Source organism: Spartinivicinus marinus (assembly GCF_026309355.1).
Classification (GTDB): Bacteria; Pseudomonadota; Gammaproteobacteria; order Pseudomonadales; family Zooshikellaceae; genus Spartinivicinus; species Spartinivicinus marinus.
The window spans coordinates 57,672-173,014 of record NZ_JAPJZK010000002.1; the positions used below are offsets into that span (position 1 = coordinate 57,672).

Here is a 115,343-nt window from a genome sequence, read left to right on the forward strand (position 1 = left end):
CTCATCAAAGCTAAGCAATTACCCAAACCACGTACATTACCTCCTGTATTTCCTATCGTCCTATACAATGGTGACTCACGCTGGCGGGCTCCCACACAGCTATCAGATCTTATCCAACCAATGCCAGAACCTCTTCGCCAATGGCAACCCGAACAGCAATATATGTTGATTGAGGAGCACCTGTTCACCGATGAAGAACTCAAACCATTGTGTCCTTACGACACCCTAGCTCAACTTTATTAATTTTTAGTGGTTTACTAGCTTCCGAATAATTTGTAAGGAAGTATTATGGTAGACTCAATATCCCTTGAATCAGTCGCAGCAGCCTTTCAAGCCTGGCGAGAAAATCGTCCTGGTAAACGACAAAAGACACCAGCTGCATTGCGGCAACAAGCCCTGGCATTATTAGAGCATTACTCTGTTTCTAAAGTGATAAATACCTTGGGGCTTAGCCATTCAGCCTTAAAAAGCTGGCAGCTTGTAGAACAAGGTAATGATCCATCTTCTGATTTTGTGGCTTTAACACAACCGATTGCTCCCGTTGATAACCATACATACAATTCATCATTGCGTATTCATTTAACCCTTTCTCATGGCGTGCAGATGTCTATTCAAGGTGAACTTTCTGGTTCGCAGTTGAGTGCAGTCGTGCGTGAATTACAGGCAGGACAAGGGGACTATAAATGATACCGCTAACAACCAGTACGCACATTTTGTTGGCGACTCAGCCTGCGGATTTTAGAAAAGGCATTGATGGTTTTGTCGCCTTATGTAAGCAATCCCTTGAACAAGAGCCTCGCACAGGTGTCGTATTTGTTTTTATTAATCGCAGTAAAACCATGATTCGAGCATTGCACTATGATGGCACGGGTTTTTGGCTCATGACTAAGCGGTTATCCCAAGGGCGCTTTCAAGGTTGGCCGACAAATGGTGTCTTAACACAGGCCATTGCAGCCAAGCAGTTAATCGTGTTGTTAAGAGGACAATCTTTTAGTCACACAAAACAGACCGTATGATTTTACTTGCTATTTTATATTTCATCATTAAGCTAGCGAACCCTTCTATAAGGGGGTAGCAGTGACGGTTTACGTTGAAATTGATATTGCTGAGCTGGATGTATTGACAAACAAAATCAGTGAGTCGATGGAATATGGTTTGGCGTTAAATAAAGAGCAGGGCCAGCAAGCCTTGGATGCCATATCAACGCTGATCAACCTGCATCAGCAATTGCAGAATCAAGATATTACCCTGCATAAGCTACGTAAACAGTTAGGTATTGAAAAGTCCTCGGAAAAGCGCAGTGATGTACTTGGAAAAAACAACCAAGGAAACACTGGCACTGGCCAACCCCGATCACGGAAGAAAAAAAGCAACCAGTCTACCCCATCAAAGAAGAAGTCAGTTAAACAGCAACCCCCAGTAACGATTCACCATCCAATAGCTGGGTTGCAAGCCGGTGAGCGTTGCCCAGAGTGTACATTGGGTAAGCTCTATCACTATGAGCCGGCGCGGTTGCTTCGTATTACCGGTCACAGTCCCTATACCCGTGAACAACACTTATTTGAGCGATTGCGCTGTAATGCGTGTGGTGTATTTTTTACTGCGGATTTACCTGAGTCGGTCAACGCCGATGGAAGTGGTGACCAGATGTATGGCTATTCTGCACGCTCACTGATGGCCTTGAATAAGTATTTTGCAGGCTCACCGTTTTATCGCCAGCAGAGCTTACAAGACTTATTAGGGGTATCCATCAGTGCCTCTACCATTGCTGATCAATGCAACTACTTAGCCAGTGATTTACAAGCCGTGTTTGACATCATGAAAGCGGCGGCAGGAAATGCCATTCATTACCACTTGGATGACACTACTCACCGTATTCTTGACCAGCAGCCAACGATGAAAAAGCGGCATGGGAGTGACAAGCCAACACTCAGAAGTGGTATTTATACCTCAGGTGTCATTGCCACACTGCCCTCAGGGCAAGAAATCACCCTATTTCAAACCAATATTGGCCATGCAGGTGAACTCATGGATGAATTGTTGGAAAAGCGTTCACCCGACCAACCACCACCCATTTTAATGAGTGATGCTTTGTCAAATAATAACCCACATGTGCCGTGCGAAATGATTCGTTCGCTTTGCAATAGCCACGGAAGACGGCAGTTTGTGGATGTTATTCAGCACTTTCCCCAGGAAGTTGATTATGTGTTGGAACAATATGGCCACATTTGGACGCATGAGAAACAGACAAAAAAAGACAGCTTGTCACCTAAAGAACGACTGGAATATCACCAACAGCATTCATTGCCTATTATGGCCAAGATCCGCGAATGGGGAAGCCAGCTAATACAAAGCGGAAAAGTAGAAAAAAATAGCGGACTAGGCAAAGCCATTGGCTATTTTGAACGCCACTATAATGGACTCACTCGATTTTGCACCCATGAAGGTGCCAAGCTGGATAACAATCAAATGGAAGCAACCCTCAAATTAGTGGTACGAGGGCGTAAAAATAGTTTGTTTTTCAAAACCCAAACAGGTGCCAATGTGGCTGATGTGATTACATCAATGATTGCAACAGCAGCCAGTGCGGGGGTTCATGTGTTTGACTACTTTAATGCCATTCAGCGAAATCAAGAAGCAGTAAAAGCTAACCCAGAAAATTGGCTACCGTGGAATTTTACGTCAGCTCAATGAGCGGGATACTTTGATACTGATAAAAAATTATAATTCAAGCTATGGTGTCGTAAGGACACAACCATTGAAGAACCTAGTTGCTGCACTGTTCAGACTAGAGAACATCGATACTATAGAGCATCTGGCACAAGTCATTGGTACTCTGGTAAAATGGTTAGAGAAGCCAGAGCAATCAAGCCTTAGACAGGCGTTTGTGGCCTGGTTAAAGCAAGGCCCACTACAGCAGCTAAGTCATGAGAGTGAGCCCAAAGTAGAGGCATTACAAGACTTACATGAGGTACAGCAGATGCTTTCAAAGCGCGTAGGCCAATGGGTAGAACAGTGGAAGTCAGAAGGTGAGAAAACTGGCATTGATAAAGGTATTGAAATCGGTGAGAAAAAGGGCATTGATAAAGGCCGAGTAGAAGGTCAAGTCAATTCAATTCGTTTTATCCTGCAACATCGGTTTGGCCCACTGCCTACTTGGGTAGACGAAAAGCTATTGCAGGCGGATTCAGCTACATTAAACCGTTGGTTGCTGAATGCCTACCAAGTTGAACAGCTAGAAAATTTATTTAAGTAAAATAATTTTCTTCTCTGCTGTGTTGGTCAATAATTTAATTTATTGGTCAACACCCTCAAGTGAAATCAATCAATGTCAACATAACATATTCCAACCTAACTAAGCTTGTTAATTTCACCAGATTTAACTATTGCTAAAGCTTCTTTAAAACCTTCTGCTGACTCGATATGTCTTAAAGTGCGACGCTTAATGCTTATTTTATAGTCACCTTCACTAAGGCAAATAATTTTCATTTCACTAGCTAACTCATATGGAGTGATTGCAAAACAATCAAAATTTAGAGGCCAGTCATTTCTTACAACCATCCACTGCCAGAAGCCTAAAGAAAATATAACAAGAGTCGCAAGTAAGTATAGGCTGCTATTCCAAGCTAAAAATATTGTCGCCAAAAGCCCAACTAGAGCAGTTCCACCCCATAATGTATGCAGTAACTTAGCTAGATATTTTTTATTTTTAGGAATTTGATATGGAATTAAAAAGTGGCCTATTTCAGCCCCTAGCCATATAGGTTTTAACTCATGGCTACAGTCTAGTTTCATAGTATCCTTATCCCAATACGAGCAATTTAATGAGAGGTAGAAAAAAGTTATTCCAATATTACAAACTATCGCACTGGAGCTGCGCCGATGCGTCTTAAGGCATCAGCAGCTTCGCTAATACCAAATAATTCTTCTTTAGGAGACTCCATACCATTAAGCTGAGCAACTGTTGTAGTAGTGTTGTATGCAGAAACTCGCTCACGCCATAAGGCTTGCAGAGCAGTAACTACTAGATCCCAATCTTCTGTAATATCTTCTATTTTCATTTTCCAACTTAGTCCTTTTTAAAATCATCAGTAGACCAATCCCAACTATCACCGTCGCACTCTTCTGACTGGCTCCAGCCTAAATACCATTCTTCATGCTTCCAGTCTTCTTTTGGGTAAGGATTAGTGTTGTAATGTTTACGTAGATGGTACGCTTCGGCACCTTCATCATAGGGCAACCTGTCTTTCCTGCCTGGATCGCTCACCTTCCAATGCTCCTGCCTTTTTCCAATACTCCCGACTAATTACTTTTTTCATTTATTTCTAGTATAATGATATCTTACAAAACCAAAAGCAGCTGCAGCAATAGCGGCAAATCCCATTGAATAATACTTCTCCACTGTGTCAGCACTAAAAAATATTGCGATACACGCACTAATCATAAAAATACAGCAAATATTTAAAAGTAAAACTATTGAGTCACTATCGCTATTTTCCTTCTTTTCAGACATCTTCTTACCTCAGTTTGGCCATCGCTTGTTGATTAAATAAGCTAAGCCCATCATAGACAGCACACCTAAAGAAATTGGAAGTAAGCTAAACAAACTTGGCTTACTCCCAAAACCAAATAAATATGAAATCCATGCAAGCCCAATAGAACCCAGAATGGTAACTGTTATAACTAACAGGGTTCTAGGCCAAGCCCCCCAATAGTTATCACGAAAATTAGTGAGGAAGTTAGGTTGATAAAGTTCAGCTCTTCCCTTATCTTCTGTACTGATTTGGCTTTTCACTAATTCTATTTGTTCATCAAGTTCGGCTATTTTTTGTTCTAAATACTCTCTGTAAGGTTGCCCTTTTATAAAAGCATTTAATCTATCCCTAAATATGTATAGCAAAATAGAAACTACTAAAATTATACAAAATACTAAATATATGTAACTCATAACAATAATTCACCTATAAGTTATGATCTAACTAAACAGTCGCATTAGAAAAAATTGGCTTTCCAGTTTTTCTCCACTTAGCTATTAACGAAGGTTTTTTTAATAAAGTGGCAAGTGATGTTACAAGCTCATATTGACTATGATCTTGTTTGGTGTGACGAATAACATTATCTGCAATACTTCTCTCTATGAGCAGACTTTCACCAATTTTCATTATCCATGCACTAGCGCCGTTGATTTCATCAGATCCCTGAAACTGTCTTTTACAAAATTCTAATGATGTTGAGTGAAAGCCTGCACAGGACATTGGACGTACCGAGTATGTAGAACAGCGGTCATCAATCAACATAGGGCATTCTACGTTTGTACTAATTCTCTCTTCTTCAGACATGCAGCTCACTGTGCTTGCTGTCTTAATTATCTTTTCTTTGATCCTATTTAGTTGTTTTGGTGTAAACGTGTTGTGAATATGAAGATATATCGCAACTATCTCATGAGTAAAAGCTGTAACCCTGTAATGGCAGCAATATGAGCAGCCAGGTTTACAATCAAGGTTCGAACGATATACTTCTAATTGATCGGTAATTGGAATTAATTGTGCGTTACTAACCTTCTTATATTTTGACAGATCCTTTTGAAAAGCTAAATAACTCTTATGAAATTCAGCACCTTTCTTTTGTATCTTTTCCTGACTAATGCCTAATCGAGCCATTGCTTTTCCCTAGTTAAGTTTGTCTAACGATACTTTTCTTCGCACATAATTTTAACAAGCCGTTCATCTAAACAAGAGCGCATAAACTGATTCATTGGCTCTTGCTCACCAGTTTCATAAAAGCTGAGCATCAGCTGATTAAACTCTAACTGTCGCTTAGCCGGTAGATTGATGGCAGGATAACCCGCGTTAAGCAAAATACCGTTCATCATGAAACGCCCCATGCGCTTATTCACGTCATAAAAAAACTGATTACGTGCCATCGTGAGAAAGACAAAAATCGCTTGGTCAAAAATGTCGTCTATTGACTTGGTGCCTGCCACCATTTTATCGAACAAACAAGGTAACTCGTTAGCATCTGGAGGCAGATAAACTGTACCAGCTATAGTAACTCCGCCAGAACGAAATTGTCCCCATTCTAGCGCTTCTTCTTTGCCTGCAATACCATGTAGCTGACAGGCATAATCTGCATTCAATTTGAACGTCCCTTGTTGTATCGAATCAAACAAGTGTCGCCAGGCATTACCTTGGTTTACAGCAATTTGCTGATCACTAAGTTTATGACCACCAACAGTGATTCCATCCAAGAGGGTTTGGATCTCTGGCAATGTAAAGTGAATGCCTTCAAGCCCTACTGCATCATGCACAAACACCGCAATTTCTCGCTTTGCCAGCATTATAGCCTTGTCTTTATTAGGCTTAATATGCCAGTGTTTATCCGTTGCCATATACTTATCTTCCAAAATTAAACTTATTGACTTATCTATCGTAAATGATCAGGCATCTTAACCCGACTAAACAAACTTCCCAGAACAGCTTCAAGCTCACGCTCATGAGGTCTTACTTTATTTTCAAGGGTGCGCTTTTGCTTAATACCTGTAACTTTCATTAAGTCACTCCAGCCAGCTCCAGCCTCATACATCCCCTTTATAAAACTATCCCTAAAGCTGGCAGGAGTCGCGCCGTATAAATTTGTTCTAGCTATCATTCTTTTTAATTGTTCATTCATGGACCGGGGTTGATACATTGCAGGCTTTTTCTCTTCCCCTTTTTTAGGCTTTCTTTTAGTGAGAGCGTATTCAGCGCCTTTATCATTTAAAAAGAACTTGCTGTTAGGGTCCAATCCACGATAGGAATGTAGATTGCTCATTCCCCATTTCGCTTTAACTCTAAATTCAGTATATTTCTCAAAAAATGGAAGCACATGATCTTCGGTATGGACTTCCCTAGCCTCTTTATTAAAAGAGCGATCCTCTGGTAACACCCAAATTCTGAAAAAATTGCCATTTGACGCTATTACATCACTAACTGTTACACTAGAAAGTTCCAGTGGTGTTAAACCCCAATAAACACCACCCATAATAAGTGCTGTATTTCTGTAGCCTAACGGTGATGCGGAATTTTGTTCGAGTAAAAGATTCACATCCTCTACATCGAAAATACGTTCTAAAGCCATTTCAAAAAGCTCAATGTTGCCATGTACCATTCCACATTATACGCGCTATGAGGTAATAGTATACAGCCTATGTCGATGTGTCAATATGCGTATATTGCTTTATGGTACAATTAAGGCCAAGAAATGAGGGTTTTGTCGTGTAACTCGCAAGACAGTTAAGACTTCATTGGAATATTGTCAGAGATCGAAGTGTGCGTAATAAGGTGGCTAAAGCGCTTGATCAGTCTAAAGGGGCAAAGCCCCTTTAATGATAGGGCATCATCAATCAGTGTATACCGTTACTTCGGATATTTTGTATCTTGAAAAAGGCTTTGTAGCTGGGGCTTGAAACTGCCAAGCTTCACCTGGTTCCAAATTACTGATATGGGCAATAGCATTATCAATAACAACCCCCCTGAGAGTCGTATAATTTGAACTTTATAAAGCCATTTGTTATCTCTTGTTTTGTTACATTTCGTGCAGTGCCGTTGATATAATGCAAGCTTCCCATCTGAGACGTATTCAATTTGGACACAGTCAGTTTATTGCTAATTTCAGCATGAGCGGTAGTGATAGTAGAAGCTAACATCAAAGCAAACAATGATTTTTTAACCATATTTATTCCCTCTTACTTATTTAATACTAATGATGGCTATAAAATTAATTTCAATCATTAATTCTTTATACGTCGATTACTTGTGATACTGATTTAGATTGATACTTCAGGAATCAAAATCTTTGGCTGTGACCGAACCTCAAACTAGCTGAGAATCAGATGGTTGATACATTAGCTTATACTCACTTTGATTCTTTGGTTTCAGTACTGCCCCAATCGATTTAGCTTGGGCGCTCAACTGCACTCTCCCCAGACCAAAGCGCTTGTAATACAACTGACTCGCTACATAAGAGACCAGTTTTGCGGCTAATATGGCTGCAAATAATGTAATGAAGAGAGATTGATCAATTAATTCAAACATAATTTCTTACCTTTCTAACAGGGTAATTAGTTTAAGCTGCGTTTAAGTGCCTACATTTTTACATATATAAGTGGCTATTTTTGGTAGTAAAAATATTGCTAATCCCGCTGCAAAAATCCACTTTGCGCCAATGAGTAATATCTCTTCATTGGACAGCCAGGGCCTTGATTCATACATTTCTGGTATAATAATTACACCATATGCAAATCCAGCGAAGGCTATGGAAATATAGCCCAAAAAAATCATAGTTTGCTTGAGTATTTTTTCCATAATTGATCCTTGGTAATTGCTGAGAGCTTACAACATCATTAAATACGGTCTTTCGAACGCTCCTACACAACAAAAGCGTTATTTTTAAATATTTTTTTCCTACTGCCCTTTTCTATTATTGAAGGAAATGCTTATTTCTCCTTTGCCTTGTCATAATCAGGTTTACCATCATCATCAACGTACTTCTGCTTACAGCCATCTTTGAACCCACTACACCCATACCAATAGGTATTTTTCTTCTTCTTTGAAGGCCACTTCATTAGTGGTTTACTGCACTTTTCACAGGCATAGTTCGTTTTTTCAGGTTTTGAGCTACCAGCGTTATTGAAGTCCGGTTTACCTGCTTTATCTGGGAAGTTGGTTTTACACTCAGGATGACGGTTACAGCCCCAAAAATGATTCTTTTTAAAAGGGATGCGTTTTAATTTTCCTTCAGTGCAGTTAGGGCAAGCAGGTTGTGCGATAACTGGCTTGCCAGCATATTCACTGTACGTACCCTTGCACTCTGGATAGCGTGAACAACCCCAGAAACCTTTACGTTGCCTAAGTATCCCTTTCTCGCATTCAGGGCACTTGTGACCTGGCTTCGCTTCAATAGCCAAACCGTCAGTATTAATTCGTTGTACTTCAGTTTCAATGTATTCGCAGACACCCTGTAGGAACTCATTAAGCGTTAGCTCATTGTTTTCTATTTGCTTCTGTTGTTGATGCCATAAGGCCGTCATATCAGGTACGACTGCCATCTTTGGCAATACATCATGAAGTTGTCGGCCTAGTTTTGTGCTTATAATTTTTTTGCCCTTGTTTTCAATAAAACCACGCTCGAATAGCCCTTTTATGATGCTACTGCGAGTCGCTGGGGTACCTATACCCCCATGCTCCCCTTTCTTATCTTGGTCTTTTTCAATCAATAATTTTTTGATTTGTGGGTCTTCAATGTACTTTGCTACTCGCGCTAAGTCTTTCAGTAAGCTTGATTCGGTGTATAGCGCGGGAGGCTTTGTTTTCTTCTCATCGACTTGAGCATTCGTACAGACGCCATCTGTCTTTGATTGAAATTCACTAAAATCTTGTTTGGTATTTGCTTCAGAGTGATCTAACTCATCATTGTCTTTGTCATTCTTATAGAGTATTGACCAACCTGGTTTAAGCACTATACGGCTATTGGTCTGAAACTGATGACCTTCACAATCAATAGTGAGCTTGGTTAGACGGCATAGCTGTTTTGGAAAAAACTGAGCAATATACGCTCTGGCGATCAATAAGTAGATTTGTTGTTCTTGCTTACTCATTTGATCAAAGTTAGCACTATTTTCAGTTGGGATAATACCGTGGTGAGCAGAGACATTAGCACTATTAAATGCCCGACTTTTTATGGTGGGGTCTGCCTTTTGTGCAGCCCCTTTTAAAACGGATCCTGTTTGATAGATCGCATTCAATACGGCAGGTGCATCATCATGTTGATCTTCTGGGAGGTATTCACAATCAGAACGGTTATAGGTGATAACCTTGTACTTTTCCCTAAGCGCTTGTGTAATGGATAAGGTTTTATCGGATGTAATGCTGAACTTCCGTGAAGCATCGGCTTGAAGCCTCAACAGGTTATAAGGCAATGGGGCTGATTCTTCTTTCTCCTGTACCTCTACTGCCGCGATAATGGCAGGCTTTCCCTTACACTGCTCCGCAACTGCAGTAATAAATGCTTTGCCAATAACCCGCTTTTTATCATCAACAGGCGCTTCTGCACTGGGATTATATGTCGCATTCACCAACTGTTGATTAAATGTAAAACTACCCGTTAATGTGTAGTAGACACTACTTTCATGACCTTCATGTAATCTGTCCCGCCGCACAACCAACCCTAACAGAGGGGTCTGTACTCTTCCGATTGATAAAACTTGGGATAACCCTTTCTCTTGTCCTGCCAAGGTATAGCAACGGGTTAGGTTGTATCCATAAAGTTGATCTGCAACAGATTGCGCCAACGCGGACTGATATAAACCAAAAAATTCTCGGTTATCACGTAAATTGTTAAGTGCTTTTTTAACTGCCTTCGTATTATTATCATTAATTAAGATCCGTTGAACCGGCTTTTCATTCTTAAAATGAACCAGTATTTCGTCAACTAATAGTTGGCCCTGCGAATCACAGTCAGCACTATTTACTACAACTGTCGCATTATCTAGTAATGTTTTAATAACATTAATTTGTTTCTCTGCCCCTTTCTTAACCTTGTATTTCCAAGGGATAGGAAAGATAGGCAAATCGAGTTTGTTCCATTTTTTATAGCGAGGATCATAGTCTTCAGGGTCACACAGTTCTAACAAATGCCCATAGCACCAGGTCACTATGTCGTCGCCACAGTCATAATAACCATCTCTACGACTGGCTTTCACACCTAACCCAGCGACAATGGCTTCCGCTAATTCAGGTTTTTCTGCAATAAATAGACGCATGAATCCCTCAACCATCTGTTAATAAAATTAAAAATACGGCGGTAGGAAAAAATATTTCTTATGGTTTATTAAGCAGCTTTATTCCACGATTCAGTTTTTTAGCTTTGGTATTATCCCCGTCAATGACCAACGAAAGATAAGCGTATACTAACTCTAATTGCCTTGGATTCTTTGACCTTGCATGTGATAACAGCGCTAAGGTTGGTGATCGATAATGATGGGTTAAAGGTACCCGCTTTTCTTCATACTTTAACTGTTCTTGTATCCACGCCATCCATACCGCTAGTGATTCGATGGTATATTTACGTTCAGACTTCTTATTATATTCAAAATAAAAATCTTCAAATGACATAGGTCGAGTCCATGTAGACAAAGTACTTGCTTGAGGCATTGCCCATAAATCCTTGTGTCGGATAAATTAATCGTGTTGCAAATATTTACAGAATTAATTGTGATGGGCAATACACTTATCTTTCATTTTTCAATGCCGAATTCTTTTTACAACGCAGTTATCTGGAGACGTTAACCAACCAACTCCTTATCTTCATCCTTGGTAATCTCAATCCGCTCTAAAACCTCTGGTGAATTAATTAATATGTAAGTGGCTTGTAAAAACCGGTTGGGTAAATGGCCTTTTTTGGTGTTACTTCCAGAAATACTGGCGTGTATCTTGAGTTTTAGCAGCCCTTTTTGAGTCGTCATATAAGGCACACCTTTTTTGGACTCATATAATTTAAAAATATCAGGCGTCAATAAAGCCAAGCCGTACCGAGGTTCATAGACAAGGGAATCAGGTTTGTTTACCGTTAAATTATTTCTATTGACTTCACTAATCACCCATTCAATAAACTCGTTTCCAATATCCTTTAAGGAGAGTTCTGGCTTCTTTGGTTTATTCTCAGTGGGTTCTACTGAGTGAGGTTGTTCCGCTTTTATGGGTACCTCACTGATGATGTCTGGTTCTACCGGCTTAGGCGTCGCTTTATTTTCATGTATTAGCTGATAAGCAAATACTAACGATTCACCAATCATTGGTTCACCGAAAGGATCATTAATCGCTTTAATTAAGGTGGTTATTAATTGCTCGTCTTCTTGTACCCATTCCAGAGGGTCACCGGTAAATAACTGCTTTATGAATAATACATTCTTATTTTGATTACCCTCTATCAACAATGTTGTATGTTTGATGGGTAGTAATCCTGTTAAGGCCGCATCTTCATTAGTCGGTAATGCTAGGTGTTTATGTGAGTCATAGATGAGGGCAGCCACGAATATACCGTATTGCCATTGATACTGCTTCTGCTTAATCATCTCTGGCCGTACGCCATGCGGCAGTATAGCGCCTTTCATTCTTCTTAATACCTTAAGAATGACCTCAAGCTTAGCAACTAGTACGTTATGATCATAATCGATACTGGCTAGTTGATCCCACTTTTTGATAGGACTGAGGTAATACTGATTAAAGTACTCTTTTGGCACACCAGCCAAACGATCCAACTGCACGAGACAATGCTTCACATCATCGCTGAGTTCTTGTGTAGGTTTCGGTAATGTCTTGGGGAAAATCCACCCTATAACCTGCTTTAACATTTTTGTGTGAGCCCACTGGTCAACCAGTTTGCTATCTCTCGTTTAGGGGGGTAACTGTCGTCATTGGGCATAGCAAATATTTGATTATTTTCAAAAGCGAACGACCTAAAGGTTTGCTCTTTTATATTCCATCGAGACACATAGTCAGCACCTAAAAACTGGTAAGTAAAAATACTAAGCTTGTTTATTATTAGTTTAGGTAACCAACGTTCAATCGTTTTAAAGCTCCAATGGCCTGTATCACGTAGTAACTGATTTAATTCCTTAATTGGGTGTTCATCCCAATCAATATACTCCTCTATGCCTCTAATTTGGTCCATAAATAATAGGAAGAATGCATGACACCGCTGAAATTCTTTGCTATCTGCTTTATTTAGTAGTGACAGAATATCATCTTCAGAGTATTCAAAATTCACCGACTTGCCCATTTGCATCTTGTTCTATGCCCCTTAAAATTTGCTTTTATAAAAGCATACAACTTTCTCTATGAGTTGGAAGGGGTTAATCTTTCATTTTTAAATGCCGAATTCTTTTGCTACCCAATGAGCGACCTTGTTTCGATCCCATACCCATAATACAAGGAGTCAGCGCTAACTGATGCACTCAAACTCGTTATCAAAATTTATTGCATCTGCCCAAGTGGTATCAGTTAAAGCCTCAAGTGTTGTACGTGACTTCCAAATAATATCCGACGTTTTTTTCTGTATACTCTTAGCGATGCTCTGCAAGTGATTAGCCGTTGCTGCGGCCTTCTCATCGCGTGCGGCAGTTATTTTTGCCGTTCGGTACTGAGTTTTCAGATAATTATTAATTCCTGTCTCGACGTATTGGTAAGCCATCCAGAAGTCTGGGGGAAAACCACGCTTACGACAATAGTCTTCGTTGGCTGTCAGCTTGGACCTGATCAGTAACGCATTGGCGTTGGTAAACTCTTCACCGCGTACTTGCCTGATTTGCTCAAGTACTTTGGCGTTAACTGCTTGAATAGTCTTTTTGGGCTGTTGACAGATTGTTTGCTTATTAGGGTTTTTCTGATTAAAATTTGATCTCAGATTGTTTTTTGAGCAATGCTCTTTAATAATAATATCTTTTTCTGAATATTCTATGGATTTTAGGGGATCACTATGACCCCCCCTGGGTTCATCATGAACCTCCCTAGGTTCACCAGGATTCGAACAAAAATCATCCGCCTCTAAAGTAGGCTCCTCCTGAATAGAGTTAGGTTCCACCTCATTTACTGGTGAAGATTTAACCGACTGATTTCCAATTTTCAACGTATATATGTTGGTGAGATTTCTGTCTTCTCGTTCTAGTCGGCGTTCTTCATAATCAATGTAGTTTTTTGCGCACAATACTTTGATTGCTCGTTTAACAGACGACATTGAAGCGCCAGAGTCCTTAGAGATGCGCTTTTTACCTGGCCAACACCTATTGTTCTCATCCGCTCGTTCAGCGAGTGCTTTGAGCACTGCCTTTTCAGATAGTAATAAGTCATCTTGATCTTTTGCCCAATTGACAGCTTGGTAAGACATAGCGATTCCTCAATTCCATAGATCGAAGTAAAGAAAATTCAAACAAGTAAAGGGAGGGCTAAATTCGCCTGAATTCCCGTCACATGCGGAATTAGGGATGAAATGAAGTGATAAAACTAATAACTGTTGCATAACGAGACTCGCCTTTTTTGAAGACAAAGCTTGCCTGATAAGCAGTCTCGGATTAAAATTAAAGTCGTTGAGGACCTTAATTTCATAATTTAGACTGCTTATGACCAAGTTTATAAAGCTCTAGTGTTACCGCACTGGGGCTTTTTTGGTTTCAGGGTTTTAATAATATACTTTGTCTATAATTTAACCTGTCGTATTTTTAAGCGTAAACCTGAAATTGACCATAGATATGGTCAATTTACAATCAATTACCTACTGATATGTATTAGGTGTAATAAAGGCAGGTGAAGTCGTGGTTAGACTATGCTCGCCATCCTGATACAGGAACTCAACATAACGTGAAGTATATCCAGTCTTGTGTTGATCCACTGGTAACCTATATGTACATCGCCCTTTTACACAGTTACCTTGCAATGGTGAAGCTTCATACTGAATTTTAGAGGTAATACGAAAATCTCTTTTCTCTGGATTATACCCCTGCCATAGTTTGACTTGCTTTGGCTTAAATAGTGTTGTGACTTCAACATATTGGTTGTCACTACTGGCTTGCCATAGAACTTTAGGTCGCTCTTCGTGGTTTACCAGCATTTTGTAATAGTCTTTTAGTGCCTTACCCACTATTTTAAAATCAATATAATGGCGCTGGTTAGGCACAATTCTTACCACTGTTTCACCAGGCAATTGTTCAATGTACTGATTTAATGAGTCAGGTACGAAAAAATCATCTGAGGAAGCATTAATAATATATTTAGGTATTGATAACCTTGCGTGGTACTTTTTGTTTGGTAAATAGGCAATTGGATCTTCTATCTGCATTAATTTACTAAATTCAGGGCTCTTAATCCTATCTGTAACGCCCTGCTGAACATAATCCCTAAATGCTAAAGGCCATTCTTCCAGGCTTTTGTATATGTGATCCAAGTTTTGCTCTGTATTCAGTATGTCAATGACTATGGGTACAATCGAATTCACTCGATCATCAACTAAAGTAGTTAGCCAAGCTGTCCAACCTCGCTTACTGGCGCCAGCTAATAAAAACTGCTTTGGTTTTGGAAAAGATTGAGCTTCAGATTCAGCTTGAATTGCATCCATCGCTTTTACTACGGCTTTCGCCATGGGGAGATGCCCAATCCAACCCGTATTCTGTCGTGGGTTATCCATGTACTTATTCCACCCATAAGCCATGATTCCATCTTCACGTCGGGCAACGTCATCGTCGAGCCGTAAATATTGATTGGGGATGTCCTGTAAGTCTGCTACAACAGTCTTAGTCTCTGATGCGATGCTGAGAAAATCGACTTGTTCAGGGGCTGGTAAATACTTCTGCTCTTCAGCATGACGAGTACCACCGTTAATAAACAACAACGACTGCTGACTGGTCACTTCTCTAGGAACATAAATAGTTAGCTTATGATGCCAATCTTTACCTGCATTACTAAGCTGTTGTTCTGGCCAGTTCTGACTAGTCAAGTCATAGGTATAGATTGTGATAGAACCGTTTTGCTCAGAACTGACGAGTGTCCATTCGGCTTGAGTTGATGATTCCTTATTAATAAAACAAGATAGTACATTCTGTGGCTCTTGAGCTAACTGTTTATCAGAACAGCTTTGACTCATATTTGACTCTGAAGCAGCAAATGTACAACCAGTAATAATCCCCAAAGCACACCCGCATATAAAAGTTCGCACAGCTTTGGTCTTGTATTGGGATTGAAAATCCATAATTAACAACTGTTTAGATCCTTTTGAAAAATTAAGACAATTAGTCGCAGAATAATACTCTAAAAAATAATGCTGATGTGTAATATTTGGTTACTGAAAATAATCTATCAGAGGTATGACGAGAGATTGTACACTGTATTTTTTATAACCAACAACTTGCTTCAATCGAGTCTTCTAATAAATGCTTTTTGCAGCTACTGCTTGTTTTGGAGCCTATAAATTCCAGACAATTAACCATAACTAATATGAAGGGAGTTTATAGCTAGCTCATTATTAAAAAAACCTGCCTTGCCAATAATTTGAAAACTGCATTTTTTACAATTAAATGTGTCTATTTTAATCCCTTCAAATATAAACTGCTTGCCAGTATTACATATTGACTCCTGCTTACATAAAGGACAAACAAACAGCTCTTCTTCTCCCATAAAAATACCTCACCAATACAAAATCATAGATATATATTTACAGTTCACATCCAATTATATATTTAGTTTTACGTTACAATATTAATCATCATATTAAAGAACAGAGTAATTCTATATACAACACTATCTATCAATGATGACAAATAAAATTTACTGTACGACAAAAACATTTTAACTCTATATTACTTAGAGTCAATATCAAAAAGGATTTATTTTCAACGATGGAATAACAGTATTTATGAGTTTGTATTCATTTACTTCTAATGAAGTGAGGTAATTCCGAAATGAAAGTAGTTAGTGAGAGTTATTCTTTATGCACTGAAGTATAATCTTTCTGTGAGGAGGAAGGATGTTTTTGTAGGACATAACATCAAAATCAAACAGAATATTTAATGTTTCCTCAAGAACTAGTTGCAAGTTAAAAGCAGACATTGACATATTTGCTGCTTTAGCTTCTTCCACTATGACCTTTGCTGCTAGAGGGATTAGCAACTCTTGTTTTAAATCATCAACTTGTTTCTGCTTAAACGGCGACTCTATTGCCTCGTCTCCATATCTAAGCCAAGCCACTATTCTATAAAGACTAACATCTGTATCAAGGTGTTTCATAAAGTAGGCAACTAGCTTAAAAAGAGAAGTCTTCTTGTCTTGATCTACACTATCTCTGGGTGGTTTATTTTTAGTCAGCCAAATCGATACTATCTGTCTAGAACAGCCTGTGAGTTCAGCAATGTATGATATTCGACCTTTGTCCAGAGGCGGCAGATCCATCTTTACATGGTCTAGAAACTCATTCATTCGATCTGAAAACCCTGAATAAACGCCATTATCTTCTAAACCTGGACCCTCAGTATTTTCATACTCTTTTTTGTGATCGGACAGAAGTACGACTTTACTCATTTTACTCATATTCTCATTTTATGTAGTTTACTAATACTTACCAAGTAATGTTAAATGTAAGTTAACATAGATTGTACCATTTATTTACCAGCTGGTATAATACTTCTTAAGTATGCTAGCACTAGATAATATTTTCTAGTAAAATGTGTGGTTGGTCAAAATATAGCCTCATTTGTATGCGTCTCATAGTCACTACTTCACAATATTATGATTAAGAAGGTAAAGGCGTGCTCATTGCTAAGGAGGACTGTTGTATAAACTAATTGCTTCAATAAGGGTACTGATTGGACTAATCGCAATGCTGGTATCTAATCAGACTTCTGCTTTGGACTTATGGATTGTGGAGTTAAACAATGCATCATCACAAGCTAAAAAAGTAGTTAGAGAGCTATCAGAAAAACTTAGTTTAAAGATCAATGCTGCACCAAAAAAAATCATAGTTGATAAAATAAAGAACCTCGATCCAACAAAAAATATTCTAATCACACTTGGCTCTGATTCATTTGAAAATGTTTTAAGTAAAAATAGTAATATTCCAGTTCTAGCTACATTTATTTCAAAGCACTCTTTTCAAATAATTAGCAAAAAATATAACCACTCAAATTCAATTAGTGCTATATATTCAGATCCATCCCCTTTCAGACAAATAGCTTTGATTAAAACTTTATATGGAGCAAATGCTACAGCAGGTATAATTAATACTGAATATGTCTCTACATATATCAATGAATATAAAACTGCATCTACTAAACTTGGGGTAAAGCTATTTATAAGTGAACTACGAGATGGTGGAGCAGCAGAAACATTAAAATACCTTAATAATACACGATCATTAATTTTAGTAAAAGATAGAGCTTTATTTAGCAAAATTAGTGTAGAGCAAATATTAATCAAGGCGTATGACCTTAATCAGCAAGGCATTATTGGATTTAGTCGTAGTCTGGTAAAAAGCGGTGGGTTAGCAACAACTTACTCAACGATAGAGAATATATCATCATCTATCTACTACGAGTTCAACAAGTTTAATGAATTTCACGAATTTTCTAAACCAGATTATTCAAGATTCTATGAGGTTATATCAAATAAATATGTAATACGGTCTCTAAATGTTGTTGGAATTAACGAAAAACAATTAAAAAGATCGATTCAACAATATGAAAAAAGGCAGGTTAAACTATGAAAACAAGCCTGCCCAACCTTATAGCTAGTAGATTTTCAATAAAATTAAAAATTTGGTTGATAATACTACTACCTTTATCAATTTATTGTATTATATCAACTTATTCAACATACCAACATACTGAGTCAATTTCTAAAATAGCAATCCACAATCTACGTCTGGTAGTAGAGAATACGTTAAATAAGGTAGCTATTCAATCTCTCAGGCGAGGTAATAATGATGATATTTTAGGTGTAATGGAATCATTAGTTTCACATACTGATATAAATATGGTTGTGATTTATGATTCAGAAAATGAAATATTCGCAAACTATGGGAAAAAGTCTGACACCTCAGATATTTTTTCTAAACGGCTTTTTTTCAAAGCAAAACGATTTAATCTTAGTGATTTAACATCGGATGTCAATGCATCAACTGGTGATAATAAATACATTGGTAAACTAACATATTCAATAGAAAAAAAGAGTTTTAATGCTCTATCTATCAGAGTACTGCTAGGTGACCTTATGATAAATATTGGAATATTTGTACTACTCTGTATCCCATTAATTTTATTTCTATATAGATCTTTGATTAAACGTTTGTCTCTATTAAAGAATCATATATCATATTTTAAGCAAGGTAAGTATGAATGGTTAAATGAAGAAATAGTTGGTACTGACGAATACTCTCAGGTAATAACTGCTTTAAAAGATGCAGCAACAACCATAAGAAAACAAACCGCTGAACTTGAAAACCAGGTTAAAGTTGTTACAGCATCTAACGAGTCAGCAGACAGGGCCAGCAACCAAAAAGACACCTTGATTGCAAGCATTGGTTATGGACTGGAAATACCGTTATCTGGTATAGATACATGGAATGATATAATATCCCAACATTTGAATGATGCTGAAGACCTGATATTTGAAAAGTTAGATTCTGCAATTGGTGATCATAAAGACAGTTTATTAAAATTGTATAGAATAATTAAACAGGCAAACTATTCACTTTCTAAATCCATTGATAACAGCAGTGAAATTAATAAAATTTTAGACGGATTACTTCAGACAATAGATGGTACAAATTATATAGATATCAACCCAGCTACTTTTTGTCTAGATACAAATATTAATAATTATTTATACGAATTCAAGAATGATATTGATACGAATCAGCTAAAGTTTGACTTCAATATCATTAATGGTTTCGATAAGCCAATCTTTGTCAAGAGTGACTGGATTCGGATAAGACAAGTACTGAATAACTTACTTATGAATGCAGTGAATTTTACAAAATCAGGTGAAATACTAATTAAGTCATATTTTGAACCACATAATATTAACCATGCTTTTGTTCGCATTCAAGTTACCGATACTGGATGTGGAATTGGAGAAAAAGAAAAGATATTTTCAATTATTGATGGAAGTAAAAAATATTCTGATTTTTCTCATGCCGGATATGGATTGACTATTGCAAGTAATATCGCTACTAAACTTAATGGTAAAATAGATTTAGAATATTCAGAAGTTAACAAAGGCTCTCGTTTTTCCTTTACTGCAATACTTCCCCTATCAAATAATAATGAAATCGATGAGGAAATTAATAAAAGCAATAAATTTAGTAATAAATGTAATATTTTATATGCTGATCACTCGCTAATAAATAAAATATTATTTCAAAATATTTGCCTGTACTTTGACATACACATAATCTATGAAGAAGAATATAACGAAGAACTAGTCTCATTATCCTCCCTAAATATTGATGCTATTGTAATTAGTGATACACTGATTAATTCAGATTCTAGTGAAAAGATTGAATCGATACGTAAAAAGTTTATAGGAAATAATTGTAAGACACCACTATTCGTAGCGGCCTATGATCAGCGTAACCTTAAAACTATAGGTAAATATCTAAACACTTTTGATGAGTTAATTGCAAAACCTTACAGTAGAGATACAATAAATAACATAATGAATCGACTCAAAACAAAATAGCAGTGAATAGTATATGAGCAGTAGTTCATGTAATACCAATTAATTCACAGTGGTTGTATATATTTAATTCAGTCCTTGTATACTTCACAACCGTTAGAACTCACAACCAAGGCTTTTATCCGGCTAAGATAATTAATTTGTTTAACTTTACATGTATCTATATAGTACCTATGACTACATGTCAGTATTTTAAAGAAAGAAGTCATATGAAACGGATGTTATTAGTTATTTCATTTAGTCAATTATTTGCCAATATAGTTTATTCAAATGATCTTGATTATGAAGACCTTGAGGTAATAAACGTAATTACTCCAGTCAAGCTGAAACAGTCGTTAAAAGACTCACCCAACGCTGTGACTATTATTACAAAAGACATGTTAAATCTATACGGAATAACCTCTATACCTGAAGCAATGCGTCTTGTTCCTGGTATGCAAGTTACATATAGAGGCTCAAATTATACAATAAACTATCATGGCACTAATGGCATTCAATCAAGGCGAGTTAATGTTATAATTGATGGTATTTCACTCTATAGATATGATTTTGCAACAATTCCGTGGCACGCACTACCAGTCTCAATCAATGATATAAGTAGAATTGAAGTTAGCCGAAGTCCTGCCTCCAGTACATATGGTGCTAACTCACTGCTTGCAGTAGTAAATATAATTACATTGAGACCCGAAAAATCATTCAATAAAATTTCAACTTTCTATGATTCCAATGGGTCAAAAGAAACGTTTCTTAGACTACAAAAAAAAGTAAACAATACATCGATTAGATTGAGTACCCATAGCTCGTATCAACATGGCTTTGATAAAACGTTTGCTAATGAGGACTATCATTCAGGCATTGGCTCAAAATCGTTCAATATTCGATCAACAACTGATATTAACAGCGAGAGTATGTTTGAATTTTCTTTATCACATATTAATGCAACCAATAAAATTCATGAGGTTGAGAGTGGAGAAATAACAAACCCTGACATTGAAAGAAAAGACACATATATTAGTGGAAAGTGGTCACAAACTATAGGTGATCACCATGTACAGCTCTTAGGTACCTATTTTAACGGTGATCTTGAGCAAGATTGGAGATCTTGTAGGCCTACTATTATGATGCTGCATGAAACCGCAGCGCTTTACAAGCTAAACCAATCATATGTATTTAGTCTTTTAAAGGGTAAAACACCATCTGGTGGTACTGTTGAAGATGATGCTGCTTTATCTGCACTCCAAGCGAAACTCAGTGAATTAGGGCCTAATGCAAAACTTGATTCTTGCACGGATTTAAACCAGGACTTGCAAGAAATGCGGGCAACAATTGAATTATCTGATACATACCAATACTCTGAAAATTTGAGGTTTGTTGGTACTATCGGAACACGTTTTGAAACAGCAGAGTCTGATACTTATTTTTCAGGTAAGCAATCGCTCAATACGTTCATAGCTTCAATTAATAGTGAATACAAACCTAGTAAACTATTTACCTTTAATATTGGCGGCTTTTATGAACGAAATAATGATATAGGTGGATTATTTTCACCGCGTTTTGCAGTTAACTATCATCTTTCACCATCACATACATTTCGTGCATCTGTGACTAAATCATTTCGTAACCCAAGCCTATTTGAGCAGAGAGGCAACCGTTCTTATACTTTGTATAACATAGAGCCAAATTATACAGGACGAGAAACAGGCATTTTCTTTGCGACGGGACAATCTCCAGGGGGATTGGAAGCAGAAAAAATAATTTCACAAGAAATTGGTTATTTCGGTCATTACAAAGAAATTGGTACAACACTAGATATTAAAATATTCAAGGACAGGTTGTATAATCTTCAATCAACAAAAATTGATTTGTTCAACTTTAATCCCATTAATAATGGTAGTACTGAATTAACGGGTATTGAGGTTGAATCAGGAATCCAAGTGTACGATAACCTCATGCTTAATTTCGGGATTGCATATCTCGATAACAGTACAGATTTTGACATCGAAAAAACCCAATATTCACATTGGACAGGATTTTTAGCAACTTCTTATAAGTTTAATAGCCAATGGCAAGTAGGTGGAGGTTATTATGGTGCTTCAAATGATGATCATACCCAGGCATATAACCGCTATGACTTTAATATTGGCTACCACCCAAGTTTTATGAAAAGCAATAACTTAGAGCTACGTTTCTTTGCTCAATACCAGCCAAATCCAAGACATGATTATCCTCGACTCCCTAATTTTGCAGCCTCACGAGACAAAAGAAATTTCAAACTTGAAAATCAAGATAAGACAGTACTGGGTATAAAAGCAAGCTTGAGATGGTAGAATGCAAAGAGGCTATAGAGCCTTGGACGTAATTCTGAACAATGCTCTGCTGAACATAATCCAAAATTACGTCCAAGGCTTTAACTATTTAAGTATTTTGCTAAACCATATTATTCTACCAATTATTATTTCTTTTAAATTTTCATCACTTATTTCCCACGACTCTGAGGGTGCATTACTCCACTCATATTTGCTAATTCTACATTTAAAATCATTTATAATAGTAATATTTCGTACTTCAAGCTTATCTCGAAGTTTTATTGCGTATGGACCATCATGAAGCTCATGATTAAATTTTTCAATACAGCAAAGAATTTCATCTCTTTCTAAGTATGAAAATGAAGCAGTACCTGCCGATACTTTTTTCTTTAGTGCATCAAGTTGAAGATTTTTTGGTATAATAGGAAGCGACTCATCATAAATAGGATCTTCACCCTTAATCAACCATTTTAAAGAAACATGGCCAAAAGCTGAAAGCTTAATAATATTTTCTCTTGTAGGTTCAGACTCACCCCTAGCCCATTTCCTGATGTTCGCACCACTTAAATTAGTAGATTCTCCTAAATTGCTGGCATTTCCTGCAATTTCAATCAATAAGCTAACTCTTTTAGCAAAGCTCTCTTGGTCAACGCCTTTGTAATAGTTGTTATCAAGTTTCTCTTTTAAATCAGGACTTAAAAGCTCTTCTAAAGGCTTCTTTGGTTGCATATAGATTAATCAAAACAGTTGGCTGATATTTAAATGTATCAGCTAGTTATGACGCTAATCAAGAAATCTTTATGATCAAAAGTGTACAAATTATGTCAATACGTAACTAAAGTTACACGTATTCCTCACAAATCTGTTTGTTATTACTATCATTTATGAATCAATTTACCTTTATTCTAGCAAAGTTTGTATAGGATCTAGAAATTATCACAACACCATGCTATGTAACTATAATTCTTGATATATAGATAAAATATACTTATAGTGACATATCTGTAAGTATAATTATCTTATAGGTACTGATAACGTGCACTAACCCCAAGGATAAAGAGGGAAGCAAAATGAATGAATGCTCAATTTTTATGCAACATCTCTATCTAGAGTTAAGTAAGCAGCAATACTCTCAACTAGTTGCCAAAGGTGTTCCAGAGGACTTGCTTAAGACCTTGACTGAACATGGATTAATAGAACAGCAGCGGTTGATCTCTAGGGCTGAAAAATTCATCAGTTACAGCTTTGATTTTGAAAGCCTTAAAAGAGAATTGAAGATAGCAAAAAACAAGAAAGACCGTCATCAAATCGAACGTGAATTTATAGCGTTAGACGCATCAGCTGACATGATGAAAACGCTTTTTGCTATGCATCCCAAAGTCTACACTAGCTTACGTAAAATGGCTGATAAAACTAACCTCACAAAGCAACGAAACTATACAGATGAACAAGAATCTCAGGTCATTAGTTTATGGGAGCGCCTAAAAGGTACGGATAAAGATAAATATTTAGATATATCTAAAACAACAGGTATCAGTCTGCGTTTGGTTTGGAAGATCATTACCAACCAGAATAATAATAAACAAATGAAGATTAACTTAGGTTAGTACTCAGTTACTTGCCAATGGCAATCACCAATCTAATTTGGGCTAAAATTAGATCTTATTGGGACAGTAAATATGTCAAATCTTTTAGTTTCAGAGATTGCGTTTCAAACGTATGTATCTAGGGCTCTATTAACAGGAAAGCCTGCAAATGGAGAAACTAGAAAATTTTCACAAATTGGGCTTATATCATTCGCCAACAGTATTAAAATCATTGAGAAAAGGGTAAGGAGTGATCAGCCAGACCCCTATGGTATTTGGTGTTTAGTTAAAACGGAGCAAGCGCTCAAAAAAAACAAAGTAATACTATCAAAGTTTGAACAAGCAGTGAATGAAATACTCGACTTGATGCCAGACAACCTGTCATTTGCCATTGATAAAAAAAGGATATCAAAACCTGATACACTACAGTTCACGTCAACCTATCCCATCATTGCAGCTAGACAGCTGGCACAATTTGATCTGATAATGCAGAAAGCACTTGTTGCAAAAAGTTTCGGCTTGTTTAACAGTAACAATCACTTTAGAGATATGGTACATCAAGGTGCATCGGGCTTTAGAACATTATTTACTATTCCCAAGCATTGTCCTAAACCCGTAACCTTTGATGATCTAGTGTTGATGAATGACAAAGCAAAAGCCGCTATCAAACAAGGTGGAGTCATCCCACAAGAAATTATTGATGGTGAGATAGAACTTGAACACAGTTATATATCTAGTAAGCAATATACATGATCACAGCGACTGAAGAAAAAATATACAGAACTCTACTGACGATTAAGAAACGCTATGTGATTTATAGGGCTAAGCCGTCTGTAAAAATTTTGATTATATGTTGTAAAAAGGCCCTATATATAGCTCAAATATTAATCATTATGCTATTTGACATGATATTCCCCGATCGCTTAGAGCGATATGATCAAAATACACACAGCCAATATAAAAGCTTGTTTTTTGATCATTATTGGTGGTGATGATGACAAAAGGATATTCACTATGTTTTTAAGAGTAATAGCATTGGCATCTGTATTTTTACTGGCAGGATGCCCGCTGCAAAATATTGTCCAAATACAAGACGTCAGTAATCAGACAGCTTCATACAATTTCCCTCCGCCTAATATTGTTAGGCTCGCTATTATAGAACAAGGTATTCATAGTCCTTCAGTCATAACGATGGCTGAAGAAAGGCTGGTTCAAAGTGGGTTCAATACGTTTCGTGATCGAGAAATCAAGCAATGGCAAAACCCTATTGGATTAATAGATTTTGAGGTTGAGAAAACAATAACATCAAATTCAGGACAGAAATGTAAAAAATACACATTAACTATTCCAGAAGTGGGTGATGGAGTCAGTCATGGAATAGGAGAATCACGTCATCATGGAACAGCCTGCTTAAAAAATAATATTTGGCAAAAAATCATAAATTAAAAGCAATTGATAAATAAAGTCTTGCATTATGCAAGACTTTATTTATCAACTTTCTTCGGGCAACATTATAGTAATGACAGGTTCACCTAAATCACCTGGTGTTACTACCGACTTCAAAGTAACTATCTCCGCATCATTCACACGACACCTCTTAGTTCTATTGACCCGGTAAAATTGAAATAGAAGTTGCTGGGAATCACCTTTTGATGAACTAATTGCAAAGTACAGCATATTTAGAACATCCCAAAGCCTTCCTGCCTCATCTTGATACCCGTGACGATTGGTATCAAATTGAGTCCAGCCAACTGAATCTTCGTAACAAGCTCTAGTCAAAGCGACGGGAAACTTAAACCCTACTTCAGCTGCAGCTTTAGTTACATCAATAAGAACACCATCTTCAATTGCTTGACGACGTGTATAGGCACTAGCATAAGAACAGCACATCTTGTGTACTCCGATACAGGAAAAAATGTGGAAACCACATTGATTGGAATAAAACTTATGAGAAAGAAGGAAAGAGGAAAACTAGAAGGTTAATTATGCTGAAACTACAACACCATCAACTTCTATATGATTAATTTCCAGCAGAGTTGCCGATAAATAAAAATCAATTTTTCCAGAAAACTCACCTTCAATAATTACATAAGGCTTTGGTTCAGGATTAGAAGCTCGAAAACCCAACAATATTGTTGACTTTTCTTTTAACGCCTCTTTTAAATCAAAAAGAATATTTTGATTTTTACCATCATAGATAAATACAGTATAAGGAATATAAATAGGTCGCAGAGATGATCCCTGACGAACATTTATTCTTGCCTTAATTACTGTTTTATTAGCAATAAGTTTTTTCAACTGATTGAAGCAAACCCATTGCAGAAAAGTAGCTATCAAAGTACACAATAGACTGTGTATTAGACATAGCTGTTTCCTTAAGACGAGATAAACAGGAAAAACCTGTTTAACAAGCGAACAAATAATGTTCAAAAAGAAGGTCATTTATCACTACCTAATGGCGACCTTTAGTGAGGGTGCTATTGATACTGCAATAGCAACAGAAGAATTGTTTACTATATCAGGGATTTTATACAGATGGCAATTAGCTACAAGAAATGTAGAGGGAAAATAAAGAAAAACCCCTGTACACAGGGGTTTTTAAGCAATGTTTAATACATACCTCTCATAAAAAAATCGAAGGGTATATCATCAGTGAACGAGTCATAACCACCGTCCATCACAGGTTGAGCGTGATTAGAAGAGTTTGGTTGACCTGCCATTGATATATGCTGCCCTGAGTTATCATTTAAATGCTGATTGTTTTGCTGATAACCCTGGTTTTGTTGCCTTAATCCTTGGGGTGGAGTTTGTTTACCATTAGCGTTTGCAGGATGATTCTGCGGCTGCTGAAAGTGCTGGTTTTGTTGCCCTACCCCATTAAGATTATTACCTTCTGGGCGAGAATCTAGCAGTTGCATTTGACCATTAATGTCTACAACAACTTCTGTTGTATAACGATCTTGGCCATCTTGCGCCTGCCATTTGCGAGTTTGTAGCTTGCCTTCTAAATACAACTTAGAGCCTTTACGTGCATACTGTCCCGCAACTTCTGCTATCTTGCCAAAAATAACAACCCGATGCCATTCAGTTTTGCTTTGCTGTTGACCCGTTTGTTTATCCTTCCATTGTTCGCTAGTTGCAATACTCAAGTTAGCTACAGCGTTGCCGTTAGGCATATAACGAATCTCTGGATCTGCACCTAAGTTACCAACTAAAATAACTTTGTTAACGCCTCGCATAGCTTTCTCCTTAAAAAGCTTAATAAATAATAAAAAGTCAATAGAGCTATTAGCCCAACAAAAAGGAATTTGAAAAGATCACATAACACACCAGAGGCTCTGGTTTACTGTATTACGCAAAATTCATCAAAAAGTTGGCTGATGTAGCCTAATAGCCTATAAAAGACTTGATTCAATGAAGAAAAAATGGGAAAACCCCATTTATGCTAGAGAGTAAAAGCTTGAAATACTGTCTTACAATTACTCAAAAAGAAAGGTTTTATCACTGCCAAAAGGCAACCTTTAGTGAATGCTATTAAGACTGTAATAGCAACAGATTGAATATATAGTGTACAATGAGTTTATTGATTTAACAACTTAAAAAGAAGGATACAAAGCATGAAAAAAATGACTTATTGGTTTTTGTTAGTACTGTTCCTTAGTCCTGTAAGCTTTGCATCACAATCAAAAAGATTAGTTCAATGGGAATATAAAATTGTTAACCTGCCAAAAACTGGTTCTGGTGCTGTAAATGCTATGCGTGAAGAGTTTAAGGTTCTAGGATTAGAGGGGTGGGAAGCAGTAAGTACAGCAACAACCAGTAGTCGTATTATTACAATTTTTAAACGGCCAATCAGAAAATAGGCGGGCAATTGCCCACCTATTGATCATTAACGCTGATTTAATTCTTTCCTAATTTCTTCTCTATGCTTTCTTAGCTCCGCTCTCCATTCAGATCGCATTTGGCTTCTTTCATTACCCCGTTGTTCCCTGTTTTCTTCCTTTCTTTCATTGTTTTGTTTACGTCGTTGATTCCATTTATAGCCCTCTACTGTTGTATTGATGGCATTTCGATTCATGTTTTCAGACGCCTGCTTCCAACGCTGAGCGGTACTAGACACCATGTCAGAGATACCAGACATATTGACGCCTGCATAGGATGCAATCATAAAGAATATCAATGGCAGAATAATATGCAATGAACCTGTCAGTGTACTTAATAACGCACGTAAATCTAGGGCGGCAAGATCCGCAGAACCCGCTAATGACGTGGCCATCATGCCAGTTTCAGGGTACATTGCTAGCAGTAAATTATTATCCACCCACCAAGCCAAAAACCATAGTAGTGATAGTATTTTTACACTGACCAATAAAATCACACCATACAGCATACTCTCGATTTTAAATCCCATAAATAATACTAAAAATGGTAATAGCGCAAAAATCCCCATCAGTACCAGCGCCTGTAATTCATCCTCAATTTTCAAAAACACGCTCAGAAATGTTTCATGTGTGGCTGCTTCACCAAATATGGCCAGCCACCCTACAATATCACGTACATCCTGTAGCAAAGACCGATCACCATCCTCCCCTGCTCCATTGAGATACGCATAATAGGGGCCTCTCTTAACGATTTTGGGTGGGTCACGAGACAGAATATTTTTAACTAGGTTATCTTTTCGTTGCCCTTCATCCCAGTCGTAATTAATAAAATTGGTCCATAGACCAGCCTCTTTATCCTGTTCTACTAATTTCTCTCTTAATGTATTCCACCATTCACGACAGTTAGGCCGCCCAAATTCTGGTCGCCCTGGATCATCGGCCTCCCACTCCTTGTCGCGAGTGGCATTGTAAGGAAATCCTTTTACTGGCGTCTCGGCACGTAACTTGTCGTAGTAGCCTGGTACCTCACTGTAAATACGTGAGCCTATCCACTCTGGATCTTCACGACCATACTCCTCCAGTCGCTCTGTTACAGCAGTAGAGCCGGGCTCATCATCGTAATATTTCGAGCGAGCAGGTACAAAGCAGTCTGTGTAAAATTGGTTGGTTTCCTGCCTGACATAATCGTCATTAATACTGACTAACCGCATCTGGTTAATATAGGTTCGAAAATCCTTAATAGGAGGCACAGCTTCCATGACACTGCGATTAATACCCGTAATGGTGTTAAGCGTCGCATACCACAATAAAGGTACCTTCACTGACTCAGGGTAGTTTTTAAACGAAATACTACCATACGTCGTATTGTTATCATGAGGATGCTCAGTTTGCGTCGGGAGTCCTCGTATTGCTCGCGGGGTATACGTCACTTCATTAACCGTCAGGGTGACAATAGGCTGAGCAGCAAACAGCACCACAAAAAAGGCTAAGAGCAGTCGTATTTCAAGCGTACGAATCATGCCAAGCGCCGTACTCCCAGAATCACCAGATTGCCGTGACTCAATCATCGTGGTGATGATGATCATAATAAATGGAATCAATACAATGCCAGTTTTAACCAGTATTTCCCAAATGAAGTCATAAAACATCCACCCAAACAGAGTGGTAAACATTTCTAAACCACTGTTGACTATCATGTCATTTTCCTTTTGCCTGTCTTGCAGCCCCTGTAGCGCCTCTTCTAGTGGTACGGTTTGCACCAACAGCAGCTGTTTGATAAGCCCCCGTTTGCATTAAAAATAAATGCGTTGCGCCAGACATTCTTACGCCGGCATATCCAGCAATAATTGCCAATATCAAAGGGAATAAAATATGTAATGAACCGACTAAAATGTTTAATAACATCCTCATTCGTTGGTTACTCATATCGTTACCACCGAAAAATGAGGCTAAACTCTCTGTATCAGGATACATAGCCAGCAATAAATTATTGTCGATCCAAAAAGCGAAAAACCATAACAATGTCCATAATTTGATGGTAAATAACAGTATTGAACCTATTAGTAAAACTTCTAATCGATAAGCGGTAAACAATATTAAAAATGGCAGTACAATATAAATTGACATTAAAATGAGTGCTTGAAATGGATGCTCAAGTTTTAAAATCACACTCATGGATGTCTCATGCAACGCCGTTTGGTGTAGTAACCCAGCCCATTCCACGACACCCGTTGCAGAATTATAAATACTCTTTAACATCCCAATATTGCCATCCGCATCAATACCATTGGCGTGGGCATAGTTAACGCCACGTTTATAAATACTGGGGGGATCTTTGCTTAAGATCGATTTAACCAATACATCATGACGCTTAGATTCATTCCAAGATCCGCCTAAAAACTCTAAAAAACCATCGACATTACTGGCTTGATTAACAATCCGTGGTTTTAGGTTATTCCACCATTCACGGCAGGTTGGACGACCAAATTCAGGACGATTGGGATCATCAACATCCCATTCTTTATCTCGTGTTTCATTATAAGGAAACCCTTTTACATGATGAGCTGGTCGCAGCGTGTCATAATAACCTGGTCGGGTCATATATAACTGAGACCCTATATAATCAGGGTCATCCGCTCCATGTTCCTCAAAGATTTCCCGCACTACTGCTGTATCAGGTTTCTCATTGTGAAATTTTGACCGAGCTGGCATAAAACAAGCCGTATAAAATTTTTGTAGTTGTGCTCTTAGTTGGTCATCCTCAATATTCGTCAATCGCATTTGTTCAGTTAATGATCGATAATCCGCAATGGGGGGGACAGCCTCTATAACCGCCCGGTTGATGCCTGATGCAGCCTGTAAAACGGCATACCACAATAAGGGGACTTTCACCGCATTGGGGTGGTTTTTAAACGATATACTGCCATAAGTCGTGTTATTTTCATGGGCAAATTCTTGCTGCGTAGGGAGTCCACGAATGGAGCGTGGTGTATAAGAAACTTCATTGACGCTCAGTGTTACGATAGGTTGACCAGCAAATAGCAACACAAAAAATGCGATGAACAGTCTTAGTTCAAGCCGTCTGATCATCGGGAGTACGGTATCAGACGAACTACCTTGCAATCGACTTGTGATAAAGGCGTTTAGTACTATACCAATAAAAGGAATTAATAATATGCCTGTTTTGGTTAGAATGGCCCATATAAAATCGTAAAAGAGCCATCCGAACAACGTGGTAAATAGCTCTAGACTACTATCAACCGTCATGAACATTGTCTCGCTTAATTAAATAGTAGGGCTATCACATTATGCACAAAAAACAATTCATAAATCATGCAGCATAAAAATACGTTCAATCGATAATTTTTAATTAATTGTGCTGCTTTAATGGATATTCGTTTTTTTTGAGCTAATAAATCGACTATTTTTGGCCAAAGGCTGATTAATACCGTATACAATATAAGCCGAGTTACTTGGAAAAATGTGTCCGCTATGTTGAGTTTTTCCTGTAAAAACACAATATCATTAAAATCCAAGGCCGCTAATAATAAGCGACCCACTAGCATAATCCCTAAAAATCCAGCCAATAATGTTAGCAGCCGCATCAGCCATCGCTTCCATTGCTTACCTTGTTTAGGCTGCTCTTCTATGTCGGTAGTCATCATTATTCTTCGCTGTTGTCTTCGGTTCTGAATTCAAAATCACGAGACAATTTGTTTGGGTATCTAGCCCCCTGCCTTCTGATACCCAGCGATTCACGTTTACGATGAAAGTCTAAATTGAGTACATGTTCTGCTGTACCTGACACCAGTTCTTTACGAACACGATCTTCAAACAACAAGTTTTCAATATTTTGATCCAATTCATCAATCACTCGTTGGCTTTCTTCAATAGCCAACTCATTGGACTGGACATTTCCTTCCCGACGACCTGCTAGTAAAATCCGTCTTAAAGAAAGGGCTTGATCAATGGTTTGTGCTTGGGCAATTTCATCCGCTAATTTAGAAATGACATAGGGTTTATCATCCGCGCTGAGATTATTTAATGCGGTAATCAAGTGATAGGAGATTGCTACGCCAGGTGCACTGATTGTTTCTAAGTTACGCGGTGTCGGGTCTAGTTCGCCAGACATAAACTGTACTAACTTATCTTTAGCTATTATTCTCTTTTTTTCAGCAGTTTTTAGAAGTCCATTACCAGGTCTACTGCCTTTTTGACAGTTATCACAGGTGGTTACTCGTACTTCCCCAAGTACATGCTCAGCCCAGTCAGCAACCTCCACTGATGACTTCCAGTACTTCGTTGCTGATGTTGATCTATCACCAGTAGGTATTACACTTTCTGATTCTACAGGTAGTTTATGCAACATATTAAAACCGGCTTTTGCTATATCTTTTACCACATTAATAGGCGGTTGATCTTTACCACCTGCAGGCTTACCGCCGATCCATTTAACGCCATTATCACCACGGTCCTTATCAACCCTTTTCCGCACATCAGTGACATCTGCCGTGCTGTTGCCACCACTACCAATGGAGTATTTCCAGCGTTCTCCGACTGACATCGTGACCCATTTTTCATAGGGATCAATGCCATTTTGCATCTCATACCGCATCCGTTCACAGGATTTTGTCGCTAACCGAAATGACTCTTCTGCACGCAAAATACCGTTGTTAAACATGTCGTATAAGCCAGGATTGGCCTTTTGAAGGAGGTATCCAGGTAACGCTACAATGGCAGATGTCGCGGCTTCTTGCATTTGAACATAGGCCGAGTCAATGCCATCTTTGATGCGATTAATTGAATTTGACAAGGTTGTTTTGATATCAAAATTACCACAGCCAAATGATGTATTTATCGCGCCTCTTGCAGAAAATGGGATTACCGTGACATCCAATGATGGGGGTAATGAAATATTTTGGCCGCCACCTAATTTATAATAAAAAATACTATTGCCTCTGGGTCTTGGTGTCATTTGCTCATCAGCTTGAACCCAAGTAATACAACACATTGCAATAGTAAGACTGGATAGTATTTTTTTATTCATCAACTTTACCAACCTAAATTTGAACAAGAACGGAGGGGAATGGTGTATAAATATTGAGTGCCTTTTATTTCACAGCACTCATAAGGTCGCCAAAGCGTATATGCCGCTACTTCATTTTGGCTGGTCCGGGCGATATTTGAGTAATTATCAATAGGTGTAAAATCAGCCTTGCCAAATACCTTGCAACTGGTTTCGGGTAACGGCAGCATTTCTTGCCATACACCACCTATTTTACTGTTCTCTTTGAGTTCACCAGGAATACGAAAATATAAATAACTAGGATCAGGATACCCCGTCACTGCATTGTAAATATGAGGCTGTCCCGATTGAGTGACAATATTGCCGACTCGTTGAGCAATAATCGCATTGGCTTTAGGGTCTTCATTGGTGTTTACCGCACTGGTCCTAGGAAATAAACTACCCCACATATTGACGGGGAAATTACCAATTTCCCTTAACCCCGGTGTATAACTGGCAAGATAGACCATTTCCGCCGCACCCATCCGCCAGGTCAATGCATCCAACTCAGTGAACATATACGGCTGATAGGCTGTTGCTTGCGAAGGGCAAAATAAAGACAAGTTGTTATATAACAGTTTAGGGCTACCAAACACCTCGGCTTCTTTATGTCTTAGCGAGGTGTTATTACCATGATTCGTATTGGTTTGATTGCCACCGCCTGCAAACCCACCCGAAAAAGTACCTGTGAGCCCATTCACCGCTGCCAGTTTTACACTGGCAAATGTATTTCCCCAATCAATCCAAGGGCTGACGCCTGGCTCATCATACACGCTAACATGCAGATCGGGGTTTCGATGACTTACCCGCATACTGGTGTCTGTTTTACAACCCAGCGGTGTGCAGGTCATCCAAACACAAACCCCGGTTATACAGTAATTAACACAGGATTGATCGCCAAATGAGCCTATGATTTGGGCAGACGTAATGGTTGATACTTGTGGGCCAGCGACACTTTGCGTGCAAATCAACAGTGCGACTAAAAGGCTGTTAATGCGTTGTTTATTCATGCTTATCTAACCACGCTTGATATTGATTGTAAGCGGCCTCAATATCGGTTTCGCCATAAATCACATATTTTTGGTTAAAGACAATTGCCGGGTACTCTGTCAGTCGGTAACGTATAGCCGCCGTAATGCCTAGGTAAGCCGTTTTTGTTTTAACTTCTAATGATGGACCAAGCACGGCGATACGACTTTTTACAATCGCCATGGCCTGCTCCTTATTAGGGGGTAATTTATCCCCCAATAATTTATTTATTTCATCAGGACCATTTAAATTGTATAGGTGAACTTGCGATTTACTCTCTTCAAATACATCCGCATCGCCTCCCTCAAACTGAGTATTTTTATCGCCAATAGCCTCAATTAATGTTGCGGCATTAATTACCGAGCAAAATAATAATGAAAATATTATTAAGTTAATTTTTTTCATCGTTGCACTATGTGGTAGGTATTTAATAAATACTATCAATGAAGAAGCGCCACTAATCAATAGAGTTATCTTTCATTTTTCAATGCCGAATTAACTAAGGTTGAATAGGTTGTTATTTGTACAAACTGCTATTGAAAAATAAGATGGGAAATAGGCTGCTTGCAGCCTATTGATATGACGTGATTATTGTTGAAAAATGATTTTGTAGGATGAATCACTCAATTGCTCTATAATCGCTGAACCTGATTTCAACTTGCCATCACTCATCACAAGCGCCGCTCGTTCTATTTCTGGTTTTTGCTCAAGCACTTGAGATGGCGGAAAAGGGACATCTCTTGTTGATTTCTCTGTAGGTGCATAGAGTATTATTGGAATCATGATTATAGAAAGAATGCTAATAGCGAGGACTTGCATCGTTTGCTGTCGCATTTTAATTCTTTTACTGATGATGACATAAATTTTTTCTGCTATTTGCTTGCAATGCACTGAATAGACAATATGAAAAAGTATCACAAAAAATATGATAAGATAAAACAGCGAAGACCAAACTCCTTCAGATTTAACCCAATCATCGACACTAAATGTACCATAATAGCTGAAAAACAGACTCACATTATGGCTATTAAGCACTCCTACTACCCATAATACCCAAGCAAGCATGGCCAACCCATAAAAGGGGGCTAATGTAATTTTATAACCTTTAATAGCCACCCACTTCAAATAACGCATGTATTTCATGCCACTCCCTCCTCTATATTTCTTTCAATCCGTTGTGCAATTTTATCGGCTACTCGATAGGCGGCATGTAATTCACTAATGCCCTCGGCCTTCATAATATCGGCCCGTTCTTTTTTCTCGTGTTTCTCTGTCATGGCTAAAGCTAAGGATATGGGTGGGGGGACATTACGAAAAAGTGATTTGACGGTATCCGATAAAATAACCCCTTCTGTATATTTACCGCTTTCTTTAGTCGCCGCTAACAGCATCGTTCTTTCTTCCTCCGTTAGCTGCTTAAACCGTGCTATTTCATCAATCTCCTGTTTGGGGCAAACCATCGCAATCCACCATTCAAACATGGCCAATAGTTTTTTAGCGGCATTAGGAAAGTCACCCATATTTTGAGTGGCTAGCCACTTCCACGCGCCCAGCTTACGCCACATTTTAACGATCTTAACGATATAGGGGGCTAATAAGGGGTTAGTGGTAATTAGGTGGGCTTCATCCGTAATAATCAGGGTTTGACGCTCAGAATACTCTTCACGCTCAACGATGGTATTAATTTTATTCATTAATGACATGTACGCCACCGTCAGCTGATCCTGGTAATCTTCCTTAGCCAACGTGCCTACCTCAAATATTGTCACATCCGCTTCAGGCCAATTTTCACCTGGTCGATTAAAAAAGCGGCCCGCCATGCCTGTACAAAATATCTGTATAGCATTGGACATATCCTCGGCACGCTCTCTTAATTTTTCTGATGTTTCAGGGTCTCTAGAACGTATCAGCAGTTCATTCGCCACATCCTCAGTCAACACTTGTTGCTGAACAGGGGTTGGTTTTTTACCTTCTCGTTCCAGTTGTTTGAGGGCTTCCCATTTCCTTTTTGATGCATCAATAATGGCATTACGGATGATCATGCGATCCGCACGGGTCATTCTTTCTTCTTCTTTAAGGTCACCACCCGTAATCATTACCCTGGCAGCCAACTCCATTTCACCTAAATAATCTGGCTGTTCGGAATCATCATCTGCATCCTGAAATGCTTCAATCTCTTTATCCATCTCTTCAAATGGATCTTTATAATCTAATTCTTCTGACTTTCTATTTTCTTCCTCAATGGCCAGCATTTTAAAGGCATCGGCAAAGGGCGGTAATGACACATCAGATTGCGGCGTCACTTTAATCGTATGAACTGTCAGCCCTAATTCCCTAAAATGTTCACCCAACAGTTTGAATGAGCCACCCTTTTCAATGATGAACAGTCGAGGCCGATAAACAGCCATCATATGCCGTACCTTAGTCACCAGACTGGCTGATTTACCCGAACCTGGCGGTCCGACAAAAAAACCAAAGGCATTGTTGGTTCGATCCTCTTTGTTTAGGGGATCAACAAATAACGGCTCTGCTCCTCGATTAAAAAACGGCAACCCAGGATTACCCGTGCCTCTTGAACGGCCATAAAAAGGAATAATTCTGGCTAAATGAGAGACAAACATTAAACGCTCTAATCGAGCGGCTTTATCACGATGGTGCTCGTAATTCATCGGCAAGTGGCGTATATACGTATTAATCGATAACTGCTGATTGCGCTCAGCAACCGGGTGAAACCCTTGTGAATGCAAAATGGCATTGGTGTCGTTAATTTTTATACGCAGATCCGATGGGTTTTTGCCTTTAACCAATACTGTCATGACGGTGGGGTAAAGCTTATCCCCATGCGCCATTAATTCTGAAGCCCTTTTCGCATCACTTTCGGCTAACTCCGCTTCAGCACCGCCACCTTTTGCTGAGTTTTCGATTTTTTTAACATGGTTTAATATGTCATCTTGGGGTTTGATCACAATGGTCATGATAAAAATGGTGTTCGATGGCAATTGATCAAAAGGCGCTAGCAACTTATCCCCGATACGCCGTTCAGCGGTTAGGTGGCCTATGTCGGGTATCCGTTTGAGTGTGTCTATGGTGATGGCTTTATGCAGGTGGTTATCAAATACCAGACAATCGTTCTTTGTCTCAGGCTGTTTCAGTAACAACATTGCGCTGAAATCCAGGCCAATCGGCATTTCCTCGTCACCGGGATACGGTACCATTTCGACTAGTTTATCGAGGTCTTCTCCGGCCAACTCTGAGTTGGGATTAAACCAACGTAGCAGCCAGGTATAATAATCAATCCCACCGCATTGCCGTAATGTAATGCCAGCCGAACGCGCTTGACTCTTCAAACGATCAAGCATTTCATTCAATTCTTCAACAGGATTATGCTCAGGCGCTTGATTACGCTGGCGACGATAGATGAATAACCGTGTTCTGCGAATTTTCCCAAACCAAGGGGTACCAGATACCGCCTCATCCAAGAAATAGCCTTTGGGATTACAAACCCGACGGTAATGTGCAGCAAAGTCTTTTAGATAGTTTTGGGTATACTCTGTGTTACGAATATGCTCTGGAATATAGGCTTCAACCCCTTTGATCACATCAGTAAAGCTATTATCATCTTGCGTATAACTCTGGACTATCCACGGATTATCCTCTTCAGGAATACAACTCAGAAATATCCGAATATTGTCCTCTGTGTCTTTAAAAAACTTTTCATTCTTCGCTTCTGTAGAAATAGCCGTCACTTCCAGCATCGCGGCGACAGAGATACCATCCTCTAATAAAAACAATTTATGTTTAGAACCAAATTCTACCACGGGTAGATGATTGGCAAACGGTTCTGGCCGTTTATACAGTTCATCGACCTGCTTATTCGTCAGCGTATTAAATGACTCGTGTGCTGTTTTTTTTCCGAATATTTGTTTAAATATCGACATAATTATTTTTCACAATTAATGATGTGTTAACGAGATTTTGGAGAGACGCTAACCTGTCGCAGGTACACCAGCGTGACGCCTGGGGAAGGCGTCGGAAATGAAGTCAGTTTATTCCCACCCCACAATCTCACCGGGTAGCGCATAATGATTTTTTTCATATAAATCAAATGCCGTGGTATAGGCCGGTACTGCTGTCCCATTGCGTGTAATATGCGGAAATACATGCATAATTAATTCAGGGTTTGGTAGCTTTGGAAACGCTTTTTTATGTTTATGGAGTTTGGCATTGACATGCACCGAATTATCTCGAATATCTCTGGCAATTTGATGACGAATAGCTAACCCATCACCATATGCCTTGTTTTGATATACCTCCTTCATCGATTTCATGTCATCACCAAAAATATCTTCACTCGTGGTAACACAGCCTTGTAATACGACAACTGCACTAATCAAGGCCAATTTCACTAGCAGTGGCTGTCTGATCATAGAAAACCTTCCTACCTTCTTTGTCATAATCAATTTCAATGGCATCTTCGACATGCACAATGACCTCTTTACCAGGTTCAACGGCCACTACATCAAATGACTTCTGTTGCCGTTCCAATAACCATTTGCTGACTTCACTGGTGGAGCTGCTGATAGCACTCCCCAGCGCATATTGATTGACGTTGCCTGACACGGTGGTACTGGTATTACCAAATGGCCCCGAGTTTTGTGTTGTTTGCTTGGCTTTATAGGCTTCACCAGCTGCCTGAAATGCTGCTAATGCCACCCGCTGAGAGATAAATGCCCCAGCATTGGTCTTCAATTTTCCTGCAATACACGGAACACCGCGCTTATCACTGATATAGCCAATGGGACTCTTGTTCTTAGCATCCTTAGTGACAATACGGCCATCCTGGAACACAAACGTCGCGGACGTGAGTCGTACACTCACACATTTTAGGTTCCAGTCACCCACGGCATGGCCTGACCAAATCATGCCTTGCAGACCCGGTATACGAATCCCATTGGCTGCCAGGTTGTCATTCCCCATCAACAGTTTGACAGGGTAAGGGTCTTGGGTTTGCCCATTAACCGGGATTCGGCCAATTAAGGCTGTCATCGCGGTTGCATCAAATAGCGTGGAGTTTTTCGGAATGGTGTATACCGGCACGACGGTTTTTTCTTCAGCGTTTTTTTCCTTTTTGCTGGATGAAAACGAATATTTTTTATTTAAAAACCGCTTTTGATCCGCCACGTTTCCTTTTTCATCCAAGGGCGTTACATCAATGGGCTCAACCCAGTAGCCGCTCCCTGTCGCATCTGATTTCAGTTGACTACCATACTGATTCATATTTTCTTGGACCTGATCAAACCCAAAATTGGCGGGGAGGCCATTTTTACCTATTTCAGACTTGGTATTGTCTAGGTCAGTATTAATATGGCTTAGCTGATTTTTTAATTGTTTGTTCTCACGGCGAAGTCGTTCCACTTCTTTTTGGTTTTTTTGCTGCACCACTCTCGCCTCTTTTTCAATCGAGTCCATCCGCTTGGAATAATTATGTAGCGTGGATTTGAGTGATTTATTATCATCGATCACCCGATTCATCGCTTCGTTGTTCTGTTCTGTTTCCGCTGTCAGTTGTCGTATTGTGTCAATGGTGCTATCAGCATCGGGTTCCCTTTTCGGTTTTGCCGCCCCTGACTCACCTTTGTGGACGGTAATTGCATCCCCTTTGTTGATAAAAACGACAACTGCCATTAATAATCCAACAGCGCCCAACCCGATGAGTAATTTATTCGCTTTTAATGCAGCCATTAGAAATTTACCCCGCTGTACTCATGCTGTGAAATGACATACAACGTTGTTGTATCTCTCATGTCACCACGGGGGTATAACTGAAAATGTTGTAGTGTGGCCGCCAGCCATTGACCCCGAATTACATTAAAATCCAGATCAATCACTTGGTTTGATTGACTCTGCAACTTGATTGCCGTGACATAAAAGTTGCCACCCGACCAGGCTGCAATCGGGGTGGCTTTAACCCGCTCACCACGAATGATCGAGACAGGCGCTTTATTCACTGGCATACGCTGTATCGCGGGATCACTGGGCATTAACCGCTCAGGCGCATACAGGGCTTGGGAGGCATGACGTGTTAGCCGTACATACCAATCGACTTTCTTTTTCTGACTCAGCTTTGTTTGTTTTTCAATCGACTCTTTGGCTTCTTTTTCTACCACTTCAGGCGTCACGACTTGAATATCGCGCTGCCTGACGGCTTTTTTAGCCACCGCCGATAAATCCAATAAATAAATTTTATCTGTCTCAAGTTCATGTACACGAAAGCGGGTTTCTGAAAATGTTGCAGTAGCCGTGATATATAACACCCCATCCGCAATAGTGTGTTTAACCTTCCCGCGCAGATCATTGGGGAACCACACTTTTATTTTTTCAGGAAAACTTAATAATTTTTCTTTTCCGACTGCCAATGTCACTTTGATGGGTTTTTTATCCCAAATCACCCGCATGGTTTCTGCTGCATTGACCTGCCAATTGACCGCCAATAGGAGAAGACACACTGCTAGCCGTTTATTCATGATTTCCTCCGAAATGGCTGCTTTCTTTCGTCTTTTTTCAATTGTCTGGGGGCATCATGGAAGCAATCAATCGCCAATTGCCAGGGGTTTTTAGCCACATCAATTTTGTATTTCACTACTTTGAGTGGGTATTGCACATAAATATGTTTTATCCGTTTGCCGTTGACTAACTCTGTCACTTCAAAATCAATCCAGGTTTTCCACGTTGTCGAACTCACCTGTTGAACTCTTGCCGATTGATAGCCCCGCCCCTCGATTTCGGTAATAATCCGTTCACGCCCTTTCAGTTCTCCCCGCAGGGATTTACGGTTCATGTCTGCTTTTAATTTCTTTCTGCATTCTGGCGTAAAATAGCCCTGAAACCGATATATATTGCTGCTATAGTCTTTTGCGCCATCGTTGGGCCAATGGTGAAGCTTTTGAAACAAACCATACGCAAAGTCATAAATATTGGGCTTGTAATTTTTACCGACCTGCAACACCCCACCCTCTCGAATATTAGGGGGTACGCTGAGTTTCTGGGTTTTTTCCGCTTCTGTGTAGCTGTAATACAGGACACCACAAGCCCCCATTAAGAAGGCAATGACCACAAACTGTATTGTTGTTAATTTTTGATACCCACTGAGTGTGTCACGGTATTTCATTGCTATTGCCTTCTGCCGGTGTCATACGTTTTCTCTTCAAGCACAAAAATTTTTCGTTTAAACCCTGTTTTCTGTAGAAAAACATCAATCTTGATTTGTAAATATCCAACCGGGCGATTTCGTTTTACTTTTTGTAATGTGCGCGCAAACAACGCCACGAATAAAATTGCAAATGGAATTGAACAACCGATACCACTGATAGCTGAGTCTAAAAATTTATAGGTCAGGGGAACACAAACAAACAATCCCGTTACAATCCCTATGCCACCCAGCATAAATATTTCTGAATAACACAAGCCTTTCAAGACCAACGGTTCTTCGTTTAAGCGCTGGGGAACTAAGTCCCCTACCTCCCGTTCCCCACTACTCATGCTTTAGGCCGCCGGTCCGGTTGTCAGTACACCTTGACCCAGGTTTACTAATAACACCCCGACAGCCATCACTAAGCCAGTCACAACAGCCGTTACCATGAAACCACCCCAATCTCGATTAGGGCTATTTACCGTTTCGTATAAGCTTTTAATTAATACATAGGCACCAACCAAAAACATAGCCGCCCCGATAAAAAGAAACATTATGTCAAAGGCATCTTTACCGTAATTTCCAAAGGTTTGAACGTAGTTATCACCATCTCCATCGCTCGGTTCACCGGCGTCTGGAATGTCAGCTATCGCTCTGGAGGTATTAAATAATACAAGTCCGGAAATGATGGGAATATTGGCTTTTTCCCACAGGTTGGGAACGATTTTTTTCATGTTTTTTCCTTATGATGCTAAGACTAAAATCAGTGTGACAATGAATGAAACTCTGCATAATGCGATGCCAATATCACCCCATTTTGATTCTCCCGCGGATATTGTTTTTAATAATGCCATGCAAGCATAGCCACCCCATGCGAGAATTAATGCGGCCAGTAACGAGGTAAAAAGCCATTCAAATGCACTCATGTCAGCCCCGGTGGCAGCTGAAAATGCAGCTTCTTGAGAGGCAACGATTTCACCAACATCTTTGCCCTTAATGCTCACGCCGTCTAATGCACTACTGGCGGCTGCAACCCACGTAATTAACATTAATAACCACCCTTAACGGGTTCAATATCACCTAGCTGGCGTGGTTCACGTAGTGGCCTATTTAAATACCGAGAAATTCCCCCTTTAATTTTGGCTATATCATTTTTCAAGGCTTGATAATCAAATCTAAAACGTGCCTCTTTTGAGGATAAGCGTTGCGCTTCTTTTATTTTGCTCTCAAGAAAAACCAGCTCTTTTTCTAGCGTACTTAATAATGCTCGCTCTTGGGCGCTGTCGGCGTAGGCAATAAAAGGCACCGCTAATAATAGAATTAGCAAATAATTTCGCATGAATTTTTTCTCCTTCGGTCACTTAATTATCAGGACTGATAATATGAATGTCCATAGCGTTATCTTTCATTTTTCAATGCCGAATTCTTTTAGAGATATTTCTTCATTTTCTCAAAGAGTTTGCGAACCACTAACCCCAGTGAAATCGCAAAAGGTACGAATATAAAGAAAGGGCTTACTGTCACCGGCAAGCTTAAATACAGCATTGTAAAAATAAAAATGACAGGCTTAAAGAATGATTTGGCAAAGCTGAACACCATACTGGATTCACGGCCACCGCCCCATTTTCTGAGGTCTCGCTCAACAATGCCGTCAGTCATTCCAATCAATATGGCTAATAACACGGCGGGTATAGATAGGGTTAATATTAATAATCTAACAACAAATAATTGCGTGGATGAAAGCGCCGACTCAATATACGTTTGCCCTGTTGACGAGGCTGATTGTAAATTCACTTCACCGAACAGTGAAGCATCGCTCGCGTACTCATTGTATAGTGACTCAATATTGCCAAACAATTGATGACGCTGACTGAGTAAACCTTGCAAGCCACTCTCGATCACCACCACCTGATAAATAGCCGATGCTTGGTGCATGACAAACCCTTTGGTATCCCCAAAAAATGGGTGTTGACCAATGGTGTCTTCTAAATAATTTAATTCGGCTATTACCATTCCTTGCGCATGGTGCGGTTCGTTTGGCCACCAAAAAGCCATGCCAATCCACTCAATAATAATATTGATGAATAACGAACCCAATAAGGTGAGAAAAAGATAAAAAATAAAACTAATGGTTGAGCCAACCATGCCTTTGCGTTTTTTATCATAATCTTTGACATCCTGTTGTTCACTTGCCATTTATGCCGTCCTCACTGCGCCCCAATCTACGTTAGATTGGTAAGTTTTCTTCATGGCATCCATCAAATCCATTAAATTGGGTGGCATTGCTTCGCTGTCTTTTTTACTCGCCAATGGCATCCGGATTTTGTATAACTGGCTGCCATTGAGTAGCGCAAAGGCTTGGCCCTTCGGCAATGCATTAATATCGGCGGGCGTTAACATCGGGACTTTTTCCGCACTGATCCGGTCTTGGTTATTACTGGTAAAACTGAATTCACCTGTCGCGGTATCATTGACGCCACTGACCGTCATCAAGCTTTTGACTTTGACGGTGGGTAACTTTTCAGTGATCACTTCAGCTGTCTGTGTGTCAGTTACCCGGAACATAATAATCGTGCCAATATTGCCAGCGATTTGCCCGGCTTTGAATTGATCCCCTAAACTGGCGGCAATATCATTCCATGTTTGGGTATACAACGTTAATTGATAACCGGCCCCACCAGACTTATTGACCAACGTAATAAATTTTGGTCCCAGTAAGTCACTGAACTCATCCCCATGAATAGAAATACTCGGCACTTCGCCTTTTTTCTTTTTATTTTTGAGGCCAGAATTATAGCCGTTTTTATAAAAATACCCGGCGAGTGAGGTTAGATCACTGAACATCGACTCACCTACAACATTGGCTACCTCTGGGTCAGTTAAGGCATCCAGCCCGACATAGGCAATCCCTCGCCGTTTAACCAGCTCTTCCCAATCCAGTATGTCGCGCTTATCGTGTTCATCGGTATAATTTGGCGCAATTAAGGGGGCAATCGTGCCTGTCGTGAGCTTTTCTAAAAAGGGTCCCAGCGCCACTGACAACTTATCAAAATAGGTTTTTTCCATTTTGAAGGCGAATATTAATCCTTCCAGGGTTGGGTCAAAAATATTATGTTGTTTAACAAAATTGACGATTGCAATTGCTCGGTCATTACGCCCCTTGAATTCGTCTTTATCTTTGTTGGTTAATTTTTGTTGTATCTCACTCACCAAGCCTTCCCATTGATCACCAAACGCCTTGTGCTCAGATAAATACTTCTCACCATACTCAATCAGTAGTGGATCAATATCCCGAATATAACGCCGAATACTGGTATAGTTAGGCCGTTGGCCCAAGTCAGTTACGGCCACCGCAATGATATTCACAAACTGCCAGCCGAATTCCTTAAAAGCCGCTGAATTACCCCCACCGGGTAATTGGTTGGCAATCCGTGAAGCCACTTCGGTAATTCGCGAAAATGAACCCACCGCGTTATAGCGGCACGATAGTTCAGGATGCCCCAAATGAAATACATAAAACTGATCTAAGCGACCCGCGCGCTTGGCTTCTAAATACATGCGCTTCAGTAAATCGGCATCGCCTTTAGGATCAAGGACAATCACCACATCCCCACGATGAATATCTTGTGTAATCAACACTTCCGCACAACGCGTTTTACCCACCCGTGTTTTACCTGGCACAATGGTATGGCCGGTTCGCTCGCTGAGACTCATCATCACATCGGTTTCTTCTAAAGCACCGACACCGTGTAATGCCGGTTCACCACCAATGTCGGGTAAGGGTTTAAATGGATTGAATGGATGACGTGATCGCAATAATTCAGCTAAGGGTTTTACGTGTTTTTTTTGTTCCCACTTTATTTCTTTTCTTCTGGCCCATTCGTAAGTCGCACTGGGTTTGGTGTAATCGGCATTATCAGTGTCTCTGACTTCATACATACGTTGGGTGTGCTTTTCTTGCCAGCGAAACCCTTTGCCTAAAAATAATTGGTAATTGCTGACGGGAATATCGCCCCCCGATATTTCCCAATACGGCACTTTCTGTAAGCCTTTCTGGTATCTCACAATCTGATAGCCTTGCCTCGCGCGATGTAAGGCCCATAGCGAGGTTGCCGAACCTAACCCATAGGCAACTTGGGTTGGCACCATAAATAAGGCAGGAGACGCCAGTAACACCGCTGATGAACACGCCGTGGTCAATGCTGAATATAACTCGACAGGGGGCCTCAACAACGTTTCAACCGTGTATTTATTGCTCATTGCTCCACTCCATATTTGGACACAACCGCTGGGTAATGCCTAATACCCAGCTCTCTGGCAAGTGAGTCACCTGATGCCACAAATAAATTAAGCCCCTGGCCGACGGCTTTTAAACGCTGCACGGATGCTTCGCTATTCGCATTGACGATCAATCCAACCGCATGATTTTTTTTGAGTACGTCATAGTTTGCTTGCATCCACTGGGCTGATACGTTGTCGGTCCCTACAATAAAAAAAGGGGTTTGCAGCCAAAAGAAATTGGCTTTTTTTGGCGTTACGCGGCCTGGCGTTAACGATGCAGTGATAAAGGGGTAATTAATTGTAATCGTTTTATCGGCGTTCGATTTAGCGATGGCCATGGCTCGGCCAATCGATAAATGGCGACTCATAATCCCTTCTATCGGCTGGGTAGGACCCACCTTGCCAATCACGACCATGCGATTGTTTGGCGTTTCTGTGGGTTTTTGTAAGAGTTCGGCTGATAATGACGTAGAGAGTATGCAGGTGAATAAACTGGTTAATACAATTTTTTCCACTGTTGTTTGAACCCCTTTAAATAAATGGCTGCATTTTTTAATTGTTTAGGTGTTTTTCCCGGTGAATGGTATTTCTTAACGGCTTGTTGCCAATCACCTGTCGTGTCATGCATTTCTTTAAGGTACGTGGCCCCTGCCACTAGGTTTTTCATGGGATCCAGTGCGTCCCAGGCACTACGAAACCGGTATTTATGCCACCGCCAATTCACCTGCATAATGCCTACATCACAACTGCAATTGGGATCATTTTTTAATTCATTAAGTAGATTTTGGTAGGCGGCTTGTCGTGTATGAAAACGTCGACTCTCCCCCCTTACATTCAACGTCCACGGCCAAGGACGACTGACATTGACATGCTTAACAGGTACCTTCCACCGGCTTTCTTGATTAGCAATGGCATACAGAACGGATGCCGGTACACCCACCTTTTTCGCCACCTGCAGATAAGCCCCCGGTATATCTTCTGCGTGACACGGCGTAGCCATCACCCAGGCCACAATCAATACTCCAGTACGCATGGCTATAAATAGGTTTCAGGTAGGATTTCGACTTTTCCCCTGGCCTGTAGATACAGTTTATCGCCACCCAAGTGCGTTAATTTTTGATAAGTGCCATTATCAATATTTAAGGTAATTAATTTGCGATTAACTAACTCGGTTGGGATTTTCTGTTGAGTGGCCCAGTCAATAATCGTGCGTTTGTTTTTTGTGTTCAGAATGTAAAAATCTACACCGGATAACCACTGTGAGCCCGCTTTACGAATTAATTTTTGAATTGTGTAACGACAGTCTTCACAGGCTAAATCAACAAAATAAATGGCTCGGCCTTGTTCCTGGTATTGTCCTCCACTTAACATATTTTCAAGCGGAGATTTTAAAAACTTCGAATTATCAATGGGCAATAGATCTGGATACATTTCTTTTTGCGCTTGGTGAAAAGCACGCTGAAACGCTAACTCAGAGGATACCCGAGCCGACTCCACTTCAACCTGCAGCCTGGCATATTTCCTACGTTCTTCGTCGCTCTTCGCGTCTAAACCCAGCACATGGGTGGGATCAAGTGTGGAGTACCAGGTTCCTTTGGGGCCTTGGAGAATTGTTTCATAACGCTGCCATTCTGAAAGACTTAATCCCCATTGCGTCGCTCTTATTTTTTTTTGCTCAAGGGTTTGTGTGGCAGAATATTGTCCATTCGATTGACTCATTTGTGATTGAACCGCTTCCGTTGCATATAACGGCTGGGTTGCCAAGAGTAACCCGGCAATTAAAGGCTTTATAACATTCATAGTTTTACGCTCCGTTTTACCCGCTGCCCATTGCGTTGATGAATAAACGTCACTTGCATCTGTTGCATATTGACTGAACTCACCACCCACTGGTTAATCACACTGCCCACTTGCACCATCTGCACGCCACCCGGTGTCATCACGCCGACATAGTGAGCATCCCCCCATCGATCAATGGCGCTCACCTGGTAGGGAAACGAATAACGAGGGGCTCGATAAGTTTTTTTAACGATTGTTGGCGTTGGTTGAGTGGCTGCCTTGGCATGTAATTTTTCTTGATTTTCTAACGCTTCCAATCTGGATTTTACGCTTTCAAATGCTTCAATCTTTTTCGATAAACTGGTTAAATCTGCACGCAGGGTACCTAAATGGTTTTCTGCGGTAGTGACCGTTTGTTCTAGGTGTTGCAGTGCATTATCAACCGTTTTGAGCTGTGCTTGATGACTACCCTCTTGCTGTTTTAACTGCGCCACACCTACCGTGACATCATCAAGGGCATTTTTTACCTGGGTTAATTGCGATAATTCAGCATATTCAGGTGTTGGTGCAGGGTTAGCCTCAACGGATTGCTCACTACAACCACTGACCAGGCAAGCGGACGACATTAACCACACCATTGATAGTTTATAATTCATGCCACTACCCTTGATTCGTCTTGTTTGCATTACGCCAGAGGGCAAAGTGCTCTTTCACAATCTTTTTCGCTTGCCCTTTCGTGTGTTGTTCTATTACAGCCACAGAAGGAATTGATAAGGTCACACCAGGCCGGAGGTTATTGAGGTTTTTACTGTAAAAAGCCATGGGATTGGCTTGATAAATAGCCACTTGCACTTGATCCAATGATAAAAAACTCCGCACATACCGCTCTGCTATTTTTGACAGCGAATCCCCCGCGTTAACTAAATAGTGACGGCTATGTGGGGTATAGCCCTGTTTTATAGGGATGGTTCCGCTTTCCACAATGGCAACAGGCATTTTTCGTCGTAAAGACCAACTGACCTTGGCTTTAGCGAGGGTATTTTTATCAATAAAACGTTTAAAATCCGGTTTGATGGTGTAGCCAATTTCCCGAATAACAGGATTAATCGCCAACTGATAGCCATCACCTGCCAACACGTTTAATACATCTTCTAATGTGGCTGGGCCAATTCGACGATGAATAGAGGGCAGTTTTAAACTATATAAACTAAATAAATAGGGATTATGTTCAGAAGGCTGTTCAAGACGGTAGCCTGAACGCATTAATACCCATTCAAGTGCATCGCCTACCGTTTTCACTTGAGAAGGAAAACGCATATTGACCATGACCGATAATAAATGTTGTTGATCGGCAGTTGGCTCAGCTTTTTGAAGGGTATAACGGTCGAGTCGTACTACTTTGTCTGCATGAGATAAGCTAATGACGCAGCTCGCCATTAGCGCTGCTGCTATTTTTTTCATTGCATTATGTTTCCTCAATTGTTGTTAACTTTATTATTTACAATTGATCAACAAACACAATAGAGTTATCTTTCATTTTTTAATGCCGAATTCTTTTTGGCAAAAATTGATTCGACATCACGTCATTAAACTGTTTTATATAAGTCGTTGTCGTTAGCAACTACGAATAAGCGGTTTATATTCTTTCGTTTCTTCCATCACGGCATAAATACCCGCCAGTATACAAGCCTTAATGTCATCTGGTTGAGGTAAACAACCTAAGTCGTCAGCCGTTAATGACTTCTCTACCCATTGGCCACAATGGGTCCAATAGCGAATTAAAAATTCTTCAGACGCTATCTCAATACTGTATTCCCACGCTTTACCATTGATGCGCTGATCTTCTCTGGTCACTTGATGCCACATAATTGTTCCTATAAAAAAGGGGATGTTAATTAACATCCCTAAATTAAGTTACACTTGCTTTAATTGTAATCGTTTTTTTTGACTAACACCATGCAGCCTGTAGGCTACAACAGGTACTGTCTTATCCCAACACGCTCGGCACTTTTGACACGTCCCATGTTGCTGAGAAGCAGGACAAATATAGACACCTTCAATCGCATGGATAGTCTCATCATCAATAATGATAGATCCATGTTCTTCGTTATATTCACCGACAATAGAGTCACTGGAATAACGAACGCAAACATTTTGCAATTGGTTAAGCTGCTCAAGGTATGTCCGTATTTTTGGAAATTTGTGAGACCGAGTAGGAATCCAGTGGCTTACCCAAGGTGTTCTTTGGCAAACCACTAGAATTTTCTTGGCCAGTTCAGGATGAAAAATGTCGCCTGAATCAAACCATCTAAAAAAACGGTCATTATCAAGCGCTTCCACCATATCACTCACCCAGTCGTCTCGTTTCCAATCGATATAATTGTTCTGTCGAGTTGCTTTAACAGAGCCAAACCTATATCGGCCTTTACTCGCATAACATACTTTACAAGCGTCTACTGTGTTACCATGATTATCTTTAGAACCGGGACAGGTATTAATCGCTTCTAATGACCAGCTTTTAATATTACCCAGTTTCTTAACAACAGATAATTTGATCATATAAATACAATCTCAAATACAACAGGCACTGCGAAACAGCGTCACCCTCAACCATTGAGCCTATATGGTGACTTTTTCTACTTAGGGTGTTAACGATTTAAGGTACTCATGCCACTCTTGTCGTGCCGTTTTTTATACGCTTGCTTGCGTTTATGTTTATACGCCAATACTTCAGTATTGCTGGGAATTGACATATAACCATCAAAACGCACTTTGCTGTAATCATTATCAGCTAACATAATTGCCGCCTCAAAATCCAGCACAAGAGATGGACTTGACTCTGTATCAACTAAAAAAACCGGTATATTTTGCTCACCCTGTCTTTTCTCGATACTCACCTTATCACCCCATGAAAGTTCGCATTCCTGATACCAAGCTAACGCTTCCGCATAGGCATTAAACTCAAATACATAAAGTTCGTCGTCACTGTAACTATAAGCTTTAACAGCAAAGTACATAATCGATTACCTTTATTGGGATAAAATAGCACTCAGCCGGATACGACTGAGTAAAATTCAGTCGGGCCGCTGATAGCAGAACGCTAACAGAGCCCGACTAAAAGAATGAAGGTAAATTCATACCACTCATTAGTTGATTAAAGGAATAACTCGTCAGGAAAATGACCTTTCAAACAACACACTGCATAATAAATCCGTTCTTTCCAGGTTAATTTTTCCTGTTCTAACGGTCTATGCTGATTATTTAAAATATCATGTGACCTATAACACGTTTCCATACCACAGAAACTAAGCGTTTCATTCAGAACATCGGCTTGCAGTCTGGCTTGTTCCCAGCCTTCAACTCGCTCTGTTCCTACATAAAAACAAGGTACTTCATAAGGTCCAGTCATTTTTAACAATCTTTTTGTGTCTCCTGAAGACAACACAATCTCATTGTATGCCGTTAATGCATCTGAGTAATTTTCATAAAAACAATTATGACACTTATACTCTTCATCATTTAAGACATGTAAGACCTGATACATAATCACTACCCTTTTTTAGGCAAATAGAATTGAGTAGAAAAACTACTGAATTAGGAAAAGTCACCAACAACACAAGGTTATTAGTGGCTCACAATAATTAGCTAACAGGCAATACCTGAACGCTATAGACAAAAAATAATGGCAAAGAGATTTATAGAAGATAATCCTTTCAACAGAATAACTCTGCAGGTAAATGTCCTTTTAGAACCCACTTGATCAAGTACAACCTTCTTGACCAAGACATCCTAGAACTCTTTTTATACAGTTCATTTTTCTCTTTGTTTAGAAGAGTATGCACTTTATATCGAGTTACCATATGGCTAAAAACAGCGCCTGCATTTCTAGACTTCTCTAATTGCCTCGCTTTATCCCAGCCTTCAACACGTTTAGAACCAACATAAAAAACGGGTACTTCGTGTGGCTGCTCCACTTCTATCAGTTGTTTTATATCACCTGGGGATAGGAATATTTCGTGATACATAGTTAAAGCATCGCTTAAATCTTCAAACTCATATTCCCAATGCTTCCCACGATAAAACTCATCCTGACAAACAAGATACATAGTAAATACCTTTACAATCAATAATGATTGAATGAGGACAGTAAGCCACTAACAACACACGGTTATTAGTGGCTCACAATAATTAGCTAACAGGCAATACCTGAAGGCTATAGACAAAAAATAATGACAATATTACGCCATTGTTTTCATAGTCTGTGGGACTAATTGAATATATCGTTCATAACGAAATTCGTTATCAACCTGACGAAACGCCTGGTCAGGTCTGATATCATTAATAGTGGACTTATCATCTTTCACAAGATTTAGAGCCATTACTAACAGGTCCAGTGGTTGTGAATCAGAAACAACCCCTTCTCCTTTAATACAAACCAAATGCTCGTCAATGGATAAATCAATACTTCCTTCGACTAGTTTTTGGTTTACCTCAGTCACAATCGCTTTTAATAAAGTGGCTTGATGACTAGGTAGTTTGCCTGAAAAATAAATCCAACCGGATAGTTCAACAAAATACATACTAATTTCCAAATCAATACAGAAACTGCATACGCAATTGCACCCTCGAAATTGAGTCTGTTGGTGCATGGGTGCTGGGAATCCAGCGGGTACTTGTGAGACAGCACAAGCAACTGATGGAAATCAGCCAACATTCGTTGAATGATAGGAATAAACCACTATGACCTCGCATGGTAGTTTATTGCTATAATTCAACTGACGTATGAATAGTTGTAACTAACGGCTACAAATTTTGATAAAAGGAATAAGCGCCAGGACGGTTTTACAACAATATAGGTAAAACATTTGGCAAAGAAATAGAATAAGCGTAAAAGTGATTAACACTTTACGGGGAGTTGGAATAAATCAATTTTTGGAAGAAGAGCTATCTTTAAATAGCTTTGTTTTTTACTGTTTGAATTATTTTAAACCATCACTACTAAAAGTCAACGTCCTAAATACACCGCCGTAATTTGTTCACGACTATGCCCCAATTCATGGGTAATGACCTGCCGTGCTAATTGGTCCCGCATTTTTTCTTCGGGGGTTAACTCCTTGCTACTCTTTCCACCGGCTGCCGGTGGCACCATTCCCGTTAACTCAATATAGCGTTCTTGAGCATAATGGTGGCGTAAGCCGTGCATTTTTGAAAATCCAGCATTTTGGGTCAACCGTTCATAAGAACGTAAGTGTTGCCGGTAAGATTTATTTGCTGGAATCATCGAGCTAGAACCGGCATAAGCCTGTACTCTTTTTAGCACATCCCGTTGGTAATCATTGCGAATGGGGATATTTCTTGGGCGGCCCCCCTTTGTCCATGAATCCTTTAGCCGAATGTGATCGGCTTGAATGGCGAAAGAAGGTGTAAATTTTAAGCACTCTTCACGACGCAGCCCAAAGGCACGCTGTAATTCTAATGACAGCTTAATTCCCATGTCTTTAATTGTATTGAGCTTGTCACTGTCTAATGTTTGCGCTTTTGATTCATTGGTGACATAAACCCGTTTATCAATACCATAACTGTCGTTACTTCTTGCAATGACGGCTGCTTTATTCACTTTTTGCGCCCACCACCGTAAACTCGACATTCGGTCTTTGATTGTACTTACTTGTAAGTCTTCCTCTTTCCAACGGTTTACCAGCGCTTCAACATGCTTTGGTTTTATTGAGCTGGCATTCATTTTTCTAAAGCCCATCTCATGTAACTGGCTAGCGACTAGTTGTAGGGTATGATGACGCTTGCTTTGCGTGGAATAGGAGCCATCTCGATTGCGATCACATAGTTGTTTTAGTTCAAAATTCAGTTTTTTCATGGTAACTGGCCAATAGACTTAACTGACTGCAACATTTCATTCCAGTCCATGTCATGCACTGGTGGTTTATCCCAAGAGATTGAACACCACCCCTCATTTAATTCCTTTAACTGCTGATAGTACCCCTCCCCTTCTTTATCATTATCGTAAGCGGCAATTAATAGAGCCCCTTTTGGCATCTTTTTAATCGCTGCCTGAATCAGTGATTTTTGGTTTGGATTTAATTTGCCCCCCGTTGACAAGTAACGGCGGTCTTCTGATGGTCGGCACTCAAAATGAGATAAGGCATCAATGGCTGATTCTGCAATCACCAAGCCCTTGTCTGATTTTTTACAGTGACTAACCCAGAGGGATTTAGTCCCTGCTGATGAAAACCCGGTAAATTTCCGATTTTTAATTTCATACCCTGTCACCCCTGATTGATCAAAATGGGGAAACACGGCATTTGCATAAGTATCTTGGCGAATGCGGCCAAAAAATCGGGGATGGCCAAGCGTCGCAGGCGATAGCAATCGCGCTTTGATTAAATAAGGTGACGTGGCGGTTATGGGCATTTTATTTAATGCTTGTACCACAGCCGCGATATCTTTGGTGATGGGTTGAACATCAGATACATAATGAGTCATTGGTACATTACCCATCCATTGTCGTAAATGACAACGCACATGCCCCAAGGAACTGCCTTGGCGGTGCTGAATAAAATCGATAATAGAGCCATTATCGGATTCATCACGAACACTGAAATACACCCAGTGTTGGTCTCTGTCACGGGTAACAATTAACTTGTCGTCACTCGCCTTATGGCGCATGACTATCGAATTCTTGCAACTTTCATGTCTATCAATGACATAGCCTTCAAAAGCCATGTATTCAGTCAAATTGATAGCGGTTTTAAAATGTTCTAATTCAGCATCCACTGAAATAATCTTTTTTCCTACTGCCCGTTTCTAGCCTAATACGTCTTGCAATGGCGTGCGACATTTCGCTAAGTGTTTACGCCCACATTGTAACCGTAGTTAGCAATGTTAACTCAAAGAGTTAAATGGACTTGGGACGCCAACCCCCGTAATAGGCATACCTAGATCACTAGGTCTTTCAAGCTTCTACTGTGTAGATAACGATTGAAAGTCATGTTTGAACGGTAAGTAATGTTTAGCTTGCAAACATTTTTGCTAAATAGGATTTAACGACTAACGGTGCATTTTCTTCCTTACATGCATTCACAACTAAGGCTGAAACTACGGCTGTTATGTCAGGTTTATATCCTTCCAGTTCTTTCCTCATTCTCTTTTGTAGTGCTAGTACTTCATCGAATGCATCATTCATCATCCTGACTTTTTTAAGGTCATCTGGATCTCTTTCTAGCTTTTCTAGTACTCCATTTTTATACGAATAGATTTCTCCATCTTCTAGTTCCTCTAAGGCTGCTTGGTCATCTATATCTACAACATTGCTCATGGGTTGTTTCCTTTTGGTTATTGTCCATTCACATTCTCACTATTAACGATTGATCATGGTTATGGGTTAGTTTGCACTTCAGTTGTTTCCTTTTTTTCCTCATTTCAGTGATTGCTAGTAGTTTCATTCAGTGACTTTCCATTTTTCTAATAACCCACCTTGACTGGTTGGGCACCAGACTTCAGTTAGCGTCTGAAGCAAGACATCGCTGTCAGTGAGTGGCAGGGGTACCGTCTGTTAACGTCCGAGGCGAGACGTAGTTGCTAATGATTCGCAACTAATTGCTTCTCTTTATCGTCTGAAGCAGTGGACGCCGTTGCTATAAAACCAGCAACTATGGGTGCTCCCGTTATAGTCCGAAGCAAGACTTTTCCACTCGACTAACAGACCTCAGTTATCGTCTGAGGCAAGACGTTGCTGCCAGCGGGTAGCAGGGGTACCGTCTGTTAACGTCCGAGGCGAGACGTAGTTGCTCAATGACTCTCACAACTAATTACTTCCCTTTATCGTCTGAAGTAGGACGCCGTTGCTATAAAAGCCAGCAACTATGGGTGCTCCCGTTATAGTCCGAAGCAAGACTTTTCTACCTACGCTGACAGCTATGGGAACCTCAGTTTAGCGTCTGAGGTGCACGACAAGAGCCTTCATTCTAGTCTGAAAAATAGTCTATTTCAATTGAATAGTTTGGCCATAGTTTGAAAAAAATGGCTCTTCTGCAGAGCCAACGAGACGCGCAGCGCCTCGTCTCTACACCACTTCGTTTCGTAGAGACGAGGCTTATATCTTCTAAATTATGCAAATGAAAATTACTACCCTTGCATGCTTATTGAGTATTTATTCAATTCAATCAATTGATGTCATAAACTATCAATATATATTGTACATATATTGAATTATATACATTATACATAAGAAATATATTGTATATATATTGAATCATACAACAGTACATTCAATTACAATTAAAAATAGGTTGATATTAAGTAAATTTATATTGTATTATAATTTTATACATACAATTTATATTGTCTGTATATTGTAATACACACACAATTAAGGAAATACAATGTCAAAGAAAATTGAAATAGGTGCAGACCTAGGTTGTGCAGGTAAGAAATTTGCTTGGGTTGAAAATGACAAGTTTGTTGAGTTTTGTAGGAGGTCTCTTGTTAAAGCAGGTAAATCAACAATTTCATTTTCTCGCGATACAGCTGCAACATCACTACTTGCAGGTGGTGAAGAATGGACTGTTACACCAGGCATGACAGATAGTGAAGATACAAGGTATGAAAGTTACCCATATTCACCTCATAATCTTGCACTAACATATATATCTCTTTTAGAGGCTGGTTTTTCTGACCCAGAGTTAGAAATTGAGATTTGCTGTAGCTTGCCACTAAATCACTACTTTACTTCAACTGGTATTAATAAGGTTAATATTGAGAGGAAGAAGAAGCAGTTTGATATTGAGGTAAAAAATAAATCTGGAAACCCTCTACCAAAACTTGTTTGCAAACTAATCACACCAGAAGCTTTAGCTGGATTTTATGATATTTGTTTCAATGTTAAAGGGGAGCGTGTACTTACACCTTCGCAACCGATAGGCGTTGCAGATATTGGGGGAAGAACAACCGACTCAGCTATTATTTTACCAGATATGAGCCTTGTGCCAGAAGCAACCGGTACAATCCCTCTTGGATATCTAGATATTATTGACCAACTAAATCAAATTCTAAACCAGAGATATAATACAGGTAAAATTGACACATACCTGCTTGAACAAGTAATGCAGTCTGATGATAAAAAAGTTTCTTTTTTCATGGACCAAGAACCAGTAGATATATCAGAGGAAATTGAACAAGCTCATAAGTATATTGCTAACAAAATTATGAGAGAGATTGACAAAAAATTATTATCAGCAAACAGGTCTCTTGGTGGCATTTGTTATTTTGGTGGTTCAGCTCAAGCGATGAGAGATGAACTTTTAAAAACCCAAAACTCCTTTATTCCAGAAAAACCTCAAGGCAGCAACGCAAGGGGTAATAAAATTATTCTATCATTAGAGCAGAATAACACTAAGGCTAAAGGAGAGAAGTAATGGCTGAGCGACGACTAACTCTACTTCTTGATGATCAACAGGATAAAGATATACTTGAGGCTTTTGATAATGCAGGAAAAGGGGTAACTAAACTTGGTCGTCGCAGGCTTAATATAGCCTACTTAATTGAAGAGGCTGGTGTTTTTGACCAACTTGAATTTCTAATGAAACAGGGTATACATAAAAAGGCCAGTGCTTTTGAAGTTCTTGAAAAAGCTATTCAAATTACAAAGATGATCCAAGACACTAGTGAAACTTCTAGTCCAAGTAATGGGAACTCTATCACGAATCAAGTAGGAAAGAGCATAGATACTTCTAAGGTTGAATCAACATCAGTTGAAAAAACTGATGTCCAAACCACAGAAAGCAATTCTGCTGATAGTGTTATCCCAGGATGGTTAGGAGGTAGTAGCTGACATTTCTAAACTTACGCTTGCGTAAGTTTTTTTCTTATATGTGTATTTTTTATTCAAAGAAAACTCTTATTTCTTACGCATGCGTAATTTTCAGCTTATACTAAACCTGTAGTAGGCATCTTTCTATGCCAGTGTAGTAAGCTAATACACCTTCTTCTTGAAAAAAAGTTACGCATGCGTAACTTTTCTATTTGCCACCTTAGGGGCTAGTCCAACAATGATTACCAAAGTTATTAGTATTACAAACCAGAAGGGAGGCGTTGGTAAAACAACAATCACTATACAGAAAGCTTTTTATCTAACTGATATGGGTAAAAAAGTGCTAGTGGTTGATTTAGATGGACAGGGTAACACATCATCTCGACTAGGAAGAATTACCCCTGGAAAAGAACCTGTTAGGTTTACAGGTACAAAAACTAGTGAGCTATTTGATTCTGATTTAGATCAAATAGAAGTCACTCAATGTGCATATGGAATGGATCTTATACACTCACTTGAAAATGATATAGACTTATACGAGCTTGAAGCTGAAAGCCTTGAGAAAGCAATAACTTTTACAAAGAAGCTAAACTCTATTAAAGAAAAATATGACTATATATTAATTGATTGTCCACCTTCTCTAGGCAGAAAACTCGTTGCTGCACTGTCAATATCAACCCATATCGTTATACCAATTCAACTTTCAGGTTTTTCAACTAATGGTGTGAGGGGCTTGTTTGACTCCATAATTCAAGTAAAAAATACTCTTAACCCAACCTTGGAGGTAACAGGTATTATTATCAATGGGATGAATAACCGGTCAAAAACACATAAAGAATCTCTTTCAAAACTTGAAGAAATTGTTCCAGACTTAATTTTTAAAAATAGAATCGTTAATCGTGCTCCAATTGATAGTGCAACTGACTTAGGTGTCCCTGTTTGGAAAATAAAAAGTGGTGCTGCACGAGTAGCAGCAAAAGAGATTAAATCTGTTATTAAAGAAATTTTAGATCGAGTACAATCAAAATGAGTGGAATTTCCTCTTTACACGACCTGAAGGAATTATCAGGAAAAGCCAAAAGCGACTCTACTTCTGGGAAATTTTTAAAAGTACCTACCAACCAACTTGAACCCAAGGATCAGGTAAGAAAAAACTTTAAAAATATAGATAAACTTGGGCAAACAATTGAAGAAGAAGGGTTCATACAACCTATTATTGTTTCTCCTCTGAATGAAAGAGGGAAGTATACCATTCAAAAAGGTGAAAGGAGGTGGAGAGCAGCTTGTCTAAAGAAAATTAATGAAGTAGATATAATAATTAAAGAACGTCCAGATTCAGAATTAGATGAAACAGCTGGCGAGTTGATTGAGAACATTCAACGTGAGAACTTAACCCCACTAGAAATTGCTAATGCTTTAAATAAATTTAAGAGTGAAGGGTGGAAGCAAAAGCGTATTGCAGAAAGAATTGGCAAAACAGAGAGGTATGTATCAAGTCATTTAGCACTTTTAAATATTCCAGAGTGCATTAAAAATCTTCATGATGAAGAAGTAACTACAGATATAGAAATACTAAATTCTTTACGTCAAATATATGACTATGACATTAAAACTTGTAAAGAGCTTTGCAAAAAGGCTGTTGAAAACGGTATCACAAGATCAATATGCCGTTCGACACTTAAACAACTTAAATCTCCCATAAGTAACAACTCTGAAACTTCATATAAGAAAACTTCAGCATTAACAAATGGCTCTGCAGAAAAAAGCACACAAGCTGATGAAGAAAAATTTGACAACACCTCATTATCTATAAACATACCAAATGAACCAAGTGAGATGATGTCTAAAGATGCAAAGTCAATTTTTGAACAGAACAAATCTTCTTCTGAAAATTACAAACAAGGATGGAAAGCTGTTGATTCAAACAAGCAAAAGATTATTGTAACAGTCAATGAAGAACTCACGGCACTTCTGCTCAAAGACCGAATAGATGAAGACAAAAACTTTGGGTGGGTTGAAGAGCTAAATACCAAGAAGATAAGAAGAGTTCGGCTATCAGAGTTAACTATCAAGGAGATATCAATTTAAATATACTTAATAACAATACAAATTGAGGTATATTGTAATATTATCAATGTATATTCAATATATATTGAATATAATCAATATTACAATCAACTTAAATTGATCAATTTATTAGGTTGATTTACTGAGCTGTAATAGATAATAATGAAACTGTGTGTATTACAACGGGCTCAGCCCATTGTAAAAGCACGAAGGCTACAAAGTAGCCTTCGTGCTTATCATGGTTATTCACTTCTCTCAAAACCATACATCTCTTCAATTGACTCATCCCACCAGTCTCTATCTAGTTGAGAAGAAATTTTATTTTTATAACCTGCGTAATCATCCTTAATTGCCATATGCAAGTATGGTCCAGGCTTTTCTACATCTCCAAATGTCATTTTCTCAACTAAATAATCAATATTTGCTGAAATTAATCCATCAGAATAGAAGCCTTCTTCAACTGATTTTACATACGTTTTATATAAATTTGGAGGCATTAGCAGCTCAAGAACTTCTTTCCAATTTAAACAATCTTGTATTTGCTCAACAGAGATAGAAGCCTGTTTTCTATTTTTTAACTTTAAATTTGGATCAACATTTTTCATATTATGCGAAATAGTAAAACCTATTTTACCTATAGGCTTTCCTACTCTAATAGCTTCATATTCAAACTGTATATCAGTTTGTTCAAGAAGCTCCTTTTGAGCTAAATCTAGTACTTTTGTTTTAAAATTTGAAAACCGTCCTTTGTATTTTTTTTCTATCCCCAACATTTTTTTTAGTTCATCCAGCTCAATTTCAACATATTTATGATTTAGTTTATTATTATTAATTGTCCCAAACTGCTTCCTTAAGATTTCATATATACGGATTGAATGAGAAGATGTTAATGATTGAATTTGATTCCGCTGGTATTGAGTAAAATTTCCATATAAATTGATTATATACGGTTGAATATCATCATGGAAAATAAACTCTACCTGCTGCTTAGTCTTATTATATTTAGTAGAATGAAACATATTAATGTTTTCATAACTTGGCTCACCATCCTTAATATCATCAATTTCCAATATAGTAAACGTAACTGACTGAATTTCCTTTGTGATTTTTTTCAATTCTTTATATAAATACTGCTTACTAACACCAACTAGTTTTGCTAACTCTACAGTGGGTAATGTAAATGTAGGTAGTTTTTTTCCATCTTCCAGTTTCATCCTTGGGTCAACTTTACCTATTAATGCAGCAATTATCTTTTGAGCAGCTGCAGTTAACTTATAATGGGCTTCAACTAGTTCATTCCTCTTTACAACCCAGTCAACAACATTGCTATCACTCTTAGCTATACTTTTTCCCACCTCACACCCCTTTATAGCGCATTTTAACTACTTATTATAAATAAATTTATATACAATGTAGTTATATTAGCAGCCTACCCCAACTATAACAACTACTTTTTATGATTTAAACCATGATTAGTAGCTTTTAATTCAATTTTGGTAGCTTATAAGCATTTATTTAACTACATTTAATTAGTTTTATCCTTCATTTGTAGTCGTAAATAAAGATAGAGCTACCTTTGATGAAACATAATGAATAATAATGCTGAACTCGAATGTAACATTTCCTTGTAACGACTACCTATCTTTATATTGAACTACTTTTACCTTATTGATTACACTAAAAGTAGCTATTTAAATAAAAAAACAACGATTTCAAGTCAACTAAGGTAGGTCTCATATAAATGGAAAGCTCAAATAATCAATATAAGTAGCTTTAATGCTTGCACTACAAACACAACTGTAAACATAAGTAGTTTTTCATCTATATGGAGTCAAGAAAAGTAGCTGTATAACGAAGCTCATTAAAGAATATTCAATATAGGTAGTTACTTAGTAAACTTAGGTAGTCATTGAATAAATATAAGTAGCTATGATTTCAATATAAGTAGTTATGATTTCAATATAAGTAGCTATGATTTCAATATAAGTAGTTATTTAGTTACTTCTAATTTTCATAAGAGCCGTATTACTCCTAGCTTAGAGAGAATCAGTATTTTTTTCTAAACAAGAATAAACAGTTAATAACAAAATAAACAAGTAATCACTCTAAACAAACTACATAAGTTGCATGTTTTAAAAAACTTCAAATTCGGTATTTGAGCCATTAAAGCCATCAGAACTCCTATACAAGTATTTCTTTTTCAGTCTATGGACAACTATATGACTATCAATTAAAGCTCTTAAATAAGACGAGAGATGGCTTATTACATTATCTTTATAATAGATCAACAATCTTATAGATATTGGTTAAAGACTATTTTATATAATCTAATCCGTTAGGATGGTCTATTTATGTAATACCATGGACATCTATTGGAAGAGTAGCTACTATCCTGATCATATGCGTAGCGATGCTACGCGTGAAACATTGATGTTCCACGCTAAACATTTTAATAAAATGACTGACTTCTGGTTACAAGCTGAAAAATGCCAAATTCTTACATCTTCAGGACATACACAGCAGGAAATTGCCAATCAATTGGGTATTTCCCGTGCAGAAGTGTCTCACCTAATCCGGTTTAATAGGCTTACTCCAGAAGTTGTAAAGCTTCTGAAAAAACACGCCATAAGTAGAACACATATAAGGCTTCTAGTTACTGTTAGTAGTTATCATCAACAAAAGTACCTGATTGGCCAAATTATCAATAAGGGTTTATCAACCAGAAGTTTGAAAGAAGTTATAAACCTTTTGAGCCAAAAATCAGAGCTTGAATTATTAGAATTACCTGCAGATGAATTAAACCGTGCTTTGGCCTTAAGGCTAGGGTTGCCCGTTATAATCAAACCTTCAGAACAAAAAGACAAGGAAAGTGGAATTATTGCGTTGTCCTACAAGAACAAGGATGACTATAAACTAATCATCAGGAAACTCTTGGCCGATTAGGTGCGGCACCTTACACTGCCACACACCTGCAAGCCTTAGCTTCTATAGGAGTCTACTCACTCCTATAGCATGCTTAGTGTTCATTTTGCTTAGGGGCATCAACTGGATTGTCTTACACTGGTTATACGCTATAATACTGTTTTTATATACAGTATTAAGGTGAAGTCATGGACATTGAATCAATAAGCCCCGCTAAAGTCATTGATACAAATGAACTTCAAACCAGTCCCTTATATGAATATCAAGTACCAGCAGGCTTTCCAAGCCCAGCCACCGACTTTGCAGCTTCAGAAGTGAATCTGCACGACTATCTGGTTAAGCACCAAGCGGCTACGTTTTTTGTGCGTGCTAAGGGTGATTCAATGATTGACGGCAGAATACAGAGTGATGACTTATTAGTTGTAGACCGCTCCTTAGAGGCTAAATCAGGGAATATTGTCATTGCTGCTCTGGATGGAGATTTAACCGTTAAGCAGTTAAAGATCAAAGGTGCTAGGAGCTGGCTTGTTCCCATGAACCCTAAGTTTTCACCCATTGAGCTAAAAGAGCAAGACTGCATGATTTGGGGTGTTGTTGTTTATATCATTCACAAAAGCTACCCATGACAACATTTGCGCTTTGTGACTGTAATAGCTTCTATGTCAGTTGCGAAAGGCTATTTCGCCCTGATTTGCACGGAAAACCTGTAATAGTCGGATCAAATAACGACGGCTGCGCGGTTGCTCGTTCACCTGAAGCGAAAGCACTTGGCATTAAAATGGGTGAGCCTATCTTTAAAATCAAAGATATTATTAAGCGTTACGGCGTTACGGTTTTCTCATCAAACTACACTTTATATGCCGCGATATCCCATCGGGTAATGTCTACGCTAGAACAGTTTAGCCCTGCGGTTGAAGTGTATTCGATTGACGAAGCGTTTTTAGATTTATCACACCTGGCATTTATCGATTCATTAAAAAATTATGGTTTTGAGATAAAAAGTAAAGTAGCTAAAGAGTGTGGTATACCAATATGCATTGGCATTGCTGAAACAAAAACCCTAGCAAAACTAGCTAACCACGCGGCAAAACAATACCCAAAAACTGGCGGCGTTGTAGAAATTAATTCAGAAAAAATAAGAGAACGATTATTAAAGTGTATGCCTATTGACGAAGTATGGGGAGTAGGTAGGAAACTAACAAAAAAATTACAGGCCCTGGGTATTACAACAGCTTATGAACTGGCCAACTTGCCCGAAAAATACATTAGACAACAGTTTAATGTCGTGTTGGAGCGCACTGTACGAGAGCTAAACGGCGAATCCTGTATAGAGCTAGAAGAGCACGCACCAGCTAAAAAACAAATTATTAGTAGTCGCTCTTTTTCTAAACGAATCACTGACCAAGCAGAGTTAGCTGAGTCGATCAGTAGTTATATGTCACGAGCAGCGGAAAAGCTAAGACAGCAACACTCAAGGGCTCAGCAGGTGAATGTATTTATTCGTACCAGTCCATTCTCTGATACCCCTCAGTATAATTGTGGTGGTTCTTTCTCTTTGCCCCACCCAACAAGCGACACTAGGGTATTAGTTCACGTGGCAAAGGGTATTCTCGACACTATCTACAAGCCAGGATATTTATATGCCAAAGCAGGCGTCATGCTCGCTAACATTTCGGAATTGAGTTTTGATCAAGCAGACCTATTTACACCTGAAATCGATACATCAAAATCTCAACAACTTATGACAGTTGTAGACCAAATTAACCGGCGATTTCCTAAAGCTCTGTTTCTAGCCAGTACTGGAACAAATCAAGGATGGCAAATGGCTAGACAACACCTTTCGCCTAACTACATGACAGACTGGGCAGAAATTCCGCTTGTGAGGCTTTAGCAACCGTTATACTGCAATAAGTCACTTAAGGATGAGGTCTACAAATGTGCGGGCAATTTGGGCTAGCTGAGGCGTTCAACTGGAGCAAATTTACAAAGCGGTTAGGGCTAAACGATATTGACGCCCCTGGTCTACGATTTAAAGACGCCTTCGCGCCCACCAACACCATTTCAATCATTACACAACAAGACGGCTATCAAGTCAGAGATGCTATATGGTGGCTGCTACTGGAGGAAACGAAAACGGGCTTTAAAGCTAACGCCAAATACGCAACGTTTAATTCAAAATCTAGCCGTTTAACATCTAGCCCAGTTACTAAAAAAGCGTTCAAGCAGACTCGTTGTATTATTCCTGCAACTCACTTTGTGGAGGGCGATGGGCCTAAAGGCAAACGCTACTATCACCTGCTCAAACCTGACAGGGGTATGATTGCATTCGGCGGCATCTATCGAGCGTGGACACACTCTAAGACGGGTGAGCATTGCTTTTCAGCTTCAATCATCACCTTGCCAGGCCACCCCAAACTAAAAGGCATTCACAAAAACTCACTACCTTTAATGCTTCCGATCAATCAGCCAGAGATTGCGCACGACTGGTTAAGCCCATTAATCCAAGATACGCAGCGCTTTGAATCACGCTTACAGCCAGTGCTTTATGAATCCCTATGGGCTCTTCCGATAGAAAGACCAGGATCACCTACACCAATAGGAGACACTTTTAGCATTGAAGCTGATTAAATTACCCCAAGCTTTTCCATTTCACCCAAAGAACCGCTGCAATCACCGCAAAAAAACTACTACTCCAAAGTAAATCCCGATGGCGACGATAGAGGGTTTTAACTGCAAACCATAGTGGTCTAGCTTCGGCTTGACGGTATCTCACTTTGTAACTTTTTAATAGGCGGTCAGTATAACCAAACTCCTCAGATAGATGTTGCTTTTCAGCGAGAATTTCCCTCATATAATCTGTAAGCGAACGTTCGGTAATATTGGCTTTCCAAGCTGTCACAGGGGTTAATTGGCCAACATGAATAGGCCGTGAATGACCAGCTTGTTGCTTTGAACTTGTAAAATCAAACTCAATTCCAAACTGCTCATACAACCGGTTTCGTCGTAGTTTATTGGAACCATGACCTTGGCCCTCAACTAACTCGATTGTGTTCACCGATGCATCAGGCCATTGTTGTAGCCACTCAACAATAGTATTGAGAAGATAGGTTCCTATACGCTGGCCATGAAGCCCAGATAGATCCAGAAAAACGCCTCCACTTTCAAATGGCAAGCTGGCAGTTAATGAAGCACGGTTATAACGCTTTGAGTAGCATCCACAAAAATACCCCTTACTTTCTAGACCTGGACGATGGGGACCAAGCCGTTGATAACGAAGCTTTATCACAGCGTCCATTATCTCATTATCTTGGGAATATCGATATTTCTCCTCGCGTTCTACCAGCAAATGAGCAATAGGAGACTGATCAGGCCGATCTCGGTGACGAATTTCGAGAATATAGGTATTTGAGTTAGGGTGGAGCATAATGAACAAATTCCTTTATCAAAAGCGCTAAATATTTAATGAAATAAGCTCAGTACTGGATAGGGAAGCAGTCACAATAAGACAGTCTTTTTTTCTAACTGTTGGGGTTTATATTGATATGGCTAAACCCCAACTAGGGTGAAACAGTTGAGGTCAGAGTTGAAGACGGAACACATGCTTGCAAAGGGAGCCGCGAGTGGAATTAAGCCAGTTTTTTAGAGCTAATCTTAGTTATCTTACGACTCAACCATAAGCAACTTACCTCAAAAGGTTAAGTGGATACTCCCAAAGTATACTTTAATATCAGTCATTTAATTGCTCACTCACCAACGATGATAAAATGGTAGAGAACGTTATTTTTATCACCATTTTCATTTAGTAATTTTCTAAGCTGCCTATGCGGCAGATAACCGGGAGGCTTTGCTCTATTACCAACACCAGCTTATCTAAGCTGCCTATGCGGCAGATAACTTACGCGAAGAATAGGCGAGTCTCTCAAGATTTTTCTAAGCTGCCTATGCGGCAGATAACCATTAGTGATAATCCTCATAATTCACCACATATTTCTAAGCTGCCTATGCTGCAGATAACGTGGCACCATCCCAAAGGAAACCGGCGTCAAATTTCTAAGCTGCCTATGCGGCAGATAACCTGACCACTTTGGCTGGTCAGGAATTTCGAGATTTCTAAGCTGCCTATGCGGCAGATAACAACATGTGAAGAAGAAGACACATAGCTCTATATTTCTAAGCTGCCTATGCGGCAGATAACTGAGTGCTGAGGCGGTACTACTGTACTAGGAGTTTCTAAGCTGCCTATGCGGCAGATAACTATTTATTAATCGCTATAAAATGTATTTAAAATTTCTAAGCTGCCTATGCGGCAGATAACTTGTTGTGACATCTAGTGCGCGGACTCCAAAGTTTCTAAGCTGCCTATGCGGCAGATAACGCTATGTCCATATGAGTCCTCAAAGTTTGAAATTTCTAAGCTGCCTATGCGGCAGATAACTACCAATAATTGTTGCAATCTTTGCATAAACATTTCTAAGCTGCCTATGCGGCAGATAACTAACACCTTTAGCTTGTGATTTTAAATGAATGTTTCTAAGCTGCCTATGCGGCAGATAACAGCAAGCGCAAATCTCACAAGAGCAACTGATTTTTCTAAGCTGCCTATGCGGCAGATAACTTAACGGTGTAAAGCTACTCCCCAGCCAATAATTTCTAAGCTGCCTATGCGGCAGATAACGCAAAAGATATGCGTAAATTAATGATTAACAATTTCTAAGCTGCCTATGCGGCAGATAACCCAACATTACAGCGTGGTAACTATATTATCATTTTCTAAGCTGCCTATGCGGCAGATAACCTATTCCAGCTAATGATTGGGATTTGGTGTTATTTCTAAGCTGCCTATGCGGCAGATAACAATACATAGTCAATACCAGCAACAAGACAATATTTCTAAGCTGCCTATGCGGCAGATAACCTTTAAGCGCGGCTTTCCTTTCTTCCTTTATTTTTCTAAGCTGCCTATGCGGCAGATAACAGCAAAGTCCATTTTTTCGCAAACCTGCTGTAATTTCTAAGCTGCCTATGCGGCAGATAACGTTGGGTAATTGCTGCGGTAGCTGCGTTAGTATTTCTAAGCTGCCTATGCGGCAGATAACATCGTCATCGAACATTTCTGACCACTTTGGCTTTTCTAAGCTGCCTATGCGGCAGATAACAAAAACCCACACTATCTGATGATGATTAACAATTTCTAAGCTGCCTATGCGGCAGATAACAAAAGAATGTTGTTGCAGCACTTCTTAGTGCTTTTCTAAGCTGCCTATGCGGCAGATAACGGTTATCACTTGATGCTAAGTGACTCATCTTTAAACAAAAACATCAAATCCACTGGAAAAACCTTCCTTTTCCCAGAGAGAATAAAAATGCTTTAATATCAGTCTGTTAAAGAGCACCTATACAAACGAAGGTTTGCTAGAAGTAAGGTAGCGTTGTTCCACTCTTGCTTAGCCCATAGCTAGAGAAATAGCCTTCAGTGGGTTTGCTAGAAAGAGTTTGCTGTATACACAGCTGAAATTGCTGGCCTGTGCTTTTGCTGCCAATCGATAGAAATGCTCGCTCAGCTTGATACTCCTTATGCCACCGATGAGCACGTGCTTTTAAAATGGTTTGATCAGGCTCAATGCCTTTATTTTTTAGATATTGAATGAAGCGCTCTTGTCCTTTTTTTAGGCCTTTTGGGCTACCTCGATCCGCACGTTGGCTCCGTCTGTAGCTAACAAAGGTATTAACTTCAGGTGTATTCAAACACTGGATTAACTTGATACCACCAGATTCTTGTAAAAAGAGTAAATTTGAACCCTTAATTAGCCTTGCTAGAGCAGTTTGATCACCAAATATTCGCAGTTGATTACCTGGATGATTATTTTTTAATTCTGGAAATGCAACGCCAATGGTATTTATTTCATTGGCAGATAAGTAACCATGCAACTGTCGCATGACTTTACCCATCATCCAACCTGTTTCGTTTGCTGGAGTGATAATATCTACGTCAACATAATGGCTTAACTGCATGGCCCCCCTCCTTTATTTCTTTTTATCTTTTTTGCTTTCTCCACTAAATACGCCACCACGTATCAGGCAAGCCATCACATAATGAGCTGAATCAGCTATCGCTTCTTCGCTTTGCAGTGATTCAATCAGTGCAGTCAAGTAGGTTAAGTGATGGTAAAGGTCGTCTTTATTGGAAGGCAGTCGTACTGCTTCAGCTCTTTGTTGCACAACCCCATAAGGCTCTACGGCAATAGCTCCATAGCTATCTGCTTTTTTATGCCAGGTATCAATCGTGCGTATCGCATTACCGATCTTTTGGCTATGCATAGTGGCTTGCCGCTGACCAGTATTGCCATAAAGTTGTGAGGCAAGTACCTTACCTTTCTTGTTTTCTTTACTATCGACAAACTCTTGGCTCGGGTATACCTCTTGACCAAAACCCAGATTTCCTGTGCCTGACACTTGTAGCCTGAGTGGAGGGGTTGTATCACTGAGCGATTGGCTAATTTGCTGGGTTAACTCACCAAACCCTTCATAGTCACTGTAATCTGTATCTAGCGCACTATTCACATCAAATACAAATGTTGTCTCGTTCAGCTGAATGGCCACTTGCTTATTAGTGGCGTAACGGTTCCGCCACATCCAGCGACCATTAATAATATTGGTTAAATACCGTTTAGCCAGTTCTGTATAGCCATTTTTTTCTTTATAAAGCGCAGCAAATGACTCTAACTGTTCAAAGTAATCAGGATTGTTACAAGCACCTGGCGCCGATGAATGGCCAGCAAACGTGAGACTAAATTTTAATTTAAAAACCGATGCATTTTCTGGCAAATAACAGACATCAATTGCTTTAATATTGGCATTATTAATATCTAACAATTTAACTTGTTCGTTGTCGCTGGTTTTACCTGAACGACCAATACCTGCGTAATTGGATATTGTGCCACGTACCGTTTGGCTGGTGACGAATACGGGTAACTCTTTTTCTTCATTGGTTAAACACGTAAATACACCGTTAGAAGGGATAATCGAACGGGTATAATTGAGCATGGTGGGTAATTCAAACTTAGCCATTATTCTGCTTCCTTTTTCAATATCGGGCTATTCAGTAGTATCAACAGTCAATAAACGGTTGTTGGCATCATAGGTATGCTGCCAAATCGCTTGCATATTTTTTAAATCTAAATTGTTTTTGCTATGGCTTGATAAATAGCGCCACTGTGCCACGGAGGTAACTGGCTCTGCATAGGCGTGAGGCAACGGCTGTCGTGTACCCGTCCGATTTTTAGGTGACTCAATTAAACGGTATCCAATCGCGGTAGGGATTATCCAGCCTGGTTGATTTCGCGTGTATTGCCCATCATCGTTTTTATTTAATGCCAGTACATCCAATAGCCGGTCTAAACTGTCCTGCTCATCACCGTCATCTTCTGGCATGAGCAGTTCTTTTCGATTACACAATAACCAACCGTTACCGATCTTTTTTAGCTGTTCTGTCAGCTTTTGAGAAGAATTGCACCACGCAATATGGCCATGTTTAATAACGCGACCACCCGCTAAAGGCGTCTTCACCAATAGTCCATTTAACTGTGCTAGTTGCTCTTTAATCGCAGAGTCCACTTCACAGGGCTCTTCATCTTCATCCATCCAAACGGACAGTACCAATGACAGACGTAAGTCTACTTTCAGCTCCTGAACAATCGGTGGGTTCATGGATTTTGGTTTAGTGGGTGCTTTGCCATGAAGTGCCGGCGGGCACTTGCTTTGTCCTGGAATAAGGGATAGCTGATGACCAATAATGGAAACACCACGAATCTGCAGGGTTTCCAACTCATGTTGACTGGCTACGTCTTTCAACCAGTTTAATTCCAACCAATGACCAAATCCTGTAAATGCTGTTAGGGCAGGAAATCCGGCAATATACATATTGGCTTCGGCGTTGGCTTGTTCAATTGATAAAGACGGCAAAAATAAATAACCTGCAAATTCCATTAGTTTGCCTCCCACCATTCATTCAACGCATGATTCATTATTTTACGATCGCTATCTCCCAATACAGCAGCCTCTTTGCCATTAATATAACGAGCTTCTTGCATCACTTGGTCAGCTTTTTCTTTGACAGATAGCAATTTATTTTTAGCTAAAGTTTCTAATAACCAAGCTTGCTCATCATCGGGTAAATGAGAGAGTTTTTGTATATGCTCGTCAACCGGCAACTGATGTAATGCTTCTTTTACCTTTAAAATACGATGAAATAATTGTGATACTAAATTAATGGCAGATTGTCGATGGTAAGCTCGACGGTGCCGATCAGGCATGTCCTTTGACCCTGGGTTCATTAAAGCACTAGCATCTAATGGTTTTCGACGAGACAATTCAAATATACTGTCTTTGCAGCATGTTAATTGAAACCATAGTTTTGACTGCTGACCTGATGATACAGGCATTGGCATATTAGCAATAAAATGTTTGTATTTGCCGCCTATTTCAGAACTAAATGGGCCAGTATTAATCGGGTTTGAGCCACCAATCTTTACATCCAATACAGTAAAATATTGATTTTTTTTCTGCTCTTTTTCTACTGCTTTACCATCTTCTTTTTTATTGCTAAAACGCCGCTCATTTAACCGATGATGTAACTCTCGGGTAAAACCAAAAGGGACTACTGGTGTGATTAAAATATCTTGAAACCCATCTCCATCACGAATCGGCCAAAATACCTGCTTAGCAAAGCGGTCAACAGGCCGAGAATCTTTCGATTGAGACCAATATTGTTGTGCTTTTAGCTGCAACTTTTCACACCAATGCTCTTCAAGCCCCAGTGTTTTTAGAATACTAACTACTGGTTCTACGCCCTGGGCAAAACACTGCACTAAAGACAGTAACGCTCCATCCACACAAAACTCTTGGGCTAATAGCCGAATATAACCTGCATTAGAGGCATTACCCGCTCCGCTAACCAATCGCGCTGTATGGGTACTGATTGAGTGTACGTAAGGTATAGTAGCAACTGCTTTATGCTCTAAATCAAGGTCGACAGCAGCACCCTGACTGACACTTGCATTTGGACACTTTAGATTGTGTGTACCTACTAATTCAATTGTGCTTAATAATGTATCTAATGACTTCTCATTGCATAAAAACTCCTTAGCTAATTCACGATCGTGTAAGCGCTCATTATTTTTTTTACATTTATAAATCGTGGCATTGATTAATACAACAATAAATTGAGTTAACTCAATTTTAGTAATGTTAGGCGGTGGTGACTTATCAAAACGACTGACTAAGTCCGCTAACTCCTTAGCATTAAACAAAACACTGGATGCTTGTTTCATAGTAAAAATCATTTTATCTACTTGTCTTTGAAATACGTTATCAGTATTATCTTTTAAACTCAACATATAGAGGAATTATTATTTTATTTGTAATTATTTACTATCGCAAAGATAGCTTAGAAGTCTATTTGTTGTGTTTTATAGTTAAATCAGCTGCCGCATAGGCAGGTACTACTTTTTATACAAGGATGTTCTATGAGTTTATTACCCTCACATCGCCAAGGCTTATACTTACTCGAACACTGCCGAGTGATGGTAAAAGATGAACAACTTACTTATGTACAACAAAAGGATGGCTTTCAAAAATATTTTGCTATTCCTTATGCTAATACCAATGTATTGCTATTAGGTACTGGCACCTCAATTACACAGCCGGCTACTCGGCTGTTAGCCGAAGCGGGTGTATTATTAGGATTTACTGGTGGAGGTGGAACACCTTTATTTTTAGCTTCTCAAAATGAATATCGACCAACACAATATTTACAAGCTTGGGTTAAAATGTGGCAATCCACTGCCAACCGTTTAAAGGTCTATCAATATTTTCAACAACAACGCTGCAGCTTTTTAGAAGACAGTTGGCGTAAGTTAGATGCATTTGAAAAAGTTGATTTGAATGCAGTTATTCATCATTACCAAACTCAAATATTATGCGCCACCAATGGCCAAACCCTAATGGGCTATGAAGCTAATTTTGCTCGTCAGCTCTATCGTATTGCCGCTGAAATAACCGGTGGACATCATTTTGAGCGTAAGCCCGGTAGTGGTGAAACAGGTGACCGCTTTAACCGTTACTTGGACCACGGTAATTACCTGGCTTATGGGCTAGCAGCAACAGTTTTATGGGTATTGGGCATTCCGCATTCTTTACCAGTGGCTCATGGTATGACACGGCGTGGTGCATTAGTGTTTGATGTGGCCGATATGATCAAAGACGCCACCATTTTACCTAATGCATTTATCTCTGCCGCCAATCAAGAATCTGATCAACAGATGCGTAATCGCTGTATTGCATTTTTTGATCAAACCAAAACGCTCCGTTTTTTATTTGACCACATTAAAGCTGTAACGGAGATGGACTGGTGATTGTCATTTTTGTCAGTGAGTGTGAGCATAAGGCTCTCAAGCGAACACGAAAAATACTTAATCAATATGCCAATCAAATAGGTCAACGGACTTGGCTTACCCATATGAGTGAAGAGGGGCTACAACATATTCACTCATTATTACGACAAGCCAGCTCTCGGCATATGGCTGTTGCCTGTCATCGTGTACTGGGACGCACACGGACAGCATTATTATGGGTGGTGGGTAGTCGAAAGCATTTTAATGCCGATGGTATTTTTGCATTTTCAACTACTCAGCAAGATGTACTTAATATTCCAAAACAAGCGTCTCCAATGCAACGACTTTGTGCTTATTTATCCGAGCTAGCCGGTTTTTTTCATGATATCGGCAAGGATAATGCTTTTTTTCAAGAAAAACTGCAGGCCGCCATACAAGGCAATCAGCAACGAATCACTGACCCTGTTCGCCATGAATTACTGTCAACAGTATTAGTTAAAGCGTTAGTAAAAAAAGTTTGCCAAGTGAAAACATGGCCAAAAAATGATGAATCCTGGGTTAATGCTTTAAGTAATAAGCAGCAATTATCGGCTTATTTTTCTCAGCTGGTAGAAGACGGCGGGTGGCTTGTAGACATAGATCAATCCCATGAGTCACCACTTCCCTTGCCTATAAAGACTCTCCAAGCGCCACTATTATGGGCATGGCTATGGCTCATTGTAAGCCACCATCGTGTCCCCTTCGGAAAATACAAAGATAGCCAGTCAAACAAAATCATTCTGACGTGTAAAAACCATGTTAATGGTAGCTCCTCTGAACAAGAGAATGATAAAGACGACTTACATAATAATTTACGCCCGGCAGATACTGAGCAGCGTTTTTGGGAGCAAGACCAACAATGGCTTAAGGGCGTGGCGCACTGTATTCAGAAAATACAACACTGGCTGACTAACCATCAGGCTCTACTGCAAGATCCCCAGTGGCAGCAAACCTTTCTTACCACAATAATACATTACAGCCGAACCGGCATGATGTGCGCAGACCATGCCGTATCAGCTAAAGATAATCGTGGCGATAACCTAGAGAGTAATAGCCCTCTATCATTACTCGCGAATACAGCAAAAGGAAAAGAAACGTCCCCCGGCGCCTTATTAGGTAATCACTTATTTAATGTTGGTAAGCAAGCATCCAGTATGACGCGATCACTTTGGCAGCCAAACCTGTCATTACCCGCCATTGAAAAGACTGACTTGCCTGCCCCTCTGCGTAGTCAGCCTTGTGAGCCAAAACATTCTGTTTATGCTTGGCAAGATAGTGCCTGTAATGCCGTTAAGTCGGTAAACAAAGCAGGGGAAAATGCTGGATTTATTGGCCTAGTACAAGCCGGTACTGGTTATGGTAAAACCCGTGGCTGCGCACGTATTATGGCTACCATTTCACCTGAATTGCGCTACACGGTAATCATTGGGCTGCGGAGCCTTACCTTACAAACCGGCCAGGTGTATCGTAAAGAATTAGAATTAGCTTCAGCTCAATTAACTGTCTTAGTCGGCGAGTCTTTTATTAAACGACTTATGAAGTATGAAGAGAGCTGTGCTCAGGGCAGTGAAAGCCTTGCTGCAGAAAATGAAGAGGGATTAATGGTTGATGGTGACCCTGACGTGCATTTACTGCCTCAAGCGTTATCAATCTTATTAGACAAAAAAATTAAACAGCAAAAACTATTAGCTAGCCCAGTTGTAGTTTGCACTGCTGACTACCTGGCCGCTGCAGCTGATGCCCGAAGGGGCAGCCATTTAATTGCAATGCTGCGGCTATTGTCTGCTGATTTAGTTATTGATGAGGTTGATAACTTCGATGAAACCGCCCTCGTCGTATTAGGTAAGTTAGTGTATTTATCTGGGTTAGCTGGCCGGCGGGTGTTGTTATCTTCTGCTACTTTATCACCATCGATTGCCTCTGCCATGTTTAGTGCTTACCGAGCGGGCTATTTACACTACTGCCATCGTTTAGAGATCACAAAACCACAAGTAGCTGTCGGCTGGTTTAGTCATCTCAGTACGCTTTGTAAAACCCACTGGATTAATGATGACGATGACCATAAAGCTCTAAAGAAATTCAACACTATTCATGCTAAGCACAGTCAGAAGCTCATTACCCATATGGACCAGCAGCCAGCAAAACGAAAGGTAGAGTGGCTAAAGGTACCTGATAATTTTACATTACCCATGCTGCCAAATTTACTATATCAGGCGGCACAAACTCTCCATCAACGCTTTGCTCAAACAGATCCGAAAACAGGAAAAAAATTATCGATTGGTTTAATTCGAGTAAGCCATGTATCTTCTTGTTGGTATCTAAGTAGTCAGTTAACTGATGTGAATAGCGGCTCAGGCTGGGAGCATCAAGTGGTTTGTTATCATGCACGCCTACCTGGGCTTGCACGTATGCATACTGAAAAATGGTTAGATCAAGCACTTCACCGTAAAAAACCAGACGCGCTTTGGGATGAACCATTAATTCGTCAATTATTAGATAATACCGAAGCGGAGCAAGTCTTGATTATGGTAGTAGCAACGGGTGTTGAAGAGGTAGGTCGTGATCATGACTTTGATTGGGGCATACTAGAACCGTCATCGACCCGATCTGTTGTGCAATGTGGAGGACGCATACTGCGCCATCGTGATTTACTGATAACTGAATCAAACATAATACTACTGCCAACCGTTATTCAATATTGGCTCAATCCAACTGGCAGCGTGGTTTACCAAAACCCAGGGGTAGAGACCAAAAAACATTATGAACTTTCAACCAAGCAAGCCGAAGCACTTTACCCAAAAAGTTGGCAGGAAAAACTAGATGCACGTTATAACTTAGCCATTCCCTCTTCATCTGAGGCGGAAATTACGGCGCTTGAGCATCAACGACAGTATGATTATTTACACACCACATCAAACGCTCGCACCTGTGACCAAGACCTTAAAAAGGCTGAAGGATATAACTTAGTAGACTGGTGTAATGATCCACTATTGGCTGCCAATGATCGGCACAGTAAGGGCAACCCTTTTCGGCAGCACCGGAATAAAATCTTGTATTGGTGTGACAATCAGGATGATTGGTGGCAAATAATAGTGAAAACATCAGGCAAGCAGCAGGGTAATCCAGTATCAGCAAATAGTGCAATAAACTTAAAAATGAATGTTAATGAGAACAGACTGCTGTTACAGCAACTATTTTCATCCGCTCAGATTGAAGATGAATATCAATCATTGAAGTCTCTTCTTTATCAGGATAATGACGATGATTATACCCGACAAATGTTGCTTGGATTTGAGTTTGAGAATAATGGTCAAACACTATTACAGATTTCATACCACTTCTGGTTAGGTGCGACTAAGAAACATAATGGCTGGGAATAATACAATTATCAACTCATATACCGTCGTCGCTTTTGCTATACAGCTTAAGTAAACTAACCTCAATACTTCGTTTTAGCTGCTGCTCTTTAACAACTTGATTTTAAGGCACTTTTATTTTTATTTAGAAATGGAAGGTTTTCCAGGTGGATTTGATGTTTTTGTTTGAAAGTTAGTCACTTAACATCAAGTGATGACTGTTATCTGCCGTATAGGCAGCTTAGAAATTTCCCAGCCTGGATGATGTTGATGTGTATGAGTTATCTGCCGTATAGGCAGCTTAGAAAATGGCTGCATGGCGTGCATCCATGGGGCTGTCGTTATCTGCCGTATAGGCAGCTTAGAAATGTTTCAGTGGACCCACTACCAGCTGACAAAGGTTATCTGCCGTATAGGCAGCTTAGAAAATTACAAAGCCAAAGACGACTATGGTCGTGTGGTTATCTGCCGTATAGGCAGCTTAGAAAAGCCAATGACTGGGATTTGGTATTAGGTCAGTGTTATCTGCCGTATAGGCAGCTTAGAAATATTGCCTTGTTACTGGTATTGACTATGTGTTGTTATCTGCCGTATAGGCAGCTTAGAAATCCCTTCCTTTATGCTTGACAAATAACTGAGGGCTATCTGCCGCATAGGCAGCTTAGAAATAGAACTGTAGGAGTTGTATTTACAGCTAATAGCTATCTGCCGCATAGGCAGCTTAGAAAATTTGCATGTAGGCTGGCTAACTGTTTGGTAGCTATCTGCCGCATAGGCAGCTTAGAAATCGTTAACGTTTCTACCAAAATTTTCTATTAAGTTATCTGTCGCATAGGCAGTTTATACTTAGTGAATAGAGGGCTAGAGGATCAGCTCTCCAAACACCCTATTACTGTTATGGACCAATAGTAGGGTCGCATAACCTAGCAAAAGAAGCGAGGAGGTCAATTTTTAGTCTATTAATAATCTTTAATCACAAATATTAAGCCTGCTTATCCTAAAGAAACATTGCAATCGTGGGCTCTAAAACTAGTTGTGTAGCAAAGTCCTATGTGATTGATTTTTATAGCGTAAACTCACTATCTTTTATACAAAAGTTAACCAGTTTTTTGCTTTGGAAAGAGCTGGTTATATTTCTGAATATGAGCGTATCACATACAGACTTGGTTATTTTCACTAAACCATAATTCCTTTCTTTCAATTGGTGTTGTTTTAAATAAAAATGGACTTTTAAGCTTTATGATAGTTCGTTCTTTTAAATTAGTTTTTCTTATTGCATCACCATTCACTTCACAAAATATCCTATCAAAGGTGCCATCTTTTAATAAAATTGATAAACCTTCATAGAGTCTATTATTTAGTTTTATATTTTGTTTTGAAGTAAATAAATAGCTTGGTTTAGTGTAATGTAAAGCAAGTTTTTTCTCTACAATAAGTTCTGGAAGTAAATTTTTCCTTGCTTCTAACTCAGGAAAGGCTTCATTAATTCCTCTTGAATAGTAGTCGAATCGCTTACTATTAAGCATATGAAATAAACCTTCGTAAGTTGGACTTGAAATATAAGGAAGGTTATTTAGCTCCATGATGTTCCGATTTACCCAAGTATGGCCAAGCCCATTCGTATATTTTCTCAAGTCTTCGATAGATTTTACTTTACTAAATTTATTTTCATCTTCTTTTCTAATTAAAAAAATTCGGTAACCAACAATACCTTTTTGAATTGGTATATACACAGGTAACAAGTCTTCTTCGAGAGTCTTCGTAGTATCCAGCCAAGCAACTGTCACTAGTTGGTTTTCACTTTTTTTTAGTAGATCAATAACTCTAAGTTCGTTTATATAATCTGATGATGGTTTAAGTATATATTTTCCATATTTAGCTTCAGTTCTATTTAATGCTTCGAGTATCAAGGCGATAACTTCTTGTCTTCGAGTATCTGTTGCTGAATGTGGTTTCGGGTAGATATACACCATTGGGTCTGAGTTTGGTGATCCAAAAGTAGTAACTGATGTTAAAGCAAGTAGCATAGTTGCCTTTAATAGAAAAATTTTTATCTTATACATGGAGTAATATGTAGTTTCTTAGTATCGACATAATGAGTATAGAGCTAATATGAATGTAGTTGATCTGCGTGTCGTTTTCACCATAAGTTGGTAAAAGAACGCGAAAAGAACTCCATTTGTTGTCAGTTACACTAACAGTTAATAGTCATCATCGTTTAACAACTACCCTCTTGTCTCCTTTCCCTACGAATGCACTCTGCTCCCTTTCCAAAACCCGCCGATAACTCTTCTACTTAGCGGCAGTTACCGGGAAATATATGACAGTTTGGTTGTAGGTTGATCTATTTTGATTATATGAATTATAAACTATCGTAGTAATCACCAGATCGATGCCTGAAAAATACATTACAATACTGAAGCTCCACTTTAAGTGGTTTTTTGTTAACTAAGTTAATATAAGGGTTTAACTCCAAAACAACGTTTACTTCCTTTTGAGCAACTAACTTTTTATACAAAGCTTGCTTCTTAGTTTCATTATCAGACCAAGGCATTCTAATAATTATATTTTCCTTACAGTTTGGAGCAGGTACAGAAAAATATTGTTTAGGTACTAGTACTTCAAACTGACCACCTTCATTAAATCCATAGTTCGAATTTATTTTATATTTCCCACTTTCTAGTTTGTACATCATATGGTAGTAATCAGAGTATTTTCCTTTATTGACTACTATTTCTTGTGCTTGGATTTTGCTCATCACTATCACAGAGAAAACTGCTAATAAATATCTCATTTTACTACTCACATACCTAACTTAATTAAAATTACATTGATCAATCTATGGACACTGTATTCTGACTGAAAAACGCAATATGGTCTAATTTTAATGTGCACAAAACTAAACCACCTGGCTCTCAATGCTGCTCAGTGCTCTGTTTTCCTGCTCCCTCCCTCAAGCTTTCCTAAAAACTTCCGATAATCACAATTAGTGGTAGTTATCTGGGAGTATATGACAGTTTGGTTGTAGTTTGATCAAATTAGATAGAGAGGAATCCCACACTCTGGCTAGTGCAGGGTGGGGTGGGCGAGCTGGCTAGATATCAGCATGCATTCAGTTGGATCTCAATACTTTTCTATAATCTTTTGAATTGCTCCTGAGTCATAGCCCTTTTTTATCACTTTATTAAACTCAGATAAAAAATCTTTCATGTTTAGCTTTTTTGCAAAAGCTAAATAATTCGGATCTCTAGTAATAGGTTTATCAAGGATAGAGAATTGATCTCTTGTTAAGTCATTTGCTTTGTTAATTACAGAATTCAAAGCAGCCTCGCCAGGACTAAAAACTGCGACCTCGATCCGCCCTTTTAATAATTTTATTAACCGTTGGATATTATTTTCGTCTGGGCTAAGTTTAAAATATTTCTTTGCTTTCTCATATTCAGGACCAAAACTGCATCCTCTACAAGCACCAACTATCTTGCCTCTTAAGTCCTCGTTGTTCTCAAACTTAAATTCATTACCGCGCTTGACCACAAGAATTACTTCGTCATAATACAGGGGGACTGAGTAGTCAAAAATCTTCAACCGCTCCTGTGTTATGGACAATCCGACGATTCCAACCTTTCCATTAGAAGCATAATGATAAGCTCTTGCCCAAGGATAGAGTTCAACTTTGAACTCAAGGTCCATTTTTTTGCCAGCATATTTCATAATGTCTACCAAAATGCCTTTAGATTCTTTACCCTCCTTCCAAATCTTTGGTTTCTTAAAAGCATTCCCGGTAATTAAGAGTTCTTCTGAATAACTGCTTGTGCCTACAAGAACTAATGAAGCAAATATAAGATATAATATTTTCCTAAGAGTCATAATTTCTTAATAAACCTTAAGCTATGTAGAATATACCCATTAGTGAATCGAATTATTAATGTACGTCACTCTGATGCTTAAGTTGATTCAATATTCATTATAGATTTTACTCCTTCTGCCGTGTACACAGTTTAACCACCAAACTCTCAGAACCCCTCAATGCTCCATCCTTAACCCAATTCCCCTGTAGTCCATTCAAAACCAGCCGATAACATCAAGAATCGGCCAAATTCTGGAACCTCAACTGGCCACTAAGACATTTTTTGGCCGATAAGTGGCCGATATTAGTTTTTTATGCTTTAATAGTGGCCGATAAGTGCCGATATATAGACTGTCTATGCGAAAAAGTGACATCATAGAGCATCTTAAACAGTTCACCGCTCCAGTGGCGTTTGGTGAGATCAAAGAAGGCTTAGATATTCCTGAGCGTACCCTACGGCGTTATCTTGCTCAATTAGTCAGTGAAGGTAAAGTTCATGCAAAAGGTGAGCATAAAGGACGGCGTTACTTCTATGCTCAGCCAACTGAGGCTCAAGAACAACCGATAACCAGTGCTTCGGGGGCTGGCTTCAACTATTCAACCCACAGCCTACAACTTATAGCTGAAGTGCATAAACCTCTATTTCAGCGAACACCATGCACCTACAAACTTGCTTGGTTAGAGGCTTATTTACCTAACGAAACATTTTACCTTACAGAAATGGAACGCACACAACTCCATAACACAGGACAGAGGTTAAACAAAGAGCTACCTGCTGGGACTTATGCTCGAAAAATATTTAATCGGCTATTAATTGACTTGTCTTACCATTCCTCACGCCTAGAAGGAAATACCTACTCATTAGTTGATACTCAAAAGTTGCTACTAGAAGGTACAGCCGCTACAGGCAAAATTGATGCTGAAAAAGTCATGCTTTTAAACCACAAGGATGCAATACAGTTTCTGGTTGACGGCATTAATCGTCTACAAATTAATGTAGAGAATATTCAGACATTGCATTACTTGTTGGCAGATGGCTTAGTCGCTCCTGGTACAGCGGGCCATATACGACAAGATGCTGTACGAGTTTCATCTACCACCTACATACCTATGGAAGGACAACAGCGTCTTTCAGATCAGATGGAAAAACTTATTGCCAAAGCTGCTGCAATAGAAGACCCGTTTGAGCAAAGTTTTTTCTTATTGGTGCATATTAGCTATCTCCAGGCATTTATTGATGTTAACAAACGGACAGCCCGACTAAGTGCGAATATCCCTCTAGTAAGGCATAACCTTGTACCCTTATCATTTATTGATGTGGATAAAGATAACTATGCAACTGCAGTCATCGTCACCTATGAACTCAATGAGGTAAGGCCATTAGCTGAGCTTTATGTTTACTCCTACTTGCGTAGTTGTGCCCAATATTCCGTTGTAACTGAAGCCATGGGCATTGATACATTGCGTGTACTTTACCGTGACGATAGACGGCGTCTGATAGGAGAGGTTGTCATATCTAAGCTTGTGGGTATACACCTTAAACAACGGTTGGAGCAGTATACACAACAAGAGATTCCTGCTGAGCATCAAGTAAAATTTATGGCCGATATTGCTTTTGATTTAAACAATTTACAACCGTTTAGTATCAGTGGCATGGGAATATCCCAGAGAGAACTGCAAGAGTGGAAAGCTCTATATAATGAAAAAGGGTTAGGTATATAAGCTTACTAACTACTGGTTGCGGGTTTCGTACCTGTTGAAGAAGCCTTGCAGCCTCAATGTCTGCCCTAACTAAAATAATAGACAAAATTAAAGGGCTCTACGCGTCTTTGCGTGGAATGATCAAAAAGCCAGCACACCTGGAGAAAGCCTATCCAGCGCCATTGGATCGATAATTAATCGCTTAATACACTTGATTTAAAGGGGTTACTAAACATAAGTCGTTAATTGAAATCTTCAATTCTAGCAACCAATTGAGGTGTATATTATTTATATGATCCACGCAAGGGCTCGGAGAGCCTAAAATCGGAACCCCGCCAGCGGGGCCCCCACGATTTATGGCCTTGACAGCTCTCCGTTCCTAAAAAATGACACCAGATATACTGACAAATCATAACTGATATGAACCGACTGGTTGGTTTTTATCCACAAAAATAGTGGATAACCCTGTTAACAGTTCGTTAGCAAGTGACCTTAGTGTATAAAAGTGATAGTTATCAAAGGTGAAAGCAAGTAAGTGTGGTTTTCCTAGCGTACTTCCCAGGTTTCTTCTACTATCTGTGTCGTTTAATACTATAGATAAAGAGACATAAAGTATGACAACTAAAAAACCAACTGCAATTAAAGAGCGCTACACCAAGACACAAATTTTGGCCGAACTAGCAGAAAACACAGGACTAACGAAAAAAGAAGTATCAATGGTATTGGATGAGTTGTCTGATCTGATTGAAAGGCATATTAAAAAGCGTGGTTGTGGTGAGTTCACTTTGCCTGGTTTACTGAAGGTGACGACTAAGAAAAAACCTGCAGTTAAGGCTCGTAAAGGGGTCAATCCATTTACGGGTGAAGAAATGATGTTTAAGGCCAAACCTGCCACCATGCAGGTAAAAGCTACCCCCCTAAAAAAATTAAAAGATTATGCTTTAAGCTAAAAAGTTTCACTAACGATGCAGCCCTTTAAATTCAAAAGGGTTGCATGTCGTGACAGCGTAACAAATTGAGAACTTAGTATGTAGCAAAACCCTAAGTGATTGATTTACATAGTGCAAACTGGTTAATTTTTATACAAAAGTTAACCAGTTTTCTGGATAGTTATAAGGCGAGAATCATGCTTATCAGCAACAATTGTGGAGATGAAGCTTGAATCTATACTTTATCTTTTACAAAGTTTACCATTGGTAGCTATTACTTATGTCTGCAGGGTTAAGAACTATTATCTTATTCCAATATTTTTTTTCCACACTTATTTCGTTTATTCTGTCGTATTGTAAAGCGTGAATAAAGTCAATTAGTACTAGCCAGTAGTTTTTATTAGTATGATCTATTTTTTTATCATTAATAAATTTTTCTAGCTTTTCTGTTTTATCATTAATGCTATATTGAAGACTATTTGAACAAACTTCTCCAGACCAGCCAGTATCTCCTTCAATGTTATCCATTCCTCCAACAATAAATGTTTTATCAAATACTTCGCTAGAAAGATATAGCTCAATTTGTAGGTCTTTGCTGACATCAATTAAGTAATATTCTGAGTTATCTTTTTTAGAGGCAAAGTCATCTAGCTCTTTGCGGATTTTTTTGCCAAGTTTTCCAATACTCCTTGTGCAGGAGTTTGAAAAAGTAAGAAATATAAACCATGAATAACCTAGTTGTTTGTTTCCAATCTCTGCTGTAATTTTTTCAAGCTTATCTTGTACTGGAATATTATTTACTTTTTTTCCATTTTCTAGAACACGAGTAAGCCTAGTGGCTTCTACAATAGTGTCATTATTCACAATAAAATCGGGGAATTTTTTATTACCACAAGGCTCATATATGTATTCCTTTATACCAATCTTATTTAAATAATTTAAACAACATTGCTCATCTATATTCATCGTCCTTTTCCTATACTGATATTTTCCATAACTCTATGGTGGTAGCCCAAGAGCAAAAGCATGCTTCATCGATAATAAATATGCTCAAAACTTTTCATCACTAGTTTGGCTCATTCACTACCAGCTGACTAGATACCAGCTCTTAACTGGCTAAATAATGTTGAAGTCATACGCTTGGTCCTTGAACTTGATAACGAACTCTTTAGCTTGTTCTAAATTTTGTGGGTACCGCTCTCGGTGCCAAATTGGCCCCTCTTTGTGGTATACCTTTTGAAAGTTAAAACCATGATCCACTAAATATTTTACTTTTTTCCATTGTTTGTCATCTAACTTTTTCGGTGGACGAAACCTTATGTCCATGCATAGTGCCGCTCCCCCACAAGTAGGACACTTACGATAAAACACACCTTTTTCAAATGGACGTTTGTATGTGCTGCGACAGCCGAAGCAAGTATAAGGAACTAAGTTAGAAAGTGGTTGATTACTCATAGTATTTAACTATTAATTAACGTCACTATGACGTTGGTGGTTTAAAATAGCTAGATTCCAGCTCTTACCCGATTAGGTTTTTTTACGCATATCGTGTCTTTGTCTAAGGCATTTATCTATCTTTTTCAGAGTAGCCTTTCGATTTTTCGATTTTCTCAAAACCTCTAATCTTGCCTCACCTTGTTCGATATCATGCTTTAAGCGAACAGTTTCAATTTCCGAAGGTAGTCCGCTTCGAACTAAATCAGAATACGATTTTCGTAATTGTTGCCATTTCTTAGTCTCACGTCTTTTCGGGACAGGAGTAGCATCCCCTATATTGTAACAATTTTCTTTACATATAGAGCAGATAACGGAGCCATTATGCTTTTTAGGTCGCCTATAAGAAACTCTGCAATCAAAACAAACCCAAGTAAAATTGTTCATTACTTTAAAACCTAACTACTAATGAGCGTCATGGAGAGCAGGCTAAACGATTTAGTTTGTGACACTTAATATTACCTGGTTTTGCATACCTTCATGCGTGAGTTTAACTTGCTTACCAAGTAAAGCTGCCAACCACTTTAAAAAACTAACTAGAGAGCTATACGAAGCCGAATCTTGTATATCGTAAGGTGAAACATCTAACTCAATTTCAGACTCTATGAAAAAATGACAATTCAATTGAGTTTTGTCTGTTACCCAAATATGTAATGTTGTGGGCTCTTCTAATTGCAGCTTCTTAATGCTACCAAAATCCTCTGGCAAAGATATCTCTCTGTCTCCATGGATAAATTTTATTCGATATTTTGAACGAAGAATTGCGCTAATAAAGGAGTTCCATTCAGATATATTTACCTCTTCTACGTAGATATCTCGCAGAGAACCATCCGCTTCAAATTCTTCTTTAACCTCATCCCATTCTTTCATATAAGTTTCGTATAGCTATTAATTAACGTTACTCTGATGTTGGTGGTGTGGAGGAAAGGCTAGATAATAGCCAAGCATTTTTCTTAGCTATCTTTAAGGTGGCCTTTAAAATTCTTAGTTCTTTTGTTGTACGCCAATTATCAATAGCCCAAGCAACAGAGAAAACACCCATCATTGTATATATAGTATTAGGGTCTTCAACTCTTAGCCAATCTAAATACGGAAAGCTATCTGGCAATACTGGTAATAAGAAAAGCCATATACCCATCACCAAAGAGAACCACTTGAAAATATGGTGCTTCTTATCCATTTTACGGATAGCTTTCTCTATTTCTTCAATATTCATGAGTTTTAGTGCATAACTTGCAATAAATATTTATTTAAGATGGTGTACTAAGGTGCTATTTTTTACCTAGTTACGTTTATTCATACTCACCAATAATTTCAATTTTTCCTACAATATTATTGTTTAGCTCTTCCAAATCTTCAGCAGGAATCCACCACTCAGTATGATGTTTTGCTCCAACAGTTTTAACAGGGTACTTGTCCATAAACTCTTTATTAACTAAGAATCTGGAAACATAACCTTTACCAAAGTCAGTAATATTCCACTGAGTAAGCTCAATTGCATATTCTTCACTAGTAACTGGATAAAATATTGGTTGCTCAGGTAAGCGCGGTGGCCATTTTTTATAGTCACTCTCAATTACCAAATCCAACTCTTTCTGACCAAGCGGCCTGTAACAAACAATAGTTTCCATTTTCCTCTCAAAACTAATAACTATTCATCTCAATTAACGTATTTACTCATGTAGTATTTTGACTGAAACCATCTGCTAGGTCTAACTCTTCTGCCGTGCATAAAACGCAACCACCCAGATCTCAGGGTGCGCAGTGCTCTGTTTTCCTGCTCCCTCCCCTCAAGCCTTTGCAAAAACAGCGTGTCCCCTCGGTAGGCGTGCGTGCAAGCCGGAATAACCTTTGATAGCCTAACCTCAACAGTTATCACCCTTGTTGAGGATACTCATGTCAGAAGAAGCAACTGCTACTAAACCACCATTAACATTAGAGTCAGTAAAAGCTAAGTTTGATGCTTGGCGGCAACGACCAGGTACACGGAGACCATTTCCTAAAGCGTTTTGGTTGGATGTCATTGCCCTGCAAGAGCATTATAAATTATCCAAGATTTTAACAACACTAAAAATCTCTCGTGCTCAGCTAGAGAGCAAAGAACGACAATTAACGGGTAAGGTGAAGCCCATTAAAAAAACTGTATCGCCTGCTAAGGAATTTGTGACTGTCGATTGTGATGGTATTAAAGAAGAAATAAATCCTGAGTTAACCGACCTTTGTTGGCCTAATGTGCTGACTGTCGAGTTTACACGACCCGATGGTACTGTCCTTAAGGTCAATGATTTATCGTCCGAAGCCGTCGATGCCTTAATTTCTCGATTTATTGCCTAATATTATTATGCTGCAATTGACGCCTCAACACCGTTTATTATTAGCGGTTAATCCCATCGACTTCCGAAAAGGCATGAATAGTTTAGTTGCACTGTGTCAATTGCAATTAAATGAGCAGGCCGATTCAGGGACTATTTTTGTGTTTACGAACCGGCGTAAAGATGCGGTTAAATTATTAGTCTATGACGGACAAGGGTTTTGGCTCTGCATGAAGCGATTTTCTCAAGGCAAGTTAAAGTGGTGGCCGAAAGCCGGAGAAACCACCTATAAAATCAGTGCCAAAGAGCTGCAAATTCTATTATACCAAGGCAACCCCAAACGGGCCTCTATCACGGAAGACTGGAAATCAGTGGCGGCTTAATTATTTGTTAAGTGAGCGTATTTATTATTTTTTATGCAGCTAATGATGCTTCTTGTGTTGTAATTGATAACAGGGTTTGTTGGTAATTCCAGGGTAACCACGCAAAGGGGTCTTGTTTCACTTGTTCCTGGTGTTGCTGTAATACCGTTAAATAATCAATGGGGTTAATGCCATTTTGTAAAGCGGTATGGATGACACTCATTAATTCACTACCCACTTTGGCACCATTGAGGGTTTTGTGGAATAAGCTGCTTTTCCTGATGCGAATCGCCAGCTTCAAAGCACGCTCAACTGTATTGGTATCCAATGGTGCACCAGCACGGGTTAAAAACCGAGTCAAGGTGTCCCAACGTTTAAGCCAGTAGCGGTAGCTTTTTGCTAAGGGTGTTTTAGGTTCTTCTACCGCCAGCTGCAGCTCCATCCACTGCTTCATTTCTTCCATCAATGGCTTGCTATGTTCCTGGTGATAAGCCAGTCGGTCTTTAGGGGGTAGCTTATGTTTTTTACAATGGGCTTCGTTAGCATAAACTTGCCCAATAGTATCCAAGACGATTTTAGCCTCATCAGGGTAATCGGCTTCAAGCTCAACAAATTTTCGTCGTCCATGCACAATACAGTGGCAAACAATGGTTTCTAAGGCTTTATCTACTTTATTTTGGGATAAGGCATCGCAAGCTTGAAACGGGATAGGTAAATCCTCCTCTCGCTCATTTAATACATCGGTTAGATTTTCACCGGCATGTTTTACCCCGGAGAAAAATAAATAGATAGGATGACCTTGATGATCAGCCACTAGACCGGTAGTAAATGTGCCTTTTTTATCTGGCTTATCAGGATTCACCTCCTTACCCGTCATCACTGATTGCACTTTGACTGTCGTATCATCCTGAAAGAATAAAGGGCTTTGTGCAGCCAATGTCACCAGAGCATTGAAGATATAAGCAGCAACTTGATAAACATTCAGGATCAATCCCCATTGGGTAGTATCAGGAATGGGCACACCGGTTTGTTGTTGCCATTGAGCTAGTCGATACAGAGGTAAGCCTAGCTGATACTTTAGAACGGCAACCATCGCTTTTGCTCTTTCGTCGTATTTCTCTGTGATGTTAGAAGACCGTGGCGCTTTAAGTAGCTCACCACACAAAGCACAACGTAACCGCTGTTGTTCATAGCGGTAAGCATTGAATAACTGGCCGCCTTCAATGCGGATAAAGACACCTGGTGTCTTGATTTCATAGAGCCTGCCTCCACACTGTGTGGGACAAGGATCACCAGCTTTATAATCAGGGTGATTGAGCGCAATGACTTCGGCCGCAGTATAAGCACTGGCGTGTAATTGACCATGACCAGGCCGCTTGGGCTTGTCTGCTACGGGTTTTGGTTTAGGCTGGATGTTATCAGTATTTCCTGTCGTGTCACCCTGGCTAGGCTCATCTTCAATCGGTGCGTCTGCATCAACAGTCTCTGGTGGCTTTGTACCGCGAGAACGCTTCTCTGATTGGATGCCAAACGCCTTTTTAAGGTTATTAATGCTAATTTGCGAGAAGGTCAGTTTTTGCTGGAGCCATAAACACAGCTCCAATACACCAATGACTAAGGCTTTGTGTGCCTCTGTTAAATTCGACTGCTCAATGGCTAGGCGTAATTGGTCGAAGCCTTCGACAGTTAATGTCTCGATTTTGGGTGATTTCATTACAACGATAAACGGCTGCTAATTTGATGTAGGCAGCGTACTAGAGGGGGTAGGTGATTGGATAGACGATATTAGCTGTATAATGTGTAAGTTATTTACTGTAACCCCATGATTGCCGAGGGGACACGATTTTCTCGCCAGGCTTGAAAGGCTGCTGCGACTGATTCAAGGGATATTGAGTCTACCATAATACTTCCTTACAAATTATTCGGAAGCTAGTAAACCACTAAAAATTAATAAAGTTGAGCTAGGGTGTCGTAAGGACACAATAAAACTATTATCTAAGTTATTAAATGGCCTCCCTGGTAGTATGCGAACACTATTTTGTAAATATTGTAAATAGCTTTGCTACTTGTTAATACTTTAGATGTACATTAGTCATATATCGCACTTGTCTTGTTCTGAGTTAGATCTACAGAAACAGAAGATGTAGGTTAATAAGTCTTTTTCAAGGTGTTATGAATCACGTGATAGTGGCCAGTGTTGTCTGACAGGCAGTGTTGCGATGGTGTGAGAGTTAGTAGGTTTCGTGTTTCATTATCAAAGTATATATTTCTGATGATGCTTCAGTAAATTCGCGGAAATATAGAATGGGCCAATAAATAAATTAAAGGAATGTGGCTGTGATAGGTTTTAATAAAATCTTTAAAAAATATATTTTATATACGTTAACAATAGCACTGGGACTAAATATTATTACCGTTTATGCAAAGGTTTCTTTTAGTGACTCAACATCCGATGTGTATGACAATTCAAACTGGATGTCTAAGTTACCTGACACGTCCTTAATTAGTGAGCTTTCTATTCCTGGAACACATGACAGCACAACATTCACAACTACTATGATAGCAGGAGCAGGTTATGTAAAAACTCAATCAATGGACTTTCACGCCCAGTTTAAAGCAGGTATTCGCTTTTTGGACATTAGAGCCAGACACTCTAATGATAGTTTTCCTATTCATCATGGCAATTACTATCTACATAAAAACTTCGCAGATGTACTAAGAAATACTAATTCGTTTCTGTCAAATAATCCTAGTGAAGTAATTTTTATCCGCCTAAAAGAAGAAAGTACCCCTGATAATAACTCTAGATCTTTTGTTGAGACATTTGAGTCCTACATGAAAAATGTGGACTTAGGGAGGCACGTCTGGCGAGGGAGTAATAAAAACCCATCACTAGGTGAGTTAAGAGGAAAAATTGTTATTTTAGATGATTTTGATGGTTCGTCTAGCTACGCTTATATTGAACATAGTAAAAATGATTTTTCCATTCAAGATAATTACAATCCAGACAACGGAGTAGATAAAATAAAGTCGATTAAAAAGCATTTTGCTGACGCAGCTACTGATTCATCAAATAATAAATATATTAATTATTTAAGCGGTTATATAACTGCAATATATACCCCTAAAGGCTTAGCTAAGCAAATGAATTCAAAGTCCCATGACTACATAGCTAACCACTTAGACAAGCGCCTAGGGTTTGTTATTGCGGACTTTCCCGGAAAAGACCTTATTCAAGACCTTATTAACGCAAATAATAGCCGTTTATTTAATGTAGTCTCTGGTTTTAATAACAAATGTTTAGATATTGATGTGGCTTCATCTAACGTTCAAGTTTGGGATTGTAGTGGTAATACCAATCAACAGTGGCACTACGATTTACAGACAGCTCAGATTAGGTCACCTGCCAGTAATTATTGTTTAGACGCTGCTGCCCCCGGCGGTAATTTATACATGAGCCCTTGTCATGGAGGGGCTAATCAGAAGTGGGACCTACTGCTTTCTGGTGAAATCAAAGACCGAGCTCATGGGCAATGCATTGATCTTTACCAATTTAACGACAGTAATGGTGCAAATGTTAAAATGCATGAATGTAACAATCTAAAAAACCAGAAATGGTACGCAGGGAAAGGGTATAAGAAAATTACAGGTTATAATAATAAATGTTTGGATGTGGATGAGAATTCTTCAAACGTTCAAATGTGGGACTGTTCTGGATGGCCCAACCAGCGCTGGACTTACAATATGTTAACAGGTGAAATAAAATCAGGCGCTAATGATAAATGCCTTGATGCCTCTTCTAATGGCAATGTATATATGTACAAATGCCATGGTGGGGATAATCAGAGGTGGGATATTTTACCTACAACGGAGATCAGAAGTAGGGCTAATCGTCAATGTCTAGATCTTTTTGAATTTAATGATAGTGATGGCGCAAATGTTCAAATGTATAACTGCAACAATCGAAAAAATCAGAGATGGGCTTGGAAACAGTAGCTAACTAGTGCCCATCCATAAATAAGTTTTACTTTATACATAGTGTCCCCTCGGTAAGTCTGCTGAGCCATAAAAAATTTTCATTCTACGCATGCTAGCCAAGGGGACACAAAACAGCCGATAAACCCTTTTGTCGGCAGTTACCTGGAAATATATGACAGTTTGGTTGTAGTGTGATCAGGCTTGATATGGAGAAACCCTTAGGGGTACAGGGTGGTGTGGGGAGAGCTGGCTAGATACCAGCTCTTACCCGATTAGGTTTTCCTTGCTCAGCCATAAGGATCGATGCTCAACAAGTCTTTCATTGTTTGTTCTATTAGTTCTTTTACCGATGAATCACTTTCGCATGCAATAGCCATCGACTTTTCAATACCGTAGTAGTAGGTAAGTGTAAAAAGGTTGCCTTTTACGACACCATACCAACGTTCCACAGGTCCTGGAAAATCTTCTTCAAATGGCGAAAATACAGGAGCAGTTTTTACTCTTGATCTAATATCTTCAAAAGTTGTATTTATGTAAATTAATTGCACATTATCGAAAAAGCGTTTAGCTGGCCTATATTCTGACTCAAACTGATCCCAAAACAGTTTTTTGTCGATAAAATTAATTGGGATGTTAGAAAATTTTTCATCCCATTGTTTTTCGTATTCTTGTTCACGTTGAGTCCAATGATCCATTTACAAACCTAACTATTAATGAACGTCACTATGACGCTGGATTGCAAGGGGAGATTACTAGATACCAGTTCTTACTTTGTCCACCTTCTTACTATTTTCCGAAGCTCGCCTTCATCAATGTTTGCCGACTGATTGTGTAGTATATGGACTAAAAAATCCAAGACGACTACCTTTTGCCGACTGTTGAGCATAAACCAAAGCCCTAAATTAGAGTCGCCAGCATTCTTACACTTACTATATTCATTCAGGGTGAAAAGAAGTTGCATATAAACCATTGACTGTTGATCACTACGAAATGTCCTTAATACATAAATCATGAATGAAGGAAGATATTTGATTGCTTCCTTCAAAGAAACACCCTCAAAGGTATAAGCATTCGACTCTATCCAATCATCAGTAACGCTATTATCTACGGTAAACTCGGATAATATTTTTTTGGTGATTATTTCTTCAGCCTTCATATGTATGCATAACTATAAATAAACGTCACTTTGATTTAGTAGAGCTGGCTAGGTACCTAGCTCTTTTCCGATTAGTTTTGCCAAGACTTCCAAGCTCTTAACCATAGTTTCTGGGTTCTTGTTACACCTAGCGGCAAGATTGAGTCAATCGTTACTCTAGCCTTCTTTTTACTTTTAGTGCAAACTGCAACCACTGTTGTGCCTACAATGTCGAAACCTGTAAGTTGCACAACTTCACCAAGAACTTCAATTTCTTCAACATCTTTGAAAACATCTTCAAAACATACCAACCAACCGGATATTTGCTCATCCTCACCATAGGCATCGCAAGTAGCCATTTCTATGCACTGTTTTATACTTCGTGCGTCTTCACAATTAGTAATAATATGATCTCCTAATAATGTACGCGAAATTTGTAGTCTAAGATGGGAAAGTATTTTGACGGAAACTAGCTGATAGGTCTAACCCTTCTGCCGTGTATCAAATTCAACCACCCGGCTCTTAGGGCTGCTCAGTGCTCTATTTCTAAACTACTTTATCTCAAGTCAACCCAAAACCCGCCGATAACAGCAATTAGTGGCAGTTATCAGGATATATATAATAGTTTGATTATATATCAAGCAGGTTAGTAGAGAGGACCCTGCACCAAGAACCATGTGGGAGAGTTAGCTAGGAGCAGCTTTTACCCGATTAAACTCATTGCTTATAGGAGGCAGAAACATGGCTAACATAATTGCCCCATTTACCATGTTGACTATATCCCATAACGCAACTTCCCAACCATAATAGATTGTTGGGCCTGTAACTATTGTTACTGGAAATATTAGTAGGGTGCTAATTAAATAAAGCCAACGTCCCCAACTTTTGAACATTAGCATACCAACCAAAGAGGCTAGCAAGACAATAATTAGTGAAAGACCTGCAATGATTGAAATAGTCAAGTTTGATTCTAAATAACTTTGCCAATCAATTGCTTGTGGTAATATCTCCCAGGCAGGATCTAAGGCCCCATCATCAAAGAAGTACAACGCTACGCTGATAGCTAATTCAAAAACTAAAAGCCCAATTACTGCTAACCTAAATATTGCTCTATTGCTCATTATCTCTTTGTAAATTTAACTATTAATGAACATCACTCTAACAATGATTTGGAGAGCTGGCTAGATACTAGCTCTTACCCGATTAAATGCCATCACTGATCGGGCACGCAGTGCGGAGGTCCCGCGCCGAAGGAGCAATTGTGCCTGGCCTTGTTAACACTTTACTGACCAATGCTTTCGAATAGAACACTTGGCAACCCTCGTTTTTTCCATATATGTAGATCTACTTTAGAAAAGTACTTATCTACCCCAATGAATCTATTACCTCCCAGCTTGTAATCGCCGTCCAATATTTTTTCTAGCAGTTTCCTAGAAAATTCGTACCACTTCCTTTCGGAATCCTCAGGCTCATCAAACTCTAACCAATTGAAGGACTCGGACAACCAAAACATTTCAAGCGCCAACGCCAAATCGCAGCTAGGGTGATGAACTATCGCTTGAGGCAATTCAAAGCCATCATCCCAGTTGTAGTTCTCAATAAATTCGAAAAGAGCTGTCTCCCCTAGAGAATTAATATCATTAAGTGCATCGGATAACTCTCGAAATTCATAGAGTAATGTATCGATTATCTTGTCTTCAGCTTCTGATTTCATTTTGAGTGTTAGCTATTAATTAACGTCACTCTGACGCAAAATATTACGAAAGGTTTGCCTGATAAGTTTAGCGCTGATTAGTTACTGTTTCACAGGCAAGTCGGCCATTATTGTAACCTCCATCGTAAAGTAAACCACATAAGAAACCTTTGACCTTATTGCCCTCAACTTTCGCACCTTCTATAACTTCCCCTCCAACAATCTTTAAACGACAGTATTGCTTGTTAGCAGGAAATATTATTGGAAGTGGTAAAATAGTTACTTGTCCCACAACTCCAGTCCAAATTAATTCTTCGTTATAGTAAAGATACTCCACATCATTATCCGTTTTTCTGTCATCAGGTTTTCCTACAATGCTAACTAAAGATGACTCAGATATAGGCGTATCTCCAGGAGTAAATATGCAGTTAAAGGGGTTTTGATGAAACGAAAATGCCTGTGGATAAACTGTAACTTTTGTATTTGTTGTTGCAGGATAAAAATATCCACCTGCACAGCCAGTTAGAAAAAATGAGATAATAGTTGTGTAAAATACAGTTTGCATCTTTATCCATTATATACAGCTGATTTAAAATAACTAACTAGTAGCGAGTATCGCACTGACGTATTTATAGGCGGGGTATTCTGACTGAAACTCCCTAATAGGTCTAACTCTTCTGACGTGCACCAAATTCAACCACTCAGCTTTCAGGGCTGCCCAGTGCTCTATTTTCCTGCTCCCTCCCCTCAAGCCATTTCAAAAATAGCCGATAAGTCCAAGATTCGGATGTTTTTATATACAACAGTATCATAATACGGATTTTGGTATTTTTTATTATCAAAATTTGATTTTTATTACATTTTTATCTAAATATGACCGATAAGCTTAGTTATCGGCCACTATTATCTATCTTATGATAGTCATCCACCCCACCCCTCGTTTTTTGTCCGTTTTTTCAACGATTCAGCGTTTTCGCGCTTAAATTGGCTTGTCATTTTAATTCGATACGATATGATACGATTAATATGATATGAATCGATATGATTAAGGGGCAATCATGGCAAGAGAAGGGGTGAGCTACGATGAAGTGGCCCAAGTGTGCGAGAAGCTTTATCGGGAAGGTCTAAAGCCGAACCAGCGTAATGTACGAGAGATACTGGGCACCGGCAGCACCTCAACGCTACTCCGCCATATCAATACTTGGAAAGAGCGCCAACAAGCCGCCGCCAATACCGAGCTTGACCTGCCTCAGTCGGTCATCGGCACAATTAAAAAAGCCATGCTGGAAGCCGTGGATAATGCGACCCAAAAACAGGAGGCTGCCCTGGTTGATGCCAAAGAACAGCTCCAAGAAGCCTTTCGGGGGTTGAATGCCTATGAAGATAAGATCAAGGTGTTAAAACACGAAAAAAATACCCTGTTAGCACAGTCCGAAGCCAAAACCCTGGAACTGGAAAAGCAATTAGCCGCCACTCAGCGCCGGGCCGATGACCTAGAAACCCAAAATAAAGCCCTAAACAGTAAGCTGGATGAGGCCTTACGGGCCCAGGAAATCGCTCGTACCGAATCGGCTAAAGCCCAAATGCAGGTAGAGCGGGCTGACATCGCCGTCGAGAAAGCCGAACAGCGTGGCGATGAACTGCGCCAGGAGTTAGAACAGCTCAAATCTGCTTTAACCACCGCAGAAAAAGCCGCCGCCACCGCCGAAGCCGTCGCAAAAGAACAGAGCAAAGCGATTGACCGACTCGATACGGAATTGGCTGAGGACAAACAGGCTTTAACTGCCTTGCAATCCCGTTATGACAATTTGCTCGGCCGCTATGAAGAAGCCGCCAAAATGGAAACTAAAGTGCAAGAGCAAGATAAACAAATTAGCCGGCTAGAATCAGACATTCTCAACCATCAACGCCGTTATGAAGACCTGCTAGCAAAATATGAAGCCTGTACTCGGTTGGAATCTGCGACAACCGCTCGGCTGGCGGTATTGGAAGCCCAAAGCAGTCAACCTGCTAAGCCCACTGACAAATCAACCAAAAAATAACGCTACCCATAAGGAAACCAATGATGTCAGACCAATATGAAGAAAAACCCCTGTGGTTTCGGCTGGTAGTCGAAATGGATAATGGTCAATTGCATGCCGTTAGCCTGACCGACCAGCAACAAGAGGAACTACAACAGGCTCTCACCGACATTATGGGGGATCAACCTTTACGTATTCATCCAGTGCCCTTTAGCACAGCCAAAGATATGGCCCCTACCCTTAATTGATCATAACCCTGCTTATTCGATCACTGTTCTTGAAAAAAAAATATATAACCAATTACCGCCTTGATGCATTTGGATATACTGAGCGATTTTTGATCTACCCTTCAGTTCTTCATCTAGTCGTAAGGAGGTAAAATGGAGTCTGCATTAAATTGGGTGAATGAAAACTCAGATATGCTAATTGAGTATGCAATACAGATCGCACTAGCTTTTGTCGTCCTACTTGTTGGAATTCGAGTTGCTAAGTTGTGTGGTAAGTTGACTGAAAAGGCTTTTAATAGTCGCAGGGTTGATAAGGCTGTAGGCTCTTTTGTATCCAGTATTGTCTATGCCATTGTTCTTGCTGCAACAGTCTTGATGGCGCTTTCGCAAGTAGGGATTGAAACCACCTCTTTTATTGCCATTTTAGGTGCTGCAGGTCTTGCCGTTGGTTTGGCTTTGCAAGGTTCATTATCGAATTTTGCTTCAGGTGTTTTGATTATACTTTTACGCCCATTTAAATCTGGAGACTATATTGAGGCTGGCGGCCAGTCGGGTACTGTTACTAAAATAGAAATATTTTCAACGGAGCTGCGTACCCCTGATAATAAAGTCATAATAATGCCTAACTCTTCTGTTATGTCTGATGCTATTGTCAATTATTCTCGAGAAAAAACCCGTCGTATTGATTTGGTAATCGGTGTAGGGTACGAAGCTAACCTTAAGGAAGCCAAACAAGTGCTTTCTTCAATACTTGATGCGGATGTACGGGTACTTAAAGATCCAGGCTATACAGTAGCTGTCTTGGAACTGGCGGACTCTAGCGTTAATTTTGCTGTTCGCCCATGGGTTAATACAGTAGATTACTGGCCAACTTATTTTGAGTTAGTAGAAAAGATTAAACTCGCCTTGGATGAGGCAAATATTTCCATTCCTTTTCCACAAATGGACATACATCTTCATAAAGATAAATAGCCAATCGATATTATTGAACTGTCTACCCACGGTAAGGGTGTGTATGTATAGGTACTAAAAATATTTATTACTGCATGCTTGCCGGGGGAACATGTACAAACGACAAAACTGAATGCAGCTTTACCAGCAGAGTCTGCATAACAAGCCTAAATAAAGTTGCTCAAAATTCTATCTTGCAGCAAGGACATCAGTGCTATTCATTGAAAGGGAGTGGCGCTATGTAACAGATGACTCGGTGCTTTTACGCTAAGCAAATAACTAATAATCCTACTGATATAGCTATTTGCTCCCTTTGATGCCGATCAACTAATAGTTTATGGACTAAATGCCCAACCCGGCTGCTGAATACCTGGACAGAGTTTAGCAAATTGTAAAAGGCGCCCTTTCTTATCCATGAGTTTCTTTGCCGAATTGATTAATACCTGGTTGATACGAAGATAAAGTCGTAGTGCACCCGGTTGCTGTTTAGGTACCATAATATGCAAATAACTTTTATCCGTATTTTTTTCATGATAAGTAATTTTTCGACGATCTGCTTCTGAGAAATATTTATTAAGAATTAATAGGCCATTATCAAGCGGCATGGGTACTAGCGCCACTCGCTCTTTCAATAATAAGTTAAATGTGAGTCGTTCTATTCGTACCTGGCGTAACTGTAACTGATGGGTTTTGGCAGCCTCTTCAAATTGCCGGCCAAAATAGTAGGATGCTGTAATAGCTATCGGCCCTATATCTTTTAAATCAGCCAGGGTTTCCCACTGAACTGGCGTTGTCTTTAGGTGAAAAAAAACGGTTTTAATCGCATAAATAGGATAAGAAAAATAAAACTGTTTGGCTCGCGTTTGGTTACATATCCAGCCCGGCGATGCTTTCACATTTGCAGCCTGTGCATGGTTATAAGCAGCTTTCCAGCTATCATACCAATGATAATGTACGTCAATGCCCGCCTCACGGAATTGCAAGGTTAACTGCATGGCGAGCGTACCTTGGTCAGGCCTTTCATCATCGAAATACGGTGGCCATTTAGCTACCGCAAATGTCAGCATGTTAGCTGAAGAAGCCATGTTCATAGCTAGCAAACAAGCCCACAAGATAAGCTTCATTGCTGAGATTTAGTGTTGTTTATCGATGAGCATGCTGGCGTTTGATTCCAGTCCGTTATTGACTTCGTTAGCGTGACACCCTCTTTACCTTGCTTTTTCAGTTCAGCGATACTGGGTCTACCACTCTGGCCGTAAGGGACTTGGATTATTTGACCTCCCGATTTAAGAAAAGCGCTGATTTGCTGCTCAATGGTTTTACTAGCGTTATTGTTCACCCTACGCGATGGTTTGATGTTTGGCATGGATGCCCCCTTGCTTGCGACACTTAATAAACAAGAATAGAGGGTATCTTTAGTGATTGTGTATATCCTTTTTTAACGTTGACGTGACCCTAAGTAACATGAATTCGGTGCAAAAGCCATCCATTGGTAAAACAAACAATCAAAACGATCTTGTTTTGATCAATTAGGACAGTTTTTTCACCGAATTCACATTATTAATTGACTCCCATTACTTATATAGTTGATCAATGAACTCTTTCCTTATTTTTTTAATTTCTCCATTTTCTTGCATAATTCCTAATGCATTAGTTAGCTTTACTATTAAGTTTTTATTTTTTTTATGTATGTAATGATATAAATATTCCACAGATAAAGGTGTCTTAAATATATGTAGTTGATTAAATCGTTTATCTTTAATAAAGGAGAGATAGGTAGGGTAAGACCATACGCCAAAGTCAACCCTATTAAAATAAACAACATTCAATAATTGGTCATAGGTTTGAACTTTTTCAATCATTTTTAAATTATTTTTTTTCGATTCATCCTCAATATATAAAATACCATTCAATATCCCAATACTATGATTACTTAGGCTATTCCAGCTATCTATTTTGAGTGATTTTAATTTCTCTTTGTTGGTAAAAGCCAATGCAGATACATTGCCTACAGGGATCGGGATGATAACTAAATTTGGAAACTTCTTACTAATACCCTTGATACGGTAAAGTTCTCCGTCTACACGGCCAGCATTAGCTTCGATTAAAGATCTTTTCCATGAAGGGGAAGAGGTAATCCTAACTTTTTCCTTCGAAAGTTCATATGCTTGCTTAACGACTATCGAAATCACTTGTGAGTCAATATCTGTCTCAAAATCTGGGCCTGTAGATATATGCCAAATATTTTCACAAACCCCATGAGCACTTAAAGATAAGAGTATCACTATCGATATGAATAAATGGAGGTACTGAGCCATCAAGCAGATCCTTGTTAGAAATCAAAGAGGATCAGCTACTAAGTATATGTAACCTATTGGTCTCACACCAACATAATATTAATCTGCCTATAGTTTTCCGGACACACAAACACGGGTAATATTAGTCCCAACTAGAGGTGTGTCCATATGTCTAAAAAGAAGTCTAAAAACTATACTGCTGAATTTAAAGAGTCAGCCGTCGGTCCACATCAAAGGTGAAAGGTATTTACATTTCAAACACTTCCACACCCATTTATATCTAAACCCCATCAGTGAAAGATACAAGTGGTCAAGTAAAACCCGCCAAAATCTCCTGCTTTAAAGTTATAGTTATGTGAGCTTCCGAGAGCGTAGCTCAACTTAACTTTTTAAATCTGATTAACTGACTACCTCACTTATTAAGAGGTAAGCCTATGTCAGTTTCCCCCACATTAGAAAGCGTTGCAGCGGCGTTTAAAACTTGGCGAAATAACCCTCAACTGGGTCGCAAGCAAGTTCCACTGACCCTTCGCCAACAAGCCATTGCATTGCTGGCGAATTACCCCATATCCCAGGTGATTAATACCTTGGGGTTAAGTCACTCAGCATTAAAGCGCTGGCAACAGTCAACACCCGAAGTCGATGAGGCTCCTGAGGCTAATCAGTTTATACCTTTACCCGAGTCACCAGAAACACCCTCCTTGTTGTGTGTGACCGTGTGTATTGGCGACGATACTCAACTGGTGGTTGAAGGTGAATTAACCAGCCATCAGCTCAGTGCTGTCGTGCGAGAATTACAGGCGGTGCGAAGGAGGTAAGCATGATTGCATTAACAGCCACCTCACGTATTTTATTGTCTACCCAACCGGCGGATTTTCGCAAAGGCATTGATGGGTTTGTTGCCTTATGCCAGCAGGTTTTAAATCAAGATCCTCGTTCAGGCGTGGTATTTGTTTTCATTAATCGGAGTAAGACCATGGTTCGAGCGCTCCACTATGATGGCACCGGTTTTTGGCTAATGACAAAACGGTTATCAAAAGGGCGTTTTTTAGGCTGGCCTTCAGGAACAGCCCCTATCAACCCGTTGGCGGCTAAACAACTCAGTCTTTTATTACGAGGGCAAGCGTTAACACGAATAGTGCCTTTGAGCTAAATAGTGCAGCATGATTTTCATTATACGACTTGCGTGTTATGTATAAAGGCGTATGCTACTGGGTGAATAATAAAAAGGGATTGCAGTGACTCAAACCACTACAATTAATCGCACAGAACTTCAAGCACTGAAGCAGCGGATTAGTGAAGCCCAAGCTTATGGTTTATCGCTGAGCCAAGAGGATAATCAGTATATTTTAGATGCGCTGATGACCCTTGAGCATTTACAGCAACAACTGCATACCCACTCAATTACCCTCCATAAGCTGCGTAAATCACTGGGTATTGAAATGAGCTCTGAAAAGCTACGTGATTTATGTGGGGAAAATACCACAGCAGGTGAGAGCAAGGACAAGCTGGCTAAGCCACCCCGTCAGCGTCCCCCTAAACCGAAAAGCACCACACCACCGGTGACCATCAATCATGCGCTAACTCAATACCAAAGTGGTGAGGTGTGCCCTGCCTGTGAAATAGGAAAACTGTATTCTACTAAACCCGCCCGTTTGTTGCGTATTACCGGTCAGAGCCCCTATGCCCGAGAACTACACTTAGCAGAACAACGCCGCTGTAATGCGTGCGGAGCCTATTTCACTGCCCCTTTACCTGAAGCGGTCACCGTGGATGGTGAACCACAGCAGCAATATGGTTACTCAGCGCGCTCATTAATGGTGTTAAGCAAATATTTTGCAGGCTCACCTTTTTATCGGCAAGAATGTTTACAAGGGTTGTTAGGAGTCGCCATCAGTAGCTCTACCTTTTATGATCAAAGCAGCTATGTGGCAAATGATGTGACGCCACTGTTTGATCGGCTAAAAGAGTTAGCGGCTAATGCCGTCGATTATTTATTAGATGATACGGGGCACCGCATATTAAAACAGGGCCCGGTGATGAAAAAGCGGCTTAAACAGAAAAAAGCCAAACGACGAACAGGCATTTATGCCTCAGGTGTGATTGCGAATTTAAGCAATCAGCACCAAATCGTGTTGTTCCAAACCAATGTGGGTCATGCCGGTGAGCTCATTGACGAACTGCTGGAAAAGCGTTCACCTGATCAACCCCCGCCCATTTTAATGAGCGATGCCTTAGCCAATAATAACCCGCAAAGCGGTTGCGAAACCATTCGCTCGCTCTGTAATACCCATGGGCGCCGCCAATTTGCGGATGTGTTTAATCATTTCCCCACACAGGTGGAGTATGTGCTTAAGCAATACCAAACGATCTGGCTTAATGAGGCAACAGTTGTCCAGGAACAGTTGTCACCTGAACAACGGCTAGCCTATCACCAGACTCACTCTTTGCCTGTGATGGCTGCGCTACGAGAATGGGGTAATCAATTAATCCAAAGTGGCAAAATTGAAGACAATAGTGGGCTAGGAAAAGCTATCTGTTACTTTGATCGACACTATGAGGGACTTACCCGGTTTTGTACCCATGTAGGCGCGCGACTGGATAATAACTTAATGGAAGCGATGTTAAAACTCATCGTTCGAGGTCGAAAAAATAGTTTATTTTATAAAACACAAACCGGTGCCAATGTAGCGGATGTATTGACTTCAGTGATTGCTACCGCTGCCAGTGCAGGAATTAACGTGTTTGATTATTTAAATGCCATTCAACGTAATAAAGCGGCTGTTAAAGCCAATCCTGATCAATGGTTGCCATGGGATTTTAAGGCAGAAAAATAAATTAATTTACACTAAGTCAGCCATTTTAATTGTTTACACTATCCGCTCGGAAGCTCACAATCTATCAATATTTCCATCTTTCAATACCCTTTCTTATGCCAACCAACCATTTTTGCCTACTGACCGTAAACAACCCAATATCAATACCAAAGCAGGTATCGTGATTAGAATTCCAGCTAACGCAGCTATTAATGAATGAATATAATTTGTGAGCTTCCGAGAGCGTAGCTCAACTTAACTTTTTAAATCTGATTAACTGACTACCTCACTTATTAAGAGGTAAGCCTATGTCAGTTTCCCCCACATTAGAAAGCGTTGCAGCGGCGTTTAAAACTTGGCGAAATAACCCTCAACTGGGTCGCAAGCAAGTTCCACTGACCCTTCGCCAACAAGCCATTGCATTGCTGGCGAATTACCCCATATCCCAGGTGATTAATACCTTGGGGTTAAGTCACTCAGCATTAAAGCGCTGGCAACAGTCAACACCCGAAGTCGATGAGGCTCCTGAGGCTAATCAGTTTATACCTTTACCCGAGTCACCAGAAACACCCTCCTTGTTGTGTGTGACCGTGTGTATTGGCGACGATACTCAACTGGTGGTTGAAGGTGAATTAACCAGCCATCAGCTCAGTGCTGTCGTGCGAGAATTACAGGCGGTGCGAAGGAGGTAAGCATGATTGCATTAACAGCCACCTCACGTATTTTATTGTCTACCCAACCGGCGGATTTTCGCAAAGGCATTGATGGGTTTGTTGCCTTATGCCAGCAGGTTTTAAATCAAGATCCTCGTTCAGGCGTGGTATTTGTTTTCATTAATCGGAGTAAGACCATGGTTCGAGCGCTCCACTATGATGGCACCGGTTTTTGGCTAATGACAAAACGGTTATCAAAAGGGCGTTTTTTAGGCTGGCCTTCAGGAACAGCCCCTATCAACCCGTTGGCGGCTAAACAACTCAGTCTTTTATTACGAGGGCAAGCGTTAACACGAATAGTGCCTTTGAGCTAAATAGTGCAGCATGATTTTCATTATACGACTTGCGTGTTATGTATAAAGGCGTATGCTACTGGGTGAATAATAAAAAGGGATTGCAGTGACTCAAACCACTACAATTAATCGCACAGAACTTCAAGCACTGAAGCAGCGGATTAGTGAAGCCCAAGCTTATGGTTTATCGCTGAGCCAAGAGGATAATCAGTATATTTTAGATGCGCTGATGACCCTTGAGCATTTACAGCAACAACTGCATACCCACTCAATTACCCTCCATAAGCTGCGTAAATCACTGGGTATTGAAATGAGCTCTGAAAAGCTACGTGATTTATGTGGGGAAAATACCACAGCAGGTGAGAGCAAGGACAAGCTGGCTAAGCCACCCCGTCAGCGTCCCCCTAAACCGAAAAGCACCACACCACCGGTGACCATCAATCATGCGCTAACTCAATACCAAAGTGGTGAGGTGTGCCCTGCCTGTGAAATAGGAAAACTGTATTCTACTAAACCCGCCCGTTTGTTGCGTATTACCGGTCAGAGCCCCTATGCCCGAGAACTACACTTAGCAGAACAACGCCGCTGTAATGCGTGCGGAGCCTATTTCACTGCCCCTTTACCTGAAGCGGTCACCGTGGATGGTGAACCACAGCAGCAATATGGTTACTCAGCGCGCTCATTAATGGTGTTAAGCAAATATTTTGCAGGCTCACCTTTTTATCGGCAAGAATGTTTACAAGGGTTGTTAGGAGTCGCCATCAGTAGCTCTACCTTTTATGATCAAAGCAGCTATGTGGCAAATGATGTGACGCCACTGTTTGATCGGCTAAAAGAGTTAGCGGCTAATGCCGTCGATTATTTATTAGATGATACGGGGCACCGCATATTAAAACAGGGCCCGGTGATGAAAAAGCGGCTTAAACAGAAAAAAGCCAAACGACGAACAGGCATTTATGCCTCAGGTGTGATTGCGAATTTAAGCAATCAGCACCAAATCGTGTTGTTCCAAACCAATGTGGGTCATGCCGGTGAGCTCATTGACGAACTGCTGGAAAAGCGTTCACCTGATCAACCCCCGCCCATTTTAATGAGCGATGCCTTAGCCAATAATAACCCGCAAAGCGGTTGCGAAACCATTCGCTCGCTCTGTAATACCCATGGGCGCCGCCAATTTGCGGATGTGTTTAATCATTTCCCCACACAGGTGGAGTATGTGCTTAAGCAATACCAAACGATCTGGCTTAATGAGGCAACAGTTGTCCAGGAACAGTTGTCACCTGAACAACGGCTAGCCTATCACCAGACTCACTCTTTGCCTGTGATGGCTGCGCTACGAGAATGGGGTAATCAATTAATCCAAAGTGGCAAAATTGAAGACAATAGTGGGCTAGGAAAAGCTATCTGTTACTTTGATCGACACTATGAGGGACTTACCCGGTTTTGTACCCATGTAGGCGCGCGACTGGATAATAACTTAATGGAAGCGATGTTAAAACTCATCGTTCGAGGTCGAAAAAATAGTTTATTTTATAAAACACAAACCGGTGCCAATGTAGCGGATGTATTGACTTCAGTGATTGCTACCGCTGCCAGTGCAGGAATTAACGTGTTTGATTATTTAAATGCCATTCAACGTAATAAAGCGGCTGTTAAAGCCAATCCTGATCAATGGTTGCCATGGGATTTTAAGGCAGAAAAATAAATTAATTTACACTAAGTCAGCCATTTTAATTGTTTACACTATCCGCTCGGAAGCTCACTATAATTTTGGCTCAAAGGTTCAAAAACAAACAACTGTGTAGTAGCAAAGGAGCCAAGCCCAAGTGAAAACAGTAGTATAGTGCTGTAGCCAATCAAACATGTTGCATCATGATTTAGCATATTATTAATCTCCCTATTTTCTACAGCCCTTTGAATTCAGGCTATACAGAGCTATTGGCGTATAACAGGCTTATTCCAATATCTCTACTAACCTATGATTTACTTAACCAACGGCCAATTTTCCAAAAAACATAACTCACATAGATCCTTAATGAGGTGTGGCCACGATCCTGGTCAAAAACAGCCACTTCTCTTATAACCAGCTGATTTTCTTAGCAATATTTATACAACAGATAACCCCTAAACCTTACATTTTACAGCTTCAATCTATAACTCACTGATTTGTAATGGCATTACAGTAAGCATTTAGCATCTGCTGTTTTCTAACCCATGATAATGTTTTTTAACGTGGGTTATCCTGGTTAAATTTTATCTAGCAGAAGAAGTGTACTATTGCGTAATATTACGTGGTACATAATACATTACGAAATACCTGGAAGCCTTATAATACGCTAGCTTCAGAAGAAACAGACAAATTGTGTAGTGTACTTCGGGCTGATCAATTGTAACGCTATTGGCACAATCATATTGTTCAGGACGCTATTTCGCACTTTTCACTTAAAATTCAGGCTTTTGCGTGAGAAATGGCTGAATTTGTCTAGGATCGTGGCCATACCTCAATATCAAACAACTGGTAAATGATGAGCAATGCTACCAGTTTATTCGTCAGAGACGTTGGCCTGATGGAGTCAGCTGCCCTCACTGCCAGTCTCAACAAGTAGAAGGCAATGGCAATCATCAAAAGCAAATTGCCCGAAAACGTTATCGCTGCCTAGAGTGTCATCGGGGATTTGATGACCTAACACTCACCATTTTTTCTGGACATCACCAGCCACTGAAAGTCTGGATACTTTGCCTTTATTTCATGGGGTTAAACCTATCCAATCAACAGATAGCCCAAGAGCTAGACATCAACAAGGATGATGTTCAAAAAATGACAAGTCAATTGCGAGAAAGTATTTTTGCTCGTTTGCCAATTCCACAATTAAGCGGAGAAGTAGAAGCCGATGAAGTCTATGTAGTAGCTGGGCATAAAGGTAATCCTGATGCAGTAAAAAAAAGGCCGTAAAGGTCGCAGGAACCGATTAAAAGGAGCTCGTGGTCGAGGAACATTAGAAAAAGAAAAGCCACCTATATTTGGACTGGTTGAGAGAGGTGGGCAAGTGATTATCCGGATGCTGGAAAACGTAAAACAAAAGACCATTAGTCCTATAATTAAGCAGATAGTTAATACAGATACACTGATATATACCGATGAATATAATATTTACTCACGACTAAAGAGTTGGGGGTATCAGCATAAAACAGTTTGTCACGGGAAAGGGGAGTATGCTCGTGATGAAGATGGGGATGACTTTTACGAAGTGCATGTTAATACCATTGAAGGATGTTGGTCATTACTACGTTCATGGTTAAGACCGCATCGAGGTATTTCTCAAGAAAAACTACCTTTTTATTTAGCATTATTTGAGTTTGTGTACAATATAAAGCGCCGAGGAAAAAACTTACTTAATGATCTAATAGAGCTATTGATATAACCCCCTAGGAATCCATATAGAGCCTAAAAAAAATATTATTTAATTTTTTGCCTCCTTATTTATCCCAAACTCCGGGCACACCATAGGTGATATCGCCCACCCATTTTTCATTGGGTCTACTGGCACTAAAATCTTGTTGCAAGCTATTTTCCGCGACCGGTAAATAATGCTTGCTATCGGTAGTAGCCTTGAACTTCCTCGCTTGTTTAGCTCGAAGCCCTAGTGCAACCATTCGCTTTGCAACCCGCTTGTGATTTATACGCTCTCCGTTGTCTTTTAGGGCTTGAGTAATGCGAGGAGCCCCATAACGACCTTTATGGTGTTCAAATAACTCGATAATATCAGTATCCAGCTTCTCATTAAGCTTTATCCTTTGTGACGCAACTGAATGGCTCCATTTATAATAGCCTGACCGAGAAACACGAAAAACTCTACACTGTAAGGCTATAGACCAGCTCTGTTTATTGGCTTTGATGAAGGCATACTTCACATCTGGTTTTTCGCGAAGTATGCTGCCGCCTTTTTTAGTAAGGCATTTTCAGATTTTAGCTTTTTATTCTCAGCCTCTAGATCCTTGATCTTCTGGGCCTCTGTTTGCTTTTGATCTTTGCTCATTGTTTCCCTGGCGGCCTGTTGGTTGATCCACGCGTAAAGCAAGCTCACACCAACTCCTAACTCTTTTGCAATCACTGTTTTCGGCTTCCCTGACTCTAGTGCCAGTCTAACGGCCTCTTTTTTAAACTCAATTGGATAAGTCTTATTTTTCTTTTGACTCATGGGATACCCCTCAATTTAGGCTAGTGTAATCCTAAAGTTGGGTGTCCGCTAAATGGGGGGAAGATCAGTTTGCGACAGAGCCCTTTATGCTACAACTTCGCCCGCCAGCTCGGCCTCTCTGTTTATGTAACCCAAAATCAAACCAGCAATTACATCCGGCTCATAAAACAGCTGTAAATGGCCGCCACCAGGCATCAACTCCAATTCAACATTCGGATACTTCTTCTCAAGTTGTACTGCCTCAGAAAAGTGACTATATGTATCATCTTTACAGTGAATTACATAAACATGATGTTTTTCGAATACCTGTCCCAGTAGCTCTATCACCTTCGACTTATTATCTTCATAAAGTTTCATGTATCTGGAAAACCTATGCGTTGCATCAGGATCCGATAAATGAAGAACAGTATACTTCTCCGCTGCTATCTCTTCGCGTATTGGTTGATCACGATACTTATCCAATATCATTGCGAGTTTTTCCGCATAAGCACTACCCAGCTTCTCAATTTCCAGATAGATTGGTAATGCACACCGCTCAAATTCCGACTTCACAAGCGAGGTGCCTAACCCGGCAGGAGCTATCCAGGAAATAGTTTTTGGTTGTAAATCTGAAACGGAAAGCGTATGAACAAGCAACTGCGCCGCTTGACACCAACCAACATAGTGAAACGAATCAAATCCTTCCTGCTTTAGAATATTGACAAAATCTTCTGACTGCGAGACCAGATCAAATCTATCATCAGACACAGATGCTTCATAATCAGGACACCCACGCGATTCCCAAGATAACACATAATATTTTCCCGACAGTACTTTCACCAATCGGGACAAAAGTAGATACGACATTCCATACGGAGGCAAGATCACTAACTTTTCTGCTGATGGATTGCCTACTTTATAGAGATTAAATTCGTATCCATCCGGAGCACGATATATTGATGCATCTATATCTCCAAGCTCTTCAGCCAAAATCGATGTATCGACCTTATTCAAATATGATGGCATTGATAACACCTGCGACATACTATTTCCTTACTTTTCAATAATGCAATCGAGCTAATCTTGCTCTCTTCTCAATAACTTTTAATAACTTCTCAAAATGAGGGGTGGCCACGATTCTGGATTATGTTTAGCTGCACATAATCCAGAATCGTGGCCACCCCTCAAAATCTAACAACAAGACATCACGTATACAGCGAATGTAAAAGGTTCAAATTTAGCGAAACAACCACGAAAGCCCTCTCCCCTTTCACGATGCGATATTGCATACAACCACACTACAGCACCGGCATTAAACAATATCCTCCAGAATCCTTCTCCCCAGCTCCACTGCATTCTCGCCCTCAAGAATGCTATAGTGCCCACCACCTATCACTCGCTTATTTTCGCTTTCTAATGACAGAGCATTCAGCAATTCTGCTTCCTCTTGCTCCTCGGAAGCTTTGTAGTAGTAGACCTGTCCGCCTTTCTTTTTCGGCGTATATCCGACTAAGAGAGAAAGATACTCCCTGGTAACCTCAAGCTGCTCGAGTATATATCCAAAAGAATCTAACTCTATTTTGATATTGAGATGCTCTGTTAATGCTTTTAAGGCGGTCTCTTTTTCTGATGCAGCAAAGACACCCTCATCCCACCCTTTAGCTTTAATAAATTCAACTATCTTATTAACTTCCGACGGAGCAAATCCTTGACGACGGAGAGTCGCCAAAATATTGAGTACAGCGAGAAATGCATTGTGATCCTCCTGCGTGGAGTAGTGAGGGATAAGACTAGAATCTAGAAGCCCAAGATAGGCAACATTCTTACCTCGCTCTTCTAGTACGCTAGCAATCTCTAAAGCAAATAACCCGCCAGATGACCAACCCACTAAATTAAAGGCGTCATCCGATTGATACTTTACTAACTCATCGGCATAGAATTCAGCCAACTCCCTGATAGATGAATAAGTCATATTCTCCAGAGAAGTAATTCCACAGATATTAAAGGCTTCACCCAACACATCCGACAAATCCTTGTAATAGAAGACTTTCCCACCAATGGGGTGAATGCAAAAAACATTGGGCTTACCTGAATTCACCTTCAAAGGAACTAAGACAGTTGGCTTATATTCAATCCCATCCGAAGCATTCAGATACAACGCAATATCCGCCAGCGTCTTGGAGTTAAAGACCACACTTGAAGGGATATCAATTTGAAACATTTCATATATCGCTCGGGCCAAGCGAATAGTTAGCAGGGAATCACCGCCCAAAGCAAAAAAGTTGTCGTTGACACCAACTTTTTCTACATTTAACAGCATAATAAATATTTCAACCAGACGCAGCTCTGTCTCATTTCGAGGCGAGACATATTGATCACTATCACCGGACATCTTCGGTTCAGGGAGACTCAAACGATCAAGTTTACCATTCGGCAATTTAGGCAATGCATCCACAAAAGTGAAAAGCGTCGGAACCATATATGCAGGTAGACTTTCGTTCAGCAGATCACGAACATTCTGAACCGTCAGCCCCCCTCCATTCTTGACAACAATATAAGCCGCCAGCTGAGGAGCGTTTGCCCCTAATGGCCAACCAACCACACAGATCTGCTGTACAGAAGAGTGTTCCATTGCCGCTGCTTCGACTTGACGAACGTCAATTCGATAACCACGCACTTTTACTTCAAAATCATCTCTTCCAATATACTCGAGCGAGCCGTCCTCTAGCTGACGCACAAGGTCTCCAGTTTTATACATTCGAGACCCTGGCGTTGCGCTATACGGATTAGGGATAAAACGCTCGGCCGTAATCTTTTGCTGTTGCCAATACCCCTGCGCCATACCAATACTATCTACATATAGCTTGCCAACAGCACCTCTCGGCACCTGCCTCAAATGTTTATCCAGAACGTATATTTTTGTATTCGCAATAGGCGTTCCTATAGATAAAGGCTGCTGTTGCTGGTCGCTAGAAACCAAACTATAGGTCGTATCATTCAATTCTGTACAACCATAGTTATTCCAAATCGTAACGGACGGCAAACAGTCTCTTACACTCTCAACAAGCCCAGCACTTAAGGGTTCACCAGCTGTAGTTATCTGCTTAACCGATCCCCACGAACTTTCTTTATCTTGTGACAATACATCGACTAACGCCTGAAGATGTGATGGAACCAGATAGATATGACTAACCCTCCAATGCTCAATCGCCAGCATAAGTGCTTTCGCATCCTTTACAACGGCATCTGGCAAAATTACCTGTCGATTACCAGCCATTAACCCTGTCAGCATTTCCTTTACAGATACAGCAAATGCCGAAGAGGTTTTCTGCAATATCACATCCCCTTCTGCAAGTGGAGCTCGCTTCCACGAAGCCTCCAACCAGTTGAGAATTTGACTATACGGCACCATAACACCTTTTGGTTTTCCTGTTGAACCAGAGGTGTACATAATGCATGCCGTTTGATTTGGCGCCACTTTTATTGAACTATTGGCTTCCGACATAGAAGCCAAGTCAGTGTTTTCCCAACCAAGAGTCGGATTCAACGCAACAGATAATGTCTCCCATCTTTCGAGTTTGCCACTCTTACCAGAAGTTAAAACAAAATCCGGCTCGACATCACCTAACATATCGCTGATAACAGCTTCTGAATAAGCCGGGTCAATGGGTATGTAACAACCACCCACCTTAAACACAGCTAACATAGAAGCCAAAAACTCTAAGGAACGCTCACAATGAATAGCAACCCTTCCAGCCACCCCACATCCTTTTTGCTTCAATAAAGCCGCCAGTTGATTCGCCCGCTCATTTAACAAGCTATAGGTAAGAGTGCGCTCGCTCGCATAATTGAGGCGCGGATCAAACTCATCAACACTAATACACGCAACAGCATAGGGAGTTTCTTTTACCTGACACTCAAAAATATCTGCAATACTTTGGTGCAAGTTGATATCAACGTCAGTCTGATTAACACCTTTCAATTTCTCTGCATCACCAGAAACTAAAGTGGGAATATCCCTCAGTCGGCACCCCTGATTTTCCACAAGGAATTCCAATACGTTTTGATGTTGCGCTATCAAAGCCTGTACAGTACTTTCACTGAAAAGCTCTTTCGCATACTCAACCGTAACCTGTAAATACTCACCATCACCATAAAACTGCAAATCAAGTTCACTTGGTGTCGTACGCTCGCCAACACTCGCTGGCTGCATTGATACGTCCCCTCGCAAATTATCTATTTCTGCTGTCGGGAAATTCTGGTGGCGCAACATTACTGGCACCAATGGAATTAAGCTACTGTCGCGCTCTTTATTCAGAGCACTTAACAGATGCTCAAACGGAAGCGATGCATGCTCATATGCCTCCAACACCAACTGCCGAGTGTCCCGCAATAAATGGTCAACAGTAGGATTACCGGAAAGATCCAGCCTCATTGCCAATATATTGACAAAAAATCCAATTAAATTCTCAAACTCCAGCTGTTCCCGACCTGCTATTGTCGTTCCCAGACAGAGATCTTCGCGCCCACTATACTGATTGATAACGATGGCAAAGCTTGCTAGCAACGTCATATATAAGGTCGTATTCCTTTCCTGACTTTGACGTGCAACTTTAACAGCCAATTCTTTTGGATATTCATAATGAAAACTTCCAGCACTCCAAGCCTTGTCAGCTGGGCGAGGATAATCGTACGGCAACGCCAAACCATCATCGTAATCAGCCAACTGCTCTTTCCAGTAAATCAGATGTTCACTTAAGTCCTGCTCGCGCTGCCACTGTGAGAAATCAGCATACTGCAATGGCAAAGCTGGAAGAACAGCGTCAATTTCGCTTAGCGCAGCGGTATACAAGGCATGCAAATCGCGTACAATAAGATTGAGAGACCAGCCATCACTAATAATGTGATGCATATTGATAAGCAAAGCATGATGACCATCTGCCGCCTTTAAAATAGAAACCTGAAATAACGGCCCTTTACTCAAATCAAAAACAAAAGCGGCTTGTTTTTCTATAATGCCAGGAACATCCTCTTCCTTCACTTCTAGAACAGGAACATCAAGCGTCAGTAAATCTGCAACAACCTGTTGCGGCTCGCCATCAAAGGGAGATAAAGAAAACGTTGTTCGTAGAATTTCATGGCGATCAACAAGCATATTAACAGCTTTACGCATCGCCTCTATCGACAAGTCACCATGCAAATGGAATGCGAAAACCAAATTATAACTGGTTCGCTGCTCTTCCATATTTTCATGAATAAACCAAAGACGCTCCTGCTCATAGGACAGCGGAATCTGCTTATTTCGAGCAATATTCCCAACACCTTTATCCGCTACAATACCACTCTCAAGCAAAGCTTTATCTACCGCCACAGAAAATGTTTCCAGCTCGGGCATTTCAAACAAAGTAGAAATAGGCAGGTCTACATTAAGCTCCTGGCGAATACGTGAAAAAAGCTGCGTCGCTAACAATGAGTGGCCACCGAGAGCAAAAAAGTTATCTGTTTTACCAACCTTTGGCGTCTTCCCCTCTTGTACAAGCACCTGCGCCCAAATATCAGCAAGAATTGTCTCCGTTTTCGTCGAAGGCGCTACAAAATCCGCATCTTCATTGTGTACAGTTGGTGCGGGTAAGCTTTGCCTATCTATTTTACTATTTGGTAATCGTGGAAGCTCCTGTAAAAACTCATAGAGAGTTGGAACCATATAAGTTGGTAACTTCGCACCCAGATACTCACGCAGACACTCTTGATCAACACCATCTACAGCAATATCCAGTACTATATACACCACTAACTGTGGTGTTTTTGAATCTTGCGGCCATCCAATCACAGCAACTTCCTTTATGCCATCCATAGCCGCTATAACTTTTTCTACTTGCCTTACATCAACTCGATAACCACGTATTTTGATCTCGTAGTCGCGACGTCCTATAAACTCCAGAGCCCCCCCCTCCAGATAACGGGCCATGTCACCGGTTTTATACATACATGTTCCAGGTTGACCATAGATATTGGGGATAAACCTCTCGGCTGTAAGACCCGGCCGCTGAAAGTAACCACGTGCAATACCCACACTACTTACATAAACCTCACCAAGAATACCCACCGGAGATACACGCAACCCTTCATCTAAAACATAAACATCACTATTTGCTATTGGATAGCCAACTGGCACAAAACCACTACTACCCTTAGCATCCAAAGGATCGCAATATGTCATGTCATTCATTTCAGTACAGCCGTAAATATACCAGACCTTCGCCTTGGGCATTACTTGCTGAATTCGCTCAAACAATTCATCAGAAAGCGGCTCAATAGAAACAAACAAATACTTTATTGAAGACAGCTGAGAAGGAGAGCTTTCCAGATAATCAAGAATTGCTTCTAGCTGCGAAGGGAACGTATATAGCCGAGATACGCCATGGCTTTCCATCATTTTTACAAAAACAGGGATATCTTTGACAACACTATCCTCAACAAATAACTGAGGAACCCCCTTCAAGAGTCCAGCAAATATTTCCTTCGTTGAAATAGCAAAAGATATCGATGTTTTTTGTGCCACCAACTCCTCACCAACAAATGGCTCTCTTTCCCACAATGCATGAAGACAGTTAAGCAACTGACGATGAGGAACCATAACCCCTTTTGGTAAACCTGTTGAGCCCGAAGTATACATAACACAAGCTAGCTGTTCCGGATGTATTACCACCTTCCGAGAAAGCACTGACGCACAAGAAAGCTCTTCATTTCCAATTAACACAACCGGAGTATTAAGGTTTCCAACATTACCAAGCAAATCACTATCTGTTACTAGTAATACAGGGTTCGCATCAATCAGGATTTGCTTTACATAATTTGCCGGGTACTCGGGATCTAACGGAACATAACAACCACCGGCCTTGAGCACAGCCAAATAGGAAACGAGCAAATGCTCGGATCGAGTCAAATACAAGCCAACTCTTTTGTCAGCAGCAACCCCTTTTTCAATCAATAGATTAGCTAGCTGGCAAACTCTTTTATTTAGCTCACAATAACTTAGCTCGCCATCGCCACTTTTACATGCTATTGCCTCTGGCGTATCTTCAACTTGCTTATCAAAAAGGGCTACAATACTCTTTGAAAAATCAAAATCTTTAACCAGTTGCAATGAACGAACATCAACACTTTCTAATCCGTCCAAAGAAAAATCGGATAACTTCATTTACTTATACCTTTTTCAGTGGTCATTAGCACAACCATCACTTATACTCGATTCCGAAGTTTTTTTAGGTTGACTAGCAGGGAGAGAGACTCAGAAGACTGGACTACAGGTATGGTTCCATTTCTTCGCCTAGCAAAGAACGATCAACACGACACCTGCAGACCAGTAATGGTGTAGTATATCGTGCTTCTACTTTAATAGCGACTAGATGACGACTTGTGTTGATTACCCGGCATGGTTCAGAAATAGGTGTTTTTAGTGAACATTGGGCGATCGAGAACCTACCACAGCAGTAGTATAAAAATTAGGCCGTTGTTGAGATATAAAACCATCATTGGTCCCAAGCTCAAAGCACGTCAATTACCGCAACAAAAAACCGAGGCTGAGGTATCCGTGCGCGTGTTAAATAGAATGACGAGTCTTGGCATGCCTATTTCTGTAAAAATTGGATAAATAGTGGACTGAATGCCTCAGCACGCCTGATTTTTCGATTTATTCAACAACGCCGCTCACCATTAGGTAATAGCACTTCTTTTCAACTAAACCCATTACATGAAAATGAAGTCGGCTCACCCCAGCGATTCGCTTTAGCAGGCATCATTGCAATAAGTGAATCAATACCTATACACAAGTAGTAGTCATAAAGCAGGTCTTGTAATTCTTTGGCGAGGCTAGACTTCCCAGAACTACTTGCACCATTTAAATAGATTACATCCATTACCCCATACCCACCTTATTCCAATGTATTTAATACTGCTAGCTTGTGTTATTTTTGCTCAATACAGCTTGGGCTATTTTTTTCGATCAAGTTCGTAGTGGGCTTATTTTTATCTGATAGATTCAGTTTATTTAGATTTTTTGACTCATCACAATATTGAATACTGATAATATCATTGGTATTTTCATAAAACTTGGCTGAATGAATCTTTGTATAACGAATACCTTGTTTATCCAATATTTCGGGGCCCATCTAATTTAGACTAGTACATCATTTCAAAGCAACTGTAGGGTAACGCTGTCGAGAGGTTTACCAGAGCCAATGGTTCTGGCTTTGCGACAGGACAATTAAATTGATTTCATGTACTAGATGAATATATAAATCATCATACCCCATGATACACGCAAAGATGGTCAAAAAATAATTATTCATACGATGTTATGGATGGATGGCCACGATCCAAATTATGCATCAGAATAGTCAATAACTGTGGTATTATATTGATTTAAAT

At 39.8% G+C, this 115,343-nt stretch carries 124 protein-coding genes, 3 pseudogenes and 2 CRISPR repeat arrays (1 of these 129 only partly in view); of the genes and pseudogenes, 40 read left to right on the forward strand and 87 right to left on the reverse strand.

Features of this window, described 5'->3' with window-relative positions; genetic code table 11:
- The 5 genes from OQE68_RS28480 to OQE68_RS28500 all read left to right on the forward strand — a co-directional run.
- Positions 1-243, forward strand: partial view of an Rpn family recombination-promoting nuclease/putative transposase gene (locus OQE68_RS28480; protein ID WP_180572053.1) — the final stretch only. Its footprint begins 300 nt before the window's first position; the window shows 243 of its 543 coding nt (coding positions 301-543); its start codon lies off the left edge, out of view; it ends in the stop codon at positions 241-243.
- Positions 244-288: 45 nt separating this feature from the next.
- A complete protein-coding gene (locus tag OQE68_RS28485; RefSeq protein WP_180571843.1) occupies positions 289-687 on the forward strand; it encodes a hypothetical protein in 399 nt (132 codons plus the stop codon).
- Positions 684-1,016: an IS66 family insertion sequence element accessory protein TnpB gene (gene tnpB / locus OQE68_RS28490; RefSeq protein ID WP_180571842.1), complete on the forward strand. Its 333-nt coding sequence runs from the start codon at positions 684-686 to the stop codon at positions 1,014-1,016. The genes OQE68_RS28485 and tnpB (OQE68_RS28490) overlap by 4 nt, the downstream gene beginning before the upstream one ends.
- Before the next feature lie 61 nt (positions 1,017-1,077).
- Positions 1,078-2,694: an IS66 family transposase gene (gene tnpC, locus OQE68_RS28495; protein ID WP_180571841.1), complete on the forward strand. Its 1,617-nt coding sequence runs from the start codon at positions 1,078-1,080 to the stop codon at positions 2,692-2,694.
- A 64-nt stretch (positions 2,695-2,758) separates the two neighbouring features.
- Complete coding sequence (locus OQE68_RS28500; RefSeq protein WP_180569805.1) at positions 2,759-3,256, forward strand: RpnC/YadD family protein; 498 nt, start codon at positions 2,759-2,761, stop codon at positions 3,254-3,256.
- A 95-nt stretch (positions 3,257-3,351) separates the two neighbouring features.
- Here OQE68_RS28500 and OQE68_RS28505 read toward each other — a convergent pair whose 3' ends face one another.
- The 20 genes from OQE68_RS28505 to OQE68_RS28590 form a co-directional block, all read right to left on the reverse strand.
- Entirely contained in the window at positions 3,352-3,795 is a 444-nt protein-coding gene (locus OQE68_RS28505; protein WP_180569806.1) for a hypothetical protein, read from the reverse strand.
- Between the two features lie 65 nt (positions 3,796-3,860).
- The gene (locus OQE68_RS28510) at positions 3,861-4,061 is read right to left on the reverse strand and encodes a hypothetical protein (protein ID WP_180569807.1); all 201 of its coding nucleotides are present in this window, start codon (positions 4,059-4,061) and stop codon (positions 3,861-3,863) included.
- Between the two features lie 8 nt (positions 4,062-4,069).
- Positions 4,070-4,267 carry a hypothetical protein gene (locus OQE68_RS28515; RefSeq protein ID WP_180569808.1) on the reverse strand — a complete coding sequence of 66 codons (198 nt, stop codon included), beginning with the start codon at positions 4,265-4,267 and terminating at the stop codon, positions 4,070-4,072.
- A gap of 48 nt (positions 4,268-4,315) precedes the next feature.
- On the reverse strand, positions 4,316-4,513 hold the full coding sequence (locus tag OQE68_RS28520) for a hypothetical protein (RefSeq protein WP_180569809.1): 198 nt from the start codon (positions 4,511-4,513) through the stop codon (positions 4,316-4,318).
- Between the two features lie 9 nt (positions 4,514-4,522).
- Positions 4,523-4,948: a hypothetical protein gene (locus OQE68_RS28525; protein WP_180569810.1), complete on the reverse strand. Its 426-nt coding sequence runs from the start codon at positions 4,946-4,948 to the stop codon at positions 4,523-4,525.
- Positions 4,949-4,979: 31 nt separating this feature from the next.
- The gene (locus OQE68_RS28530; RefSeq protein WP_180569811.1) at positions 4,980-5,660 is read right to left on the reverse strand and encodes a YkgJ family cysteine cluster protein; all 681 of its coding nucleotides are present in this window, start codon (positions 5,658-5,660) and stop codon (positions 4,980-4,982) included.
- Positions 5,661-5,683: 23 nt separating this feature from the next.
- The gene (locus OQE68_RS28535; protein WP_180569812.1) at positions 5,684-6,388 is read right to left on the reverse strand and encodes a Fic family protein; all 705 of its coding nucleotides are present in this window, start codon (positions 6,386-6,388) and stop codon (positions 5,684-5,686) included.
- 35 nt (positions 6,389-6,423) lie between these two features.
- Positions 6,424-7,116: a site-specific integrase gene (locus OQE68_RS28540; protein WP_180569813.1), complete on the reverse strand. Its 693-nt coding sequence runs from the start codon at positions 7,114-7,116 to the stop codon at positions 6,424-6,426.
- A gap of 261 nt (positions 7,117-7,377) precedes the next feature.
- The gene (locus tag OQE68_RS31070; protein ID WP_353618568.1) at positions 7,378-7,500 is read right to left on the reverse strand and encodes an FxLYD domain-containing protein; all 123 of its coding nucleotides are present in this window, start codon (positions 7,498-7,500) and stop codon (positions 7,378-7,380) included.
- Positions 7,496-7,711 (reverse strand): FxLYD domain-containing protein, encoded by a 216-nt coding sequence (locus OQE68_RS31075; RefSeq protein ID WP_219340119.1) that lies wholly within the window; start codon positions 7,709-7,711, stop codon positions 7,496-7,498. The genes OQE68_RS31070 and OQE68_RS31075 overlap by 5 nt, the downstream gene beginning before the upstream one ends.
- A gap of 139 nt (positions 7,712-7,850) precedes the next feature.
- Positions 7,851-8,072, reverse strand: coding sequence for a hypothetical protein (locus OQE68_RS28545; protein ID WP_180569814.1), 222 nt, complete (start codon positions 8,070-8,072; stop codon positions 7,851-7,853).
- Between the two features lie 42 nt (positions 8,073-8,114).
- Entirely contained in the window at positions 8,115-8,342 is a 228-nt protein-coding gene (locus OQE68_RS28550) for a hypothetical protein (RefSeq protein ID WP_180569815.1), read from the reverse strand.
- 131 nt (positions 8,343-8,473) lie between these two features.
- A complete protein-coding gene (locus OQE68_RS28555) occupies positions 8,474-10,798 on the reverse strand; it encodes a DNA topoisomerase 3 (RefSeq protein ID WP_180569816.1) in 2,325 nt (774 codons plus the stop codon).
- A gap of 58 nt (positions 10,799-10,856) precedes the next feature.
- On the reverse strand, positions 10,857-11,189 hold the full coding sequence (locus tag OQE68_RS28560) for a hypothetical protein (RefSeq protein WP_180569817.1): 333 nt from the start codon (positions 11,187-11,189) through the stop codon (positions 10,857-10,859).
- A 131-nt stretch (positions 11,190-11,320) separates the two neighbouring features.
- Positions 11,321-12,388, reverse strand: a complete 1,068-nt coding sequence (locus tag OQE68_RS28565; protein WP_180569818.1) for a conjugal transfer nickase/helicase domain-containing protein — start codon at positions 12,386-12,388, stop codon at positions 11,321-11,323.
- Positions 12,382-12,822 (reverse strand): hypothetical protein, encoded by a 441-nt coding sequence (locus OQE68_RS28570; protein ID WP_180569819.1) that lies wholly within the window; start codon positions 12,820-12,822, stop codon positions 12,382-12,384. The genes OQE68_RS28565 and OQE68_RS28570 overlap by 7 nt, the downstream gene beginning before the upstream one ends.
- 156 nt (positions 12,823-12,978) lie before the next feature.
- Positions 12,979-13,920: a helix-turn-helix domain-containing protein gene (locus OQE68_RS28575; RefSeq protein ID WP_180569820.1), complete on the reverse strand. Its 942-nt coding sequence runs from the start codon at positions 13,918-13,920 to the stop codon at positions 12,979-12,981.
- Between the two features lie 384 nt (positions 13,921-14,304).
- Positions 14,305-15,669 (reverse strand): PhoPQ-activated pathogenicity-related family protein, encoded by a 1,365-nt coding sequence (locus OQE68_RS28580; RefSeq protein ID WP_180569821.1) that lies wholly within the window; start codon positions 15,667-15,669, stop codon positions 14,305-14,307.
- A gap of 335 nt (positions 15,670-16,004) precedes the next feature.
- Positions 16,005-16,199, reverse strand: coding sequence for a hypothetical protein (locus OQE68_RS28585; protein WP_180569822.1), 195 nt, complete (start codon positions 16,197-16,199; stop codon positions 16,005-16,007).
- Between the two features lie 294 nt (positions 16,200-16,493).
- Positions 16,494-17,099, reverse strand: coding sequence for a hypothetical protein (locus OQE68_RS28590; RefSeq protein WP_180569823.1), 606 nt, complete (start codon positions 17,097-17,099; stop codon positions 16,494-16,496).
- Positions 17,100-17,349: 250 nt separating this feature from the next.
- Between OQE68_RS28590 and OQE68_RS28595 the strand changes: the two genes are divergently transcribed.
- The 3 genes from OQE68_RS28595 to OQE68_RS28605 all read left to right on the forward strand — a co-directional run bounded on the left by OQE68_RS28595 (position 17,350) and on the right by OQE68_RS28605 (position 22,579).
- Complete coding sequence (locus OQE68_RS28595; protein ID WP_180569824.1) at positions 17,350-18,279, forward strand: hypothetical protein; 930 nt, start codon at positions 17,350-17,352, stop codon at positions 18,277-18,279.
- The gene (locus tag OQE68_RS28600) at positions 18,276-20,255 is read left to right on the forward strand and encodes a sensor histidine kinase (RefSeq protein ID WP_180569825.1); all 1,980 of its coding nucleotides are present in this window, start codon (positions 18,276-18,278) and stop codon (positions 20,253-20,255) included. Before OQE68_RS28595 ends, OQE68_RS28600 begins: the two co-directional genes overlap by 4 nt.
- Positions 20,256-20,461: 206 nt before the next feature.
- Positions 20,462-22,579: a TonB-dependent receptor plug domain-containing protein gene (locus OQE68_RS28605; protein ID WP_180569826.1), complete on the forward strand. Its 2,118-nt coding sequence runs from the start codon at positions 20,462-20,464 to the stop codon at positions 22,577-22,579.
- A gap of 84 nt (positions 22,580-22,663) precedes the next feature.
- Here the strand turns inward: OQE68_RS28605 and OQE68_RS28610 are convergent, their stop codons facing one another.
- Positions 22,664-23,287 (reverse strand): helix-turn-helix domain-containing protein, encoded by a 624-nt coding sequence (locus OQE68_RS28610; protein ID WP_180569827.1) that lies wholly within the window; start codon positions 23,285-23,287, stop codon positions 22,664-22,666.
- 341 nt (positions 23,288-23,628) lie between these two features.
- On the opposite strand from OQE68_RS28610, the gene OQE68_RS28615 reads away from it, so the two are divergent.
- The 3 genes from OQE68_RS28615 (at position 23,629) to OQE68_RS28625 (ending at position 25,590) form a co-directional block, all read left to right on the forward strand.
- On the forward strand, positions 23,629-24,165 hold the full coding sequence (locus OQE68_RS28615) for an STY4526/YPO1902 family pathogenicity island replication protein (RefSeq protein ID WP_180569828.1): 537 nt from the start codon (positions 23,629-23,631) through the stop codon (positions 24,163-24,165).
- Positions 24,166-24,237: 72 nt separating this feature from the next.
- Complete coding sequence (locus OQE68_RS28620; RefSeq protein ID WP_180569829.1) at positions 24,238-24,897, forward strand: AcaB family transcriptional regulator; 660 nt, start codon at positions 24,238-24,240, stop codon at positions 24,895-24,897.
- Between the two features lie 180 nt (positions 24,898-25,077).
- The gene (locus tag OQE68_RS28625) at positions 25,078-25,590 is read left to right on the forward strand and encodes a hypothetical protein (protein WP_180569830.1); all 513 of its coding nucleotides are present in this window, start codon (positions 25,078-25,080) and stop codon (positions 25,588-25,590) included.
- Between the two features lie 45 nt (positions 25,591-25,635).
- On the opposite strand, the gene OQE68_RS28630 is transcribed toward OQE68_RS28625, so the two are convergent.
- From OQE68_RS28630 to ssb, 3 genes are all read right to left on the reverse strand, one after another.
- Positions 25,636-26,034, reverse strand: coding sequence for a DUF6573 family protein (locus OQE68_RS28630; protein WP_180569831.1), 399 nt, complete (start codon positions 26,032-26,034; stop codon positions 25,636-25,638).
- Positions 26,035-26,127: 93 nt separating this feature from the next.
- Positions 26,128-26,442: a DUF3577 domain-containing protein gene (locus tag OQE68_RS28635; RefSeq protein ID WP_180569832.1), complete on the reverse strand. Its 315-nt coding sequence runs from the start codon at positions 26,440-26,442 to the stop codon at positions 26,128-26,130.
- 311 nt (positions 26,443-26,753) lie between these two features.
- A complete protein-coding gene (gene ssb / locus OQE68_RS28640) occupies positions 26,754-27,383 on the reverse strand; it encodes a single-stranded DNA-binding protein (RefSeq protein WP_180569833.1) in 630 nt (209 codons plus the stop codon).
- Between the two features lie 378 nt (positions 27,384-27,761).
- Here ssb and OQE68_RS28645 point away from each other — a divergent pair, with 378 nt between their 5' ends.
- Complete coding sequence (locus tag OQE68_RS28645) at positions 27,762-28,007, forward strand: DUF4177 domain-containing protein (protein WP_180569834.1); 246 nt, start codon at positions 27,762-27,764, stop codon at positions 28,005-28,007.
- 26 nt (positions 28,008-28,033) lie between these two features.
- On the opposite strand, the gene OQE68_RS28650 is transcribed toward OQE68_RS28645, so the two are convergent.
- The 32 genes from OQE68_RS28650 to OQE68_RS28805 form a co-directional block, all read right to left on the reverse strand.
- Entirely contained in the window at positions 28,034-29,785 is a 1,752-nt protein-coding gene (locus OQE68_RS28650; RefSeq protein WP_180569835.1) for a conjugal transfer protein TraG N-terminal domain-containing protein, read from the reverse strand.
- A complete protein-coding gene (locus OQE68_RS28655) occupies positions 29,724-31,292 on the reverse strand; it encodes a conjugal transfer protein TraG N-terminal domain-containing protein (RefSeq protein WP_180569836.1) in 1,569 nt (522 codons plus the stop codon). Before OQE68_RS28655 ends, OQE68_RS28650 begins: the two co-directional genes overlap by 62 nt.
- Positions 31,293-31,306: 14 nt before the next feature.
- On the reverse strand, positions 31,307-31,690 hold the full coding sequence (locus tag OQE68_RS28660; protein ID WP_180569837.1) for a hypothetical protein: 384 nt from the start codon (positions 31,688-31,690) through the stop codon (positions 31,307-31,309).
- On the reverse strand, positions 31,690-33,072 hold the full coding sequence (locus tag OQE68_RS28665; protein ID WP_180569838.1) for an integrating conjugative element protein: 1,383 nt from the start codon (positions 33,070-33,072) through the stop codon (positions 31,690-31,692). The genes OQE68_RS28660 and OQE68_RS28665 overlap by 1 nt, the downstream gene beginning before the upstream one ends.
- 5 nt (positions 33,073-33,077) lie before the next feature.
- The gene (locus tag OQE68_RS28670) at positions 33,078-34,100 is read right to left on the reverse strand and encodes a TIGR03756 family integrating conjugative element protein (protein ID WP_180569839.1); all 1,023 of its coding nucleotides are present in this window, start codon (positions 34,098-34,100) and stop codon (positions 33,078-33,080) included.
- Entirely contained in the window at positions 34,093-34,524 is a 432-nt protein-coding gene (locus tag OQE68_RS28675; protein WP_180569840.1) for a TIGR03757 family integrating conjugative element protein, read from the reverse strand. Before OQE68_RS28675 ends, OQE68_RS28670 begins: the two co-directional genes overlap by 8 nt.
- A 183-nt stretch (positions 34,525-34,707) precedes the next feature.
- Positions 34,708-35,262, reverse strand: coding sequence for a hypothetical protein (locus OQE68_RS28680; RefSeq protein ID WP_180569841.1), 555 nt, complete (start codon positions 35,260-35,262; stop codon positions 34,708-34,710).
- Entirely contained in the window at positions 35,259-38,057 is a 2,799-nt protein-coding gene (locus tag OQE68_RS28685) for a conjugative transfer ATPase (RefSeq protein WP_180569842.1), read from the reverse strand. Before OQE68_RS28685 ends, OQE68_RS28680 begins: the two co-directional genes overlap by 4 nt.
- 108 nt (positions 38,058-38,165) lie before the next feature.
- Complete coding sequence (locus OQE68_RS28690; protein ID WP_180569843.1) at positions 38,166-38,546, reverse strand: TIGR03751 family conjugal transfer lipoprotein; 381 nt, start codon at positions 38,544-38,546, stop codon at positions 38,166-38,168.
- Positions 38,506-39,861 carry a TIGR03752 family integrating conjugative element protein gene (locus OQE68_RS28695; RefSeq protein WP_180569844.1) on the reverse strand — a complete coding sequence of 452 codons (1,356 nt, stop codon included), beginning with the start codon at positions 39,859-39,861 and terminating at the stop codon, positions 38,506-38,508. Before OQE68_RS28695 ends, OQE68_RS28690 begins: the two co-directional genes overlap by 41 nt.
- Positions 39,861-40,643, reverse strand: coding sequence for a TIGR03749 family integrating conjugative element protein (locus OQE68_RS28700; RefSeq protein ID WP_180569845.1), 783 nt, complete (start codon positions 40,641-40,643; stop codon positions 39,861-39,863). The genes OQE68_RS28695 and OQE68_RS28700 overlap by 1 nt, the downstream gene beginning before the upstream one ends.
- Positions 40,640-41,287 (reverse strand): PFL_4703 family integrating conjugative element protein, encoded by a 648-nt coding sequence (locus OQE68_RS28705; protein ID WP_180569846.1) that lies wholly within the window; start codon positions 41,285-41,287, stop codon positions 40,640-40,642. The genes OQE68_RS28700 and OQE68_RS28705 overlap by 4 nt, the downstream gene beginning before the upstream one ends.
- Positions 41,288-41,289: 2 nt before the next feature.
- A complete protein-coding gene (locus OQE68_RS28710) occupies positions 41,290-41,658 on the reverse strand; it encodes a TIGR03750 family conjugal transfer protein (protein WP_180569847.1) in 369 nt (122 codons plus the stop codon).
- Between the two features lie 3 nt (positions 41,659-41,661).
- Entirely contained in the window at positions 41,662-42,042 is a 381-nt protein-coding gene (locus OQE68_RS28715) for a TIGR03745 family integrating conjugative element membrane protein (protein ID WP_180569848.1), read from the reverse strand.
- Between the two features lie 9 nt (positions 42,043-42,051).
- Entirely contained in the window at positions 42,052-42,357 is a 306-nt protein-coding gene (locus OQE68_RS28720; RefSeq protein ID WP_180569849.1) for a DUF3262 family protein, read from the reverse strand.
- Positions 42,357-42,647: an integrative conjugative element protein, RAQPRD family gene (locus tag OQE68_RS28725; protein WP_180569850.1), complete on the reverse strand. Its 291-nt coding sequence runs from the start codon at positions 42,645-42,647 to the stop codon at positions 42,357-42,359. Before OQE68_RS28725 ends, OQE68_RS28720 begins: the two co-directional genes overlap by 1 nt.
- An 89-nt stretch (positions 42,648-42,736) precedes the next feature.
- On the reverse strand, positions 42,737-43,504 hold the full coding sequence (locus tag OQE68_RS28730; protein ID WP_180569851.1) for a TIGR03747 family integrating conjugative element membrane protein: 768 nt from the start codon (positions 43,502-43,504) through the stop codon (positions 42,737-42,739).
- Positions 43,505-45,568 carry a type IV conjugative transfer system coupling protein TraD gene (gene traD / locus OQE68_RS28735; RefSeq protein WP_180569852.1) on the reverse strand — a complete coding sequence of 688 codons (2,064 nt, stop codon included), beginning with the start codon at positions 45,566-45,568 and terminating at the stop codon, positions 43,505-43,507.
- Positions 45,565-46,104 (reverse strand): integrating conjugative element protein, encoded by a 540-nt coding sequence (locus tag OQE68_RS28740; protein WP_180569853.1) that lies wholly within the window; start codon positions 46,102-46,104, stop codon positions 45,565-45,567. Before OQE68_RS28740 ends, traD begins: the two co-directional genes overlap by 4 nt.
- Positions 46,086-46,589, reverse strand: coding sequence for a transglycosylase SLT domain-containing protein (locus OQE68_RS28745; RefSeq protein WP_180569854.1), 504 nt, complete (start codon positions 46,587-46,589; stop codon positions 46,086-46,088). The genes OQE68_RS28740 and OQE68_RS28745 overlap by 19 nt, the downstream gene beginning before the upstream one ends.
- Before the next feature lie 35 nt (positions 46,590-46,624).
- Complete coding sequence (locus OQE68_RS28750; RefSeq protein WP_180569855.1) at positions 46,625-47,389, reverse strand: TIGR03759 family integrating conjugative element protein; 765 nt, start codon at positions 47,387-47,389, stop codon at positions 46,625-46,627.
- Positions 47,386-48,024, reverse strand: coding sequence for a hypothetical protein (locus OQE68_RS28755; protein ID WP_180569856.1), 639 nt, complete (start codon positions 48,022-48,024; stop codon positions 47,386-47,388). Before OQE68_RS28755 ends, OQE68_RS28750 begins: the two co-directional genes overlap by 4 nt.
- A gap of 4 nt (positions 48,025-48,028) precedes the next feature.
- On the reverse strand, positions 48,029-48,829 hold the full coding sequence (pilL2, locus tag OQE68_RS28760; RefSeq protein WP_180569857.1) for a PFGI-1 class ICE element type IV pilus protein PilL2: 801 nt from the start codon (positions 48,827-48,829) through the stop codon (positions 48,029-48,031).
- 153 nt (positions 48,830-48,982) lie between these two features.
- Positions 48,983-49,234, reverse strand: coding sequence for a hypothetical protein (locus tag OQE68_RS28765; protein ID WP_180569858.1), 252 nt, complete (start codon positions 49,232-49,234; stop codon positions 48,983-48,985).
- A gap of 48 nt (positions 49,235-49,282) precedes the next feature.
- Positions 49,283-49,927 carry a GP88 family protein gene (locus OQE68_RS28770; RefSeq protein WP_180569859.1) on the reverse strand — a complete coding sequence of 215 codons (645 nt, stop codon included), beginning with the start codon at positions 49,925-49,927 and terminating at the stop codon, positions 49,283-49,285.
- 89 nt (positions 49,928-50,016) lie between these two features.
- Positions 50,017-50,385, reverse strand: coding sequence for a hypothetical protein (locus OQE68_RS28775; RefSeq protein WP_180569860.1), 369 nt, complete (start codon positions 50,383-50,385; stop codon positions 50,017-50,019).
- Between the two features lie 137 nt (positions 50,386-50,522).
- Positions 50,523-50,912: a hypothetical protein gene (locus OQE68_RS28780; RefSeq protein WP_180569861.1), complete on the reverse strand. Its 390-nt coding sequence runs from the start codon at positions 50,910-50,912 to the stop codon at positions 50,523-50,525.
- 169 nt (positions 50,913-51,081) lie between these two features.
- On the reverse strand, positions 51,082-51,474 hold the full coding sequence (locus OQE68_RS28785) for a hypothetical protein (protein WP_180569862.1): 393 nt from the start codon (positions 51,472-51,474) through the stop codon (positions 51,082-51,084).
- 132 nt (positions 51,475-51,606) lie between these two features.
- A complete protein-coding gene (locus OQE68_RS28790; RefSeq protein ID WP_180569863.1) occupies positions 51,607-51,948 on the reverse strand; it encodes a hypothetical protein in 342 nt (113 codons plus the stop codon).
- 425 nt (positions 51,949-52,373) lie between these two features.
- Complete coding sequence (locus tag OQE68_RS28795; RefSeq protein ID WP_180569864.1) at positions 52,374-53,240, reverse strand: phage integrase N-terminal domain-containing protein; 867 nt, start codon at positions 53,238-53,240, stop codon at positions 52,374-52,376.
- Positions 53,237-54,157 (reverse strand): DUF3991 domain-containing protein, encoded by a 921-nt coding sequence (locus OQE68_RS31080; RefSeq protein WP_180569865.1) that lies wholly within the window; start codon positions 54,155-54,157, stop codon positions 53,237-53,239. The genes OQE68_RS28795 and OQE68_RS31080 overlap by 4 nt, the downstream gene beginning before the upstream one ends.
- 235 nt (positions 54,158-54,392) lie before the next feature.
- The gene (locus OQE68_RS28805; RefSeq protein ID WP_180569866.1) at positions 54,393-54,698 is read right to left on the reverse strand and encodes a hypothetical protein; all 306 of its coding nucleotides are present in this window, start codon (positions 54,696-54,698) and stop codon (positions 54,393-54,395) included.
- Positions 54,699-55,764: 1,066 nt separating this feature from the next.
- Between OQE68_RS28805 and parM the strand changes: the two genes are divergently transcribed.
- The 4 genes from parM (at position 55,765) to OQE68_RS28825 (ending at position 59,279) form a co-directional block, all read left to right on the forward strand.
- Positions 55,765-56,796 (forward strand): ParM/StbA family protein, encoded by a 1,032-nt coding sequence (gene parM / locus OQE68_RS28810; RefSeq protein WP_180569867.1) that lies wholly within the window; start codon positions 55,765-55,767, stop codon positions 56,794-56,796.
- The gene (locus tag OQE68_RS28815; protein ID WP_180569868.1) at positions 56,796-57,212 is read left to right on the forward strand and encodes a hypothetical protein; all 417 of its coding nucleotides are present in this window, start codon (positions 56,796-56,798) and stop codon (positions 57,210-57,212) included. Before parM ends, OQE68_RS28815 begins: the two co-directional genes overlap by 1 nt.
- 217 nt (positions 57,213-57,429) lie before the next feature.
- Complete coding sequence (locus OQE68_RS28820; RefSeq protein ID WP_219340121.1) at positions 57,430-58,221, forward strand: ParA family protein; 792 nt, start codon at positions 57,430-57,432, stop codon at positions 58,219-58,221.
- Complete coding sequence (locus OQE68_RS28825; protein WP_180569869.1) at positions 58,218-59,279, forward strand: ParB/RepB/Spo0J family partition protein; 1,062 nt, start codon at positions 58,218-58,220, stop codon at positions 59,277-59,279. The genes OQE68_RS28820 and OQE68_RS28825 overlap by 4 nt, the downstream gene beginning before the upstream one ends.
- 221 nt (positions 59,280-59,500) lie before the next feature.
- On the opposite strand, the gene OQE68_RS28830 is transcribed toward OQE68_RS28825, so the two are convergent.
- Entirely contained in the window at positions 59,501-60,613 is a 1,113-nt protein-coding gene (locus OQE68_RS28830; protein ID WP_180569870.1) for a replication initiation protein, read from the reverse strand.
- A 1,006-nt stretch (positions 60,614-61,619) separates the two neighbouring features.
- Here OQE68_RS28830 and OQE68_RS28835 point away from each other — a divergent pair.
- The 4 genes from OQE68_RS28835 (at position 61,620) to OQE68_RS28850 (ending at position 64,808) form a co-directional block, all read left to right on the forward strand.
- Positions 61,620-62,201: a ParB/RepB/Spo0J family partition protein gene (locus tag OQE68_RS28835; protein WP_180569871.1), complete on the forward strand. Its 582-nt coding sequence runs from the start codon at positions 61,620-61,622 to the stop codon at positions 62,199-62,201.
- A gap of 167 nt (positions 62,202-62,368) precedes the next feature.
- Positions 62,369-62,806 (forward strand): LexA family protein, encoded by a 438-nt coding sequence (locus tag OQE68_RS28840; protein WP_180569872.1) that lies wholly within the window; start codon positions 62,369-62,371, stop codon positions 62,804-62,806.
- Positions 62,803-64,071 (forward strand): Y-family DNA polymerase, encoded by a 1,269-nt coding sequence (locus tag OQE68_RS28845; protein ID WP_180569873.1) that lies wholly within the window; start codon positions 62,803-62,805, stop codon positions 64,069-64,071. The genes OQE68_RS28840 and OQE68_RS28845 overlap by 4 nt, the downstream gene beginning before the upstream one ends.
- A 44-nt stretch (positions 64,072-64,115) precedes the next feature.
- The gene (locus OQE68_RS28850) at positions 64,116-64,808 is read left to right on the forward strand and encodes an SOS response-associated peptidase family protein (RefSeq protein WP_180569874.1); all 693 of its coding nucleotides are present in this window, start codon (positions 64,116-64,118) and stop codon (positions 64,806-64,808) included.
- Position 64,809: 1 nt separating this feature from the next.
- On the opposite strand, the gene OQE68_RS28855 is transcribed toward OQE68_RS28850, so the two are convergent.
- The 5 genes from OQE68_RS28855 to OQE68_RS28875 form a co-directional block, all read right to left on the reverse strand.
- Positions 64,810-65,604 carry a hypothetical protein gene (locus tag OQE68_RS28855; RefSeq protein ID WP_180569875.1) on the reverse strand — a complete coding sequence of 265 codons (795 nt, stop codon included), beginning with the start codon at positions 65,602-65,604 and terminating at the stop codon, positions 64,810-64,812.
- Positions 65,605-65,987: 383 nt separating this feature from the next.
- Positions 65,988-67,456: a CRISPR direct-repeat array (repeat unit 28 nt; unit sequence TTTCTAAGCTGCCTATGCGGCAGATAAC).
- Positions 67,457-67,592: 136 nt separating this feature from the next.
- Complete coding sequence (cas6f, locus tag OQE68_RS28860) at positions 67,593-68,192, reverse strand: type I-F CRISPR-associated endoribonuclease Cas6/Csy4 (protein ID WP_180569876.1); 600 nt, start codon at positions 68,190-68,192, stop codon at positions 67,593-67,595.
- Positions 68,193-68,204: 12 nt separating this feature from the next.
- Positions 68,205-69,248 (reverse strand): type I-F CRISPR-associated protein Csy3, encoded by a 1,044-nt coding sequence (csy3, locus tag OQE68_RS28865; RefSeq protein ID WP_180569877.1) that lies wholly within the window; start codon positions 69,246-69,248, stop codon positions 68,205-68,207.
- A gap of 27 nt (positions 69,249-69,275) precedes the next feature.
- Complete coding sequence (locus OQE68_RS28870; protein ID WP_180569878.1) at positions 69,276-70,166, reverse strand: type I-F CRISPR-associated protein Csy2; 891 nt, start codon at positions 70,164-70,166, stop codon at positions 69,276-69,278.
- Positions 70,166-71,521: a type I-F CRISPR-associated protein Csy1 gene (locus OQE68_RS28875; RefSeq protein WP_266195949.1), complete on the reverse strand. Its 1,356-nt coding sequence runs from the start codon at positions 71,519-71,521 to the stop codon at positions 70,166-70,168. Before OQE68_RS28875 ends, OQE68_RS28870 begins: the two co-directional genes overlap by 1 nt.
- A gap of 183 nt (positions 71,522-71,704) precedes the next feature.
- Between OQE68_RS28875 and cas1f the strand changes: the two genes are divergently transcribed.
- The gene (gene cas1f, locus OQE68_RS28880) at positions 71,705-72,592 is read left to right on the forward strand and encodes a type I-F CRISPR-associated endonuclease Cas1f (RefSeq protein WP_180569880.1); all 888 of its coding nucleotides are present in this window, start codon (positions 71,705-71,707) and stop codon (positions 72,590-72,592) included.
- Positions 72,589-75,990 carry a type I-F CRISPR-associated helicase Cas3f gene (gene cas3f, locus OQE68_RS28885; RefSeq protein WP_180569881.1) on the forward strand — a complete coding sequence of 1,134 codons (3,402 nt, stop codon included), beginning with the start codon at positions 72,589-72,591 and terminating at the stop codon, positions 75,988-75,990. Before cas1f ends, cas3f begins: the two co-directional genes overlap by 4 nt.
- Before the next feature lie 196 nt (positions 75,991-76,186).
- A CRISPR array of direct repeats spans positions 76,187-76,753; the repeat unit is 28 nt; unit sequence GTTATCTGCCGTATAGGCAGCTTAGAAA.
- A 364-nt stretch (positions 76,754-77,117) separates the two neighbouring features.
- On the opposite strand, the gene OQE68_RS28890 is transcribed toward cas3f, so the two are convergent.
- The 3 genes from OQE68_RS28890 to OQE68_RS28900 form a co-directional block, all read right to left on the reverse strand.
- A complete protein-coding gene (locus OQE68_RS28890; protein ID WP_266195950.1) occupies positions 77,118-78,029 on the reverse strand; it encodes a type 2 periplasmic-binding domain-containing protein in 912 nt (303 codons plus the stop codon).
- 299 nt (positions 78,030-78,328) lie between these two features.
- Positions 78,329-78,760 carry a hypothetical protein gene (locus OQE68_RS28895; protein WP_180571506.1) on the reverse strand — a complete coding sequence of 144 codons (432 nt, stop codon included), beginning with the start codon at positions 78,758-78,760 and terminating at the stop codon, positions 78,329-78,331.
- A gap of 329 nt (positions 78,761-79,089) precedes the next feature.
- A complete protein-coding gene (locus tag OQE68_RS28900) occupies positions 79,090-79,833 on the reverse strand; it encodes a substrate-binding periplasmic protein (protein ID WP_180571554.1) in 744 nt (247 codons plus the stop codon).
- Positions 79,834-80,170: 337 nt separating this feature from the next.
- On the opposite strand from OQE68_RS28900, the gene OQE68_RS28905 reads away from it, so the two are divergent.
- Both OQE68_RS28905 and OQE68_RS28910 read left to right on the forward strand, forming a co-directional pair.
- A complete protein-coding gene (locus OQE68_RS28905; RefSeq protein WP_180571555.1) occupies positions 80,171-81,535 on the forward strand; it encodes a Fic family protein in 1,365 nt (454 codons plus the stop codon).
- A gap of 593 nt (positions 81,536-82,128) precedes the next feature.
- The gene (locus OQE68_RS28910; protein ID WP_180571556.1) at positions 82,129-82,464 is read left to right on the forward strand and encodes an HU family DNA-binding protein; all 336 of its coding nucleotides are present in this window, start codon (positions 82,129-82,131) and stop codon (positions 82,462-82,464) included.
- Between the two features lie 237 nt (positions 82,465-82,701).
- Here OQE68_RS28910 and OQE68_RS28915 read toward each other — a convergent pair whose 3' ends face one another.
- The 6 genes from OQE68_RS28915 to OQE68_RS28940 all read right to left on the reverse strand — a co-directional run bounded on the left by OQE68_RS28915 (position 82,702) and on the right by OQE68_RS28940 (position 85,568).
- Positions 82,702-83,409 carry a hypothetical protein gene (locus tag OQE68_RS28915; RefSeq protein WP_180571557.1) on the reverse strand — a complete coding sequence of 236 codons (708 nt, stop codon included), beginning with the start codon at positions 83,407-83,409 and terminating at the stop codon, positions 82,702-82,704.
- Positions 83,410-83,559: 150 nt separating this feature from the next.
- A complete protein-coding gene (locus tag OQE68_RS28920; protein ID WP_180571558.1) occupies positions 83,560-83,769 on the reverse strand; it encodes a hypothetical protein in 210 nt (69 codons plus the stop codon).
- 201 nt (positions 83,770-83,970) lie between these two features.
- The gene (locus tag OQE68_RS28925; protein WP_180571559.1) at positions 83,971-84,324 is read right to left on the reverse strand and encodes a hypothetical protein; all 354 of its coding nucleotides are present in this window, start codon (positions 84,322-84,324) and stop codon (positions 83,971-83,973) included.
- Between the two features lie 51 nt (positions 84,325-84,375).
- Positions 84,376-84,807 (reverse strand): protein export chaperone SecB, encoded by a 432-nt coding sequence (locus OQE68_RS28930; RefSeq protein WP_180571560.1) that lies wholly within the window; start codon positions 84,805-84,807, stop codon positions 84,376-84,378.
- A gap of 28 nt (positions 84,808-84,835) precedes the next feature.
- On the reverse strand, positions 84,836-85,153 hold the full coding sequence (locus OQE68_RS28935; protein WP_180571561.1) for a hypothetical protein: 318 nt from the start codon (positions 85,151-85,153) through the stop codon (positions 84,836-84,838).
- Between the two features lie 76 nt (positions 85,154-85,229).
- A complete protein-coding gene (locus OQE68_RS28940; RefSeq protein WP_180571562.1) occupies positions 85,230-85,568 on the reverse strand; it encodes a hypothetical protein in 339 nt (112 codons plus the stop codon).
- A gap of 265 nt (positions 85,569-85,833) precedes the next feature.
- On the opposite strand from OQE68_RS28940, the gene OQE68_RS28945 reads away from it, so the two are divergent.
- Together OQE68_RS28945 and tnpB (OQE68_RS28950) are read left to right on the forward strand one after the other, a co-directional pair.
- Positions 85,834-86,271 (forward strand): serpin family protein, encoded by a 438-nt coding sequence (locus OQE68_RS28945; RefSeq protein ID WP_180572015.1) that lies wholly within the window; start codon positions 85,834-85,836, stop codon positions 86,269-86,271.
- A 7-nt stretch (positions 86,272-86,278) separates the two neighbouring features.
- Complete coding sequence (tnpB, locus tag OQE68_RS28950) at positions 86,279-86,632, forward strand: IS66 family insertion sequence element accessory protein TnpB (protein WP_180572016.1); 354 nt, start codon at positions 86,279-86,281, stop codon at positions 86,630-86,632.
- A 31-nt stretch (positions 86,633-86,663) separates the two neighbouring features.
- Here tnpB (OQE68_RS28950) and tnpC (OQE68_RS28955) read toward each other — a convergent pair whose 3' ends face one another.
- A complete protein-coding gene (gene tnpC, locus OQE68_RS28955) occupies positions 86,664-88,325 on the reverse strand; it encodes an IS66 family transposase (RefSeq protein WP_266195951.1) in 1,662 nt (553 codons plus the stop codon).
- Positions 88,326-88,948: 623 nt separating this feature from the next.
- On the opposite strand from tnpC (OQE68_RS28955), the gene OQE68_RS28960 reads away from it, so the two are divergent.
- The gene (locus OQE68_RS28960; protein WP_180571547.1) at positions 88,949-90,607 is read left to right on the forward strand and encodes a phosphatidylinositol-specific phospholipase C domain-containing protein; all 1,659 of its coding nucleotides are present in this window, start codon (positions 88,949-88,951) and stop codon (positions 90,605-90,607) included.
- 269 nt (positions 90,608-90,876) lie between these two features.
- Here the strand turns inward: OQE68_RS28960 and OQE68_RS28965 are convergent, their stop codons facing one another.
- The 6 genes from OQE68_RS28965 to OQE68_RS28990 all read right to left on the reverse strand — a co-directional run bounded on the left by OQE68_RS28965 (position 90,877) and on the right by OQE68_RS28990 (position 93,982).
- A complete protein-coding gene (locus OQE68_RS28965) occupies positions 90,877-91,284 on the reverse strand; it encodes a hypothetical protein (RefSeq protein WP_180571548.1) in 408 nt (135 codons plus the stop codon).
- A 71-nt stretch (positions 91,285-91,355) separates the two neighbouring features.
- Positions 91,356-91,745 carry a hypothetical protein gene (locus tag OQE68_RS28970; RefSeq protein WP_180571549.1) on the reverse strand — a complete coding sequence of 130 codons (390 nt, stop codon included), beginning with the start codon at positions 91,743-91,745 and terminating at the stop codon, positions 91,356-91,358.
- Positions 91,746-91,816: 71 nt separating this feature from the next.
- Positions 91,817-92,083 carry a hypothetical protein gene (locus OQE68_RS28975; RefSeq protein ID WP_180571550.1) on the reverse strand — a complete coding sequence of 89 codons (267 nt, stop codon included), beginning with the start codon at positions 92,081-92,083 and terminating at the stop codon, positions 91,817-91,819.
- Between the two features lie 327 nt (positions 92,084-92,410).
- Positions 92,411-92,845 carry a hypothetical protein gene (locus OQE68_RS28980; RefSeq protein WP_180571551.1) on the reverse strand — a complete coding sequence of 145 codons (435 nt, stop codon included), beginning with the start codon at positions 92,843-92,845 and terminating at the stop codon, positions 92,411-92,413.
- A 161-nt stretch (positions 92,846-93,006) separates the two neighbouring features.
- The gene (locus OQE68_RS28985; RefSeq protein ID WP_180571552.1) at positions 93,007-93,438 is read right to left on the reverse strand and encodes a DUF4274 domain-containing protein; all 432 of its coding nucleotides are present in this window, start codon (positions 93,436-93,438) and stop codon (positions 93,007-93,009) included.
- Between the two features lie 67 nt (positions 93,439-93,505).
- A complete protein-coding gene (locus tag OQE68_RS28990; protein ID WP_180571553.1) occupies positions 93,506-93,982 on the reverse strand; it encodes a hypothetical protein in 477 nt (158 codons plus the stop codon).
- Positions 93,983-94,505: 523 nt separating this feature from the next.
- Here OQE68_RS28990 and OQE68_RS28995 point away from each other — a divergent pair.
- The 3 genes from OQE68_RS28995 to OQE68_RS29005 all read left to right on the forward strand — a co-directional run bounded on the left by OQE68_RS28995 (position 94,506) and on the right by OQE68_RS29005 (position 96,637).
- On the forward strand, positions 94,506-95,459 hold the full coding sequence (locus tag OQE68_RS28995) for a DNA-binding protein (protein WP_266195953.1): 954 nt from the start codon (positions 94,506-94,508) through the stop codon (positions 95,457-95,459).
- Positions 95,460-95,479: 20 nt separating this feature from the next.
- Positions 95,480-95,686, forward strand: a complete 207-nt coding sequence (locus OQE68_RS29000) for a hypothetical protein (RefSeq protein ID WP_266195954.1) — start codon at positions 95,480-95,482, stop codon at positions 95,684-95,686.
- Positions 95,687-95,818: 132 nt separating this feature from the next.
- Positions 95,819-96,637: a mechanosensitive ion channel family protein gene (locus OQE68_RS29005; protein ID WP_180571596.1), complete on the forward strand. Its 819-nt coding sequence runs from the start codon at positions 95,819-95,821 to the stop codon at positions 96,635-96,637.
- 314 nt (positions 96,638-96,951) lie between these two features.
- On the opposite strand, the gene OQE68_RS29010 is transcribed toward OQE68_RS29005, so the two are convergent.
- From OQE68_RS29010 to OQE68_RS29020, 3 genes are all read right to left on the reverse strand, one after another.
- On the reverse strand, positions 96,952-97,701 hold the full coding sequence (locus tag OQE68_RS29010; protein ID WP_180571597.1) for a transporter substrate-binding domain-containing protein: 750 nt from the start codon (positions 97,699-97,701) through the stop codon (positions 96,952-96,954).
- Positions 97,702-97,736: 35 nt separating this feature from the next.
- Entirely contained in the window at positions 97,737-97,982 is a 246-nt protein-coding gene (locus OQE68_RS29015; RefSeq protein WP_180571598.1) for a hypothetical protein, read from the reverse strand.
- Between the two features lie 208 nt (positions 97,983-98,190).
- On the reverse strand, positions 98,191-98,934 hold the full coding sequence (locus OQE68_RS29020) for a substrate-binding periplasmic protein (RefSeq protein WP_266195955.1): 744 nt from the start codon (positions 98,932-98,934) through the stop codon (positions 98,191-98,193).
- Between the two features lie 413 nt (positions 98,935-99,347).
- Between OQE68_RS29020 and OQE68_RS29025 the strand changes: the two genes are divergently transcribed.
- The 9 genes and pseudogenes from OQE68_RS29025 to OQE68_RS29060 form a co-directional block, all read left to right on the forward strand.
- Positions 99,348-99,731, forward strand: coding sequence for a hypothetical protein (locus tag OQE68_RS29025; RefSeq protein ID WP_180571848.1), 384 nt, complete (start codon positions 99,348-99,350; stop codon positions 99,729-99,731).
- 2 nt (positions 99,732-99,733) lie between these two features.
- Entirely contained in the window at positions 99,734-100,066 is a 333-nt protein-coding gene (gene tnpB, locus OQE68_RS29030; protein WP_180571849.1) for an IS66 family insertion sequence element accessory protein TnpB, read from the forward strand.
- A gap of 85 nt (positions 100,067-100,151) precedes the next feature.
- Positions 100,152-101,750, forward strand: coding sequence for an IS66 family transposase (gene tnpC, locus OQE68_RS29035; protein WP_266195801.1), 1,599 nt, complete (start codon positions 100,152-100,154; stop codon positions 101,748-101,750).
- A 287-nt stretch (positions 101,751-102,037) separates the two neighbouring features.
- On the forward strand, positions 102,038-102,421 hold the full coding sequence (locus OQE68_RS29040) for a hypothetical protein (protein ID WP_180571848.1): 384 nt from the start codon (positions 102,038-102,040) through the stop codon (positions 102,419-102,421).
- A gap of 2 nt (positions 102,422-102,423) precedes the next feature.
- On the forward strand, positions 102,424-102,756 hold the full coding sequence (gene tnpB, locus OQE68_RS29045) for an IS66 family insertion sequence element accessory protein TnpB (protein ID WP_180571849.1): 333 nt from the start codon (positions 102,424-102,426) through the stop codon (positions 102,754-102,756).
- A gap of 85 nt (positions 102,757-102,841) precedes the next feature.
- Positions 102,842-104,440 carry an IS66 family transposase gene (tnpC, locus tag OQE68_RS29050; protein ID WP_266195801.1) on the forward strand — a complete coding sequence of 533 codons (1,599 nt, stop codon included), beginning with the start codon at positions 102,842-102,844 and terminating at the stop codon, positions 104,438-104,440.
- Positions 104,441-105,250: 810 nt separating this feature from the next.
- Positions 105,251-105,406: pseudogene (locus OQE68_RS31085) on the forward strand (transposase); the annotation flags it as partial.
- Between the two features lie 78 nt (positions 105,407-105,484).
- Complete coding sequence (locus OQE68_RS29055) at positions 105,485-105,688, forward strand: hypothetical protein (protein ID WP_255491073.1); 204 nt, start codon at positions 105,485-105,487, stop codon at positions 105,686-105,688.
- 55 nt (positions 105,689-105,743) lie between these two features.
- Positions 105,744-106,157 (forward strand): annotated as a pseudogene (locus OQE68_RS29060) (IS1595 family transposase); the annotation flags it as partial.
- Between the two features lie 55 nt (positions 106,158-106,212).
- Here OQE68_RS29060 and OQE68_RS29065 read toward each other — a convergent pair.
- The 4 genes from OQE68_RS29065 to OQE68_RS29080 all read right to left on the reverse strand — a co-directional run bounded on the left by OQE68_RS29065 (position 106,213) and on the right by OQE68_RS29080 (position 114,114).
- The gene (locus OQE68_RS29065; protein WP_180571404.1) at positions 106,213-106,647 is read right to left on the reverse strand and encodes an IS3 family transposase; all 435 of its coding nucleotides are present in this window, start codon (positions 106,645-106,647) and stop codon (positions 106,213-106,215) included.
- Positions 106,644-106,934, reverse strand: a complete 291-nt coding sequence (locus tag OQE68_RS29070; RefSeq protein WP_180571403.1) for a transposase — start codon at positions 106,932-106,934, stop codon at positions 106,644-106,646. The genes OQE68_RS29065 and OQE68_RS29070 overlap by 4 nt, the downstream gene beginning before the upstream one ends.
- Positions 106,935-107,018: 84 nt before the next feature.
- Positions 107,019-107,957 (reverse strand): alpha/beta fold hydrolase, encoded by a 939-nt coding sequence (locus OQE68_RS29075; protein ID WP_180571402.1) that lies wholly within the window; start codon positions 107,955-107,957, stop codon positions 107,019-107,021.
- Between the two features lie 268 nt (positions 107,958-108,225).
- Positions 108,226-114,114 carry a non-ribosomal peptide synthetase gene (locus OQE68_RS29080; protein WP_180571401.1) on the reverse strand — a complete coding sequence of 1,963 codons (5,889 nt, stop codon included), beginning with the start codon at positions 114,112-114,114 and terminating at the stop codon, positions 108,226-108,228.
- Between the two features lie 318 nt (positions 114,115-114,432).
- Here OQE68_RS29080 and OQE68_RS29085 point away from each other — a divergent pair.
- Positions 114,433-114,567, forward strand: a pseudogene (locus tag OQE68_RS29085) (IS5/IS1182 family transposase); the annotation flags it as partial.
- An 82-nt stretch (positions 114,568-114,649) separates the two neighbouring features.
- Here the strand turns inward: OQE68_RS29085 and OQE68_RS29090 are convergent.
- Entirely contained in the window at positions 114,650-114,832 is a 183-nt protein-coding gene (locus OQE68_RS29090) for a phosphotransferase-like protein (protein ID WP_180571474.1), read from the reverse strand.
- Between the two features lie 48 nt (positions 114,833-114,880).
- Positions 114,881-115,084 (reverse strand): hypothetical protein, encoded by a 204-nt coding sequence (locus OQE68_RS29095; protein WP_180571475.1) that lies wholly within the window; start codon positions 115,082-115,084, stop codon positions 114,881-114,883.
- Between the last annotated feature and the right edge of the window lie 259 nt (positions 115,085-115,343).

Bases quoted from the DNA above. Each gene is read 5' to 3' on its own strand.
- OQE68_RS28485 (WP_180571843.1), top strand. From the start codon at position 289: ATGGTAGACTCAATATCCCTTGAATCAGTCGCAGCAGCCTTTCAAGCC.
- tnpB (WP_180571842.1), top strand. From the start codon at position 684: ATGATACCGCTAACAACCAGTACGCACATTTTGTTGGCGACTCAGCCT.
- OQE68_RS28505 (WP_180569806.1), bottom strand. From the start codon at position 3,795: ATGAAACTAGACTGTAGCCATGAGTTAAAACCTATATGGCTAGGGGCT.
- OQE68_RS28510 (WP_180569807.1), bottom strand. From the start codon at position 4,061: ATGAAAATAGAAGATATTACAGAAGATTGGGATCTAGTAGTTACTGCT.
- OQE68_RS28520 (WP_180569809.1), bottom strand. From the start codon at position 4,513: ATGTCTGAAAAGAAGGAAAATAGCGATAGTGACTCAATAGTTTTACTT.
- OQE68_RS28525 (WP_180569810.1), bottom strand. From the start codon at position 4,948: ATGAGTTACATATATTTAGTATTTTGTATAATTTTAGTAGTTTCTATT.
- OQE68_RS28530 (WP_180569811.1), bottom strand. From the start codon at position 5,660: ATGGCTCGATTAGGCATTAGTCAGGAAAAGATACAAAAGAAAGGTGCT.
- OQE68_RS28535 (WP_180569812.1), bottom strand. From the start codon at position 6,388: ATGGCAACGGATAAACACTGGCATATTAAGCCTAATAAAGACAAGGCT.
- OQE68_RS28540 (WP_180569813.1), bottom strand. From the start codon at position 7,116: ATGGCTTTAGAACGTATTTTCGATGTAGAGGATGTGAATCTTTTACTC.
- OQE68_RS31075 (WP_219340119.1), bottom strand. From the start codon at position 7,711: ATGGTTAAAAAATCATTGTTTGCTTTGATGTTAGCTTCTACTATCACT.
- OQE68_RS28545 (WP_180569814.1), bottom strand. From the start codon at position 8,072: ATGTTTGAATTAATTGATCAATCTCTCTTCATTACATTATTTGCAGCC.
- OQE68_RS28550 (WP_180569815.1), bottom strand. From the start codon at position 8,342: ATGGAAAAAATACTCAAGCAAACTATGATTTTTTTGGGCTATATTTCC.
- OQE68_RS28555 (WP_180569816.1), bottom strand. From the start codon at position 10,798: ATGCGTCTATTTATTGCAGAAAAACCTGAATTAGCGGAAGCCATTGTC.
- OQE68_RS28560 (WP_180569817.1), bottom strand. From the start codon at position 11,189: ATGCCTCAAGCAAGTACTTTGTCTACATGGACTCGACCTATGTCATTT.
- OQE68_RS28565 (WP_180569818.1), bottom strand. From the start codon at position 12,388: ATGTTAAAGCAGGTTATAGGGTGGATTTTCCCCAAGACATTACCGAAA.
- OQE68_RS28570 (WP_180569819.1), bottom strand. From the start codon at position 12,822: ATGCAAATGGGCAAGTCGGTGAATTTTGAATACTCTGAAGATGATATT.
- OQE68_RS28575 (WP_180569820.1), bottom strand. From the start codon at position 13,920: ATGTCTTACCAAGCTGTCAATTGGGCAAAAGATCAAGATGACTTATTA.
- OQE68_RS28580 (WP_180569821.1), bottom strand. From the start codon at position 15,669: ATGAGTCAAAGCTGTTCTGATAAACAGTTAGCTCAAGAGCCACAGAAT.
- OQE68_RS28585 (WP_180569822.1), bottom strand. From the start codon at position 16,199: ATGGGAGAAGAAGAGCTGTTTGTTTGTCCTTTATGTAAGCAGGAGTCA.
- OQE68_RS28590 (WP_180569823.1), bottom strand. From the start codon at position 17,099: ATGAGTAAAGTCGTACTTCTGTCCGATCACAAAAAAGAGTATGAAAAT.
- OQE68_RS28600 (WP_180569825.1), top strand. From the start codon at position 18,276: ATGAAAACAAGCCTGCCCAACCTTATAGCTAGTAGATTTTCAATAAAA.
- OQE68_RS28605 (WP_180569826.1), top strand. From the start codon at position 20,462: ATGAAACGGATGTTATTAGTTATTTCATTTAGTCAATTATTTGCCAAT.
- OQE68_RS28610 (WP_180569827.1), bottom strand. From the start codon at position 23,287: ATGCAACCAAAGAAGCCTTTAGAAGAGCTTTTAAGTCCTGATTTAAAA.
- OQE68_RS28615 (WP_180569828.1), top strand. From the start codon at position 23,629: ATGAATGAATGCTCAATTTTTATGCAACATCTCTATCTAGAGTTAAGT.
- OQE68_RS28620 (WP_180569829.1), top strand. From the start codon at position 24,238: ATGTCAAATCTTTTAGTTTCAGAGATTGCGTTTCAAACGTATGTATCT.
- OQE68_RS28625 (WP_180569830.1), top strand. From the start codon at position 25,078: ATGATCAAAATACACACAGCCAATATAAAAGCTTGTTTTTTGATCATT.
- OQE68_RS28630 (WP_180569831.1), bottom strand. From the start codon at position 26,034: ATGTGCTGTTCTTATGCTAGTGCCTATACACGTCGTCAAGCAATTGAA.
- ssb (WP_180569833.1), bottom strand. From the start codon at position 27,383: ATGCGAGGCGTTAACAAAGTTATTTTAGTTGGTAACTTAGGTGCAGAT.
- OQE68_RS28645 (WP_180569834.1), top strand. From the start codon at position 27,762: ATGAAAAAAATGACTTATTGGTTTTTGTTAGTACTGTTCCTTAGTCCT.
- OQE68_RS28655 (WP_180569836.1), bottom strand. From the start codon at position 31,292: ATGACGGTTGATAGTAGTCTAGAGCTATTTACCACGTTGTTCGGATGG.
- OQE68_RS28660 (WP_180569837.1), bottom strand. From the start codon at position 31,690: ATGATGACTACCGACATAGAAGAGCAGCCTAAACAAGGTAAGCAATGG.
- OQE68_RS28665 (WP_180569838.1), bottom strand. From the start codon at position 33,072: ATGAATAAAAAAATACTATCCAGTCTTACTATTGCAATGTGTTGTATT.
- OQE68_RS28670 (WP_180569839.1), bottom strand. From the start codon at position 34,100: ATGAATAAACAACGCATTAACAGCCTTTTAGTCGCACTGTTGATTTGC.
- OQE68_RS28675 (WP_180569840.1), bottom strand. From the start codon at position 34,524: ATGAAAAAAATTAACTTAATAATATTTTCATTATTATTTTGCTCGGTA.
- OQE68_RS28680 (WP_180569841.1), bottom strand. From the start codon at position 35,262: ATGAAATACATGCGTTATTTGAAGTGGGTGGCTATTAAAGGTTATAAA.
- OQE68_RS28685 (WP_180569842.1), bottom strand. From the start codon at position 38,057: ATGTCGATATTTAAACAAATATTCGGAAAAAAAACAGCACACGAGTCA.
- OQE68_RS28690 (WP_180569843.1), bottom strand. From the start codon at position 38,546: ATGATCAGACAGCCACTGCTAGTGAAATTGGCCTTGATTAGTGCAGTT.
- OQE68_RS28695 (WP_180569844.1), bottom strand. From the start codon at position 39,861: ATGGCTGCATTAAAAGCGAATAAATTACTCATCGGGTTGGGCGCTGTT.
- OQE68_RS28700 (WP_180569845.1), bottom strand. From the start codon at position 40,643: ATGAATAAACGGCTAGCAGTGTGTCTTCTCCTATTGGCGGTCAATTGG.
- OQE68_RS28705 (WP_180569846.1), bottom strand. From the start codon at position 41,287: ATGAAATACCGTGACACACTCAGTGGGTATCAAAAATTAACAACAATA.
- OQE68_RS28710 (WP_180569847.1), bottom strand. From the start codon at position 41,658: ATGAGTAGTGGGGAACGGGAGGTAGGGGACTTAGTTCCCCAGCGCTTA.
- OQE68_RS28715 (WP_180569848.1), bottom strand. From the start codon at position 42,042: ATGAAAAAAATCGTTCCCAACCTGTGGGAAAAAGCCAATATTCCCATC.
- OQE68_RS28720 (WP_180569849.1), bottom strand. From the start codon at position 42,357: ATGTTAATTACGTGGGTTGCAGCCGCCAGTAGTGCATTAGACGGCGTG.
- OQE68_RS28725 (WP_180569850.1), bottom strand. From the start codon at position 42,647: ATGCGAAATTATTTGCTAATTCTATTATTAGCGGTGCCTTTTATTGCC.
- OQE68_RS28730 (WP_180569851.1), bottom strand. From the start codon at position 43,504: ATGGCAAGTGAACAACAGGATGTCAAAGATTATGATAAAAAACGCAAA.
- traD (WP_180569852.1), bottom strand. From the start codon at position 45,568: ATGAGCAATAAATACACGGTTGAAACGTTGTTGAGGCCCCCTGTCGAG.
- OQE68_RS28745 (WP_180569854.1), bottom strand. From the start codon at position 46,589: ATGGCTACGCCGTGTCACGCAGAAGATATACCGGGGGCTTATCTGCAG.
- OQE68_RS28750 (WP_180569855.1), bottom strand. From the start codon at position 47,389: ATGAATGTTATAAAGCCTTTAATTGCCGGGTTACTCTTGGCAACCCAG.
- OQE68_RS28755 (WP_180569856.1), bottom strand. From the start codon at position 48,024: ATGAATTATAAACTATCAATGGTGTGGTTAATGTCGTCCGCTTGCCTG.
- pilL2 (WP_180569857.1), bottom strand. From the start codon at position 48,829: ATGAAAAAAATAGCAGCAGCGCTAATGGCGAGCTGCGTCATTAGCTTA.
- OQE68_RS28765 (WP_180569858.1), bottom strand. From the start codon at position 49,234: ATGTGGCATCAAGTGACCAGAGAAGATCAGCGCATCAATGGTAAAGCG.
- OQE68_RS28770 (WP_180569859.1), bottom strand. From the start codon at position 49,927: ATGATCAAATTATCTGTTGTTAAGAAACTGGGTAATATTAAAAGCTGG.
- OQE68_RS28775 (WP_180569860.1), bottom strand. From the start codon at position 50,385: ATGTACTTTGCTGTTAAAGCTTATAGTTACAGTGACGACGAACTTTAT.
- OQE68_RS28780 (WP_180569861.1), bottom strand. From the start codon at position 50,912: ATGTATCAGGTCTTACATGTCTTAAATGATGAAGAGTATAAGTGTCAT.
- OQE68_RS28785 (WP_180569862.1), bottom strand. From the start codon at position 51,474: ATGTATCTTGTTTGTCAGGATGAGTTTTATCGTGGGAAGCATTGGGAA.
- OQE68_RS28790 (WP_180569863.1), bottom strand. From the start codon at position 51,948: ATGTATTTTGTTGAACTATCCGGTTGGATTTATTTTTCAGGCAAACTA.
- OQE68_RS28795 (WP_180569864.1), bottom strand. From the start codon at position 53,240: ATGAAAAAACTGAATTTTGAACTAAAACAACTATGTGATCGCAATCGA.
- OQE68_RS28805 (WP_180569866.1), bottom strand. From the start codon at position 54,698: ATGAGCAATGTTGTAGATATAGATGACCAAGCAGCCTTAGAGGAACTA.
- parM (WP_180569867.1), top strand. From the start codon at position 55,765: ATGTCAAAGAAAATTGAAATAGGTGCAGACCTAGGTTGTGCAGGTAAG.
- OQE68_RS28815 (WP_180569868.1), top strand. From the start codon at position 56,796: ATGGCTGAGCGACGACTAACTCTACTTCTTGATGATCAACAGGATAAA.
- OQE68_RS28820 (WP_219340121.1), top strand. From the start codon at position 57,430: ATGATTACCAAAGTTATTAGTATTACAAACCAGAAGGGAGGCGTTGGT.
- OQE68_RS28825 (WP_180569869.1), top strand. From the start codon at position 58,218: ATGAGTGGAATTTCCTCTTTACACGACCTGAAGGAATTATCAGGAAAA.
- OQE68_RS28835 (WP_180569871.1), top strand. From the start codon at position 61,620: ATGGACATCTATTGGAAGAGTAGCTACTATCCTGATCATATGCGTAGC.
- OQE68_RS28840 (WP_180569872.1), top strand. From the start codon at position 62,369: ATGGACATTGAATCAATAAGCCCCGCTAAAGTCATTGATACAAATGAA.
- OQE68_RS28845 (WP_180569873.1), top strand. From the start codon at position 62,803: ATGACAACATTTGCGCTTTGTGACTGTAATAGCTTCTATGTCAGTTGC.
- OQE68_RS28850 (WP_180569874.1), top strand. From the start codon at position 64,116: ATGTGCGGGCAATTTGGGCTAGCTGAGGCGTTCAACTGGAGCAAATTT.
- OQE68_RS28855 (WP_180569875.1), bottom strand. From the start codon at position 65,604: ATGCTCCACCCTAACTCAAATACCTATATTCTCGAAATTCGTCACCGA.
- cas6f (WP_180569876.1), bottom strand. From the start codon at position 68,192: ATGCAGTTAAGCCATTATGTTGACGTAGATATTATCACTCCAGCAAAC.
- csy3 (WP_180569877.1), bottom strand. From the start codon at position 69,248: ATGGCTAAGTTTGAATTACCCACCATGCTCAATTATACCCGTTCGATT.
- OQE68_RS28870 (WP_180569878.1), bottom strand. From the start codon at position 70,166: ATGGAATTTGCAGGTTATTTATTTTTGCCGTCTTTATCAATTGAACAA.
- OQE68_RS28875 (WP_266195949.1), bottom strand. From the start codon at position 71,521: ATGATTTTTACTATGAAACAAGCATCCAGTGTTTTGTTTAATGCTAAG.
- cas1f (WP_180569880.1), top strand. From the start codon at position 71,705: ATGAGTTTATTACCCTCACATCGCCAAGGCTTATACTTACTCGAACAC.
- OQE68_RS28890 (WP_266195950.1), bottom strand. From the start codon at position 78,029: ATGTATAAGATAAAAATTTTTCTATTAAAGGCAACTATGCTACTTGCT.
- OQE68_RS28895 (WP_180571506.1), bottom strand. From the start codon at position 78,760: ATGAGATATTTATTAGCAGTTTTCTCTGTGATAGTGATGAGCAAAATC.
- OQE68_RS28900 (WP_180571554.1), bottom strand. From the start codon at position 79,833: ATGACTCTTAGGAAAATATTATATCTTATATTTGCTTCATTAGTTCTT.
- OQE68_RS28905 (WP_180571555.1), top strand. From the start codon at position 80,171: ATGCGAAAAAGTGACATCATAGAGCATCTTAAACAGTTCACCGCTCCA.
- OQE68_RS28910 (WP_180571556.1), top strand. From the start codon at position 82,129: ATGACAACTAAAAAACCAACTGCAATTAAAGAGCGCTACACCAAGACA.
- OQE68_RS28915 (WP_180571557.1), bottom strand. From the start codon at position 83,409: ATGAATATAGATGAGCAATGTTGTTTAAATTATTTAAATAAGATTGGT.
- OQE68_RS28920 (WP_180571558.1), bottom strand. From the start codon at position 83,769: ATGGACATAAGGTTTCGTCCACCGAAAAAGTTAGATGACAAACAATGG.
- OQE68_RS28925 (WP_180571559.1), bottom strand. From the start codon at position 84,324: ATGAACAATTTTACTTGGGTTTGTTTTGATTGCAGAGTTTCTTATAGG.
- OQE68_RS28930 (WP_180571560.1), bottom strand. From the start codon at position 84,807: ATGAAAGAATGGGATGAGGTTAAAGAAGAATTTGAAGCGGATGGTTCT.
- OQE68_RS28935 (WP_180571561.1), bottom strand. From the start codon at position 85,153: ATGAATATTGAAGAAATAGAGAAAGCTATCCGTAAAATGGATAAGAAG.
- OQE68_RS28940 (WP_180571562.1), bottom strand. From the start codon at position 85,568: ATGGAAACTATTGTTTGTTACAGGCCGCTTGGTCAGAAAGAGTTGGAT.
- OQE68_RS28945 (WP_180572015.1), top strand. From the start codon at position 85,834: ATGTCAGAAGAAGCAACTGCTACTAAACCACCATTAACATTAGAGTCA.
- tnpB (WP_180572016.1), top strand. From the start codon at position 86,279: ATGCTGCAATTGACGCCTCAACACCGTTTATTATTAGCGGTTAATCCC.
- tnpC (WP_266195951.1), bottom strand. From the start codon at position 88,325: ATGAAATCACCCAAAATCGAGACATTAACTGTCGAAGGCTTCGACCAA.
- OQE68_RS28965 (WP_180571548.1), bottom strand. From the start codon at position 91,284: ATGGATCATTGGACTCAACGTGAACAAGAATACGAAAAACAATGGGAT.
- OQE68_RS28970 (WP_180571549.1), bottom strand. From the start codon at position 91,745: ATGAAGGCTGAAGAAATAATCACCAAAAAAATATTATCCGAGTTTACC.
- OQE68_RS28975 (WP_180571550.1), bottom strand. From the start codon at position 92,083: ATGGCTACTTGCGATGCCTATGGTGAGGATGAGCAAATATCCGGTTGG.
- OQE68_RS28980 (WP_180571551.1), bottom strand. From the start codon at position 92,845: ATGAGCAATAGAGCAATATTTAGGTTAGCAGTAATTGGGCTTTTAGTT.
- OQE68_RS28985 (WP_180571552.1), bottom strand. From the start codon at position 93,438: ATGAAATCAGAAGCTGAAGACAAGATAATCGATACATTACTCTATGAA.
- OQE68_RS28990 (WP_180571553.1), bottom strand. From the start codon at position 93,982: ATGCAAACTGTATTTTACACAACTATTATCTCATTTTTTCTAACTGGC.
- OQE68_RS29000 (WP_266195954.1), top strand. From the start codon at position 95,480: ATGATGTCAGACCAATATGAAGAAAAACCCCTGTGGTTTCGGCTGGTA.
- OQE68_RS29005 (WP_180571596.1), top strand. From the start codon at position 95,819: ATGGAGTCTGCATTAAATTGGGTGAATGAAAACTCAGATATGCTAATT.
- OQE68_RS29010 (WP_180571597.1), bottom strand. From the start codon at position 97,701: ATGGCTTCTTCAGCTAACATGCTGACATTTGCGGTAGCTAAATGGCCA.
- OQE68_RS29015 (WP_180571598.1), bottom strand. From the start codon at position 97,982: ATGCCAAACATCAAACCATCGCGTAGGGTGAACAATAACGCTAGTAAA.
- OQE68_RS29020 (WP_266195955.1), bottom strand. From the start codon at position 98,934: ATGGCTCAGTACCTCCATTTATTCATATCGATAGTGATACTCTTATCT.
- OQE68_RS29025 (WP_180571848.1), top strand. From the start codon at position 99,348: ATGTCAGTTTCCCCCACATTAGAAAGCGTTGCAGCGGCGTTTAAAACT.
- tnpB (WP_180571849.1), top strand. From the start codon at position 99,734: ATGATTGCATTAACAGCCACCTCACGTATTTTATTGTCTACCCAACCG.
- OQE68_RS29040 (WP_180571848.1), top strand. From the start codon at position 102,038: ATGTCAGTTTCCCCCACATTAGAAAGCGTTGCAGCGGCGTTTAAAACT.
- tnpB (WP_180571849.1), top strand. From the start codon at position 102,424: ATGATTGCATTAACAGCCACCTCACGTATTTTATTGTCTACCCAACCG.
- OQE68_RS29055 (WP_255491073.1), top strand. From the start codon at position 105,485: ATGGGGTTAAACCTATCCAATCAACAGATAGCCCAAGAGCTAGACATC.
- OQE68_RS29070 (WP_180571403.1), bottom strand. From the start codon at position 106,934: ATGAGTCAAAAGAAAAATAAGACTTATCCAATTGAGTTTAAAAAAGAG.
- OQE68_RS29075 (WP_180571402.1), bottom strand. From the start codon at position 107,957: ATGTCGCAGGTGTTATCAATGCCATCATATTTGAATAAGGTCGATACA.
- OQE68_RS29080 (WP_180571401.1), bottom strand. From the start codon at position 114,114: ATGAAGTTATCCGATTTTTCTTTGGACGGATTAGAAAGTGTTGATGTT.
- OQE68_RS29090 (WP_180571474.1), bottom strand. From the start codon at position 114,832: ATGGATGTAATCTATTTAAATGGTGCAAGTAGTTCTGGGAAGTCTAGC.
- OQE68_RS29095 (WP_180571475.1), bottom strand. From the start codon at position 115,084: ATGGGCCCCGAAATATTGGATAAACAAGGTATTCGTTATACAAAGATT.